General features: G+C 69.2%; 108 protein-coding genes and 5 pseudogenes. 43 read left to right on the top strand and 70 right to left on the bottom strand.

Annotated features, from left to right (window positions below; genetic code table 11):
* The first annotated feature begins 574 nt into the window (after positions 1-574).
* A complete protein-coding gene (locus ACH4KB_RS34755; RefSeq protein WP_398070560.1) occupies positions 575-2983 on the top strand; it encodes a Helicase associated domain protein in 2409 nt (802 codons plus the stop codon).
* Between the two features lie 97 nt (positions 2984-3080).
* Here the strand turns inward: ACH4KB_RS34755 and ACH4KB_RS34750 are convergent, their stop codons facing one another.
* On the bottom strand, positions 3081-3398 hold the full coding sequence (locus ACH4KB_RS34750) for a hypothetical protein (protein WP_210992755.1): 318 nt from the start codon (positions 3396-3398) through the stop codon (positions 3081-3083).
* A gap of 140 nt (positions 3399-3538) precedes the next feature.
* Here ACH4KB_RS34750 and ACH4KB_RS34745 point away from each other — a divergent pair, with 140 nt between their 5' ends.
* Entirely contained in the window at positions 3539-3691 is a 153-nt protein-coding gene (locus ACH4KB_RS34745) for a hypothetical protein (protein WP_398070558.1), read from the top strand.
* A 365-nt stretch (positions 3692-4056) separates the two neighbouring features.
* Here ACH4KB_RS34745 and ACH4KB_RS34740 read toward each other — a convergent pair whose 3' ends face one another.
* Entirely contained in the window at positions 4057-5529 is a 1473-nt protein-coding gene (locus ACH4KB_RS34740) for a serine/threonine-protein kinase (protein ID WP_398070556.1), read from the bottom strand.
* A 653-nt stretch (positions 5530-6182) separates the two neighbouring features.
* On the opposite strand from ACH4KB_RS34740, the gene ACH4KB_RS34735 reads away from it, so the two are divergent.
* Positions 6183-6686: a hypothetical protein gene (locus ACH4KB_RS34735; RefSeq protein WP_398070554.1), complete on the top strand. Its 504-nt coding sequence runs from the start codon at positions 6183-6185 to the stop codon at positions 6684-6686.
* A 105-nt stretch (positions 6687-6791) separates the two neighbouring features.
* Here ACH4KB_RS34735 and ACH4KB_RS34730 read toward each other — a convergent pair whose 3' ends face one another.
* Positions 6792-7001, bottom strand: a complete 210-nt coding sequence (locus tag ACH4KB_RS34730; RefSeq protein ID WP_398070552.1) for a hypothetical protein — start codon at positions 6999-7001, stop codon at positions 6792-6794.
* Between the two features lie 108 nt (positions 7002-7109).
* Here ACH4KB_RS34730 and ACH4KB_RS34725 point away from each other — a divergent pair, with 108 nt between their 5' ends.
* The 3 genes from ACH4KB_RS34725 to ACH4KB_RS34715 all read left to right on the top strand — a co-directional run bounded on the left by ACH4KB_RS34725 (position 7110) and on the right by ACH4KB_RS34715 (position 12178).
* Positions 7110-10037 (top strand): NACHT domain-containing protein, encoded by a 2928-nt coding sequence (locus tag ACH4KB_RS34725; protein ID WP_398070550.1) that lies wholly within the window; start codon positions 7110-7112, stop codon positions 10035-10037.
* A gap of 187 nt (positions 10038-10224) precedes the next feature.
* Positions 10225-11148 carry a hypothetical protein gene (locus ACH4KB_RS34720; RefSeq protein WP_398070548.1) on the top strand — a complete coding sequence of 308 codons (924 nt, stop codon included), beginning with the start codon at positions 10225-10227 and terminating at the stop codon, positions 11146-11148.
* Positions 11149-11272: 124 nt separating this feature from the next.
* The gene (locus ACH4KB_RS34715; RefSeq protein WP_398070546.1) at positions 11273-12178 is read left to right on the top strand and encodes a hypothetical protein; all 906 of its coding nucleotides are present in this window, start codon (positions 11273-11275) and stop codon (positions 12176-12178) included.
* A gap of 105 nt (positions 12179-12283) precedes the next feature.
* Here ACH4KB_RS34715 and ACH4KB_RS34710 read toward each other — a convergent pair whose 3' ends face one another.
* The 5 genes from ACH4KB_RS34710 to ACH4KB_RS34690 form a co-directional block, all read right to left on the bottom strand.
* A complete protein-coding gene (locus tag ACH4KB_RS34710; RefSeq protein WP_398070544.1) occupies positions 12284-12670 on the bottom strand; it encodes a DUF6415 family natural product biosynthesis protein in 387 nt (128 codons plus the stop codon).
* A complete protein-coding gene (locus ACH4KB_RS34705; protein ID WP_329359674.1) occupies positions 12667-12849 on the bottom strand; it encodes a hypothetical protein in 183 nt (60 codons plus the stop codon). Before ACH4KB_RS34705 ends, ACH4KB_RS34710 begins: the two co-directional genes overlap by 4 nt.
* A gap of 96 nt (positions 12850-12945) precedes the next feature.
* Complete coding sequence (locus tag ACH4KB_RS34700; protein WP_398070542.1) at positions 12946-13794, bottom strand: helix-turn-helix domain-containing protein; 849 nt, start codon at positions 13792-13794, stop codon at positions 12946-12948.
* Between the two features lie 10 nt (positions 13795-13804).
* Complete coding sequence (locus ACH4KB_RS34695; protein ID WP_398070541.1) at positions 13805-14359, bottom strand: DUF6879 family protein; 555 nt, start codon at positions 14357-14359, stop codon at positions 13805-13807.
* Positions 14316-14594 (bottom strand): hypothetical protein, encoded by a 279-nt coding sequence (locus tag ACH4KB_RS34690; protein ID WP_398070539.1) that lies wholly within the window; start codon positions 14592-14594, stop codon positions 14316-14318. The genes ACH4KB_RS34695 and ACH4KB_RS34690 overlap by 44 nt, the downstream gene beginning before the upstream one ends.
* 176 nt (positions 14595-14770) lie before the next feature.
* Here ACH4KB_RS34690 and ACH4KB_RS34685 point away from each other — a divergent pair, with 176 nt between their 5' ends.
* Positions 14771-15343, top strand: a complete 573-nt coding sequence (locus tag ACH4KB_RS34685; protein WP_398070538.1) for a hypothetical protein — start codon at positions 14771-14773, stop codon at positions 15341-15343.
* Positions 15344-15391: 48 nt separating this feature from the next.
* Here ACH4KB_RS34685 and ACH4KB_RS34680 read toward each other — a convergent pair whose 3' ends face one another.
* The 5 genes from ACH4KB_RS34680 to ACH4KB_RS34660 all read right to left on the bottom strand — a co-directional run bounded on the left by ACH4KB_RS34680 (position 15392) and on the right by ACH4KB_RS34660 (position 20403).
* Positions 15392-15874 (bottom strand): hypothetical protein, encoded by a 483-nt coding sequence (locus tag ACH4KB_RS34680; RefSeq protein WP_398070536.1) that lies wholly within the window; start codon positions 15872-15874, stop codon positions 15392-15394.
* A 30-nt stretch (positions 15875-15904) separates the two neighbouring features.
* Complete coding sequence (locus tag ACH4KB_RS34675; protein WP_398070534.1) at positions 15905-16183, bottom strand: hypothetical protein; 279 nt, start codon at positions 16181-16183, stop codon at positions 15905-15907.
* Between the two features lie 172 nt (positions 16184-16355).
* Complete coding sequence (locus ACH4KB_RS34670; RefSeq protein WP_398070532.1) at positions 16356-17411, bottom strand: hypothetical protein; 1056 nt, start codon at positions 17409-17411, stop codon at positions 16356-16358.
* 133 nt (positions 17412-17544) lie between these two features.
* Positions 17545-18354 (bottom strand): hypothetical protein, encoded by an 810-nt coding sequence (locus ACH4KB_RS34665; protein WP_398070531.1) that lies wholly within the window; start codon positions 18352-18354, stop codon positions 17545-17547.
* A 132-nt stretch (positions 18355-18486) separates the two neighbouring features.
* Positions 18487-20403 carry a pRL2-11 gene (locus ACH4KB_RS34660; protein ID WP_398070529.1) on the bottom strand — a complete coding sequence of 639 codons (1917 nt, stop codon included), beginning with the start codon at positions 20401-20403 and terminating at the stop codon, positions 18487-18489.
* A gap of 190 nt (positions 20404-20593) precedes the next feature.
* On the opposite strand from ACH4KB_RS34660, the gene ACH4KB_RS34655 reads away from it, so the two are divergent.
* Positions 20594-22165, top strand: a complete 1572-nt coding sequence (locus ACH4KB_RS34655; RefSeq protein ID WP_398070527.1) for a zinc-ribbon domain-containing protein — start codon at positions 20594-20596, stop codon at positions 22163-22165.
* A gap of 194 nt (positions 22166-22359) precedes the next feature.
* Here the strand turns inward: ACH4KB_RS34655 and ACH4KB_RS34650 are convergent, their stop codons facing one another.
* The 5 genes from ACH4KB_RS34650 to ACH4KB_RS34630 all read right to left on the bottom strand — a co-directional run bounded on the left by ACH4KB_RS34650 (position 22360) and on the right by ACH4KB_RS34630 (position 24710).
* Complete coding sequence (locus ACH4KB_RS34650; RefSeq protein ID WP_228183897.1) at positions 22360-22548, bottom strand: hypothetical protein; 189 nt, start codon at positions 22546-22548, stop codon at positions 22360-22362.
* 5 nt (positions 22549-22553) lie between these two features.
* Complete coding sequence (locus tag ACH4KB_RS34645) at positions 22554-23021, bottom strand: hypothetical protein (RefSeq protein ID WP_398070525.1); 468 nt, start codon at positions 23019-23021, stop codon at positions 22554-22556.
* Positions 23022-23093: 72 nt separating this feature from the next.
* Positions 23094-23954, bottom strand: coding sequence for a TIGR02391 family protein (locus ACH4KB_RS34640; protein ID WP_398070523.1), 861 nt, complete (start codon positions 23952-23954; stop codon positions 23094-23096).
* Between the two features lie 160 nt (positions 23955-24114).
* Entirely contained in the window at positions 24115-24378 is a 264-nt protein-coding gene (locus tag ACH4KB_RS34635; RefSeq protein WP_398070521.1) for a hypothetical protein, read from the bottom strand.
* Complete coding sequence (locus ACH4KB_RS34630) at positions 24375-24710, bottom strand: hypothetical protein (protein WP_398070520.1); 336 nt, start codon at positions 24708-24710, stop codon at positions 24375-24377. The genes ACH4KB_RS34635 and ACH4KB_RS34630 overlap by 4 nt, the downstream gene beginning before the upstream one ends.
* A 206-nt stretch (positions 24711-24916) precedes the next feature.
* On the opposite strand from ACH4KB_RS34630, the gene ACH4KB_RS34625 reads away from it, so the two are divergent.
* Entirely contained in the window at positions 24917-25336 is a 420-nt protein-coding gene (locus ACH4KB_RS34625; protein WP_398070518.1) for an Imm10 family immunity protein, read from the top strand.
* 36 nt (positions 25337-25372) lie between these two features.
* On the opposite strand, the gene ACH4KB_RS34620 is transcribed toward ACH4KB_RS34625, so the two are convergent.
* The 3 genes from ACH4KB_RS34620 to ACH4KB_RS34610 form a co-directional block, all read right to left on the bottom strand.
* A protein-coding gene (locus ACH4KB_RS34620) for an IS5 family transposase (protein ID WP_398070516.1) occupies positions 25373-26232 on the bottom strand; the annotation gives its coding sequence in 2 pieces (ribosomal slippage) (positions 25373-25881 and positions 25881-26232; 861 coding nt in all).
* The gene (locus ACH4KB_RS34615) at positions 26214-26804 is read right to left on the bottom strand and encodes a 2'-5' RNA ligase family protein (protein ID WP_398070514.1); all 591 of its coding nucleotides are present in this window, start codon (positions 26802-26804) and stop codon (positions 26214-26216) included. The genes ACH4KB_RS34620 and ACH4KB_RS34615 overlap by 19 nt, the downstream gene beginning before the upstream one ends.
* A 162-nt stretch (positions 26805-26966) precedes the next feature.
* Entirely contained in the window at positions 26967-27578 is a 612-nt protein-coding gene (locus ACH4KB_RS34610; RefSeq protein WP_398070513.1) for a hypothetical protein, read from the bottom strand.
* 86 nt (positions 27579-27664) lie between these two features.
* Between ACH4KB_RS34610 and ACH4KB_RS34605 the strand changes: the two genes are divergently transcribed.
* Positions 27665-27931 carry a hypothetical protein gene (locus ACH4KB_RS34605; protein WP_398070512.1) on the top strand — a complete coding sequence of 89 codons (267 nt, stop codon included), beginning with the start codon at positions 27665-27667 and terminating at the stop codon, positions 27929-27931.
* A gap of 207 nt (positions 27932-28138) precedes the next feature.
* Here the strand turns inward: ACH4KB_RS34605 and ACH4KB_RS34600 are convergent, their stop codons facing one another.
* The 4 genes from ACH4KB_RS34600 to ACH4KB_RS34585 form a co-directional block, all read right to left on the bottom strand.
* On the bottom strand, positions 28139-28963 hold the full coding sequence (locus tag ACH4KB_RS34600) for a hypothetical protein (RefSeq protein ID WP_398070511.1): 825 nt from the start codon (positions 28961-28963) through the stop codon (positions 28139-28141).
* Positions 28960-29865 (bottom strand): sigma-70 family RNA polymerase sigma factor, encoded by a 906-nt coding sequence (locus tag ACH4KB_RS34595; protein WP_398070509.1) that lies wholly within the window; start codon positions 29863-29865, stop codon positions 28960-28962. The genes ACH4KB_RS34600 and ACH4KB_RS34595 overlap by 4 nt, the downstream gene beginning before the upstream one ends.
* A complete protein-coding gene (locus tag ACH4KB_RS34590) occupies positions 29862-30086 on the bottom strand; it encodes a hypothetical protein (RefSeq protein ID WP_032769849.1) in 225 nt (74 codons plus the stop codon). Before ACH4KB_RS34590 ends, ACH4KB_RS34595 begins: the two co-directional genes overlap by 4 nt.
* A 549-nt stretch (positions 30087-30635) precedes the next feature.
* Positions 30636-31868: a replication-relaxation family protein gene (locus tag ACH4KB_RS34585; protein ID WP_398070507.1), complete on the bottom strand. Its 1233-nt coding sequence runs from the start codon at positions 31866-31868 to the stop codon at positions 30636-30638.
* Positions 31869-32411: 543 nt separating this feature from the next.
* Between ACH4KB_RS34585 and ACH4KB_RS34580 the strand changes: the two genes are divergently transcribed.
* Positions 32412-33080 (top strand): DUF3223 domain-containing protein, encoded by a 669-nt coding sequence (locus ACH4KB_RS34580; protein WP_398070505.1) that lies wholly within the window; start codon positions 32412-32414, stop codon positions 33078-33080.
* A 706-nt stretch (positions 33081-33786) separates the two neighbouring features.
* On the opposite strand, the gene ACH4KB_RS34575 is transcribed toward ACH4KB_RS34580, so the two are convergent.
* Both ACH4KB_RS34575 and mobF read right to left on the bottom strand, forming a co-directional pair.
* Positions 33787-33981 carry a hypothetical protein gene (locus ACH4KB_RS34575; protein WP_398070503.1) on the bottom strand — a complete coding sequence of 65 codons (195 nt, stop codon included), beginning with the start codon at positions 33979-33981 and terminating at the stop codon, positions 33787-33789.
* A 142-nt stretch (positions 33982-34123) separates the two neighbouring features.
* Positions 34124-35989 carry a MobF family relaxase gene (gene mobF, locus ACH4KB_RS34570; RefSeq protein ID WP_398070502.1) on the bottom strand — a complete coding sequence of 622 codons (1866 nt, stop codon included), beginning with the start codon at positions 35987-35989 and terminating at the stop codon, positions 34124-34126.
* 337 nt (positions 35990-36326) lie between these two features.
* Here mobF and ACH4KB_RS34565 point away from each other — a divergent pair, with 337 nt between their 5' ends.
* Both ACH4KB_RS34565 and ACH4KB_RS34560 read left to right on the top strand, forming a co-directional pair.
* Positions 36327-36632, top strand: coding sequence for a hypothetical protein (locus ACH4KB_RS34565; protein WP_398070500.1), 306 nt, complete (start codon positions 36327-36329; stop codon positions 36630-36632).
* A 522-nt stretch (positions 36633-37154) separates the two neighbouring features.
* On the top strand, positions 37155-37337 hold the full coding sequence (locus tag ACH4KB_RS34560) for a hypothetical protein (RefSeq protein ID WP_398070498.1): 183 nt from the start codon (positions 37155-37157) through the stop codon (positions 37335-37337).
* Between the two features lie 63 nt (positions 37338-37400).
* Here the strand turns inward: ACH4KB_RS34560 and ACH4KB_RS34555 are convergent, their stop codons facing one another.
* On the bottom strand, positions 37401-37841 hold the full coding sequence (locus ACH4KB_RS34555) for a hypothetical protein (RefSeq protein ID WP_398070496.1): 441 nt from the start codon (positions 37839-37841) through the stop codon (positions 37401-37403).
* Positions 37842-37963: 122 nt separating this feature from the next.
* Here ACH4KB_RS34555 and ACH4KB_RS34550 point away from each other — a divergent pair, with 122 nt between their 5' ends.
* Together ACH4KB_RS34550 and ACH4KB_RS34545 are read left to right on the top strand one after the other, a co-directional pair.
* Positions 37964-38689 (top strand): helix-turn-helix domain-containing protein, encoded by a 726-nt coding sequence (locus tag ACH4KB_RS34550; protein ID WP_398070494.1) that lies wholly within the window; start codon positions 37964-37966, stop codon positions 38687-38689.
* 281 nt (positions 38690-38970) lie between these two features.
* Complete coding sequence (locus ACH4KB_RS34545) at positions 38971-40800, top strand: SIR2 family protein (RefSeq protein WP_398070492.1); 1830 nt, start codon at positions 38971-38973, stop codon at positions 40798-40800.
* A gap of 145 nt (positions 40801-40945) precedes the next feature.
* Here ACH4KB_RS34545 and ACH4KB_RS34540 read toward each other — a convergent pair whose 3' ends face one another.
* Together ACH4KB_RS34540 and ACH4KB_RS34535 are read right to left on the bottom strand one after the other, a co-directional pair.
* Positions 40946-41482, bottom strand: coding sequence for a hypothetical protein (locus ACH4KB_RS34540; protein ID WP_398070490.1), 537 nt, complete (start codon positions 41480-41482; stop codon positions 40946-40948).
* Between the two features lie 281 nt (positions 41483-41763).
* Positions 41764-44502, bottom strand: coding sequence for a hypothetical protein (locus ACH4KB_RS34535; RefSeq protein ID WP_398070488.1), 2739 nt, complete (start codon positions 44500-44502; stop codon positions 41764-41766).
* A 304-nt stretch (positions 44503-44806) separates the two neighbouring features.
* On the opposite strand from ACH4KB_RS34535, the gene ACH4KB_RS34530 reads away from it, so the two are divergent.
* Both ACH4KB_RS34530 and ACH4KB_RS34525 read left to right on the top strand, forming a co-directional pair.
* Positions 44807-45157, top strand: a complete 351-nt coding sequence (locus ACH4KB_RS34530; RefSeq protein ID WP_398070486.1) for a hypothetical protein — start codon at positions 44807-44809, stop codon at positions 45155-45157.
* A gap of 252 nt (positions 45158-45409) precedes the next feature.
* Positions 45410-45655: a hypothetical protein gene (locus ACH4KB_RS34525; protein ID WP_030815810.1), complete on the top strand. Its 246-nt coding sequence runs from the start codon at positions 45410-45412 to the stop codon at positions 45653-45655.
* Between the two features lie 301 nt (positions 45656-45956).
* On the opposite strand, the gene ACH4KB_RS34520 is transcribed toward ACH4KB_RS34525, so the two are convergent.
* The gene (locus tag ACH4KB_RS34520; RefSeq protein ID WP_398070484.1) at positions 45957-46628 is read right to left on the bottom strand and encodes an HNH endonuclease family protein; all 672 of its coding nucleotides are present in this window, start codon (positions 46626-46628) and stop codon (positions 45957-45959) included.
* A gap of 283 nt (positions 46629-46911) precedes the next feature.
* On the opposite strand from ACH4KB_RS34520, the gene ACH4KB_RS34515 reads away from it, so the two are divergent.
* The 6 genes from ACH4KB_RS34515 (at position 46912) to ACH4KB_RS34490 (ending at position 55748) form a co-directional block, all read left to right on the top strand.
* The gene (locus ACH4KB_RS34515) at positions 46912-47808 is read left to right on the top strand and encodes a Ku protein (RefSeq protein ID WP_398070482.1); all 897 of its coding nucleotides are present in this window, start codon (positions 46912-46914) and stop codon (positions 47806-47808) included.
* Between the two features lie 43 nt (positions 47809-47851).
* Complete coding sequence (gene ligD, locus ACH4KB_RS34510) at positions 47852-48787, top strand: non-homologous end-joining DNA ligase (protein WP_398070480.1); 936 nt, start codon at positions 47852-47854, stop codon at positions 48785-48787.
* A 100-nt stretch (positions 48788-48887) separates the two neighbouring features.
* Positions 48888-52340: a DNA polymerase III subunit alpha gene (locus ACH4KB_RS34505; RefSeq protein ID WP_398070478.1), complete on the top strand. Its 3453-nt coding sequence runs from the start codon at positions 48888-48890 to the stop codon at positions 52338-52340.
* Complete coding sequence (locus ACH4KB_RS34500; RefSeq protein WP_398070476.1) at positions 52337-53347, top strand: DNA polymerase thumb domain-containing protein; 1011 nt, start codon at positions 52337-52339, stop codon at positions 53345-53347. The genes ACH4KB_RS34505 and ACH4KB_RS34500 overlap by 4 nt, the downstream gene beginning before the upstream one ends.
* A gap of 236 nt (positions 53348-53583) precedes the next feature.
* On the top strand, positions 53584-54648 hold the full coding sequence (locus tag ACH4KB_RS34495) for a hypothetical protein (protein WP_398070474.1): 1065 nt from the start codon (positions 53584-53586) through the stop codon (positions 54646-54648).
* Positions 54645-55748 (top strand): tyrosine-type recombinase/integrase, encoded by a 1104-nt coding sequence (locus tag ACH4KB_RS34490; RefSeq protein ID WP_398070472.1) that lies wholly within the window; start codon positions 54645-54647, stop codon positions 55746-55748. The genes ACH4KB_RS34495 and ACH4KB_RS34490 overlap by 4 nt, the downstream gene beginning before the upstream one ends.
* Before the next feature lie 31 nt (positions 55749-55779).
* Here the strand turns inward: ACH4KB_RS34490 and ACH4KB_RS34485 are convergent, their stop codons facing one another.
* Positions 55780-56742 (bottom strand): hypothetical protein, encoded by a 963-nt coding sequence (locus ACH4KB_RS34485; RefSeq protein ID WP_398070470.1) that lies wholly within the window; start codon positions 56740-56742, stop codon positions 55780-55782.
* A gap of 226 nt (positions 56743-56968) precedes the next feature.
* Here ACH4KB_RS34485 and ACH4KB_RS34480 point away from each other — a divergent pair, with 226 nt between their 5' ends.
* Positions 56969-57454 carry a hypothetical protein gene (locus ACH4KB_RS34480; protein WP_359688507.1) on the top strand — a complete coding sequence of 162 codons (486 nt, stop codon included), beginning with the start codon at positions 56969-56971 and terminating at the stop codon, positions 57452-57454.
* Positions 57455-57976: 522 nt separating this feature from the next.
* Here ACH4KB_RS34480 and ACH4KB_RS34475 read toward each other — a convergent pair.
* From ACH4KB_RS34475 to ACH4KB_RS34455, 5 genes are all read right to left on the bottom strand, one after another.
* Positions 57977-59083 (bottom strand): ParB/RepB/Spo0J family partition protein, encoded by a 1107-nt coding sequence (locus ACH4KB_RS34475; RefSeq protein ID WP_398070468.1) that lies wholly within the window; start codon positions 59081-59083, stop codon positions 57977-57979.
* Complete coding sequence (locus tag ACH4KB_RS34470; protein WP_398070466.1) at positions 59083-59817, bottom strand: ParA family protein; 735 nt, start codon at positions 59815-59817, stop codon at positions 59083-59085. Before ACH4KB_RS34470 ends, ACH4KB_RS34475 begins: the two co-directional genes overlap by 1 nt.
* Before the next feature lie 330 nt (positions 59818-60147).
* The gene (locus ACH4KB_RS34465) at positions 60148-60816 is read right to left on the bottom strand and encodes a hypothetical protein (protein ID WP_398070464.1); all 669 of its coding nucleotides are present in this window, start codon (positions 60814-60816) and stop codon (positions 60148-60150) included.
* A complete protein-coding gene (locus ACH4KB_RS34460; protein ID WP_398070462.1) occupies positions 60813-61334 on the bottom strand; it encodes a nucleoside 2-deoxyribosyltransferase domain-containing protein in 522 nt (173 codons plus the stop codon). Before ACH4KB_RS34460 ends, ACH4KB_RS34465 begins: the two co-directional genes overlap by 4 nt.
* Positions 61331-61756: an HIT family protein gene (locus tag ACH4KB_RS34455; RefSeq protein WP_398070460.1), complete on the bottom strand. Its 426-nt coding sequence runs from the start codon at positions 61754-61756 to the stop codon at positions 61331-61333. The genes ACH4KB_RS34460 and ACH4KB_RS34455 overlap by 4 nt, the downstream gene beginning before the upstream one ends.
* 248 nt (positions 61757-62004) lie before the next feature.
* Here ACH4KB_RS34455 and ACH4KB_RS34450 point away from each other — a divergent pair, with 248 nt between their 5' ends.
* The 3 genes from ACH4KB_RS34450 to ACH4KB_RS34440 all read left to right on the top strand — a co-directional run bounded on the left by ACH4KB_RS34450 (position 62005) and on the right by ACH4KB_RS34440 (position 64565).
* Entirely contained in the window at positions 62005-62829 is an 825-nt protein-coding gene (locus tag ACH4KB_RS34450) for a barstar family protein (RefSeq protein ID WP_398070458.1), read from the top strand.
* Positions 62830-62974: 145 nt separating this feature from the next.
* Complete coding sequence (locus ACH4KB_RS34445; RefSeq protein WP_398070456.1) at positions 62975-63403, top strand: hypothetical protein; 429 nt, start codon at positions 62975-62977, stop codon at positions 63401-63403.
* A 211-nt stretch (positions 63404-63614) separates the two neighbouring features.
* Positions 63615-64565, top strand: a complete 951-nt coding sequence (locus tag ACH4KB_RS34440; protein ID WP_398070454.1) for an RNA-binding protein — start codon at positions 63615-63617, stop codon at positions 64563-64565.
* 118 nt (positions 64566-64683) lie between these two features.
* On the opposite strand, the gene ACH4KB_RS34435 is transcribed toward ACH4KB_RS34440, so the two are convergent.
* Genes ACH4KB_RS34435 through ACH4KB_RS34425 form a run of 3 tightly spaced genes read right to left on the bottom strand, consistent with a single transcriptional unit; the run spans position 64684 to position 68539 of the window.
* On the bottom strand, positions 64684-65103 hold the full coding sequence (locus ACH4KB_RS34435; RefSeq protein ID WP_398070452.1) for a hypothetical protein: 420 nt from the start codon (positions 65101-65103) through the stop codon (positions 64684-64686).
* Positions 65103-67412, bottom strand: coding sequence for a hypothetical protein (locus ACH4KB_RS34430; RefSeq protein ID WP_398070450.1), 2310 nt, complete (start codon positions 67410-67412; stop codon positions 65103-65105). The genes ACH4KB_RS34435 and ACH4KB_RS34430 overlap by 1 nt, the downstream gene beginning before the upstream one ends.
* Positions 67409-68539, bottom strand: a complete 1131-nt coding sequence (locus ACH4KB_RS34425; RefSeq protein ID WP_398070448.1) for a hypothetical protein — start codon at positions 68537-68539, stop codon at positions 67409-67411. The genes ACH4KB_RS34430 and ACH4KB_RS34425 overlap by 4 nt, the downstream gene beginning before the upstream one ends.
* 188 nt (positions 68540-68727) lie before the next feature.
* Here ACH4KB_RS34425 and ACH4KB_RS34420 point away from each other — a divergent pair, with 188 nt between their 5' ends.
* The 6 genes and pseudogenes from ACH4KB_RS34420 to ACH4KB_RS34395 all read left to right on the top strand — a co-directional run.
* A complete protein-coding gene (locus ACH4KB_RS34420; RefSeq protein WP_398070446.1) occupies positions 68728-69027 on the top strand; it encodes a hypothetical protein in 300 nt (99 codons plus the stop codon).
* Entirely contained in the window at positions 69024-69434 is a 411-nt protein-coding gene (locus ACH4KB_RS34415) for a hypothetical protein (RefSeq protein WP_398070444.1), read from the top strand. The genes ACH4KB_RS34420 and ACH4KB_RS34415 overlap by 4 nt, the downstream gene beginning before the upstream one ends.
* Positions 69435-69975: 541 nt before the next feature.
* Entirely contained in the window at positions 69976-70341 is a 366-nt protein-coding gene (locus ACH4KB_RS34410) for a peptidase inhibitor family I36 protein (RefSeq protein ID WP_398070442.1), read from the top strand.
* An 86-nt stretch (positions 70342-70427) separates the two neighbouring features.
* Positions 70428-71051: an ABC transporter ATP-binding protein gene (locus tag ACH4KB_RS34405; RefSeq protein WP_398070440.1), complete on the top strand. Its 624-nt coding sequence runs from the start codon at positions 70428-70430 to the stop codon at positions 71049-71051.
* Positions 71051-73645, top strand: coding sequence for a hypothetical protein (locus tag ACH4KB_RS34400; protein ID WP_398070439.1), 2595 nt, complete (start codon positions 71051-71053; stop codon positions 73643-73645). Before ACH4KB_RS34405 ends, ACH4KB_RS34400 begins: the two co-directional genes overlap by 1 nt.
* Before the next feature lie 106 nt (positions 73646-73751).
* A pseudogene (locus ACH4KB_RS34395) lies at positions 73752-73844 on the top strand (GNAT family N-acetyltransferase); the annotation flags it as partial.
* Between the two features lie 132 nt (positions 73845-73976).
* Here the strand turns inward: ACH4KB_RS34395 and ACH4KB_RS34390 are convergent.
* From ACH4KB_RS34390 to ACH4KB_RS34325, 14 genes and pseudogenes are all read right to left on the bottom strand, one after another.
* Positions 73977-74653, bottom strand: a pseudogene (locus ACH4KB_RS34390) (GGDEF domain-containing protein).
* Between the two features lie 87 nt (positions 74654-74740).
* Positions 74741-75043 (bottom strand): hypothetical protein, encoded by a 303-nt coding sequence (locus tag ACH4KB_RS34385; protein WP_398070437.1) that lies wholly within the window; start codon positions 75041-75043, stop codon positions 74741-74743.
* Positions 75044-75133: 90 nt separating this feature from the next.
* Positions 75134-75451: a hypothetical protein gene (locus tag ACH4KB_RS34380; protein ID WP_398070435.1), complete on the bottom strand. Its 318-nt coding sequence runs from the start codon at positions 75449-75451 to the stop codon at positions 75134-75136.
* A gap of 14 nt (positions 75452-75465) precedes the next feature.
* Positions 75466-75666 carry a hypothetical protein gene (locus ACH4KB_RS34375; protein ID WP_398070433.1) on the bottom strand — a complete coding sequence of 67 codons (201 nt, stop codon included), beginning with the start codon at positions 75664-75666 and terminating at the stop codon, positions 75466-75468.
* Positions 75663-75929 (bottom strand): hypothetical protein, encoded by a 267-nt coding sequence (locus ACH4KB_RS34370; protein ID WP_398070431.1) that lies wholly within the window; start codon positions 75927-75929, stop codon positions 75663-75665. The genes ACH4KB_RS34375 and ACH4KB_RS34370 overlap by 4 nt, the downstream gene beginning before the upstream one ends.
* Entirely contained in the window at positions 75926-76906 is a 981-nt protein-coding gene (locus ACH4KB_RS34365; RefSeq protein WP_398070429.1) for an AAA family ATPase, read from the bottom strand. The genes ACH4KB_RS34370 and ACH4KB_RS34365 overlap by 4 nt, the downstream gene beginning before the upstream one ends.
* Positions 76903-77262, bottom strand: a complete 360-nt coding sequence (locus tag ACH4KB_RS34360) for a hypothetical protein (RefSeq protein WP_398070427.1) — start codon at positions 77260-77262, stop codon at positions 76903-76905. Before ACH4KB_RS34360 ends, ACH4KB_RS34365 begins: the two co-directional genes overlap by 4 nt.
* Entirely contained in the window at positions 77259-77720 is a 462-nt protein-coding gene (locus tag ACH4KB_RS34355; protein WP_398070425.1) for a Pycsar system effector family protein, read from the bottom strand. Before ACH4KB_RS34355 ends, ACH4KB_RS34360 begins: the two co-directional genes overlap by 4 nt.
* Before the next feature lie 63 nt (positions 77721-77783).
* Positions 77784-78068, bottom strand: coding sequence for a hypothetical protein (locus tag ACH4KB_RS34350; protein ID WP_398070423.1), 285 nt, complete (start codon positions 78066-78068; stop codon positions 77784-77786).
* A gap of 2 nt (positions 78069-78070) precedes the next feature.
* Positions 78071-78625, bottom strand: a complete 555-nt coding sequence (locus ACH4KB_RS34345; RefSeq protein WP_398070421.1) for a hypothetical protein — start codon at positions 78623-78625, stop codon at positions 78071-78073.
* Between the two features lie 28 nt (positions 78626-78653).
* Positions 78654-79118: an RRQRL motif-containing zinc-binding protein gene (locus ACH4KB_RS34340; RefSeq protein WP_398070420.1), complete on the bottom strand. Its 465-nt coding sequence runs from the start codon at positions 79116-79118 to the stop codon at positions 78654-78656.
* A 249-nt stretch (positions 79119-79367) separates the two neighbouring features.
* Complete coding sequence (locus tag ACH4KB_RS34335; RefSeq protein ID WP_398070418.1) at positions 79368-79778, bottom strand: hypothetical protein; 411 nt, start codon at positions 79776-79778, stop codon at positions 79368-79370.
* A 28-nt stretch (positions 79779-79806) separates the two neighbouring features.
* Positions 79807-80220 carry an NUDIX domain-containing protein gene (locus tag ACH4KB_RS34330; RefSeq protein WP_398070416.1) on the bottom strand — a complete coding sequence of 138 codons (414 nt, stop codon included), beginning with the start codon at positions 80218-80220 and terminating at the stop codon, positions 79807-79809.
* A 99-nt stretch (positions 80221-80319) separates the two neighbouring features.
* Positions 80320-81078, bottom strand: coding sequence for a hypothetical protein (locus ACH4KB_RS34325; RefSeq protein WP_398070414.1), 759 nt, complete (start codon positions 81076-81078; stop codon positions 80320-80322).
* A 100-nt stretch (positions 81079-81178) separates the two neighbouring features.
* Here ACH4KB_RS34325 and ACH4KB_RS34320 point away from each other — a divergent pair, with 100 nt between their 5' ends.
* On the top strand, positions 81179-81397 hold the full coding sequence (locus ACH4KB_RS34320; RefSeq protein ID WP_398070412.1) for a hypothetical protein: 219 nt from the start codon (positions 81179-81181) through the stop codon (positions 81395-81397).
* An 80-nt stretch (positions 81398-81477) separates the two neighbouring features.
* On the opposite strand, the gene ACH4KB_RS34315 is transcribed toward ACH4KB_RS34320, so the two are convergent.
* From ACH4KB_RS34315 to ACH4KB_RS34250, 14 genes are all read right to left on the bottom strand, one after another.
* Complete coding sequence (locus tag ACH4KB_RS34315) at positions 81478-81972, bottom strand: hypothetical protein (RefSeq protein WP_398070410.1); 495 nt, start codon at positions 81970-81972, stop codon at positions 81478-81480.
* An 86-nt stretch (positions 81973-82058) separates the two neighbouring features.
* Positions 82059-82247, bottom strand: coding sequence for a hypothetical protein (locus ACH4KB_RS34310; RefSeq protein WP_398070408.1), 189 nt, complete (start codon positions 82245-82247; stop codon positions 82059-82061).
* A gap of 40 nt (positions 82248-82287) precedes the next feature.
* The gene (locus ACH4KB_RS34305; protein ID WP_398070406.1) at positions 82288-84609 is read right to left on the bottom strand and encodes a hypothetical protein; all 2322 of its coding nucleotides are present in this window, start codon (positions 84607-84609) and stop codon (positions 82288-82290) included.
* 82 nt (positions 84610-84691) lie between these two features.
* Positions 84692-85141: a conjugal transfer protein TraB gene (locus ACH4KB_RS34300; protein ID WP_190010179.1), complete on the bottom strand. Its 450-nt coding sequence runs from the start codon at positions 85139-85141 to the stop codon at positions 84692-84694.
* Between the two features lie 19 nt (positions 85142-85160).
* Positions 85161-87962, bottom strand: a complete 2802-nt coding sequence (locus tag ACH4KB_RS34295; RefSeq protein WP_398070404.1) for a hypothetical protein — start codon at positions 87960-87962, stop codon at positions 85161-85163.
* A gap of 123 nt (positions 87963-88085) precedes the next feature.
* Positions 88086-88289: a hypothetical protein gene (locus ACH4KB_RS34290; RefSeq protein WP_398070402.1), complete on the bottom strand. Its 204-nt coding sequence runs from the start codon at positions 88287-88289 to the stop codon at positions 88086-88088.
* Positions 88286-88834 carry a hypothetical protein gene (locus tag ACH4KB_RS34285; protein ID WP_398070400.1) on the bottom strand — a complete coding sequence of 183 codons (549 nt, stop codon included), beginning with the start codon at positions 88832-88834 and terminating at the stop codon, positions 88286-88288. Before ACH4KB_RS34285 ends, ACH4KB_RS34290 begins: the two co-directional genes overlap by 4 nt.
* A gap of 134 nt (positions 88835-88968) precedes the next feature.
* Entirely contained in the window at positions 88969-90624 is a 1656-nt protein-coding gene (locus ACH4KB_RS34280) for a DUF2637 domain-containing protein (protein WP_398070399.1), read from the bottom strand.
* Between the two features lie 461 nt (positions 90625-91085).
* A complete protein-coding gene (locus ACH4KB_RS34275) occupies positions 91086-91445 on the bottom strand; it encodes a hypothetical protein (protein ID WP_398070397.1) in 360 nt (119 codons plus the stop codon).
* A 111-nt stretch (positions 91446-91556) separates the two neighbouring features.
* Positions 91557-91850 carry a WhiB family transcriptional regulator gene (locus tag ACH4KB_RS34270; protein ID WP_398070395.1) on the bottom strand — a complete coding sequence of 98 codons (294 nt, stop codon included), beginning with the start codon at positions 91848-91850 and terminating at the stop codon, positions 91557-91559.
* The gene (locus ACH4KB_RS34265) at positions 91850-92083 is read right to left on the bottom strand and encodes a hypothetical protein (protein ID WP_398070393.1); all 234 of its coding nucleotides are present in this window, start codon (positions 92081-92083) and stop codon (positions 91850-91852) included. Before ACH4KB_RS34265 ends, ACH4KB_RS34270 begins: the two co-directional genes overlap by 1 nt.
* Complete coding sequence (locus ACH4KB_RS34260; protein ID WP_398070391.1) at positions 92083-92469, bottom strand: hypothetical protein; 387 nt, start codon at positions 92467-92469, stop codon at positions 92083-92085. The genes ACH4KB_RS34265 and ACH4KB_RS34260 overlap by 1 nt, the downstream gene beginning before the upstream one ends.
* Before the next feature lie 175 nt (positions 92470-92644).
* Positions 92645-93196 (bottom strand): hypothetical protein, encoded by a 552-nt coding sequence (locus ACH4KB_RS34255; RefSeq protein WP_398070389.1) that lies wholly within the window; start codon positions 93194-93196, stop codon positions 92645-92647.
* 119 nt (positions 93197-93315) lie between these two features.
* Positions 93316-94038 (bottom strand): hypothetical protein, encoded by a 723-nt coding sequence (locus ACH4KB_RS34250; protein WP_398070387.1) that lies wholly within the window; start codon positions 94036-94038, stop codon positions 93316-93318.
* A gap of 334 nt (positions 94039-94372) precedes the next feature.
* Here ACH4KB_RS34250 and ACH4KB_RS34245 point away from each other — a divergent pair, with 334 nt between their 5' ends.
* The 8 genes and pseudogenes from ACH4KB_RS34245 to ACH4KB_RS34210 all read left to right on the top strand — a co-directional run.
* On the top strand, positions 94373-95131 hold the full coding sequence (locus ACH4KB_RS34245; protein WP_398070385.1) for a GntR family transcriptional regulator: 759 nt from the start codon (positions 94373-94375) through the stop codon (positions 95129-95131).
* Positions 95128-95838, top strand: coding sequence for an AAA family ATPase (locus ACH4KB_RS34240; protein ID WP_398070384.1), 711 nt, complete (start codon positions 95128-95130; stop codon positions 95836-95838). Before ACH4KB_RS34245 ends, ACH4KB_RS34240 begins: the two co-directional genes overlap by 4 nt.
* 261 nt (positions 95839-96099) lie before the next feature.
* On the top strand, positions 96100-97302 hold the full coding sequence (locus tag ACH4KB_RS34235) for an XRE family transcriptional regulator (protein ID WP_398070382.1): 1203 nt from the start codon (positions 96100-96102) through the stop codon (positions 97300-97302).
* A gap of 1339 nt (positions 97303-98641) precedes the next feature.
* On the top strand, positions 98642-100918 hold the full coding sequence (locus ACH4KB_RS34230) for a hypothetical protein (protein WP_398070564.1): 2277 nt from the start codon (positions 98642-98644) through the stop codon (positions 100916-100918).
* Positions 100915-101778, top strand: coding sequence for a DUF721 domain-containing protein (locus ACH4KB_RS34225; RefSeq protein WP_398070380.1), 864 nt, complete (start codon positions 100915-100917; stop codon positions 101776-101778). The genes ACH4KB_RS34230 and ACH4KB_RS34225 overlap by 4 nt, the downstream gene beginning before the upstream one ends.
* Positions 101735-102418, top strand: a complete 684-nt coding sequence (locus tag ACH4KB_RS34220; RefSeq protein ID WP_398070378.1) for a hypothetical protein — start codon at positions 101735-101737, stop codon at positions 102416-102418. Before ACH4KB_RS34225 ends, ACH4KB_RS34220 begins: the two co-directional genes overlap by 44 nt.
* Positions 102419-102540: 122 nt before the next feature.
* Positions 102541-103593, top strand: a complete 1053-nt coding sequence (locus ACH4KB_RS34215) for a DUF6083 domain-containing protein (RefSeq protein ID WP_398070376.1) — start codon at positions 102541-102543, stop codon at positions 103591-103593.
* A 116-nt stretch (positions 103594-103709) separates the two neighbouring features.
* Positions 103710-104141, top strand: a pseudogene (locus ACH4KB_RS34210) (IS701 family transposase); the annotation flags it as partial.
* A 261-nt stretch (positions 104142-104402) separates the two neighbouring features.
* On the opposite strand, the gene ACH4KB_RS34205 reads toward ACH4KB_RS34210, so the two are convergent.
* On the bottom strand, positions 104403-105317 hold the full coding sequence (locus ACH4KB_RS34205) for a transposase family protein (protein WP_398070562.1): 915 nt from the start codon (positions 105315-105317) through the stop codon (positions 104403-104405).
* Between the two features lie 118 nt (positions 105318-105435).
* Here ACH4KB_RS34205 and ACH4KB_RS34200 point away from each other — a divergent pair.
* Positions 105436-105555 (top strand): annotated as a pseudogene (locus ACH4KB_RS34200) (transposase); the annotation flags it as partial.
* Here the strand turns inward: ACH4KB_RS34200 and ACH4KB_RS34195 are convergent.
* Positions 105553-105936: pseudogene (locus ACH4KB_RS34195) on the bottom strand (transposase); the annotation flags it as partial. The pseudogenes ACH4KB_RS34200 and ACH4KB_RS34195 sit on opposite strands and share 3 nt — an antisense overlap.
* Positions 105937-106128: the final 192 nt, after the last annotated feature.

Genomic DNA, 106128 nt, shown 5'->3' with positions numbered 1-106128 from the left:
CATAGCCCGCTCCGCGGGCTATGACCCGGCAGGCCGGGTCATAGTGAATGAATTGCGCAAGCGCAATTCGAATTCCGGCGCAAGCGCCGGAATGGAATTCCGTAAACGGAATTCCGGAGGGGAATGCAATTCGCGCAAGCGCTCATTGCGGGCACCCGCGCAAGCGCGGTTGCCTGGGCTAGCAGTAAGGGGGTGCGTCGGGTGCGAGCCTGTGTAGGGCTTGGGGTTCCTGGCCGCTGCCCCTGCAACGGATGTGACGGCCTGTCGGGTTGCACGAGTGCCGGCCTCGCTGCAGTGACGGGTTCCGCTGCGCTCCACCCTGCCCCCTCCCTCACTCTCGAGATCGTCCGGTCAAGCTCACCAATACTCCATCAGCATACAGGACAACCGGCCGCTTCGGGGTATGATTCGGCCATGTATCACCCTGAGGGGAAAGTTGACATACGAGTGATGCATCACAGGTCGTACCTGTGTAGTGTTTGGGTCCAGACACCACAACTCCGGGCCACAGCATCGCGCCGGGATCTTCCATTCTGGTTACGCGCGACATTCCGCGAAAAGGAGAACACGGGAAATGGCCGTGAAGTTGCGTGACCACCAGATCGAAGCCGTGGCCGCTATCGTGCGAGGCTTCGATATTCCGCCGGGTGGCATCCCCGTGAATGGCCTGCGCGGGCAGGTGCACGCCGCGTGTGGCACGGGAAAGACCATCATTGCGGCGGCTTCGGCGAAGCGCCTTGTGCCCAAGGGCCGCATTCTCGTTCTGGTGCCGACGCTGGACCTGCTGACGCAGACGGTGCAGGCGTGGCGCGCGGCTGGGCACACGGGGCCGGCGGTTGCGGTGTGCAGCCTCACCGATGACCCGGAGCTGTGGAACCTCAAGGTGCGCTCCACGACGAATCCCGTGCAGTTGGCTCTGTGGCACAGCTCGGGGCCGGTCACCATCTTCGGGACGTACGCCTCGCTGGGTGTCCTCGCGGAGGCGTTCGAGGGCGCCTATGGGCAGCAACTGGACCCGATGGACCTGACGGTGGTCGATGAGGCCCACAGGACCAGTGGCTCGATGGGTAAGGCGTGGGCGGACGTCCACAACCAGGGCGTCATCCCCTCGCACCGGCGGCTTTACCTGACGGCCACGCCGCGGATCTGGGAGGAGCGCCTGAACCGCGAGGTAGCGGAGGGCGTGCGTGACCCGCTGCCTCGTGAGATGGCGGCCTCCATGGACGATGAGCGCGTCTTCGGGCCGGTCCTCTACAAGCTCTCGTTGGCGTCGGCCGTGTCGCGGAAGCTGCTTGCGCGATACCAGATCATCGTCCTGGAGCTCCAGGACCCGGTGGTCACCCCGGACCGGCTGATGGGCGAGGAGCGGCGCAGTGAGGAGGTGCGCGGGCAGCGGCTCGGGGCGCTCCAGGCGGCGCTCCTGCACACCATGGAGCAGCACCAGCTGCAGACGTGCATCACCTTCCATCACCGGACGATGGAGGCCGCGGCGTATGCGGAGGGCCTGGAGCGGGTGGCGAAGCGGTTGCACGCGGACCAGCCCGAGAAGTACCCGGCCGAGGTGTGGGCGGACTGGCTGTGCGGTGAGCACGTGCCCGAGCGCCGGCGCGATGTCCTGGGGCAGTTCGGGTCCACCGCCCGGCGTGCGGTGCTCTCGAACTGCCGGGTCCTGGGCGAGGGCGTCGACATCCGCGCGGTGGACTCCGTGGCCCTCCTGGACCCCAAGGGCGCCCCGCACGACATCGTCCAGGCGATCGGCCGGGCGCTGCGTCAAAAGCCCGGACAGGGGAAAGTGGCCTCTTTGATCGTGCCGGTATTTCTCCAGCCTGGAGAGCAGCCGGAAGACATGTTCACCTCCGGATCGTATAAGCCTCTGGTGAAGGTATTGGAGGGTCTGCGCGCTCACGACGAAGAGGCAATCGAGTTGCTCGCGATTCCGCAGGAGCCTCAGAAGGACGTCGCGCAGCCGTCCGAGTACATCGGTTCGCCGCCCGAAGAAGGCGAGAACGAATCCCGTCTTCTGCTACGTTTCGCCGCTCCGCGTGACCCGGTGATGGTCGCGGACTGGATCTCCTTCAACGTCATCGACACCGAGCGTCAGGACTGGGCGCGCGGCTGGTCGGCGCTCAAGACGTTCACGGAGCGTGAGCTTCACGCCCGAGTTCCGTACGGGTTCAAGGAGGGAGCGTTCCCGCTCGGGGCCTGGGTCGCAGAACAGCGAAGGGCGTACGGGGCGGGGCAGATGACCGGCAAGCGGGCGCAGCGGCTGGAGAAGCTGGGCATGGTCTGGAGCCCGGCCGATGAGCGGTTCCAGGAGAACCTGGAAGCCGCGAAGGCGTACTACGCGGACCATTGGACCCTCTGCGCTCCGAGGTCCGCCGCTGCTCTGGACAGGCCGGTAGGGCAGTGGTTGAGCAATTTGCGGCGCCCCGGTGCGCTGGAGGGCCACCCTGAGTGGAAGGCGGCGCTGGAGGCCGTGGACGCGCACTGGAACCCGGCGTGGCCGCCGGAGTGGCAGCGGCACTACGCCGCGCTGCGGGAGCTGCTGGCCGACGAGGACGACCGCTCCGAGGTCCTGCCCGGCTTCACCGTCCACGGCATGGACGTGGGCAAATGGCTGGCGAAGCAGCGTCAGCACACGGTCTGGGCGGGGCTGATGGAGGAGCAGCGCGAGCTCCTGGAGGCGGTCGGCGTCGTGCCGCTGCCCCCGGAGCAGGCGAAGCCCGCCAAGACCCCCAGGAAGGCTGTGAGCGCCTTCGAGAAGGGCGTGGCGGCCCTGGAACAGTACAAGGCCCGCGAAGGCTCTCTGAGCGTCCCCCGAGGCCACGAGGAACGGATCGTGGTCGGCGGTCAGGAGCACGTCGTGAAGCTCGGGGTATTTCTCAGCAACAGCAAGAGCCGCCGGGCCAAGCTCACCGCCGACAAGCTCCAGGCGCTCGCCGCAGTCGGCCTGGAATGGGCCGTGACGGAGGCGGCGGCGTGATCACCACTGGTGAGCAGGGCGGGACAGCAGGCGGTCAGCGCTGCCTCCACGTCAGCGGATTCGCCGATCGACGGCGCAGGCATCGTCCGCGCCCAGCTCATTCCTTGTCGCGGCTCTTGTCATGGCTCTTGAGGTTGCGACCTGCGCCGCTGGGTGACTTCAGGTAGGCGTTCTCCGCCTCTACACTCTGCCATTTGGCGTACAGGTACGTGCACGCCGTAATGGAAGCTCCGAGGGCGGCAAGGGTCACGCCCTGAGTTACAACCAGACGCTTGGTGAGCTTGGAGAGCTTGCCTCCAGCTGGTGGGGCCTCGGTCTTGCAGATACCGACGTGGCCGGTCTCCAGTGAGTGCCGCTGCAGTTCTTCGAGACCATCAGCCTGGAAGGGGCATGCGGTGCACACGCATTCGGTCATCAGTTGATCCCCCTAACGGAGAGTAGGTTGCCACAGACTGGGTGCGTCCGCGCGCCGCTTGGTCATCCTCCAGCCCGGAGCCACACGGAAAACAAGCAATTCCGGCAGACAGGCCCCCGGGGCGTACTGGCGATCCAGGGGTGCAGGCGGCGCGGGAACTGGTGGAGGCGGCGGAGACGGAGCTGGAGCTGCGTGCCCGTCTCTGGCCCTTCCAGGACCGCTACGACCAGGCCGTTGCGGCGGGCGACGTGGACGGGTTCGCCGGGCTCTGCGGGGGCAAGCACGGCCGCTGAGGGCGGATCTGCGTCCTGCCCCGACGGGCAGGAGACCTCGATGGAGGAACCGCACTGGGGCCGAACCAGTGAGGGCCGGCCAATCGCGTGGGTGGGCAGCGCGCCCGACGGAGCGGTCGCGAGAGACGCGACAGGACCCCGGGGCGCAGAGCGGCCCGGGGTCCTTTGCTGTCCATGGCCAGCGGCACCGCTCCCGGCCCTACACGCACTGCGGTGCGATGCCCGGCGGCCTGAGCTGCGACATCGCACTGGTGTGCGTGTAGGAACTGGGACCTTCGGGGCACTCCCCCGGCGAACGCGGTCGGCGCGGCCACTGGTCCCGTACAGGTGGGCACGGGGGTCGCGCCCCTGGACGGCCCGTGTGTTCACCGCCTCCAGGAGCCCTGGGGGCTCCGTTCGGGCATTTGGCTAGGGTGGGCAAGTCGGTCAGTCGCTGCCTGGGCAAGCCATTCGGCCCACCGGCTGATGAACTCGTCCAGGTCCCCGATGACGAGCGGGATGAAGGGCCAGGCCACCTGGTGCATCGTCATCACCGGGCTTATGGCGCCGCGTGAATCGTGGTCAGGGTCAAGCGCGAAAGGCTCCACGGTCCTTCTCGTAGGGCGCAACGGGGTGTCCATAAAAGCGGTCTCGAACCACTGGTACTGGTCTTCCGTCTGCGCGTCGGAGTACCAGAGGGAGTGGCTTCGGCCTTCGTACCCGTGGTAATTGGGGGAAACCTTCAGAGCGAGGGTCGCGGAGGCGATGACATCGAACGGCGCCGGTGTCGAGGTGATGCTCCAAATCCCGGAGGCGGTCTCCCTTGGTCCGGAGAGCGTCAGCTGGGCGTCATTGATCCGGACGGTCCACCCCCCCTGGTTGCCCTTGCGGACCTGCGCGCTCGGAGCGGCGGTCGTGAGGGTCGAGAGGAAAGCATCGGCGATGAAGGAGAAAGAGGTCTTGGCGGCTTCGAGCAGGGCCTTACGGCGGTCGGCTTCCGTGGCGTGTGCCGAAGCCCGGCGGTCCTCTTCGGCTTGCCGTGCGACCGCGCCCTGGTTGGCCTGCGCAAGCGCGGCCAACCCGCCAGAGAGCGCGGCGACGGGAATCTGTCCCAAGCGGGCGAGCACGTTGCCGGCTGCAGGGCGTGCTTGGGGCCCCTTGTAGAGGCATTCGGTGATCAGCGCGGCAAGGAGGGGCGGAGCGTTGGTGAGCGGCGGAAGGGTTCCGTGCAGGTGCCGGTCCTGGTAGTCGTGCTCGTACGGTCCTGTGAAGGGCGTCCTGCCCTCCAAAAGCTCGTAGGCGAGGACGCCCAGGGCGTAGATGTCGCTGGCGCTGGTGGCCCGCTGGTTGTTCCAGCGTTCGGGGGCCATGTACGCAAGGGTGCCGTGGAACTTGAAGGTGCGCTGTGCGGTGGTGGCTTCGGCGTAGCGGGCGATCCCGAAGTCGGCGAGGCACCAGCGGCCGCCGAGCAGCAGGATGTTCTCCGGTTTGAGGTCGCGGTGGACGATCTCGCGGTCTTTGAGGTCGGCAAGCGCTTCGGCGACGTCGGAGAGGGCGACGACCGCCTCGTTGAGGGACAGTCGGCCGTGTTCCGTGAGATGGTCGCGCAGGGACTTCTCCGCCCGCGGCATCACCAGTGCCCACTGGTTCTCGTGCTCGCCGCTGTCGATGATCGGCACCACGTTGCGAACGCCGTCCAGGTTAGTGAACAGCATCTCGCGCTCGGTGCCCGGGTCCTTGGGTACGAGCTTCACCGCCGCGATATCGCCGGCGGTGCTCTTCGCCTCGAACACGGCGCCGAAGCCGCCGCCTCCGATGCGAGCGCCGACGGCCCACTCATTGTTCAGTTCCAGTCTCATGGTGCGCGTTGTCCCCATCGTCAACTGCTATCCCGTGAAGGCGGATTCGCCCTACTTCCATCCTTCCAGGAACCACTGACATCAAGGATGCATCCGCGCCCCCGCCCATCCCGACCGGGACCCCGCAATATCCTGGTTCGTCCGCCGTGAACCGTAATGTGTGTCGACCGCTCGGCCTCCGCCACGAGCCGGATCTCCTGGTCCGGGGGAACCACAGCGCGTCCTGGACCGCTAACGGTACGGCGGCCAGCTTGGCCGCTTCCCCGCAACTTCTTGGCATCCCGCACTTACCAGCGGCCCAGCCGTCCCCGGGCACACGAGCGTCGTAGCCGTACATCCGACCACGCAGCAGCTTCTCGTCGTCGGTGTTCTCCGGAGACGGTGCCCACCGTCCCCTGTTCACAGGCCCTGGCTCCGGGGCTGTGGTGAGCAGGCCGGGCGCAGCAGGCGCGGCCCGTACGGAGAGGGAATCGTCATGAGGATGACGTCGCCGAAGCAGCCCAGCAGAAGTTGTAGCGCAGCCGCGTGAAAGCCAACGGCCGCCGTCCTGGCGGCCCCCAGGGGCCTCTCCGGCGCACGACCGGACAGTACTGGAAAAGGGCAAATTCCGGCCCGAGCTGAGGGCCGCCCGTAAGCCTGGCACGATGCCCAGCATGAACCTCACGCCGGAGCTGAGCCGTCAGGCTTTGGCCGCCCGCGGCTTTCGCGGCTTCGTGCCGTTCCGTGACCTGCCCGTCAGCGATGTGCCCGCCGGGCACGGGGTCTATGTGGTGATCCGCATGGCCGTCTCTACCCCGTCGTTCCTCTCCTCCAGCCCGGCCGGACATCTCAAGGGTCGCAACCCGTCCGTGGCCCCCTGCAAGCTCGCCGATGCCTGGGTGGACGGGGCGACGGTCGTCTATGTGGGCAAGGCTGAAGGCCGCAACGGGTTGCGCCAGCGGCTGACCGCGTATCGCCGGCACGGAACCGGCCAGCGAGCCGGGCACTGGGGCGGCCGCTACATCTGGCAACTCGCCGATTCGGACACGCTGGTCGTGGCTTGGCGGCCGACGGCGCACGCGAGTAAGGCGGAGCAGGCCCTTCTCGACGAGTTCAAGATCATCTACCACGATGCGCTGCCTTTCGCCAACCTCAGGAACAGCACCCGCAACAGGTAACGCTGAAGAAGATGGCTGAGGCTTCCCCGTCCCTTCGGACCGAGTCCGCCGTCGTGCCCGGCGCCGTGTGTGTGCGCCTGTCGCAGTGCAGCACTGCATCCGTCTTCATAGTGCTGCGAGGAGGAAGGTCAGCAGTGCCAGGGAGAGTGTGGCGCTGCCTACGAAGGCCAGAGCGCCCCGTAGCAGGGCGCCGGCGTAGGTGGCTCCCTCGATGCGGGCAAGCTTGCCGGCCGCTGCTCCTACAAGGGTGCAGAAGATCGCGACGACTGCGAGGAGCAGGATCAGGAGTATCAGGTGACTTGGAGAGGTGTTCATGGCTTCTTCCCGGGACGGTTGACGAGGTGACACCGAGGAATTTCTCGGTTTCGGTGTTCGCCGGGGTTCGGGGTGAACAAAGATGAACGAAGGCGGTCGCCCTGCAGGATGGAGAAGCGGGATATGGGGGACGTGGACGAGGATCCGTTGGCGGAGCTCGCGTCTCGGCTGCGCACCCTCAGGGTGCAGCGTGGTTTGCAGATAGGCGGGTTGCAGCAGCGGACCGGGCTGGGGCGGACAACGGTCAGCCAGGCACTAAATGGTCAGACGTTGCCTTCCGAGGCAACGCTGGTGGCCCTGGCGAAGGCGTTGGGTACCGATGTGGAACCTCTGCTGGCCTTACGTAACGCCGCCTCCCCCGTGCCGCAGGCACGCAGGAACTATCCGCAGCTTGTTGCCCGTAGGGCAACGCGGCTGAAGCCACAGCCTTCGTTCGAGGAGCGGTACCTCCGTTACGTGGCGGAGCGGCATTCCCAGCTGACGGTCGTGGGGTTGGATCTGAGTCGGCCGGAACGTGCGCGTTGGCCGTTGGACGCTGCGTACTTGAGTTTGGAACTGGCGGAGCGGCCGGAGGACTGGCTTGCGGGCAATGAGGAAGCGAACCGGCCGTCCATCGTCGTGAAACGTGCGGAGCACGCGTTGGCCAACTGCCGCCGCGTTCTTCTGCGAGGACTCGCGGGCAGCGGAAAGACAACACTGCTGCAGTGGCTGGCTGTCGCGACGGCGCGCGATGAGCTGCCGGAGGAACTGGCGGGCTGGCGGGGGCGCGTACCCTTCGTCCTGCCGCTGCGGACGCTGGTGAGGCGTGGCCCCCTTCCCGAGCCGCACGATTTCCTGTCTGCGGTCGGCGCCCCCTTGGCCGCATCACAACCCGAGGGCTGGGCCGATGCCGTGCTCGACAGGGGGGAGGCACTCGTCCTGGTCGATGGCATCGACGAGGTTCCTCAAGAGCACCGAGGCGCCACGCGGGACTGGCTCGAGCAGCTTCTGGCGGCCTACAAGGACGCCCGCTTCGTGGTCACCACGCGTCCGTCCGCTGTCCCGGAAGGCTGGCTGTCCTCGTCGCACTTCACCGAACTGTCAGTGCGGCCCATGAGTTCGGCCGACACCGGGGTCTTCGTTCACCGGTGGCATACCGCAGCCCGGCACGGTTCTACGACCGAGGCCGAACGAGCACAGCTACATGATCTCGAAACAGCGCTCCAGGTCACAGTGCGAGCGCAGCGTGACCTGGCGCAACTGTCCAGCACACCCTTGATGTGTGCCTTGATCTGCGCGCTGCACAGGGACCGCCGCGGCCATCTGCCCCACAGCCGCATGGAGCTTTACGAGGCAGCGCTGTCAATGTTGCTCGTGCGCCGCGACCTCGAGCGCAGCATCGATGACCCGGAAGGCATCCAACTCACCGAACACCAGAACGTCCAGCTACTGCAGCGTCTGGCTTACTGGCTCATCCGCAACCGCCAGACCGAGATGGAACGAGCTACTGCGCTGGCCCTGATCGGCGACGCACTGCCGGCCATGCAGGCCGTGGCCGAGCAGGGCACCAGCGACCAGGTTCTGACGCACCTGGTCGGCCGCAGCGGACTCCTGCGCCAGCCCACCGTGGACACCATCGACTTCGTCCACCGCACCTTCCAGGACTACCTCGGGGCCAAAGCCGCCATCGAAGCCCACGATTTCCCTCTACTCGTCAACAATGCCCACGACGACCAGTGGGAAGACGTCGTACGCATGGCCGTCGCCCACGCCCGGCCTGCCGAGAGCGCTGATCTGCTCCGTCGACTCATCCAACGCGGTGACGCCGAGACTGAGCACAGGAGCAGACTTCACCTCCTGGCGGCTGCCAGCCTGCAGTACGCCACCGAAATTGAACCCGCCGTCCGCGAACTGGTCGAACAGCATGCCCGTGTCCTGATGCCGCCCCGCTCACCGGAAGAAGCGACGGGGCTTGCAGCGCTCGGACCGGGCATTCTGGATCTGCTACCGGGGCCTGAAGACCTGGAGTACGACGAAGTAGGCGCTGTCATCCAGACTGCCGCCACCATCGGAGGTGATCACGCCTACGCCTTCCTCAGGAACTTCACTCAGTCACTGACTTCCGCACCAGTACCCTACGAGCTCGTCAATGGCTGGGACAACTTCGAATCTATTCCATACGCGCAAGACATTCTGCTCCCCGTCAAGGACCACATAACCCTTTTCGTAAAAACCAACGACCAGCACAACGCCTTGCAGGTGCTAAAACCCATCCTCGACGTCAACTTCAGAGAAGCTTTCACCGACGAAGAAATCCTCGAGCACCTCTCCCCCGAACACACCCAGAGACTCCGAATCGACGCTGGCAGCTTGCTAACTGATTTGCAATTTGTGCACCGTCTCCCCGCCTTGAGAGAACTCACCCTGTCCGAGTGCAGCCAACTCACACACGTTGACGGCCTTGCAGGACTCCCGCTGACATCCTTGGGGCTCCTGCGCTTTCCGGACGAAGTCTCCTTCGAAGCCCTGGCCTTCCTACCGAAACTCACCGAGCTCGCTCTCTACACTCGATTGCCCTGGGATAGCCTTGAGGACATGCCCGCACCTCCGGGCTTAACCGATCTACGTCTAGTCCGTACGATCGATGCCTCGCTGGAGGGCATCTCAAAGTGGCAACTTCTAGAAAACCTGATCATCAACTCGGGACCGACCCCGGCAGAGTGGCGAGAAATCTCCTCACTGCCAAACCTGACCGACCTTGTTATCTCCGAGTTCGATCTAGCACAGGCCACCCCCATGCCAAATGTGACACACCTACAGTTGTCACCCATCGACGCAGACGCACAACTACATCTTGTCCCTGACATTTTTCCTAACCTGAAGAGCGTGCTCGTCCACTGCCGCAACGCCTTACCTGACATCATCGATGTCACTCCTCTTACGCAAATCGAAGGTGTGCACATATCACTGCAATACGCGAACAGCGTAGTCGGCCTAGAAGAATTTGACGCAGATGCCATTCACCGGTATCCGCGACCCCGATATACGGGCGCCTGATCAACCGCAGGGCAACGCGGGTGTCTGCACTTTGGCTCCCACGCAGAACACATCCTGTGTCTCCATGGCTATGGAGCATCGCAGACCTCCGCACCCTGCCGCCGGCCTCCTTCGACAGGTGAACCTGGTCCGGTCTGTGTGCTGATTCCTCTGACCTGCCTGCTGCGGGTTGGCACGATGTGCTGCGATGGACTTACAAGGGATCGCACTGGTCGTCACCACCTCGGTAGCTGTCGTGGGGGTGCCGTGCACGCTACTGATCGGGCGCTGGCAGCTTCGCGCTGCCCTCCAGACCGCTGGTGCCACGCACCAGGCGGGTCTGCGCCAGGCGGAGACGGCCTACCAAGCCGCGCTGGACACGGTCCGAGCACAGTCGGGCTCGGCTCACGACCAGTGGCTGCGCGGCGTGCGCCGGGAGGCATGCTCGGTCTTCCTCCTCGCCATCGGGGAACTGGTCGGGATTCTGGACCAGGTCCTGGACGGCACGGGCGCACCGGACAGTCTGCGACCGGCCAGTCGTGATCTTCAGCGGGCGCTGGCTGTACTGGAGCTGGAGGGCGACGCAGAATTGGTGGGGGCCGCGCAGGAACTGGTGGCCTGTTGCGATGAGATCGCTGACGCGGCGCTGGGCAGCAGCTTCGCTGCCCGCACCTGGCGTGCCCTCTATGCCAGGCAGGTGGAGGAGAGGAACGCTGTCACACGGCGGGAGCAGTTGAGCACACCGGTCACCGATGCGGTCAATGCGCTGCTCGACCTCCAGGTCCGTCTCGCCGGCATGCGTGACGCCTATACGGCTGTGGAAGCGCCGCCCGGTGTCCGTCCGGGAACGATCAGCGCTCTCGTCCACTACGTACCGCGCGGTGACCACCCGTTCGACTCCATCGGTGAGGCCTACGCCGCCCTTCGGCACGTGTACGAGACCGCGGTGCAGTTTCTGGAGAGAACCGACCTGCCACGCGAAGAGGCTGCTGTCCTGTTGCGCGATGCCGTTCACGAGGGCCGGATCACCATCCTCGACTACATGACGGGCCAGTCCACTCGCCTGAGCGAGACTCGTCGGACGTTTCTTGCCGCGGCACGCCATGCGCTGGGAAATCACAGCAGCGGGTGACTGCGCAAAGGCTGGCCGGAGCAGACGCCGGGCTTGCGGGCACTGTCAGGGTGACTTGTCCCGCACGCCTACTCATCCGCTTTTCCCCTCCTCTGCGCGAGCCGGTTGTCTTTAGCCTGGGCGCATGCCCGAGCCAGTGTTCAGTACCGATGACTACGCCAACCCTGACGCTCCCGAGGAGGAGCTCCGTCTGAAGCCGGACCATCCTCGTGTCCGTGATCGCTCCTACGAGCATGGGCGCAGCAGTCAGGAGGTGGACCTCTGGAAGGGTTCTCTCGTCACCACTGTGCTGGAGCCCTGGAGCAACTACCCCGATCTGGCGGAGATCCCCGAGAACGCCGTGCCGGGGCCGTCTTTGACCCTGTTCGTCAAGGAGCGGGGGCGCGGCCCTGGTTACGTCGCGGACTTCCTCTACAAGGCAGCTGAGCTGCCGGTCACGGTTTACGGCATCCTGGCGAACCAGGGCTCCGGCCTCGGAGTAGTCGAGCTTGAGCTTTGGCAACCGAAGTGGGGTCACTGGGACGACTGGGGAGACTTCGTCGGTCCTGGGGAAGAGACTGCGGAGGTCGCAGAATACGCACCGATCACGGGTGACGTGCTGCGTCGCATCCCTATCGGTCAGATCGTGGCCTTGGCTCAGGCTGAGCTGGCCGACCAGTCGTGGAAGGAGGAAGGCGTCATCGTCCTGGGCCGAGCCCAAGCATCAGACCCAGGCATCACACCGGTGACCCGGCAAGCCCTGGAGAACGCCAACGCGCTCGCGCAGCCGACACAGCGAGGCCGGCCCCCGCTCGATGGTGAACTGCTTCAGATCGTGGCCCACGCCTATCTCCGTGAAGCTACCAAGGGACCTGGCCTCCATCGGCGCCTGGCTGACCTTCTCAACCGTCCGGAACCGACCATCAAGGACTGGATCAAAGCAGCACGAGCACGCGGCTACCTCTCCCCCGCCGTCCCCGGCCGCAGGGCCGCCGGCCCCGGCCCCCTCCTCACCAACCCCGCAACCGGATCACACACACCTCCACCCTGACCGGCCGGGATATTCCGTCATCGATGGCGCGGCAGCGGGCGTTGGCCCTGCGGGATGCTGCGAGCCGGTCCAGATTCCGAGATCGGACCCGTGCCCTCTGGCGGACTACGTGGTGGCTGGGGCAGGTTCGGTGAGGCGGTCCAGCCGCGTGTAGAGGCCCCGTACGAGCCGGGCGCGGTTCTGGGCGCAGTGCGCGGTGCCGCGTATCGGTTGTGCCAGGTGTCCGGCGGCTTCGCGGAGGATGACTTCCGCGAGGGCACCGCGGCCGTCGTTCTTCGGCAGGGCAGAGGCGTGGCGGAGGACGTCGGCGGCAAGAGCGTGGGCGTGGCCGGTCAGTTGGAGCACGATCTGCTCGTAGTCGCGTGGGGTGAGGTCGGGGTTCTTCCACGCAAGGACGGCAGTGACGAGCGCTTCGTACGGTGCGCGTTCCAGCGGGAGGTAAGCGTCGGCCAGGCCGTGGGGGCCATGGAGCTCGGTGTGGGTGTCGCTCATCTCTGCCTCGCTGCGTCGTCTTGGTCGCCGTCGTCGGGGGCGGCCGGGGTAGTGGGGGCGAGGAAGCGGGCGTAGCCGCGGTCGGCGCGTGCCAGCAGGGCCGGGGAAGGCCGGCCGAAGCCGGGGCGTTGGAGGCCGGGGCCTTCCGGATCGGGGCCGGCGGGTGTGGGTGCGCGCATGGGCACCGCCTTCTGTTGCTGGGTGCGTCAATGTCGTTCGACGCTACGGAGAAGGCGGATTGGTCCTCAACGAGATTGCGGGAAATTGCGGCATGTTCACTCCAGGGCGTCGATCGCGGCCCGGATGAGGGTGCGGGCGGCGTCGCCGTAGACGGCCATCTCCGCGAGGCCGGCGAACGCCCGCGCGTAGTCGGCGAGCTCGCGGGGCTGGGTCACCTTGATCTCCGCGGTCAGGGTCTCCACCACGGCCATGGTGTCGTCGTGGACGTAGAACGCTTCCAGCGGCCACACGGTGCGCTGCGCGGTGAACGGGATGATCCCCAGCGAGAGGGAGGCGAGCGGCATGACGGCCAGGAGGTGGCGCAGCTGCCCGCGCATCGCTTCAGGGTCGGCCGTGCGGAAGCGCAGGACTGACTCCTCGAGGAGGACGACGTAGCGGTGGCCGCCTTCGTAGAGGAAGCGGGAGCGGGCGACGCGGGCGGCGACCGCTTCGGCGACGTCGTTCGGCGTGCCCTGGAAGACGGTGATCTGGTTCATGAGGGCGGTCGCGAACGCCGGGGTCTGGAGGAATCCGGGCGGCACGTTGGAGAGGTAGACGCGGCAGTGGTGGGTCTGTTCGTGGAGGGCGTACCAGTCCTCTTGGACCTGGCGCATGCCGCCCTGGTGCAGGCGGCGCCACTCCATGTACATCGAGTCGACGGCGCGGGCGGTGGCGATGAGATCGTCGGCCTGGTCGTCCGCGCCGCACGCCGCGCACCAGGTACGGATGTCCGCGTCCGAGGGCGCGGCCGCGCCTTTCTGGATGCGGGTGGTCTTCGCGGGGTGCCAGCCGCACCGGGCGGAGAGTTCCTTCCCGGTGAGACCGGCGTCCTGTCGCAGGTACATGAGCCGCACGGCGAGCGCCTCGCGGGCCGACTGTGCGCTGGATGATGGGGATGCGCTCACGGTGCTCTACTCAGTGGGTTTGGACGGTGTACTTTTCGTGCGGGACGCCGCGCTCCCACACGGTCTCGAAGGCGGTGCGGCACAGCGCGACGGCGGCTGGATCGGTAGTGCGCTCCTTGCCGTCGGCCGCCCAGGCCCCGGTGCCGGTGAAGTGGTGGAACTGCACGAGCCGGTCATCCAGGAGCCAGAAGTCGTTGCCGGGCAGCGCGATGTCGCTCGCGTGGCGGCGGGACAGCCAGCGCACGTCCTCCCCGGCCTGGAGGTTGAGCGGGGTGATGGCGTGCTCGTAGCGGATGTAGTCGGTGACCGGCTCGGAGACAATCCGGGCGCGGCGCATCACCACGCCGCGGGCGACCGCGTCCTTGACGAGTGGCATCCATTGGGGCCAGAACGAGCGGGCCGGGTCGAGGTTCGGGACGCCGGTCCGCAGGAAGGTCTCGAAGTCCTCGGTTTCGTCGCCGACGGCGTACAGGTCGCGCATCTCCAGGTGGACCGCCGTGTGGTGGGTGTCGGCGAGCAGCTCAGCGAACGTCGCGGTGTTCAGCGCTTGCGCGTTCAGCGGCATCGCACGCCTCCCTCAAGATCTGCACCATGCGGAACGGAATCCGGATCACTCGCTCGTGCGGCGGGATCCCCGTCTTGTGGCCGTCGACCCACTCGGTGGAGCCGACCAGGGACTTGAGGAGGGCGTCGGCTTCCTCGCCCTGGAGGACCAGGTCCGCGCTCTCCTCTTCCACCCACACCGTCGGTGATCCCTCGCCGCCGGTGTTGGGGTCGATCCCGACGAACCGTAGCGTCATCACGTACTCCCCTCTCGAGTCGGTTGCGCGTAGTTGCGCAGACCGTCCCCCAGGGCCGCGACCGGCGTCAAGGGCGCCTGCCCTGTCGGGCATCCGGCGTCGGGAGGCTTGGTCCGTCCGAGTGAGCGAGCCCATCGGTCGTAGTGATCCGTTCTGCGGCCCCTCTACCGTCGGTCATGGAATCCACCCCGATGCCCGAGCCGCTGCGCCGGGCGGTCCACCAGCTGGTTGCTGAGGCGGTCTCGAACTGCCAGGACGTGCTCACCTACACGGAGCCCTTCGTCGCGCACGACTGGAAGCGAATGACGCTGTACCGGTCCACCGACGCTGCGGACACCATGAACATGGCCGCCATGCTGATCGCCGCGCACTGCCAGCGCACGGGCATGTCGACCAACACACTGGAGGGCTACCTCCAGGTCACTCAGCAGGAACTGCGGTCCGCTGCGCCCTCGGAAGAGGACCGTGCGTATGCGGCCGGCCTGGCGGGTGAGGCACTGTCGTACGAGGAAATGAGGGCGCCGGCGAACCGGGACAGGCACCACAAGGGGCAAGTCGAGGCGGAAGAAGCTCTGCGACCGGAGTACGACCCGATGAAACTGTTCACCGAGGCGTGCCTGCACGGGCTGCGCGCGCGGCTGAGCGAGGACATCGACTCGCTGGACAGCTACCTGCCGCCGCAGGTGGCCGCGATGGCGCGCAAGGTGGCCGAGGCGCTCGAAGTACCAGAGCTGGCGACGACGTCGTGATGTCGGAGCCGTGCTGTTGGTGAACAGCACGGCTCGGCGGTTGTCGGGTCAGACGGTGGCGTGGTCCACCAGGGCCCACATCCGCGACAGTTCGCCGGTCGTGATGGCGGTGCCCGGGTCTTCCGCGAGGAGTCGTGCCGCCCCGGTGACCAGGGAGGCCACCGCTACGAGCCGGATCTGCTGGTCCGGGGTGAGCCACGGGGCGTCCTGGACCGCACATGGCACGAACACCAGCTTGCTGCGGGTCTCCGCATCGAGGCCGCCCGTGCCGTCGACCATCACGCCGCCGGGGTCCATGCGGTCGCAGTCCTGCGGGTCCAGGCAGAACGTCGCCCTCTCGATCGATTCGGGCAGGTCCTCACGGAGCCAGGAGCCGACCGGGCTGGGAGCCGGTCCCGTGGGCAGGGAGCGGATCCAGGCCGCAGCGCGGCGGCCGGCTGCTGCGGCCGCGGCGAGGGCTTCGTCCTCGCCGTCCCACGGCTCGTAGGGGACATCGTCGGTGGGCCCGGCGGGCAGGTGCGTGATCGTCACGCCGGGCTAACCGATGTGCTGCCTCTCAGGTCACCGTGCGCCCGCCGTCTCCTCCGGGCCGGGGTCGCGCAGCGGGTTGGGGTGGGGGCAGTCCCAGCACCGCACCGTTTCGGGGAGGTTCTCGAATCGTGTGCCGGAGACGCCGAAGGAGCCGTCGATGCGGAAGCCTCCGCAGTTCTGGCACGGGGTGGCGTGGAAGGGCTTGTCGCAGCGCAAGCAGGTGCCTTCCGCGCTGGTGGGGGCAAGGCGGGTAACTCGGGTGTCTGCGCTGCCGCATCGCACGCAGAACACTTCCTGGATGGTGTTCATGGTTCTGGTGTACATCAGGTTCGGCGGTCCACTCCCCCTGCCCGGGTCAGGCCGTGTCGCCGGTCGTCGCATGGCGCCCGAGCCGTGCGGTCGTCGATGAGCGCGTACCAGCCGGGCCCCCGGGGATGTCATGGCTGCCCCCCGGTGCCCGTGGTGGTGCGGGAAGCGACTACTACATGAGGGCTTCGAGGGCCTGCTCGGCCATCTGAATTCCCTGCGTTGCCGCCATAGTGGTGGCGCCCTCCAGGAGCTTGTCCTTGAGCTGGGTGGCGAACTGACGCAGGCGGCCCGGCTCGGGGCTGGCGGAGGTCGCCTCGGTGTGGAGATTCTGGGCGACGCGCTCCAGCTCCACACGATCATCGTCGGGCAGGCCCAGGATCGGGCTGACCTGGCCGACGTACCCGGCAAGCTGGACGAACAGCGTGGGGTCGACGCCGTCGGTGTTGTTCTGCGTGAAGTGCTGCTGCTCGCCGATGATGACGCCCTTGGCGTTCGGCAGGTAGGTGTTGTAGGTGGTGCCGGGGCGGGGCTGGTTCACGTGGTCCTGCACGCTTCCTCCGGTCAGAGCGCAGCTGACGCCCTGGGGTGTGATGGCGACGGTGGGGGGTTCGGTGTCGATGTGGTTGATCAGCTGGTGCTGGGACAGGTGGGCAAGCGCTTCGTGCAGCTCGGTGCCGGTGATCTCGGATCCGGCGAAGTAGGCGGCGGGCGTGGCGAGGAACAGCACCGGGTTGATGGGCTTCTCGTCGCCCGCAGTGTCGAACAGCCACCGGTGGAAGGCGTCCATGGTGTAGCGGAGGCGGGCGGCGCGGTCCAGGCGCAGCTTCTTCAGGCGGTGGATCGCGGCGCGGCCTGCGTCGGTGAGATGGACGTCGGGTGCCTCACCGCCCCAGTTGCGCGAGACCTTGACGAGGTCACGCTGTTCCAGCTCGAAGGCGAGTACAGCCGCGTCCTCGTCGTGCAGCTGCTGCTCTTCGACGAAGTCGGCGACATTGATGTAGTGCGAGGGGTTCTGTCGGGCCCGGGCATCCAGCCACGCCAGGAGACGGTCGAGAACCGGGTCGCCTTCGCCTGTGTCACGACCGGGCACGGCCCCACCTTCAGTAGATGCCGTCGTCTTGACCGGCACGCGGATCGGGTTCCGCTTGGCAGCACGCTCATATTCCTTGGCGATCCCCTTGACGTGCTTCTCGATCGCGCGTCGCTGACTGCTGGAGCTCTGGGCCATGTCGCCCTCCTGTCTCAGGTACCTCTTCCAAGGGTACGGAGCGGGTCCGACATCTGGCCCTCCGTTTACCGGGGCGCCGAGGGGGTGCCCACCATGCGGGCGGGCACCCCCTCGTCGGCGGCCGAGCTTGGGGTCAGTTCTCGGGGTCCTCCGGGTCGGTGAGCCAGGTGACGACGTCGGCGTCGGTCATCCTGATCGCCTGTGTCTCGTTGGCATCGCCGTGCTGGATGACGTGGAAGTGGCCCTGCTGGGGGTGGCGCTGCTTGGGGGCGGGGCCGGCGGCCGGGGCGAGGACCTGCCAGGTGTCGGCCGTGAACCGTGCCAGGATCACCGTGGCGAACAGCTCGCGGGCCGCGTCCCTGAGGACGGTGGACTGGGGGCGTCCGTCGAAGATGACGTGGACGCGGGCCGCGCGCCCGACCCAGAGCGCCTCTTCGAGGGTGGCGATGGCCGGCGACGTCTTCGGGTCGTCCTTCTGCCGGAAGGTCTCCCAGTAGCGGGCGAGGCGGCGCAGCGTGGTGTTGGCTTCGTCGACCGCGACGATCAGGCGGGGCACGGTGTCCAGGTCGCCGTCGAGGTCGAGGCGGCGGTGTAGTTCGGTGGCGAGTCCGAGGAGGGCGTCGTGGATGCCGGCGATGTTGCCGCGGTGGGTGACAGTGGGCAGGGCCTTCGCCCACAGGTGGGAGATGCGCTTCGGGTCCAGGACCAGGGCGTGGGCGCCCTGGTGGAGGAACTGCGCGGTCAGGGAGCGCAGCATGGTGGTGCTGCCGCCGCCGCTGGCGGTGCAGACCAGGACGTGCGGGGATTCGCCGTTCAGGTCGACGGCGATGGCCTGCCCGGTGGTGCTGATGCCGATGAGGGCGGTTCCCTCGGGCATGGCCTCTATCTGCGCGCGCAGGTCCGGGTCGGCGAAGCTGAGCATGGTGACGACGGTCTTCTTCATGGCGGGGTGTTCCTGTTCTGTGTGGTGCCGGGAACTGGGTGTTCTTCCGGGGTCAGGGGGATCGTGTCGGTGAAGGCGGACAGGTCCGGATTCGCAGGCGGGTCGGATTTCTGACCCGCCGTTGTCCGGGGATCAGTCGAGGTCGGTGGTGCCGGTGGGCGCGCGGGGCCGGTTGCGGGCCCACTTCTTGAGGTCGCGGACGCTGTAGAGGAGTTCGGTGCCGCGCTTGGCGGCCGAGGTGGGGAAGGCGGGGTCGTTGGCGCGGGCGAAGCGCAGGGCGGCCAGGGTGATGCCGGGCAGGTGGTGCTCGGCGGCCTGGCGCAGTCCCACCGCCTGGTCGTCGTCATCGGGTGCCGGATCCGCCGGCGACGTCGCCGGGGTGGCGGCGGGCCCGTCGACGGCCGGGGTGGCGGCTACGGCCGGGGTGGGGTCGACGGCGGCGGGCGGCTGGGCGTGGTCGCTCCAGGGGTCGGCCGGGGAGTCGGCGGGCGGACCGGGTTGGTGGAGCACGGGCGGGCCCGGTTGTTCGGGGATGCCCGGGTGCTGCGGTTCGGCCGCTGCCGTCTTGCCGGTGCTGGCCCACTCGTGGGCTTCGGCTTCGGTGAAGAACAGCACCTGCGTCTCGGTGGCGCTGCCGCCGCTGACGACCTGGGCGCGCCCCTGGTGCTTGGTGGACTTCGGCGCCGGGTGGACCTCAGGGGCGAGCATCCGCCAGGCGTTGACGCTGTAGCGGGCCAGGATGCGGGTGGAGAACTGCTCGCGGACCTCCGGGCCCCCGAGGGCGCGGGCGGTCGCGGACTGCGCGACCAGGAGGACGTGCATGCGCAGCTGGCGGCCCATGTAGAGGATCTCGTTGAGGGCATCGAGGGCCGGGGAGACCTTCGGGTCGCCGGACTCGCGGATCTTCTCCCAGTAGCGGGCCAGCTGCTTCATCGTCGCGTTGACCTCTTCGAGAAGGATCAACAGCCGCGGGCCGATGTCCTTCGGATCGGCGCCGATACCGAGGTCGTCGGCGACCCGCGTACGGCGCCGGCCTTCCAGTCCGAGGGCGATGAGCTGGTCGTGGATGTCGGCGACGTCGGCGCAGTAGGTGACACCGGGCAAGCCGCGGGCCCAGGGGTGGGAGATCCGCTTGGTATCCAGGACGAAGACCCGGCTGCCGTGGTGGAGCATCTGGCAAGCGATGCACCGCAGGATCACCGACTTCCCCCCGCCCGTGGAGGCGTTGACGAGGATGTGCGGGGATTCGGCGTCCAGGTCGACGGACACGATCCGCCCGCCGGCTCCGAACCCGATGATCGGGGCGGACTCCTTGGCCTTGGCGACCAGGTCCCGCGTCTTGGGGTCCTTGAAGAGGGATATGGCCGGGGGCTTGCGGGTCTTCTTCACCAGCACATACGGCTTGCGGCCCTCCGGGTGCCAGGAGAACGTCACGCCCTGGAGGGCGAGTTTCTGGGTGATGAGGTCGGCCACCACGTCGCGGGAGAACCCGAGCCGGGTGGGCAGGTCGATGCGTATCTGTGCGTCGTCGTCGGTGAAGTTCTTCGGGACGTGGAGGTAGCGGCGCGGGTCGGTCTGCTCCGCCAGACCCAGCGGCTGGTACAGGGCCTCGTGCAGCGGACCCACCCACTCGCGCATCAGCTCCCGGCGCTCGCGGGTCAGGACCATGTACGTCGCTGTGCCCACCGTGAGGACGGAGGCCGCACCGATCCCGGCGGGCTCCAGAGCGGCGAGCGCCGCTTCCCGGTTCTCCCACAGCTCGGTCAGGGTCTCGCGGGTGGCGTCCAGGTCCCGGGTGGTCAGGTAGCCGCTCTCCGCAACCCCGCCACCGAGGGCCAGCCGGAAAGACAACCGGCGCCACCCGGGCTTGTAGGAGCGGCGGCGGACCTTGCCCTCCACCTTCGGCAGCACCCGGGCACCCGGCCGCCAGAACGTCGCGTCCGTACGACGGACCCCGTCCAGGTCCCGGCCGGCCAGCATCCGGGCGATCCCGCGCGCGAAGGTGTCGGCGGACTCATCCACCTGCTTGTCGAACTTCGTCCGTGCCATGACGGTGCCCTTTCGGTGTGCGTCCCGGCACCTCACACCCGGAACCGGACACCGACCGTAAAAGCGTTGGCCTGTGCATAAGTTCTGGCGAGTGGCGAGCCCTGAGCTGCGGATCTGTGGACATACACGGGGCGGCAGCGCGGTGACCGCGGCAAAGGCATGTCAGTGCCGCGCCCTACGGTGCGTGCACATGACACGTCGCACGCGTTTCCTGGTCACCGAGCACCCGGCCATCGCCGCCCAGTGGCATCAGGAACTGAACACCGAACTGGACCTGAAGCAGATCGGTCCCGGCTCCCACAAGTCCGCGTTCTGGCAGTGCGACGCGGGCCACGTCTGGCAAGCCCAGGTCCACTCCCGCGTCGCCGGAACCGGCTGCCCCCGGTGCGCGGGGTACGTGCCGCGCGGCCGGGCCACCCTCAGCGAGCACTCGCCCGGCCTGGTAGCCGAGTGGCACCCGCGCAACGACGCCTCGCCGGACCAGTTCGGGCCCGCCTCGCACCGCAAGGTCTGGTGGCGCTGTCCGGCCGGGCACGAGTACCAGGCGCGAATATCCAACCGCAGCCGCGGCACCGGTTGCCCGACGTGTGCCAGGGCCGGCCGCGACGCCCCGGCCGGGCTCCTGGCCGACATGCCGGAGCTGTTCGCGCAGGTGGACCCCGACACCGCACCGGCCGACGTGGCGGAGTTGCTGGTCAACTCCCGCGCACGGATCGGATGGCGGTGCCCTCGTGGCCACCGCTGGGAGGCGAAGGTGAGTCACCGGGCCGTCGCCGGGTCGGGCTGTCCGGCCTGTGCGAGGAAGAAGCGTGCTCCCGTCCTGCCCGATGCGCGGCCGGATCTGGCGGCGGAATGGCACCCGGCGCGCAACGCCCCGCTGGCGGCCGGTGCTGTCACCGCTGGTTCACAGCGCCTGGTCTGGTGGAAGTGCGCCGTGTGCGCCGGCGAGTTCCGGGCCAAGGTCTTCCACCGCGTCCGCGACGTGGCCGCGTGCCCCACCTGTTCCGGTCGGGTGCGCTACAAGGACCTGGCAAGCGAAAGCCCCGACATCGCAGCCCAGTGGCACCCGACCCTGAACAGCACCCTCACCCCGGCGGAGGTGACCGCCGGGGCCAATGTACCGGTCTGGTGGCTGTGCCCGACCGGCCATGAACCATGGTCGGCCCAGGTGGCGCACGTGTTCATGGGCAGGCAGGGCTGCCCCCGCTGCCGGAAGCGGACCAACGTCTCCCGGCAGGAGACGGAGCTGTTCGCCGAACTCGAACTCGTCCTCACCGGCGGGGAGCAGCAGTACCCGCTGCAGACACCGAGCGGTCGCTACCGGCTCGACATGCTCTTCCCCGCAGACCACGGCCAGGCCGTGGTCGTGGAGTTCGACGGCTCGTACTGGCACCGCGACGCAGAGAAACGCGACCGGCTCAAGGCCGAGGCCATAGAGCGCAGCCGCCCGGCCTGGACGGTGGTGCGCGTCCGGGAAGAGCCGCTCCAGCTCACCCGCCCCGGCGACGTCGCCGTCCCGCTGCTCGCCGACCCGTTCACGACCGCCAGCGTCGTCCTCGATCACCTTATGTCGTTGATGGCCTGGCCCACCGAGACACACAAGCGCGCCCGCGCCTACATCGCGGGCGGGCGTCGCCTCGGAGCGGAGCTGGCGGAAAGGCTCATCACCGAACTCCGGCCGGCCACCGGACCGGCTGCGCCGCAGCCCACCGCCCTTGAGGTTGGCCACCAGCAGGGTCGATCGTCCAAGGTGGGGCGATGAACGCACTACGCCCCCTGCCCGAGGAGCTGGAAACCGTTCCGGCCCCTGGTGAGGACGAGCACGGCGACTGGCGGCACCGGTGGGAACAGCACATCACCCGCCTGCTCTGACAGCGGCAGACCGGAACTGCCGGTCACGCGTCGGGCCCGGGCCTCCTTGTGGAGGTCCAGGCCCGACGATCTTGAGGTGCTGTCTCAGCGGGTCTCGGTGTTCCCCTGCGGCCGCACCGCCGTGGTGAAGGTGGGGTTGGTGTCGCTCTTCTTGTCGGTGCCGATCAGCGCCTGGTTGGCGAAGGTGTCGACGAAGTCCGGCTGAGGCGCCGGGGCGGGCGTGGTGGGCGCGGGGTCGGGCTGGCCGCTCCCCTGGTTCGGTTCGTTGCTCATGGTCCTCAAGTGTGCAGCAGCAGTGCGACAGTCGACAGGCAAAGGCCTGCGCCCAGCGACCAGAGGCTGACCGCCCAGTGCCGGGCCTTCTCCTGGTGACGTTCCTTGTTCTTCTCGAAGATGACCGCCCGGGACGCCGCCAGCTCAGCCAGGACCCGCCCCTTGGGGGACCCAACGTGTGCCGCCAGCATCGGGCGGGGCTCCAGATCCTTGTGCTCCGCTACCCGGAACGTCAGCACACCCGTGACCAAGGCGATGGCGTACGCGGCGAAGGCGCAGTAGGCGAGGACCTCGTGGCGCTGGTGCGTCGCTAGGAACTGCGCGGCGGTCGCAGCGAAACCGATGAGGAAAACTGCCTTGGTGTCGATCTTCGCCAGCGATTCCGACTGCCGCGCCAGACGCGAAGCCACCTCGTTGTTGAGGAGCTCCAGGGTGTTCGTCTGCGCTTCGATTTCAGCCGGTGTCATCGTCATGCCGAGAGCCTATGAGCCGAGCGGGGGCGCCGTCCGGCTCATAGGAGGTGGGCGTGGCCAGCGAAGGCCGGGTCAGGTGCCCACCTCCTCGCTCCGACGGATCTCGCACTGATCGAGCAGGCGGGCGAAGTAGCTGTACGCCGCGAGTCGCTCCATCCCTTCCTGTTCAGTGAGCTCATCGCGGGTGTGCGTTGCGACGTTCCTGACCGTGAGGTTCAGTCCGGTCGCGAGGTTGTTGAGCGCGCCAGCCAACGGCGCCAGCCCTCCACGCATGCTCTTGGCAGTCTGATCTTCCGCCGGGCCTGGCCAGGCGAGCTTGGGCTTGCCGGGTTCTGGGTCGCCCGCGGAGAGGGTCTGCTGCCAGAACGAGGTGTCGGTCACGTCGTTGCGGCCCAAGCGTTCCTTCCAGTGCACGGTCAGCGCCTCCGATGCCTCGCGCACCGCGACCCGGTACTGGTGGGTCGTCCAGTGGGCGGCCGCCGCCGTCCAGATGACCTCATGGAGTTCGGAAGGGGCGAATCCTGGCGTCGCTGACTCCGCCGCTGCTTCAGCCTCGCTGACCATCATGCTCAGACGGCCCCGGACCCGGGCCGCCGTGGTGCGGACCTCCTGGGGCGTGAAGAGCGCCTTGGGGGCCGACATCAACGACCAGTTCTCGATCGGGTCAAGGACCCCGACCCCGGCCACGGCGATCTGCGCCCCAGTAACCGTGACCGCCCGGGCAGCGGCCCCCGCAGCCTCCGCCACGTCCAGCTCGAGCTGGCGTATCGCCGCCCGGTCCTGCCCGTCCTTGGGCCGGACCGTGGGGAACAGCCCGCGCGTTTGGACGTGGTCCGACTCCTCCTGGGTCTCCATCCAACGCCCGAAGACCTCCTCGAACCGCTCCACAGCGGCCCACAACCGCTTCAAGTAGTCAGCGCTGTACGTCGCCACGCCCTACCCCCTCCTCTGGATCATGTCTGCCCGCCACCGAGAGCTAGAAGAGTGCGCCTGCTCGTCGTCGGCCTTCATCCGACCAGCCTTCCAGCCACCACTGACAGCGCGGTCCCGATGGCCGGAGGACCGGCAGGGGTAAAGGCCGGGCCTGCCGTGCTCACCGTGCCTTCGGCAGCGCGGCCAGCGTCCGGCGTTCCTCACTGCGGCCGTTGCCGACGACCCGCCACACCGCCCTGCCCGCGCCGCGCTCCGTCAGCCGGGGCAGGGTCGTGGTCGCCACGGTGAGCCGGTAGCCCACGCTCCCCACGCTCCCCACCCGGCCGGCCCGCTCATGGAAGGCGGCCTCGCGCGTGTCCGGGGCCGCGCGGCGCCGGACCGGGGCGAAGACGAACAGCACCGGCGGGCGGCCCGCTGCCCTCATCGCAGCTGCGTGGGCTCCTGTTCGGGGGCGGAGGTCGGAGAGCCCTTCACCACCAGTGATCCGTTGCCCGACCTCCTGGTGGAGTGCAGGGCCAGGCGGGGCGAGGAATAGAGGATGCCGCCGTCCCGACGCAGGTCCCACTGGTAGCTCGTGGAGCGCTCCAGGAGGCGGCGTTGCTCGGGGTCGGCGTCGGAGAGCGTCAGCTCGACAAAGCCGCGGCCGCCTTCGAGGACTCCTTGGCAGGTGATGCTGCCGGTGAAGACCAGCAGGGTCGTACCGACGGAGATGTGGACGGTGTCGCCGTGGATCGGGCGAGCGCCGGGAAACGTCACGCGCCCACCCCCAGGGGGATCTCGGCAATCGGGCTCCACTGGATACGCCGGCCGTCGTGCCACTGCTCGACTAGGGGCCTGTCTCTTAGATTCGGCCATGAGATCGTCATGCTCGTCATCAAGGAGGGTTCATCGCCAACCTTGCCGAAGTTAGAGCCTCAGGCGCCCCTCCACGGCGAGGAGCTCCAAGGATGGAGAACTGACAGATGGCCGAACCGAGCGTTCCTTACTGGACTATCCGGCACCTGGAGTCCGGGGAGTCTGTTCCTGGACAGACCTTCACCGTGTTCATCTCCGAGGGTGACAGCGAGGACGCCCGGTACTTCGATCTGCAGCGCATGATCGAGGAGCCTGGGCAGCAGGAGATAGATCTCGAACTGGACAGTTACTGCATCGTGTCGGAGGGTGACGGCGTTGACTACGGCGGCCTTGAAGAGGCAACCCTGCTTCCAGGCCGGCTCATCCTCCAGTTCCGGAGCAAGTCAGCGGAGGAGTTGGAACTGCCGTCCCAGGCCATAACTCTGGGGATCGCCCCAGGCGTAGACATCAGTGAACTCCGGACGGGTTTGAAGAGGGTACTCACATACGGGAACCCCTCAAAGGTCCCTGTCATAAGCCTCACGTGACCTGAGAGCGCCAGCGGCGACCGTTGGAGTCGGGAACTATCGCCGGGCCCAGATGAGGATGGCGGCCAAGTGGAGTGCGGCCAGGTAGACAAGGGCCAGCTTGTCCGTTCTTATCGCCAGGCCACGCCACTGCTTGAGCCGGGCGATGCACCGCTCGACGGCGTTGCGCTGCTTGTACGCCTCGGCGTCGAACGCGGGCGGTCGGCCCCCTGAGCGGCCCCGCCGCAGACGGTGACCCACCTGATCGGACGGTTGCGGAATGACAGCACGAATACCGCGCCGACGGAGATAGCTGCGGATCGCGCGGGATGAATACGCGCGGTCCGCCAGCACAGCATCCGGCCGGACCCTGGGCCTTCCCTGCCTGTGCCGGGGGACACGGATGCCTGCCAGCACCGCTTCGAACGCAGGCGCATCACCCGACTGACCTGCGGTGATGTGGAAGGCCAGCGGGCGAGCGTGGCTGTCGCTCGCAACGTGCACCTTCGTACTCAGGCCGCCGCGGGAGCGTCCGAGTCCGTGATCATCAGGCTCGGCCGGGCCTGGTGCCCCCTTTTCCTTGCTCCCGCTGCATGCTGATGAGCCCGACAAACAGTGGAATCCACTGACACCGTCCAGCCGATATCGTCGCCGTCGTCGGCCGCTGCCAGGGTCGCAGAGAGGATCCGTTCCCAAGTGCCGTCCTTGGCCCATCTGGACAGGCGCTTGTGAGCGGTCTGGAACGAGCCGAGTTCGTCCGGCAAGTCCCGCCAGGGTGAGCCAGTGCGGTACTTCCACACGATGGCTTCAAGAGTGCGGCGGTGGTCGGCCCACGGCCGTCCGCGAACCGGATCGGCGGGCATCAGCGGCTCGATCCGGGCCCACATCGCGTCAGTGACTACCAACCGAACAGACACACCCGATCAACTGGCCAGTCGACTAGAGAGACACGCTCTAGGTGGATCCGGTCGGCGAGCACAGTGACGGACAAGGGGCCGTCGATCGAGGCGAGGTCGGCCCGGAGAGCGACCACGTCCAGTGAGGCGGCGCCGCTCGTGGTGTAGCCGAGGGAGATGTGGGGGTACCGGCTACGCCCGGGCTTGAAGGCGGCGCCCGTGCGGTCCGTCGCCGCGGTGACCATGTCGACGAGGGCGGAGAAGGGCGCACCGGGCCATCCGCTGACCTCGATGGCGAGCGCGCCGACCGCAGGCCGGTCGAACGTCAGGGTGACCGGGACCAGCGAGCGGGCGGTCCTGCGGACATCGCGGAGGAGCGACTCGATGTCGACGTCGTCGCGGGCCGCCCCGATCGCGTGAAGGAGCGTGCAGTGCATCCCGTCCGGCGAAACGGGCTCCAGCCCGGGCCCGGTGATCCCGGCGTACGGCGCGGCAAGGGCTACGGCCTCGTCCAGGGTGGGCAGGACGTGCCAGTGAAGGTCACGTCGTCCCGCCGGCCAGAAGGGTTCCACCCTCGCGAAGAAGCTCTCCATGCCCGCAGTCTTCCCTCCCGGCGCGTCGGCGGCGGGCGTTCGGCGAAGTTCCTTCCGCCGCCGACTCGATGCTCGCGCCGTTGCGCCGTCGGCGACCGGGCACAGCGGGCAGTCCGCCATCACCCGGGCGAGAGCCGATCACCGTCTCCTGACCCGCCGTGCTCAAGAATCGGCCTCGGTGGTGACCGGGACTTCCAGCGGCACGGTCCACTCGCTGCCCTTGGACCTGGCGGTGATGCTCAGGCGTACCGGCTCGTTCGCGTAGTCGCCACGCCAGCCGTCCGCGTTGCTCGCCGACCACAACGGCGGCGTGGTGGGAGTCAGGCCGTAGCGCGTCCACTCGCCGATCGCGAGCTGCTGCGGGGCGACCGTGCGGCCGGTGCCGTCGCGGCCGTCCGCGCTGAACTTCCACGGCCCCCAGATGTGGGCACGGACCTCTTCGGGAGACGGGGTGCCCGCGAGCCGGGGGCCATCGCCCCGGTGCGGGTTGTCGTTGCGCAGGGACGCGGTGATCTCGATGGCGCCGTGGGACAGCAGGCCGGGCGGTCCTTCGAGGTGGACCCGCAGCATGGCGGTGGAGCGGGCCTCGTTGGCCACGATCGTGCAGCGGAAGTGCGGGGTGAGGTCGGCGTGCAGGCGCTGCTGCTCGATCCGGGACAGGGTCTGCGCGGCCCCGTTGGAGTTGCGCGCGGCTTTCCAGGAGCCGATGGCGGCAACGGCAGCGACGACCGCGACGGCCAGAGCCAGGGCCGCGATCGTGTCGGTGGTGGTCATGAGGCAGGACGCTATCGCCACCGCACCTCACAGGTCAGCGCCCTGGAGATATGGCCATCAGCGGGGACGTCGTCCAAGGTGGGGCGATGGGCGCACTGCGCCCCGGTGACGTCACCGACGAGATGATCCAGGCCATGGGCGCGGCCAAGCGGCAGGGACTGCAGAAGGACCTGCGCGCCCTGGCCGCGAACATCCGCGCCGACGCCGAAGGACGCTACGACAACGCGGAACCCGGGTGGCGGGCCGGGGTCGAGTGGACGCTGCTGTGGATCGAGAACACCGCCGCCCATCTGACCGAGGGCACCCCGGGCGCCGGGACCGGCGGCCGGGGTCAGGGCGTGTCGCCGGAATAGGCGAAGCCGTCGCGGATGTACAGGCCGGGCTCGATGAAGGTCATGGCGATGGTTCCTTTCCGCCCGGCCCCGCCGGTCTCCAGGTTGGAGACGCGGTCGCGGGACCGACCGGGCGGGAACGTAGAGCACCGAGTCCCTTAACGTCGCCTCTGGCCGTCGTCCCCGGGGTACCGGCCGCGGCACCCTGGGGTGCCGCGGCGGATCGGCTCAGCGGGTTGCGGCCTCGTCTGCGTGGCGGTCGCGCCGCCACTGGTGGTGGTCGCCTGGCCGTGGCCGGGGACGGGACTGCGAGCGGGGCGGAAGGCCGCTGGGGCGAAGAGAGCGGTGGGCTGTGTTCAGTCGATCGCGGACCTGGTGGGCGAAGTTCGGTCCCGGCAGCGGGATCTCGCTGTCGGGTTCGCGCAGGTAGCCGCTGGCCACGGCGACGGGCATGTAGGCCATCAGCTCCAGGACGACGGAGGAGCGCTGACGGGTGACGTGCCGGGCCAGCTGCCTCAGGACACGCAGCAGGGTGGTGGTCGAGACGCCTTCACCGTCCCGCAGAAGGGCGGGGAGGCCGGGATCGTCGGCGCAGCGGATCTCGGTGCGCGCCGCGGGGGCGCGCGGTACGGGTTTGCAGGTGCCGGCCTCGTCGGTCTGGGTGTGCCACCAGCTGGCGACGTGAGTCTCGCCGAGGGCGAGGTGGTGGAGATAGAGGCAGTAGGCGGCGGCAGGTTGTCCGGCGCCTGCGGCGTACTGCCACCAGAAGCGGGCGCCGTCGTCGGTGTCGCTGAGCTGGAGTACGCAGGCCAGGACCAGGGCGGCGCGGGGTGCGGGGATCTGGTCGGTGACGAACTCGCCAACGGCGGTGGCCGGGGTGTGCCGCACCACGGTCTCGCACAGCGCGCGCAGGTCGTCGGCCGCCGACCCGGCCGTCTGCCGCGGAGTGATCTCCCCTCGCCGGTTCGTGTCTCGGGTGGGAACGGTGTCACGCGGAACGGTGCGGTTGGAGGCGAGCCGTGCCCGGGAGAGGACGGCGTCCAGTGTGGTCATGGGGTGGGTCCTTCGGTCAGGTGCAGCTCGGTGGTCTCGGTGATGAAGCGTCGGGCATGGCGTTCGTCGGACCGTACGGCGGCGATCGGTACTCCGAGGAGTTCGGAGGTCTCCCGGATGCGGAAGCCGCACAGGTGTCGCAGCACCATGACGTCCATGTGGTTGTCGGGCAGCCTGCTGATCGCGAGGAAGAGCTCGATGCTCTCCGCCAGCTGGTCTGTCTGTGCCTCGGGGTCCGTCTCCTCGCGGAGGGCGAGGGTGTCGAAGGCGCTCTGCGCGAGCAGCGGGCGGTCGTCGCGGTGAGCAGCGCTGGCCTTGACCGTGGCGCGCAGGAGGTTCCAGGCGTAGCGGCGGATATCGGGGCTGGCGAGGGCCTCGTCGAAGCTGAGCCAGAGGATTGCGAAGGTGTCCTCCACCACCTGGTCGCGGGCGTCGCCGGTAAGGAAGACGTCGGCATAGCGGATGTAGCCGTCTTCGACGGTGGCGCGCAGGGCACCGTGGGCCAGGGGCGGGCGGCCGGAGCCGGCGGTAGTGACAGCGGGTCCGCCTTCGCCGGAGCGGTCGATCCAGTCGCTGTTCTTGCCCACGTCCAGGGCGGCCTGCTGCCACAGCCGGTACAGCGGCCAGCTGGGGATGTCCAGGACGGCAGCGACGCGGTGCATGACTTCCCAGCGCGGGTAGTGCCCCACTCCGCGCAGGAGCTCGGAGAGCTTCGACTTGGCAAGGACGACGTGGAGGCTGAGTTCGGCCAGGGTGTAGCCGCTGGCGAGGTAGCGGTCGCGGGTCGGCTCCAGCCACGCGGCGTGGGTGGAACCGACGGTGGGGGCGATGGGTCCGAGCTTGCGGCCGGGACGGACCGGGGCCGGCCCGGAGGCCGGTCCCGGTGCGGGGAGCGTCGTCACAGGGTGCCGTCCTCGTCGTCGGGCGCCGCCGCAACCCGGCGTCCGGTGGTCGGCGTGGTCCGGGCGCGGTAGCCGCCCAGGACCTGGGTGACGGTCAGTCCGAGGACCGGGGCCAGTCCGGCGATCAGGGCCGCGTGGCCCATCGCCGCCATCATCAGGCTCCATGCCAGCACCGCTACGAGCGCCAGCATCATTGCCGCCGCTATCTGTTTCCTGCTCATCACCCATCCTCGGTATCGGGAGTCGGCCAGGCGCGGCATCCGGAAGTGCCACCGCGCCATGAAGGGATCTCCGTCAACGAACGGGTGCCGAGCCGCCGCTGACGGATCCTCAGCATGGACCCGCTCCCATCGATAACGCGACGTGATCATGAAATTACGGAACATTAGAAATCGCGGACGGTCAGTCACGAGCGCGAAACGGACCACTCCGGGGCACGTCCAGCACACCGGGCATGTCCTGGGGGTGAAGTTCCCGGTTTTCCTTGCAAACCGGTCTCGTACGTCGTCCCATGGGAGAGGACACCTCGGTGTCGGTCCTTCCATCCGGAAGAACGGTGCGCCCTCGTGCCGAAAATGAGGGAATCGCGCCACCTGCTCTGCCCGGCCTGTCGTATAGGCCGGGCAGAGCAGCGCCCCTCGCACGGAGGGGAAGACGAACGTAGCGCAGCCCACTGACACCGCTCCGCCCGTTGCTGTCTTCAGCGTCGGTCGCAGCCCGTCCTGGGGGCCAGGACGCGACCAGCACGCAGCCGTGACCGGGCCCGTGGGCTACCGGCGGCGGCCGAACAGTCCGCGGCTCTTCTTCGCGTCCGCTTCGGCCGCCTCCCGCACTGCGGTCTCCTCTGCCTCGCGGCGCGCAGCGCGCTCAGCCTCCGCCCGGTCGACGTCCTCCTTCCTGCACTGCCCGCACAGGTTGTCTCCGGTGCTGCGCCATGAGGTCTGGATGACCGACTGCCAGCGTTCGTCGGTGAATTTCGTCCCGCACCGGGTGCACAGCGGGCGCTGCGCCTCCCGCTCCGCGGCCTTGCGTTCCGCCTGCCGCCGGCGGGACTGCTCCCCTTCGATCCGGTAGAGCCGCTCGCCGTCCGGGGTGTCCAGGGCCTCGGTCAGCGTCTGCCACTCATCGCGCCCGAGCCGCCGCCACACACGGCCCGCGGCCCCGGCCGGGTCGGCGGTGATGCGCTCCAGCTCGGTGACGACCACGGGCACCGTCTGGTGGTAGTCGACGGCCGTGAACCCGGCCCACGGGTACGGGGTGCCGGCGAAGTAGCGGCGGGCGGCCTGTTCCAAGCGGCGCATCCGGCTCTCGCGCTGCGCTGCCGTCTTGCCCGTGAACACGAACGCCACCGGCACGTAGCCCTCGCGGCCGGTCGCCGGGTAGATCCGTGACCACAGTCGGAAGTCGTGTACCGCCGCACCCTGCCGCCGGGCGGCCTTCTCCTTGTCCTTGTCGGCCTTCGGCGCCAGGAGCTCGAACCAGTCGTTGTAGCGGCGCAGCTTCGCCGTCAGGTCGTCGACGGGCTCGTTGACGCGGTCGACCTCCAGGAGCATCGCGGGCACTCCGGCGTCCGGGGCGCGCATCGTCAGGTCGGCGTACTGGGTGTACCCGTATGGCAGGCGGTGGGCGATCTCGGTCTGCCAGGACAGCGGGGTGCCGAACCCGGCCCCGGTGAGCACGGCCGCGGTCGAGGTGACGGCGGCGCCGTGTTCGTCGTAGCCGTCGCCGTCGACCGGCTCTCCGTCGTCGTCGTACTGGAGCTTGCGCAGCACGGACATCCGCGCGCTCTTCGGGAGCAGCTGCTTGGCTTCCTTGTGTCCTCGCTCGGTCAGCACCCACAACTGGTGTCCCGACTCCAGCCGCGTCTCCACCCGGACCTTCCCCTCGCCCTTGAGGGCGTTGAGGGTGTCCCTCGTGCACCGGTCGTGCCGGTCGCCGGGACGCAGCATCCGCCACAGGTGGTCAGCGGTAGCCCTCTGGAAGATCCCCAGGGCCGTCAGCACTTCCTTCTTCCTGGTGTGAGTCGGCTTCCATGTCTGCTTCAAAGACTTAGAAGGGTTGTCGAACGTGTCGGGGACCCCCGGTTTCCGGGGCTGACCTGCACCGACGCGTCCGGCGGCCGACAAGGCCGTGGAGGGGGCGATGGAGGGGCCCCTGGAGGGGGCCGACGGGGCCTGGTCGCCGCCGTCAGCGGGGCTGCGGTCGGCCGGCTCGTGTGGCTCGTGCGGCTCGAAGGCGGGGTCGGGAGTGAGGTCGGCGGGCACGGTGTCCTCGGATTCTCCGGCCTGCGGGCCGGGTCGGCAGTCGTCCGGCTCGTGAGCGGATGTGCGCGCGGGCCGGGGCCACCGTGTGAAGCCACCCCTTGACCGTCGTCTGACGATCAACAGCAGCGGGTGTCCATTCCTCCTGGACCACCCCCATGTCCTCCCGTTTTGTTCGTGAGCGGCATCACGATCGGCTTCCTGTCCCCCGGCAGGCTGACAGCGAGAGCGAAGCCCCGTCCGGGCCGGGGGACGTGCTCTAGCGTGAGCGCTCCCGTCACCCGCTTGGCAGAGGAGCTCAACGTGCCCGAGGTCTGGATCGGCCCGCGCCGCTACGCGACGAAGAAGGCCCGACAGGAAGCGGTGCAGGCGGTCCTGGGCCGCTATGGCCTCGGGCATGACGTCGACCAGGAGGACGACGACCTGCTGTTGCGGGACCTGCTGGACATGCACCCCGACGCGGCGGAGAAGGTCGGCCCGGGGGTGGACCGCTTCCGGATCATCCCCACCCCGCGTGGTCACCACAAGGGCCCGGAAGCGGTCCTGGTCGATGGCAGCAAGGTCGCCTTCTCGTACCAGAAGTGCCTGGACGCCCCCACCCACCGGCAGCGCGTGCTAGCCGCGATGCGCACCGAGATCCAGCCGCAGGTCAACACCTACTACGAGTCCCGCAAGGCATCGAACACGTTCGTGTCCGACGAGAGCGGCCAGCCTCTGGCCCCCGCCGACGTCCACGTCTCCTACTTCCAGGGCCCGCGGTTCCACGACATCGCGCGCGAGTTCGTCCAGCCCGCCGGCGGCTTCGAGGCCGTCGACCTGACCTCAGAGACGGCGCGGGGGCTGGCCCTGTTCACCGACCGGGCCCTGGCGGAACGCTGGCACGCCCACCACCAGGAGCACGCCGTCCTCGGGCTGCTGTCGGCCAAGGAGAACCTGCGCCGCCCACGTCTGTAGCGCACCGGATATCCGGGCTGGCGGCGCGCCGGTGCGGACCGGCGCGCATGGTGCGCTGAGTTGCGCGCGATGAAACGCACTCCCCCACCCGGTGGAGCGCACCGAGTGGGCTCCACCGCGCCTGGTGCACTTCTCGGTGGCCTCCACTCTCCACCCGATGGGGACGATGTCGTGCACTTCCACCCGGTGGAACGCGCCTCGATACGGCGGTGCGAGGCAGTGTCCGCGCCACGCACCTCTTACGGACGGTGACGCGCGGTGTGCGAGAGAGAGAGAGAGAGAGAGATCCCCTTCGCCGCCGTGCACCGGGAGCCCGGCGCCGGGCGTTGCCGGAGAGGTAGCGGACGAGGTCAAGGGGAAACGTCGAAGATCACGCCGGAACTCGTAGCTGGACAAGGGTTGCTTTCCATCCGGTGGGCTGAGTGGAGTCAGGCGGCACACCTGGTCAAGGAGGGTGCGCCGAGTGCACCGCATCCGATGCGCCGTCACCCTCCGTACATGCACCGGGTGGAACGGGCGGAAGTGGTGTCCACTCCCGCCGTGCGGAGCGGTGGTGCGGTGGGAGTGCGTCGCCGGGCACACCGGTGCACCCGCTGCAGCGCACCGAGCGCACCGGATGTCGGGACGCCCCACACGCCCCCACCCGGTGGTGCGCGGTGGGGCGCACCGGAGTGGACCAGCCGAACCGCAACACCGTGGTCGCCACTCATCTCCGGCGGCCCCGCCCGGTGCGCCCCAGGTGCGGCCAGCCTCCGGGGTACTGCCGGGAGCGGACGCGACGCCGGGCGGGCGTCGGCTTCGGCGATGGGTACAGCGCGGTGCGCAGCCGGGCCGCGTCGGCGAGCTGCTCCAGGCGCTCCCGCTGCGCCGGTGACAGGTGCGGCAGTGTCGGGGCAACCATGAGGCCTCCGTGCTCGAAGGCAGCGATCGGTCCCCCGTACCTTCGCCGCTCCCCGGTGATCTCGGCGGTGGGCGACAGGTCGTATCCCGGCGTCTGGCCCGTGACTGCACCGCCCGTCCCGCCCGGCGGGCGGGACGGGCTGTCACGGCTGGAAGCCCTGTCCTTGGTCCTGGCCGGGCTGCCGCTGCTGCTCGTGCTCCTGGCGGTGGCGGTCGGCCGGAGGGCCCGGGGCGGCGGCCGGGTTCCGTCCGTTCGCGATGGCGCGGCGGCGGGCGTTGGCCTCGCGGGTGATGGCGGCGAGCCGGTCCAGGTTCTCCGGTGTGCGCAGCCATGTCGCCGGGTCGGTCGTCCGGCCTTCCAGGTACGCGTCGGGCATCGCGGCCTGCTGGTGGGTGTGGACGGCGGCCGCCCGCTGCGCCGGTGTGAGGGCGGCGTCGCGGCCGGGGTGGTCGACGGCGTGCGCGGCGGTCGATGTCGTCGCGGCCGGGGTGTCGCCCTGCTGGGTGGGCAGGGCGGGGGCGGCGCGGATCGCTTTGCGGACGGCGAGGCTGGCGACCCGGGCCCGCTCGTAGCGGGACGACTGCCGGGGCGGGTTGCCGTCGGTGCCGGCGATCCACCAGGGTTCGGGCTCGGTGAAGTCGGCGGTGTAGAAGATCCGGTCGGCGGCCGGGGCGCGACGGCCGGGCTGGGGCACGGTGGTCTGGCGGCCGTGGTCGGCCAGGGCGCGGTTCGCGATGTAGTCGTCCAGGCCGCGGGCGAACGCGCGGCCGCGCAGGGTCTCCAGCAGGTGCCGGCGGGCTTCGGCCAGGACGTGGCGGCGGGCGAAGTTCCTGCGGACGGTGAAGACGACCGCGGCGACGTCGACGGCGGCGAGCGCCGTGTCCACCACCGGGTCCACCCGGGCCCGGAGCGCCGCCCCGACCGCACGGCAGCGGTCCACGAGCCCGTCGACCATCCGCGTGCCGAACGCCAGCACCGCGGACGCTCGCCACCGCGCGAGCAGCTGCTCCAGCGGGCGCGGGGTCTTCTTCTCCGGGCGGGTGTCCTGCGCCGCCTGCCACCCCAGGCCGTGGCGGGCCTTCTCGCCGGGCAGCCGCCCGTGCTCCTGGACCCAGGTGTAGGTGAGGCCCTCCAGGGCGTCCTCGATCCGCTGGCGGCGGGTGGAGGACCAGTCGATGAGAACCTGGTCGACACCGGCTATCTCCATCACCGGCCGCAGGCCCGGCGTCACTTCCCGAGGCACCGTCGCGAGCCCGAGCCCCTCGCACACCTCCGTCGTCATCGCCAGGGTGTAGAGCGTCCCGGCCGCCACCACATGCTTGTAGAGCCGCGTCGTGTCCAGCGCACCCCACCTCGGCTCACCGTCAGCACCCCTGCGCTGAACGCGGTTCAGGACCAGGCAGTGCTCATGCAGCAGCGGGAACCCGTCCCGGTTGTCGAAGTGCCGGAACGCCGCGACCACGAGTGCCGGTGTCTTCGCGCGGCCGCGGCCCGAGGACCACCGGGTCTCCGCGACATCGTCCTCGAGCCAGCGCAACGCCTGGGCGACGGCCCGCTCGTGCGCACGCTCGATGACCCGCCGCGTATGGGCGTCGCCCAGCGCCCACAGCACCGTGAGGGACGCCTGCGGGCGGAAGGTGAAGTCCAGGGCGAGCAGCGGAGTCTGGTTGCGGGCCTCGATCTCCTCGATCGGCTGCCCCAGCACGGTCGCCCGCCGCGCGGCGGCCGGATCGACAGTGTCGTCCAGGAGGCGCTGCTCGATCCGGTCGGCGTCCGGGTGCCGGCCCTGCCCGAAGACCAGCTCCATTTGCCGCTCGGACACCTCCGCCCCCTCGGTCAGCCCAAGGCCGGCCAAGCCGCGCCCCCGCCACCGACCCGGCGGGAGACCGGCCTCCTCCTGGGCGGCCTTCAGCGACTGGCCTACCGGGCGGCGGCCGTCCCCGAACGCGACCCCGCGCACGTAATACCGCCACGCATTGGGCCTCTGCACCTTCGCGACACTCAGCATCCCGGCAGCGAACACCGGCTCTGACCTGGTCAAAAGAGTCGATGCCGTGCGGCGGGAGAGTTCAGCGGAACTTCACGGCCGATCCCGCCCTGCGGGCATCCGCAGCCGCATCGTGCCCGCCGGGCGGACCTCACCGGGGCCATGTAAATGCTGCGCGGCCACGGCCACACCCACACCACACGCCCCAAGTCGCATCAGTAGACGCCTCTATCGCCACCACACGTACATCTACGAACCACTCCCCCACCCGCCGGCCGTGAACGCCTCGCCATGCACCACGTCACCAACTCTCCGCCCCCGGCAGCGCCGGGGGCTTCTTGCTGCCTGGAGGACCGACGTGCCGACCTACGAGACGCTGCCCCGCTTCACCACCGACTTAGACCGTCTCACCCCGGCGCAGCGCCGCCGGTTCCGCCGGACCGTGGCGGCCTTCGTCGACGACCTGCGCACCGGCCGCCAGTTCCGCCCCGGGTTACGGGTCAAGCGCGTCCAACGCGCAGCCCGCATCTACGAACTCACCTGGTCCATGGGCACCGGCCCCGCAGGACGCGCCACGTTCGAGTACGGGAGTGAGGTCCGCCCTGGCACACCGCACGTCATCTGGCGACGCATCGGCACCCACGACATCCTCAGCGGACCGTGATCACTGGAGGAGCCTGAGGCTCGGCATCGCGACCTGCTGGTGGCTCTGGCTTGCACGCCCAAGACCCGTGACGGCAGTTCAGTGCGTCGGCGATGGCGGTCCGACGGGACGCGCCGGCGTTCGGGGGACCTGGCCGCAGGCGGATCGGTGCCTCGTGGGTGTGGGCCTTTCTTCGGCGACCGCGGCGCCCGAAGGTGGCCTTCGCTGGTAATACCAAGATCATGGCCCGAATGGGTGCTCTTATCGGAATTGCATGCGGATTGCCCGTCCGGTGGCGACGAAAGTGTCCGATCAGCCCGGACTTGCATAGGCAATGGGCGCATATGCCCGAATGGCGTTGGGCAGAGCGTGTCATTACGCTCACGGAGCGCGAACCCGCTCTTCTCACGGACCCGAGCTCGCGCTCCTCATGTGACGCCGGCCCAGGCGGTCTCTTTGCCTACGTCCCCGGATCGATCTCGAATCAAACGCCTCTGGCGCCGACTCGCAGGCGACAGTAACAAATTGGTCGCGGACAACAACATGTCTGTCAACAACTCAGAGGCCCCGGGCAACACCGCCCAGGCTTCGCACGGTGCCGCGGCCGTCGCCTTTCCCCCGCTGATCGTGGTTCCCGGGTCGCCCGGGTACGCGGCCCTGGCCATCATGGCCGTGCCCGTGGCTCTCTGGGCGCTCATGGTGTGGCTGAACACGAAGCGCCGCTGACTGCCCTTCAGACAACACCGGGTCGTTTCTCTGACGAAACGGCCGGTTGAGTACCCGTTTTCATCACGATTCCCCGGGCGGCAGAACCCGTTTCGTCGCCCGGGGGCTGACATGGCAGAAAGCGAAAGCAGCATGGTGGGGAACACATTTTCGCCTGACAACTGTAAATGGTGCGGGGGCCTGCGAACGGTTCGGCGCACCGGGCGGCCGGGCGAGTACTGCAGCACGAAATGCCGGCAGACCGCGCACACCCAGCGGCAGAAGCTGCCTCCCGACACCAGCCAGTTCGACACCTTCCTGCGCATCGAGCTCAGCGCGGTGCAGGCAGAGGTCCGCGACCTGCAGCGCGCCCTGAACACCCCGACGCCGGATGCAGAGCAGCCGCTGGAACGGCTGCTCCAGCTGCAACGGCGCATCGAGCAGCTCCTGCCGCCCGTGGTCGGCCGCACGAAGCGCATGGGCGCGTCGTGGGAGGTGATGCATGAGCAAAGACACCGTGCGCAAGAAGTACAACTCCTCGGTGGTGCAGCGGGCCCTGAGCCGCGCTCACGTCAGGGTGCCCGCGCCCCGTCCAACCCCCCGGAGCTCTCCCTCGGCTGCGCTCTCCCCCCTCCTCTCCCTTCGCTGTGCCGGCAGACCCCACCGAGACTTCCGAGGAGGAGAGCCCAGACCCGTCGCCGGAACCCTGTGCTCCCGGGCCTCAGGACTTCGCCTGCGTGCTGAGCAACCTTCAGCGGGCATCGGGCCACAGCCTCCGGGCTCTCAGCAAGAGAACGGCGCTCTCTCCCAGCTTCCTGTCGAGAGCGATGAACGGAGAAAGGTTCCCCAGCTGGGAGGCGACCGCGTCGCTCGCCCGCGCCTGCGGCGCCGATCCCGAGGTCCTCCGGAAGGTGTGGGAGGACGCGGAGGTGCGCCGGAACCGCAAAGCGGCGAAGCCGCAGGTGCTCGCTTCCGCGCTACGTCATCTGCATCATCGGGCCGGGAGCCCGACTCCGTGGTCGGTCTACGTGAACAGCGGCTACGCGCTCTCCCAGGAACTCGTCAGCGGGCTCCTCGACGGAACCACCGCCGGATCCTGGGAAGACGTCCAGATCCTCGTCCAGACGCTCGACGGCGAGTACACCTACTTCGAACCCCTGTGGCACCAGGCCCTCAAGGCTTCGCCCGAGACTGGGTCCGAGACCGCGCCTGCGGCACCCCCACCAGTCTCCGGCTCGGGGCCCGCCGCCCGGGTCGAAGACCTCATCGCCGCCTTCGGGAAGGTCCTGAGCACAGCCGGCAAACGCACCCCCTCCCCCGGACGCCCCCGACCCGCCCCCATCCAGGCCGCAACCACCTGGACCAGCAGCTGATAGAGGAGCGGGGGCGCCATAGCGTCCCCCGCCGCACAGAGTGTGGCGGAACAGCCGCCGGGCACTCTGCGGCTCGGGCTCGGGCTCGGGCTCGGGCTCGGGCTCGGGCTCGGGCTCGGGCTCGGGCTCGGGCTCGGGCTGCCGGAGGATAGGAGCAGCACAGTTCCCATGCGTCGGCTCGATCACACTTTCTCGTCATAGTGACGATTACTGCGGTACTCTGCTGTCAGAGTTGATGAGCCTTCGCCTAACGGGCGGACCATCGGCATAAGGAGAAGTGCGTGGTGAGCGAAGCTACGAGCGGGCCAATCGTCGTTCCGGCCGGAGGACTGATTGAGCCTCCAATGGCCATGGCCTTGAACGTTCACGCAAGCCCGGGCGTGTACGCGCTGCTGCTGGGGGCCGGCGTCTCTATCGCCTCGGGGGTAAAAACCGGCTGGGGGATCGTGCAGGACGTCGTCGGGAAGGTCGCCGCCATCCGTGACCCCGACAACTCCGAGGCCCAGGCGGAGGCCATGGCCGATCCCGAGGCATGGTGGGAGGCCAACACCAGCGAGGCCTTGGGCTACTCGGCGCTGCTGGCCGCGGCTGCACCGCTGCCTGCTTCCCGGCAGGCGATGCTCGCGAAGTACTTCGAGCCTGCAGAAGACCAGGAGGACACCAAGGGTCCGACGGCAGCACATCGGGCCATCGCCCAACTGGTCAAGCGTGGCAGTGTGCGCGTCATCCTCACCACCAACTTCGACCGGCTGACCGAGCGGGCGCTGCAGGAAATAGGGATTTCCCCGCAGGTGGTAAGCCGCCCGGACCAGATCAAGGGGCTCAAGCCGCTCGCACACAGCCAGGTCACCGTGATCAAGCTGCACGGCGACTACGCCGACTTGGAGCAGCGCAACACCGTTGACGAGCTGGAGACCTATCCCGATGAGCTTCAGCAGCTCCTGGGACGAGTGCTGGACGAGTACGGGCTGATCGTATGCGGGTGGTCCGCGGACTGGGACAAGGCACTCGTCCGGGCCGTCGAGGGCACCCGGTCACGCCGGTATCCGTTGTTCTGGTCGCAGTACGGCCGCTTCAGCGACGCCGCCCGGACTCTGACTGCTCAGCACGACGCGGTGGTGATCGACGGCAAGAGCGCGGACGAGTTGTTCACCGACCTCGTGCGCCGCATAGAAGCTCTCGACCATATGACAACCGCGCCCATCACTCGCGACGTCGCTGTCGTACAACTGAAGCGCGCCCTGGCCGATCCCTTGCGCCGCATCGAGCTCTTCGACCTCGTCGACCACGCCGTCACCCAGACCACGCACCGCAGCGCGCCCGAGCACAGGCCGGTGCGTGCCACGTCCTCCGCCTGGGCCGACACGTTCGGGTCCAACGTCCGAGGCTACCGAGTCGACAGCGACACCCTGCTGCACCTTCTGGCCAACGGCGTCTTCCACGACGACGGCACCCACGACCACATATGGGGGCGTGCTGTAGAGCGCCTTGTCCGCCTGCGCGACACCATGCCGAGCCCATACAACGAGTACCTGGAGAAGCTTCGCCACCTGCCAGCTCTGCTGGCTACCTGGACGATCGGCGTCGCCGCCATCCTCGGCCACCGTGAGGAACTCCTTGCTCGTACCCTCTACCGGCCGGAGTGGTCCGCTCCCCACTCCGGCCACGACCGGCAAGGGCCGGCCTGGTATCTCAATCCCAACCTGGTCCTCAACATCGAGGGCATGCACGACATGCATCGGTCCGGGAACGGAAACAAACTGCTCTACCCACAGAGCAACTGGCTAAAGGACACGCTGCGCGAGCCCTTCCGCCTCGTCGAGCCCAGTGATGTCACCTACAGCGAAGCATGTGCCCGGTTCGAGTTTCTGGCCTCGATGGTCGCCATGGACACCGACATCGAATTCCGCGCCTATCCCTGGGCCGGAGAATTCTTTCTCGATTCCTTCGGGGGCTACAACAACAGCGGACTCGCTGGCGCTATCGAAACGGAACTCTCTGACACCTGGCCGCTCGTTCGCGCTGGCGCCTTCGGAGGCGAACTCCCCCGGGCCCGGAGCGCTCTGACCACACTTACCGAGTGGAGGGGAAAGCACGGCAGGAATTGGTGACCCACGAACAGCGGGACCGGGCAGGGTGATCCTGTCCGGTCCCGCTGTTCGTTTCATCAGCCAGCCACGGTGGCCAACGGCCGGTGGTTCATCGACTCGTGGCACCCGCCAGGCGACCAGCCAGCAGCAGTCCCGGGGGCATCTTTCAGCGATACATCGTCGCGGCGGCGAGTCGCTCCCTTGCCTGCTGGTACACGGTTGCGTCGCGAACCGGATTCTTCTCTCTCTGCAGCAGGGACTCGTAGATGTCGACTTCTTCGCCTGGCACGGTCAGGGTGTACTCCTGGCTGCCATCGTCGGCGATCCAGCCGTGGGCTCGCGCGAGGTAAATGTTGTGCTCGGCCGCGTACAGCGTCAGACCGGTGGCCGCTGCCAACTCCTCTACGGTGCAGCTCACGCCCCGGGGATCGATCGCCGTGCCGGTGCCGAGGCGATCCGTGAGGGCATAGAGGCAGACCTTCACCGTGTCTGGGAGCTCAGCTCCCTCCTCGGACAGCCTCACCAGGTAGATGTCGCGTGCGTCACGGAGATTCTCCGGGCTGTGCCAGATGGCACGCGACGCTGCGATCCGGGCGGCGCGGTCATCGTCGACAGTCCGAGCGGCCTGGCGATAGGTCGCGCCGGACTTGTCGGCCTGGGCGCGGATGCGGGCCTTCCGGGCGTTGGAGCCGTTCTTCGTCATGTGCTTCTCCAGGGAACCCACGCTCCTCCCGGGTCAGCCGAACGAGTCTGGCGGCGGAAAGTCTGCACGGGCCCGTGCCGGCAGATGCCGGGGAGCCTTGGCCGGACTGGGTCACGTTGCGGCGTGGGCGCTGCGACGGCGGCGGTAGGCGTTCGTGTCATGCCAACCCGAATCGTAGAGCGCTACCGATCGCCAGCGCCATCTCCTCCTTACGTGGGCGTGCCACTCCCAACGAGCCGTGCGAATACTGCGCATCAGGCGATTCCCGGAACCGTCTCCTTTCACCTCACAGAAGCGGGTCGGCTCTCGTGGCGGGAGCATTCCACAGCCGATGCCGGGATGCGGCTGCCAGGAGTCGGTCCCAGAGGCAGTGACCACGCCTTGCGGATGGTGTCGATCAGCGACCGGGCGCTGTAGGGCGATATCCCGAGTTCCTGGCGTGCGTCAGACAGGCGTTCAGGATCGCCGTCCTGACCGTGCTCGGCTGCCAGTTGCGTGCGGCGTTCAAGTCCTTCGGTGCTGAAGATGTCGAGCAGGGTGAGTGAGAAGTAGGCGTATGCAGAGGCTTCGTCGATCAGTTGGCGTGCGTCACTGTTGAGATCGGGGTCGTCCGGTGGCCGGTGGGATGAGTTGCTGGCGTTCACAGGATGTGGTTGGGGGCCATCGGCGTAGAAGGCGAAGTGGTCCAGTGTGCGCAACACATCCGCTTCTACGCAGGGGCAGGGGTCGCGCAGGTAGCTGCTGAGGGTGCGGAAGGACGCGAGGACGCTGTTGTTGTCGTGCGTCCACTGCTGCTTGCTCAGCAGCGTCCGGAAGCCGGCGAAGGTTTCCGCGAGTTCTTCCAGGATGAGATGACGGGAAATGTCTGTGAGTTCGTAGGACTGGGCCTTCTCCTGTGTCTCGCGGAGCTGCAGTCCGTAGCGGAGCAGGTCGCGCAGGATGCCGCCGGACAGAGCGTGGGCGAGCAGGATGTGAGGGTCTTTCAGTCTCTTGGAGCGTTTGGCGAGGATGGTGCGGGAGTCGCTGAGGGTGCTGGGTTGGACGTGGATGATGTCGTCCAGGGAGCTGTCGGTGGCGTCGCGGTGTGGCAGGCCTCTGCGGACGAAGGCGGCTCCGACGTCTTCGGCAACGGAGATCAGGTAGTGGACCAGGGGGACCCCCAGGATGGCTTTGATCTCTCGGAGGAACGCCAGGGCATCGGTGTCCGCGCCCAGGCGGTCGACTTCGTCGATGGCGATCACGACGGTCTTGTGCGCCTCGGTTCTCTCGATGGCGATGCATCTGAGCAGGTCGCGGAATTCTGCGACCAGTTCCGGGTAGTTCGGGGGGACTGTGGAGACGGATGCGGAGTGGTTCGTACCCAGACTCATGATCTGGGCAGTGCCTCCGGTGGTCAGGCCGTGGGTGGCCTGCTGGATCGTCTGCAGGCGGTAGAGGTGGTTCCGGCAGCGCGTGACCAGTTCGGGTTCCTCCTCCTGCGGGCGCCAGTCCCCTGCCTTCGACAACAGGACTCCGGCGATGACGCCTGCCAGCCGCAGCGGGTTATCCGGGTCCGCCACAAGGGATCGTGTCTGCGGGTTGTCGATGAGCAACAGCAGCAGGCAGATCCCGGCAAGGGCTGCGGGCAGGCGGAAAATACTCTCCAAAGAGATGCGCCACCGTCCGAGGGGGAGCACGGCTTCGGAATCACGGGCGAGACGCAAGGCCCACCACACAACCAGCAGCACACCTACGTAGGCGACGGCTTTGTAGAGGCCCTCGGGCTGAGTGTTGTGGAGGTGCCGGGCCTGCTGGCGAATCTGTCCGTCCAACAGGATTGTGGCGGCGGATGCGCACGCCAGGAGCAGTCCTATGGGTCTGATGCCGCGCATCCACAGGCGGCCCAGTATGCGTGGTAGCCAGGCTGCGTGCCTCGATCGCCACCAGACGATCCCGGCGATCGTGACAGTCAAACTCGCGATGACTGTGTGGCCATGCCAGATTGCCTTCATGTCGTCGCGTATCGCGTTGGTGAAGTTGCGCACGGCGTCGGCTACAGACGGGGTGTATTGCTCGTACAGAGAGTGCACCGGGGCGGACAGGCCTAGCACCACCAGGGCGGCGGCGGGCACGGCGAAGGAACTCCATCGGCTCAGCCGCTTTGCCCGGAGCCGCACACGCCGCAGCAGCCGGCGTGCCGGCGACAGTCGCGCAAAGCTGGTGGGTTCGTAGCCCTGGCCGCGCATGTACTTCTCGCACAGCTGCACCGACAGTGACAGCAGGAAGTCGTGAGGTGCGTAGGTGGCCGGCGCTTGGACGATCACGCCGAAGCCGGCCTTTTCGACGCACTGCTCCAGAAGCGTCGTCTTGCCTGCACCTCGTGGCCCGCAGACGGCGATCGTGCCGTCCTCAAGATGCGACAGCTTGCCCTCCAGCTGCCGCCGAGCCACGTTCTCAACGATGTAACCCGGGGACCGGGGTGCTCGCAGGCCCCATTCGTAGGCGTCGGGGATGAAGAGAGAATCAGGGTCGTCACCCAGCAGGTGGCGGACAAGATCGGCCACCACGGGCTTGGCCCCTTCCTCCTGCAGTTCCTCACCCCACCGAGCGGCGCACGCCCCTACCTCTATGCGCTGAACCAGCCAGCCGACCCCCAGTCCCGCAGCAATCAGGCACTGTCTCAGGTCGGTCCACGCCGAGGAGCCACGCCAGGCCAGGGTGATCATCGTGACCGCTGCTACCAGAGCCGCTAGGAGCAGGACGAAAGGGCCTCCGAAGATCAACAGTGCTAGGACACTGAGAAGGATCAGGGAGCAGGCCACCCGCCAGTCCCACTGCGTCGCACGCGCCGCTCTCTCGTGCTTCTCCCGAGCCTGATCCAGTGCCTCGATCGCTCTGTCGAAGGCGGGCGATGGGCAGCGGATGGTGGTGTACCGGCGATACCGTGCTCTCCTCATGTGCCGCAGGACGGCACCGCGGTCTACCCCCTCGCGTACATCAAGCAGTCGCTCCGTCTCGTGCGCGTTGAGTGCGGCCAGCACGCACCGGTGATAGATCTCCCCCTTGTCGTCACCACTGCGAAAGTCGAGGGCTCTCGCTCCCCATAACTCCAGCCACGTCCGAAACCGCATCCGCTCGCCTTCCCCCGAGTTCAGAACCTGCGGATGCTAACCCTGAGGCCTCTGCGCCGGGGAGCGTTCCGTCGAAGGTGGCCTACTTCGCGCGCTCGCTGCGGTCGACGACAGAAGTCGGGCACCCTGGGCACCACGTCCGATCGGGTGGCGCGTCCATAGGTTCTCGGCGCGCACCACGCATCCCCAATTCGAACAACCGTACTATTAAGTTGTGACCACGTACGCCTTCCCCCAAGACCTCCGCGACGCCCAGCTCGCCCTCCACCAGACCCGTGCCTCGTACCAGGAGTTCGCCCGTTCTCTGCCGTGGTCGGCGGAACCCTTGCCCGGCTGGGAGGCCGAGAAACAGCTGCATTCCGGCTTCCGGTCCTCGAAGCCGGACAGCCCCGGCTACACCGAGGAGCAGCATGCTGAGGTGGCGCGGTTCCGGGCCGAGCTGTTGGAGCTGAGCATCGCCGTGTCGACGCACCCGTTCTGGGAGCAGGTGGAGCAGGGCCAGGTCGTCGATGCGCGGATGCGGCTGAAGCACCAGCACGAGATTCCTGACACCGAGGCGGCCTGACCCTCGTGCCTGGCTGCTCTACCGCGGCGGCTGCGGCCTCCTCGACAACGCAGCTGCACTCATGCCGCGGTGTGAGCACCGGAGACCGGGCGGGTTTGCTCGGTCGTACGAATGGAACGCCTACCGGGCGCCAGGGAACGTCTCTGCCCGCCTGTAGAGGGGCGGGCGTCATGGACCAAGATCCGAGATGCGGGGCCCGTGTCCGGAGGCGACGGTGGATGGAGACAGTATCCCTGCATCGACTGGAGTGTCATGATCGTCAAGATGTTGCACGAGAAGGGCCTGAAAGCCGAGCACGCCTACACCGCGGCATTCGCCTCGATCGGCCTGTCCGTCGTCTCCTGGTGCGGATCGATGAAAGTCGAGCCGGCCGGCACCGCGCGGGCCGACCGGTGGGGCATCTTCGTCGGCGAATGGGCACCCACCTTCTTCGCCCTCGGCCTCGCCCTGGCGAACTACGAACGCGACCACGACCTCCTCCACCCCATCACCCACTAACCCCGGCCCCCGATCCCCCGGAACTGGAGTCACGGCCGCAGTGAGCCCGCCTGGACGGAGCGGGACACGGTGGAAAGGCGAGCTATCCGGGCCGGCACGAACATCGAAGTGGCGGGGAGAACGGCTGCGCTCTGTCCGGGAGCGGATGGTCCTCTGCCCCCTCGGGCGCCGCCGAGAGCCCGCCTGCCGACCACCACCGCTCCCACCGGGCCCGCGACTGTTCGGTATTGGGTCCGGCCCGTCGCTCAGGGTCCTTTTATGGCCGTCGAGCAGCCACAGTCGACAAGGCAGCGGGCGGGAATCAGGCAGCCGGTGTGTAGCGGACGATGGTGTCCTCGCACGGCCCCTCGGCGAACACCTTCAGCGCTTCGAGCTCGCGGTCGTCCGCAGTGAGCTGCCAGCGGAGCTTGGTGGACACCCACTCCCCCACGTACCGGCACTGCGCCTCCGGGGACGGCGGCATCCAGTCGGCCGGATCCTGGTCGCTCTTCGACCTGTTGGTGCGCGCGGTCACCGCGACGAGGGACACCGTCGCCCCCTGGTCGTTCGCGTACGCCTCACGCCGCGCCGCCGTCCACTCCGAGGCACCGGAGTCCCAGGCCTCGGCGAGCGGGACCATGTGGTCAATGTCCAGGGAGCCGGCGCTGGTGACCTCCTGGCCGTCGTAGTAGCTCACCCAGGTGCCGCCGTTCAGCTTGCAGCCGGCCTCCACCGTCGGCGCGACGACCGCCTCAGCGATGAGGACCTCAGCGCGGGTGTTACACCCGTCGCCTGCGTCGTCGCCACTGTTCCAGTGCTTGAACTTCGTACGGGTGTAGCCGGTGCGGTCCTCCTCCGTGACCTTCACCAGACCGACCGCATCGGCCAGCGTCGTCACTTCAGGTGCAGGGGCGGCCTGCGCGACGGGCGCCGAGAGAAGAGGGGCGAGGGCAAGGGAGAGTGCGCTGAATCCGAGCGCGAAATTCTTGATCACCACCGCTGTGTATCGGCTCCACCTACCTGCGGCGAAGGCCACGGTCCCCAGGGTCACCCGCGCGGGCGAGAAGGTTCACCGCAGGAACGATTCCACTGTCCGGCCGCTCACCCCGAGGCGCCGGGAAGCGGCCGGTCACCTGCTGCCGACAGTGGGGGGATGCGGGCAGACCTGCCCCGCGTGAGGATCGGGAGTACGACGTAGCCGGCCCGGCGCTTCCGACCGGGCGTTCCCGGCCCTCCCTTCGCCGCGTAGCAGCGCAGGGGCCCTGGAGGTGGAAGAGATGCCGAGACCGTTGTGGGCCGGTGCGATCAGTTTCGGGCTGGTCACGATCCCGGTGAAGATCGTGTCTGCGACCGAGGACCACGATGTCCACTTCCACCGGGTGCACCTTGCGGACATGGGCCGGGTGCGGACGCGGAAGGTGTGCGAGCTCAACGGCGAGGTCGTGTCCCAGGACGAGATCGGCAAGGGCTACGAGATCACGAAGGACCAGACGGTCCCGGTCACGGACGAGGAACTGGAGCATATGCCGCTGCCGACGGCGAAGGCGATCGAGATCGCAGCGTTCGTCGACGCCGACACCATCGACCCGGTCCGCATCAGCGACTCCTTCTACCTGGCCGCCGACGGACAGGTAGCCGCCAAGCCCTACACCCTGCTGCGCAAGGCCTTGGAGCGCTCGTCGAAGGTCGCCGTGGCCAAATTCGCGTGGCACGGGCGTGAGCGCCTGGGCCTGCTGCGCATCCGGGAGGGCGCGATCGTGCTGCACTCCATGAAGTGGCCCGACGAGGTCCGCAGCCCCGACGAGCTGGCCCCGCGCGAGGTCGAGGTCAGCGAGGAGGAGATCGAGCAGGCCCTCCAGCTGGCCGAGCGGATGACGATTAAGGACCTGTCCGGCTTCCACGACGAGTACCGCGAGGCCCTGGAAGACATCATCGCGGCGAAGTCCGAGGGCAAGCCACTCCCGACCCCGGCCGAAGGCGAGGGGAAGGAGAAGGGCGAGGTCGTGGACTTGATGGCCGCCCTGAACGCGTCCGTCAAAGCCGCGAAGGAATCCCGCGGTGAGGACGGCGAGGACGGCGAGGACGCCACCGTGCACGAGATGCGGCCGTCGAAGAAGACCGCTCGGAAGACACCGGCGAAGAAGACGGCCGCGAAGAAGCGCAGTGCCTCCTGACCCTCCTCCTGCCGCGGGTGCCGTGCTGCCGAGCATCGAGCCGATGCTCGCAACCGCCGGCGCGCTGCCGCCGGCGGGGGTGGAGGACCGGTGGGCGTTCGAGGTGAAGCAGGACGGGCAGCGGGCCATGGTCTACCTGCCGGGCGACGGCTCCCTCCTCGTACGCGCTCGTTCCGGTACAGACATCACCGCCGCCTACCCCGAGCTGCTCCCCCTCGCCGACGCCCTCGGCCCGCGGAGCCCCGTGCTGGACGGGGAGATCGTGGCACTCGACGAGCAGGGCCACAGTGACTTTGAGCGCCTCCAGCAGAGGATGGGCCTCGTCAGCGCTCCCGCGAAGGCTGCCCGGATGGCGGCCCGGGTGCCTGCGCACCTGATGCTCTTCGACCTCGTACACCTCGACGGCCGGCTCCTGACCAAACTGCCGTACGCGGAGCGACGGGCGCTGCTGGAAGGTCTCGGACTGGCCGGGCCCGCCTGGTCGACACCCGCGGCGATCACCGGGCATGGGGCTGAGGCGTGGGCAATGGCCCGGGAGGCCGGGCTGGAGGGCCTGATCGCGAAGCGGCTGACCTCCCGGTACGAGCCCGGGGCACGGTCGAAGAGCTGGGTGAAGATCAAGGTGCACCGGGTCGCCGATGTCGTGATCGGCGGGTGGGTACCCGGACGCGGCCGCCTGACCGGCCTGCCCGGCGCCGTTCTGGTCGGCGAGCCGCTCGACGGGCTCCTGCACTACGCGGGCAGCGTCGGCACCGGCTGGAGCCAAACCGAACGCACCCGCCTCGCCGAACTCCTCCAGAACGCGGCCATCGACGCCTGCCCCTTCGCCCAAGTCCCGCCGGTGGCCGGGGCCCGATGGGTACTCCCCCAGCTCGTCGGCGAGGTCCGCTACACCTCCCGCACCCGCGCCGGACGCCTGCGCCACCCCTCCTGGCACCGGCTCCGCCTCGACATCCCCCTCGATGACCTGACTGGCTGAAAGTTCGTGTCTCGAACTCGCGTGTTCGAATTAATGTTCGATACAGTCGATGGAGAAGAGTTCGATTAGTAACGCTTTGGGGGTTATGGGCGGAGGATTCATGCAGGAAGGCGTCCCTCACCTGCATGTCAGCAGTGGGTTTTCGGCCCGCTACGGTGCCTCGCATCCCCATGACCTCGTCGCGCGAGCGTCCGAGCGCGGGATCGGGGCGGTGGCGCTGACCGACCGCGACATGGTCACCGGCACGGTGCGCTTCGCGAGGGCCGCCACGGCCGCCGGGGTGAAGCCGCTGTTCGGCGTCGACCTCGGCATCGCCCCTCATACGCCCTCCGCCGAGGCGCGGCGCCGTACCCCGGTGCGCGGCGGCGCTCACGTAGCCGAGGCACCGTTCCGGGCCACGCTCCTCGCCCGTGACGCGACGGGGTGGGCGCGGCTATGCCGACTCGTGTCCTGCGCGCACGCCGAGGCCTTCGCCGCGGGGGCGCCGCCGGCAGCTTCGTGGGAGATGCTCGGCCGGTACGCGGGTGAGGGACTGGTGGTGCTGCTCGGTCCGGCGTCGGAGCCGCTGCGGGCGCTCGCCGCCGGCCGCCCGGACATCACCGAGCGGCTTCTGGCCCCGTGGCAGGAGGCCGTCAGCGGCGGGCTGCGGCTGGAGATCGTGTGCTGGGGCCTGTCCGGCACAGGCCCGGGGTCGGTCCGCCTGGCCGCGCATACCCTGGCACTCGCCGACCGCCTCGGCATTCCGGCCGTGCTGACCAACGCCGTACGGTACGCCGACCGGTCCCAGCACCGGGTCGCCGACGTCCTGGACGCGGCCCGGCTCCTGCGTCCCATCGACCGGCGGCGGCTCGACTGCGGAGAGCGCTGGCTCAAGGGCGGGCCTGCGATGACAGAGATTGCCGAGCGGGTGGCAGCCGCCGTCGGAGGCGGCCGGGCACGCGCGGTGCGGCTGCTCGCCGACACGGTGGCCGTCGCGGAGGCGTGCGAGGTCGATCCGGTGAGGGATCTGGGGCTCGGGGTGCCGCACTTCCCCGAGCCGTCCGTCGTCGGCGCAGAGGCGGGGCCGGGCGGGGCGATGCGGCTGCTGCGGCAGCGGTGCGAGAGCGGCATGGCCGCCCGGGGTCTCGACCGGGACCGCCGTTCGATGGACCAGCTCGACTACGAGCTCGGCGTCATCGGCCGCCTGCACTACGAGCCGTACTTCCTCGCCGTTGCCCAGGTCGTCGCCGATGTGCGGGACATGGGTATCCGGGTCGCCGCCCGCGGCTCCGGGGCCGGCTCCATGGTCAACCACAGCCTCTTCGTCGCCACGGCGAACCCGCTGCAGCACAACCTGCTCTTCGAGCGGTTCCTGTCCGAGCGGCGCTCCTCGCTGCCGGACATCGACATCGACGTGGAGTCCGCGCGCCGTCTGGAGGTGTACGACCGGATCATCGAGCGCTTCGGGCGGGAGCGGGTCGCGGTCACCGGGATGCCCGAGACCTACCGGGCCCGGCACGCGCTGCGGGACACCGGCCTCGCGCTCGGGGTCGCCCCGGCCACCGTGGACCGGATCGCGAAGTCGTTCCCGCACATCCGGGCGTGCGACATCCGCTCCGCGCTCTCCGAGTTGCCGGAGCTGCGGGAGCTCGCGGCGGAGGCCGGGGGGTACGGGCCGCTGTGGGAACTCGCCGAGAGCCTGGACGCGCTGCCGCGCGGGATCGCGATGCACCCCTGCGGCGTGATCCTCTCCAACACCAGCCTCCTGGACCGGCTCCCCACCCAGCCCACCCCCGGCGGCGAATACCCGATGCTCCAGGCCGACAAGGACGACGTCGAAGACCTCGGCCTGCTCAAGCTCGACGTCCTCGGGGTGCGGATGCAGTCGGCGATGGCGCACGCCGTCACCGAGATCCGCCGTACGACCGGCCGGGCCATCGACCTCGACAACCCCGACCACGTCCCCCTCGACGACCGCTTCGCCTTCGCTCTCATCCAGGCCTCGGACACGGTGGGGATGTTCCAGCTGGAGTCACCGGGCCAGCAGGACCTGGTCGGCCGACTCCAGCCCCGCGACCCGCAGGACGTCATCGCCGACATCTCCCTGTTCCGCCCGGGCCCGGTCCAGGGAGGGATGCCCGCCCTCTACATCGCCGCCCGCCACGGCGCCGCCCCCACTTACCCGCACCCCGACCTCGAGCCGGTCCTCCGGGACACGTACGGGGTGACGATCTGGCACGAACAGATCATCGACATCCTCGCCGTCATGACCGGCTGCGACCGCGCCCTCGGCGAAGTAGCCCGCCGCGCCCTCAGCGACAAGGAGCGGCTGCCGAAGGTCGAGGCGTGGTTCCGGCAGAAGGCCGGCGCCCGCGGCTACAGCCCAGCAGTGCTGGACGAGGTCTGGGACGTCGTCGCCTCGTTCGGCGCGTACGGATTCTGCCGGGCCCACGCCGTCGCGTTCGCCGTACCGGCGCTGCAGTCCGCCTGGCTCAAGGCCCACCACCCCGCCGCCCTGTACGCGGGGCTGCTGGAGCACGACCCGGGCATGTGGCCGGCCCGCGTCATCGTCGCCGACGCCCGCCGCCACAACGTCCCCGTCCTGCCCGTCGACATCAACACCTCTAGGGCGCAGTACACGGTCGAGCGGACCGGCTCCGGCTGGGGCGTGCGGATCTCCCTGTCCACGGTCCACGGCATCTCCGAGGAGGAGGTCGCCCGGATCGCCGAGGGCCAGCCCTACACCTCCCTCCAGGACTTCTACGCCCGCGCCCACCCCAAGTTCCCCGCCGTCGAGCGCCTGATCAGCATCGGCGCGCTCGACCAGGTCAAGGGCGAGGCGTCACGGCGGGATCTGCTGCTGCAGGCGACCGAGCTCCACCACCAGGCCCGCACCCGAACCACCGCCGGGCAGCTGCCGCTCGCCACCACCCCGCACGCCGCCGGACCGTCCGGGCTGCGCGAAATGACCGCCCGCGAACGGCTGGACGCCGAGCTCGGCGTCCTCAAGATCGACGTCTCCCGGCACCTCATGGAAGACCACCACCGGCTGCTCCGCGAGATCGGCGCGACGGACGCGAAGCACCTGCGAGCGATGCGCCCCGGGCAGCGCGTCCTGGTCGCAGGCGTCCGCGCCTCCACCCAGACCCCGCCGATCGCCTCGGGAAAGCGCATCATCTTCGTCACCCTGGAGGACGGCTCGGGCCTAGTCGATCTGGCGTTCTTCGAGGACTCCCACGAACGGTGCGCGCATACCGTCTTCCACCACGGGCTGCTCCTGGTCCGGGGCACCGTCGAAGCCCGCGGCCCCCGGCGCACCGTCGTCGGAGAAATGGCCTGGGACCTCGACGAACTCGCGACCGCCCGCGCCACCCACGGGCCACAGGCCGTCCTCGACCTCCTCGGCCAGGCCCCCTCCCCCACACCCGCCCAGCCCGCATCCGCGCCGGGCCGGACCATCCCCGACGGCACCGCGGGCGCCCGCCTGCACCCCTGGAGCGACCTCCAGCCCGCCGGAACCCGCTCGGCCGACCTCACCCGCTTCGGCCACCGCAGCCCCGGGAGCCCAGGATGAACACCACCAGGCCGCGGCCGCGCGCGATCCTGCGGATCCACTTCCACCCCGCCGAACGGAACGACGAGCTGTACGGGCACCTGCTCGCTGTCGTCGACGGCATCAGCTCCCGCGTCGAACCCCTGCCCGCCGACTGGTCGGCGTACGTCGACCTCACCGGCGCCCTGACGTACTGGGGCCGCGACACCGAAGGCCTGGTCGCCGTGCTCCGGCTGCGCCTGCTCGCGCTCCACGGCGTTGCATGCTCCGCCGGCGCCGGGCCCACCCGCTCGATTGCGGCCATGGCAGCCGACGCCACCCCGCCGGGCGCGGCCACCGTGGTCCGCGACGATCCGTACGAGATCGCCGCGTTCCTGCGCCCCAAACCGGCTTCCGCCCTGCCGGGCATCGGCCCCAAGACCGCCAAGACGCTGGCCCGCTACGGCATCACCTCGGTCGGCGACATCGCCGACACCCAACTCCCCACCCTTCAGCGCATCCTCGGAACCACCGCCGCCCGCCTTGCCCACGATCGCGCCCACGGCATCGACCAGCGCCCCGTCGTCCCCGGTGCCGCGCCCAGGACGATGAGCACGAGCCGCCGATTCGACCGCGACGAGCTCGACCCCGACCAGCACCACCGCGCAGTACTCGGCCTGGTCCAAGATCTCGGCGGACGGCTGCGTACCAGCAGGGAAATCGCCCAGGCACTCACGCTCACCGTCACCTACGCCGACCGCACCCAAACCACCCGCACCCGCAGCCTCACCGAACCCACTGCGCACACCCCCGCGTTGGCCGGCACCGCCCGCGAACTCCTTACCAGCCTCGGCCTCCAGCGCGCCCGTGTCCGCGCCATCGCCGTACGCGCCGAACGCCTCCGTCCCGCCGAGGACACCGTCCACCAGCCGACCTTCGACGACCGCGACGACAAGCTCCGCCGCCTGGAAACCGCCCTCGACACGGCCGCGACCCGGTACCGTCCCGGCATCGCCGGGATGGCATCGGCCTTTCCACGGGCCAGGTAAGACGTTTGGCCGCCATCACAGGCAGCACCTGGTAGGCGTTGGCGGGCAGCTGTCAGGTCCCGCGAAGATGGGATCCAGTCGCAACCGCACAGGATAATTACGGTTATCCTGTGCGGATGCTGACACCAGATCAAAATGCCCCGCAATCAGGTGAATCATCCGAAACGCCGGAAATGGCGACTGGCGGCGCGACCTCGTTGGCGTACGAGCGGTGCGGCAGGCGGTATGGACTCGTCATGCCGGGCGGAGAGGAGATGAGCCCCGGCGAGGCGCTGCGGACGGCCCGGATCGCCGTCGACCAGCACATGACGAAAAAGCTGGACGACGAGCACATGTGGCACGAGGAGACGGCAACCGACATCCTGCTGTCCACGGCGTCCCCGCGAATCCGGTACAAGGCGTTCGGCAAGGACCACGAGAAGGAACACGGCGCGGACTGGCTGTGGTGCTGGGTGGACCGGGACGGCACCACCTTCTGTCTCCTGGTCCAGGCGAAGATCCTCAAGAGGGCCCCCTCCGGGAAGCGCTGGACCATCGACTTCGCCTACAAGACCCGTGGGGACAAGGAGCACCGGCCGCAGATCTCCAAGCTGATCGCGGCCTCGGACCGCTACGAGGCCGCCGCCGCCTACGTCCTGTACTGCGGTGACCCGGAGTACCGCGCGACCCTGGAGTGCGACCGGAGCCACGACGGCGCCCCGTGCCGGGAGCGGCAGCGGGTCGGGGTGTCCGCCGTCTCCGCCTTGGTCGCGGAGAACGCCGTCACCTACTACGGGAGGGACGCGGGCGTGGCCGCCTTCCACACGGCCGTCCCCGTCGAGGACATCGCCGGATCCGACAACCTGGACACGCCGATCGTGCCGCTCACTCGCGGACTGCCTGAGGACCTGGCCCACTTCCTGCGGCAGCCCCAGCGCGGCGCGCGGCGCGCGGCCAAGGAACTCCTCCGTCCGGTCGAGCAGATCAGGGCGGGACAGTTCAGCACTGCCACCCTGGAGCGTGCGGCCCCCGCTGCCGGAGCTCTCTTCCCGGACCTGCCCGCGGACCGGGGCCACTTCTCCGTGCCCTACCTCTCGCACATGCTGCGCGGTCTGCGCGCCGAGACCCCCGGCTACGTACGCGACGTGATGGAAGGCAGGACCCCTCCGGCCTGGGTCACCGCCCACCTCGCCGGCATCGTCCTCGTCACCGATGCGGACGCCCAGCCCGCAACCGGAGGCTGGATCGCCGACTCCGCTTCCGGCCCCGTGGAAAACCGGACCTCCTCGGCCATGACACCGGGTACCAGGGGAGCGGCATGAACGGCACCTCTCACTCCGTCACGGATCTGGCACGCTCCCCTCGTGCGACTCTGTCGACGCTGCGCCGCGACCCACGCGACCAGTGGCCCGAACACGCCCGGAAGCTCTACGACCACCTGGTCGCCCTGTACGGCGAGGAAGACCCGCTGCCCACCCTCGCGGCCGCGTGGATTGCGCACCAGCGTTCGGTCAACACCCAGAAGGCATACGCCCGGGGCTTCCGCATCTTCGAGGAGTTCGCCCGGGAGCACGGGGCCCACCCGCTGAAGGTGACGTTCCCGCTGGCGGATACCTTCCGGATGTACCTGGAGACGACGCCCACCTGGGTGCGGGTCAAGGGCGGGGCCCGCGGCGAGATGATCCGGACCGGACCGCCGTACTCCGACGCTTCCCGGGCCAACGCCCTCTCGGCCGCCTCCTCATTCTTCGGCTACCTCGACATCGTCAGCGACACCCCGCTGAAGAACCCCTTCGACGCCGTACGCAGACCGGTCATCGACCCGGACTACTCCCCCACCCCCGGCTACACCGAGCAGGAGTGGACCAAGCTCCTGGTCACCGCCCGCGACCACCACCGGATCCGGGCCTACCGCAAGCGCGCGTACGCGCTGCTGCTCATGCTCTACACCTGCTGCCTGCGCGTCGACTCCCTGCTGACCGCGAAGGTCGAGCACCTCGGCGACGACCAGGGCCACCACGTCATCAAGGTGAAGCTGAAGGGCGGCTCCTGGAAGAACAAGCCCGTCCCGCCGATCGCCTGGGCCGCCCTCCAGGACTACCTCGACGGCCGCACCACAGGGTGGCTGTTCTGCACAGCCAGCGGCGGCCAGCTCGACGAACCGGCCGTATGGCACCTCACGGACTCCCTGGCCAAACGTGCCGGGCTGACCCCGCGCGGCCCACACGGCGTCAAGGGCGACGCCGTCACCCACGCCCTGGCCAAGCCGGACGCCCGGCCCGACAAGATCCAGCGCTGGGCCGACCACAAGGACTCCCGCACCACCCAGCGCTACAACCGCCGCAAGGAACTCCTCGACGACAGCCCCGGCTACGCCCTCGGCGCCGACCTCGCCGGCGCACTCGCGGACGGCTCGTCCTGAACATCGACGAGGTGCGGGCCCGCCGGATGGGTCATATCGCCGCGGGACCGGACAAGCCTTGGCCGCAGTTGAAGCAGAAGTCGCAAGGAGTGGTGGGCGAGGAATGGGTGAGGGCACCGCGTACCAAGGCGGTCTTGCCGCAGACCGGGCAGTCGTCTACTGGGGGTTGGGCGGGCTGGCTGAACGGTCCGCTTGTGGGCTGGCTGCGCCAGTCAAGGCGGAGGACGTCACTGGCATAGGCCGCTGCGGTCCAATAGATATCCATGGATGACTCGGGGCAAAAGAGGCACGCGACCGAGTCGGGCGTTGCCAGCAGGGACTCGGTTCGGCAGTACGGGCAGGTCAGCCTCTGGTCGGGGTGCGGGGCAAGCGCCGGCTCCAGTTGCTTTAGCCGGTACGCAACATAGCGATCAATCCGGCGCAGGCTGCTTCCGACGTACCTCAGGTCCTCCTCGACCTGCTCACGCTCCTCGGGCTGCACCTTCGGGTGGTTCAGTACCTCGGCATGGAGAAACGAGATCAGGAGGTGGAGGACCTCGGCCGTGGTCTTCTCTGCCCGCCCTTCTGCGGTCAGACCGTAGTGCTGCACCGCATTGCGCATGTCGATCAGGGCGTCGATTGACTTCGTCTCGTCGGAGAGCTGCACCCTGGCGACCTGGTCCAGTCGAAGCCTGGCCTCCTCCAGGCCGCAGCTTTCGAACTGCCCGTTTCTGAACATCGCGGGGGTCACTCTGCGCCCACCATGCTTCCGGTCGACGCGCTCCAGGACGAGCGTCCAGTGTTCGAGCTGTAGCCGGTACTTGAGCAACACCTCAGTCGCGGCGTGCAGGTGCAGCACCGCGTGCTTCAGGTTGAGGGGGCCCACCTCCTGCCCTTCGCCTGGGTCCAGTTCCGTCACGACGCGCCGCAGGTAGTCGACTCCGTTCCTCAGGGGAGGAAGGTCGACGCTAACGCCGTCTCCGCCCGTCGCGCGGTTCGGACGTGTGGTTGTCATGGCTCTCCGCTCGTCTCCGGTGGCCTCACACCGCCAGGCCGTCATGTCCGGTCTATCGCCTCGGATAGGGCACATTATCCGAGGCGAGACGCACCGGTCCGCCCCAACCCGAATGGGTGCAGAATTCCGCCATTGTTCTCCATGGTCTAGACGGGAGGGGTCGGCGGCGTGCATCATCTTCATGGAGACCGGGGAGAAACGGCTCTGAATTCGCCGGAAGGTTCACATGGAGATCATTATCAAGGGCGCGAGCGAGGAGTTCGCCGAGAAGCTCGTCGCGCTCGCCGCCCAGCACCACGCGGAACTGTCCATCAGCACCGTCCGCCCAGGCTGGACCGTCGACCGCGCCGAGCGCTACCTGCGCGACCTGACCGCAGGCTCGCGCAGGATGGCCGAGATGGTCACCGTCGACGGCGCCGGCTACATCGAAGCCGACCACCTCCGCAGCGTCCTCGGCGCACTCAACGGCCCGTCCAACGGCATCAAGCGGGCCGTCGACCGCGGCATCCGCAAGGGCTGGTGGCCCGAGGGCACCCCGCAGCCCATCACCCCCGTCTCCGACCCCAACAACCCGTCCTGGCACCAGAACATCGCCTACCGGATGGACCAGGAACTCGTCCCTGTCTTCCGTGAGGCGATCACCCGCATCGGCAAGGGCGGCGGTTCGCCCCCGGAGCCCGACGATCAGGACGAGGAGGGCCAGCAGCCGTGACCGCCCCGTATCCCCCGCAACGCCAAGCGGGTCCTCTGCGCCACCAAGAGCCACTTCCGGACCGGCCCCGCCGGAAAGGTCGGACGGTACGCCGCACGCGAGCAGCGCTCCACGACCTTCCGCGAGGCCCGCAAGTCCTCGCCGCCGTCGGGGATGTGGCTGACGTCAACGGGGGCGCTGACGTGTTTCGTCCACCGCAGGACCGCCGCTGCGCCGTTCGTTGGGGGTGTAGCTGAGGCCGTCGGCCTCTCCGGTCCGGGCGCCGCTGGTGGCGAGCGTCCACCCCAGCGGAGACTCGCCTTCGCGGATAGCGAGGTGCGGCGGCTGCTCCGGAAGACAGCAGATGAAGCTGTGGGGGCTTCGCGGCTTGAGGTCCGGGGTTGGTCGTCGAACGATCCCAGGATGGCTACGCGCAGAGCAGTAGTCGGTTGCCCACTGCAGCATGCAAGCGAGGGGAGCCCTTGTCTGCCTCGCCTTTCTCCGAGGAAGGGAAAGAGGCTGACAAGGGCTCCGGTTTAGCGGCTACGCGTCTTTGAGAAGGCCTGCGGCAACCTGCTGGAGGATGGCCGCAAGTGAGGTGCGAGCCTCGGTGGTGAGGTTTCCACTCATGTCTGCGATGACGGCGTCGATCCCGCTGCTGCGCTTGAAGTAGCGGAGGATGAAGGCACTGCGTTGCTGGGCGTCGAGCCGGTCGAACGCGGCGTTCATGAGGGCTTCGCCGTCCTGCCACGGCAAGGCGATGGCCTCGCCCGGGGAGTTCGTGGTGGTCCGCGGCTCCGGCACCGCAACCACAGGTGTTTCCGCCTCGGCAGCCGCCACTCCCCCGCTGAATGCCTTCGGCTCGGTGCCGGGGTTCAAAACCGGGTTTTGAACTGGTGGCCTCGCCGGAGTGGTCTGGCGTTTCCGAGGAGCCTTTGGTTCCTGTGCCTTGCGGATCTCTTCTGCCGCGATGGCCTTCTGCTGTTCCGGGTCTTGGATCTTCGCGATCCTCTCGGCGGTCTTCACCTTGATCTGTTTGGTGTCGACGGCGTCCCGGAGCTCGGGGTCAAGGTCGAGGAGCGACAGGCGGTTGGAGACGTACATCTGCGATTTGCCGATGCGCTCTGCGACCTTCTCCTGTGACCCGTGACGCTCGACCATCCGCTGCAGGAACACTGCCTCCTTGTAGGGGGGAATGTTCTTGCGGTGGATGTTCTCGATGATGACGGCCTCGTCGACCTTGTCATCGTCCTGGTTGCCGAGGCGGTCGCGGACCCTGATCTCGAACTTGGTCCAGCCGAGCTGCTTGGCAGCGTGGAAGCGGCGGTTGCCGAGGACGACGACCCACTGTGCGTCACCGAGCTGCGGTCCGTGTTCCGGCTTGACTGCCAGGAAGGCCTCGCGGGACATGGCGACGGCCGGCTGCAGCTGGCCGACTGCCTTCATGGAGTCCTTGAGTTCACGGAAGGCTGCGTCTTCGTCCGTGTAGTCGGCCTCGGTGCGGGGGTTCTCTGGGTTGCCGGTGATCGTGTGCATGTGGACGGTGGTGGGTGGTACGTCCGGCTTGGTGTCGTCTGGGACGGTGGTGCGCTTGCTTCCGGGCTTGCCGGGGCCGTCGAGCAGGTCTGCCCAGGGCTTCTTCGTGGCCATCAGCGCGTCCCCTTCTTGCCTGCGCCGAGCTCGAGAGCGAGCTGGTAGAAGTCTTCGCGGGCTTCCATGGCTACCCGGTTCTTCTTGTACTGCGTGACGACCGTGCCTTCGAGCGCTGCCCGGGTGTGGACCTTGTAGTGGCGCACGACTGTGTTGGCGAGGTTCCACTGCTGGGCGCGGATGAAGTCCTTGGTCTGCTCAAGGTCGGCTTCGCCGTCCCGAGGGTCCCAGTTGTTGATGACAACGAGGTAGGGGGTGCCGAGCGGCTTCACCACTTCCTCGATGGTGTCGCGGGTCGGCATGAAGCCGAGCGGCTCGGGCTCGACGGGGACGATGATGTCGTCGGCGTTGGCCAGCACGGCGCGCATGGCGTCGGCGGCGGTGCTCTGGCCGAAGGGGTCGCCGGCCTCTTGCTTCTCGTCCTCGGGAAGGTCCATCCACCCGGGGGTGTCGATGAATGCGTGCTTGACCTTGCGGGACTTCTTCAGTTGGGCGAAGAGTTCAAGGTCGTCCCTGGAGTTGATCTGCTCGAAGGAGAAGGGCAGCTCGCTACCGACGCGTTCCGACCACCAGGTGGTGGATCCCTGCGGGTCTGCTGAGACTGCGGCGACGTAGTGAGGGGCGCCTTCGGGGGACTCGCCCAGCACGTGGGCGGTGATGGCGGCCGTGTTCACGGTGAGCGTCGACTTCCCGACGCCACCCTTCCGGTTGATGAGCGCGGTGATCCGTGCCATGGGTGTGCTCCTGATGCTCCGTATGCTTCCCAGCCACTCGGCTGGTACTAGCGGACCGGGACAGGATGCCACGTTTCGCCTTTCCGAGGAGCTGGGGCGTGCCGCTTCAAAACCCGGTTTTGAGAACTCGCGGTCTTCTGTATCGGATCGATCTTCAAAACCGGGTTTTGAAAGGCCCCAGGGCTACGGAGGTCTACCCCAGGCCCGCGAGATGTCTTGGCCCAAGAACGCAAGGAGGCCCGGCTCCCCCGTGATTGGCGGCGGGGAAGCCGGGCCTTCGGTCTGCTAGGTCTCGATCTCGGAATCGGGGAGGTCAGTCGCTCACCGACGCTACGGCGTCGGCCAGGAGCACTGAGGGGTCGTCGCCGCGTAGGAGTCAGCGAACATGTGGTGGTCGCTGACGTTGAACGGCCCGAACCTCGCGGAGATGCGGTGCCCGGGCACGAGCGTGGTCTCCCGTCCGTCCAGTGCGGCGGCGAGCCGATCGCCATCCTGCTGGGCGTGCCGGGTCTCGGTGTACGGGCCGAGTCGGAGCAGGGTGTGGCCGTTGCGGGTGTCGTCGCGTTTGCGGGCCTCGATGTAGAGGGCGTAGTGCGCGGGTTCCATGCCGACGTCGTCGGGGAGGTCCAGGGCCGCCGCGGCGTGGGTGAGCGGTGTGTAGGCGGGGTTCCAGGCGCCGAGGATCTTGGTGGTCTGGCAGCGCAGCCAGCCGAGCTTCCGGTAGCGGGTTCCGTGAGGCGTGTACGGGCCTTCGGGGTTCTCAAGGGTGACGGCGATGAGGTCGGGGCCGTGGTCGTCGCCGGGCCGGGTGTGCGCTCGTTCGATGTATGGGCCGACCCGTACGGCGATGGCCTGGTAGTGGCCGGGTGCCCAGGGCTCCGGGTCGCGCAGGGCGGCGATGGCGGCGAGGTTGCCGCGGAACGTGTCGAGGGCGGCCTGGTCCTGGGGGGTGAGGGTGCCGGGGGCGTTGCCGCAGCGGCGGAAGGAGGGGAGTTTCATCGGGCGGTCTCCTGCTCGGTGCGGGCTGCCGGGGTGGTTGCTGCAACCAGTGCGAGGGCTGCGGCCACGGTGTCGGTGAGGGTCTCGCACACCGGGATGCCGTGGCGGTGGGCCACGTAGATCAGGTACCGGTTGCGCTCGGGGTTGGGGCAGTCGGGCGGGCAGCCGAGGACCGCCCGTCCCGACCGGGCGTCCAGCCCGAATTCCACGTTCGTGGTCATGCCCGGCAGGGTGCGCAGGTCGCGGGGGATCCAGAACAGGATCGCGGTCGCCGCCGCGCGGGCGGTGGTCTCCCAGTCGACCTGGGTCTCGTACCGGTCGGCACGTTCCCCGTCGCGGGATTCGGGGCTCACGACGGTCAGCGGTGTCTGACCCGTCCACTGCTCGTCCAGGAGCCGGGTGGCCTCCGGTCGCCAAGACGGGACCGGGGCGTTCTTGTCGGGGGTGGGACCGGCCAGGAACACGATGGGGCCGGCGGGGATGGGCTCGCGGGCCATGACGAGGCGAACGGCGCTCATCGGGTGCCTTCGGCCTGGGTGGTGGCGCAGGTGGTGCAGGTGGTGGGCTTCGTCCAGGGAAGCAGCAGGCCGTCCTTCTTGGCCCGGGGAACGATGTGCCAGTGCAGGTGGAACACCGTCTGCGTGGCGTCCGGTCCGACGTTGGTGATGAGGTTCAGGTCGGCGCCGGTCTCGGCTGCGTACTGGGCGGCGCGGCGGACGGTGTCGGCGGTGATCTCCGGGTCTTCGATGGCGTCCGCGACGTGGGTGCGCGGGATGACGAGGGTGTGCCCGTCGTTGACGCCGCCGCGCGGCTTGATGGCGAGTGCGTCGTCCCACTCGCGCAGGATCGTTGCGGGCGCCCGCTCGGAGACGATGTTTCGGCGCAGCTCTTGTGGACGGGCTCGCCTGCGTGGGAGCGCATCGGGGTGGGCTGGTCGCACAGGGTGCAGGGGCGGTCCTGCCAGCGGTCGAAGTGGCTGGCGTCGCGCCAGTCGAGGAGGCCGCCGTTAGGAACAGTTCGCCTGTCTCAGAGCCGCTGTTGTCCCAGTGGATCCGCCTCAGAGATCTGCAAGGAATCCGCCGATAGGCGGTCGATGGTGTCTCACATTGAGCGAAAGATTTTGCCCTGCTGTGACCTGGCGATCCATCGGCTCCGCCCCAGTCCTGTGCTCGGTACGATCGGCAGCTCATGGGGGGTGCGGTGGGATCAGTAAGTGCCGGGGCAGAGTTCAAGTACTCCCTTGCCAGTGACGACGGTAGTAGCGACTTCTGGGGCTTCGCCCGCGAGGCCAGGGGCTTGTTCGGTGTGTCGGAGGACGGCTTTCGGCAGGTCGAGCTGCTGGGGTGCACACCTCGCGGCGGGCTGCTGGCCGCCCTTGACCATGTCGGCGGCCACCGCGCCCGGGCGGGGAACGCCAACCTGGCCCTGCTGGATGCCGAAGGCGTCGAGATGGGGTCTTACTTCGTCAACGACGTTGCCCCGATCGCCGCCAAAGCCTCGGCCCTTGGTGCCGGCCTTGTCGATGTCACCGTGCAGCTCTCGTGCGACCAGACGCTTCCCGGCTCCGATTGGATGTGGGAGCTGATCCGAACCGGGCAGCTGAACCGGAAGGGTCTGTGGCACTCCCTGGACCAGCAAGGTCGGCGTGCGTGGTTGTCCGTGGCCCTGTGGTCCAGCGAATACCGGCGCCGCGGCAAGAGCTCGGACATCGCGCCAGGCCGCGTTTTCGTGCTGGACGGCCAGCAGGTCCACGACGTGGACAGCTTCTACTGTGCGATCGGCGAGGCGGTCAACGGGCCCGGCGGGTACTTCGGGTGGAACCTCGACGCTTTGAATGACTGTCTCAGAGGCGGCTGGGGTGCCGCGCCTCCGTTCACCCTGGAATGGCAGTATGCCGAAGTTGCCAGGTCACGGCTGGTGGAACACCGGGCTGTGCAGGGTGACCCGGCCACCTTGTTCGAGCTGATCCTGCACATCATCGGAGAGCATGACGTCGAGGTCGTCCTGGTGTGAATCGGGTGCCGACACATCGTGCCGTCGGTGGCACGGGTGTACCCCAGCCCCATGCTCAGCGCAGTCGCGGCCCGAATTCCCTCGCGCTCACGCCATCGACCGCGAGAGGATCCTGCGAGCAGAAGCAGAAAAACAGGGAGTCTGAGTGCGCGGTCAGACAGCGAAGATCGCAACACGCTGCGGCGATTGCGGCGCCATGGCAGTCCGGCAGGTGAACCAGTTCATCCTCGACGATGCCCTGTGGTCGGATTCCGAGTTCTCCTGCGCAGCCTGTGGCACCCATATATGCGAGGACTCGGGCCCGGGGACGGTGCCCGACGATGTGCGAGAGGCCCTGCTCGCCGCGAACGGGTCCGCCAGGCTGCGACTTGCCGGTCCGCTACCAAGCCATGTTCCGGCCCTGAAGGTCTTCAGGGAAGTCTCGGCGGTTTCCTTGTCGCGGGCCCGGGAACTGGTCGGCGAACTGAGCGGCGACGGCCTGGAAGGGACGTTGCCGGAGATGGAATTCCTAATGGCCCGACTGCGCACTCGTGGGGTCCCCGTCGACATTGATCAGCGGGAGGGGTTCCGTTGATGTCGCCTGTCGGCGTACTCGCGTGTTTTGGCCGCGTGTTTGCAGAGGCAGGTGGATGAACGTGCAGAGCAGGTGTCCTGTACCAGTGCTGCGGGGGCAGTTCCGCCTTTCTGTAGGCAGGTGCGCAGTGCCAGCACTACCGGGTGCGCCACCTGGCAGGCGGCTGTCACGAACTACGCTGGCACCCGTTTCCCACCGCAAAAGGAGCAGCGTGCCGCCGTCCTTCGCCCACCGGGTAACCAAGTACAACCCCGCCGACCGCGACGAGCACGGCCGCTACAACGGTGCCGAGGACACGGTGAGCGACCACGGGCCGGTCGAAGCGGCTTACTTGGAGGCGATCGCCGCCTTCGCGCGGGACTCGGGTATCGACCGGCTGGAGATTCGCGAGCCAGAGGTCACCGGCCGGGTCAACTTCGGCCTGGAAGTGCCGGTCGACGGACACGGCCTCGCCGGGCTGTTCCCGCCCGACCTCGCTGGCTACCACGACGGGGCCGAGGTCTCGGTGCCGGTTGCGCTGGAACTGGTCCGTGCCATGCTCCGCGACAATGGTGCCTGGTGCAGACTGGAGTGGCGGGACACGTTCACCGTGCACGTCGGGTGGGACCAGTACGTGTACGTCGGCAGCGACCAGCCCTGCGAAGAATCCGTCGCCCAGACCCGCGAAATCGGGTTGTTCGCGGAGTCGATCACTGCCTCGCCCTACGCCGCAGACCTCGAGGAACCAGAGGTGACACAGGTCGCGGACGAGGACTTCTGGGAACGAGTACGCGTAGCACTGGCCTCATCGCAGGCGCTGCTTCTGGAAGAGGCATACCTCCGCAACGCCACCCGCTGGCACCGCCTCACCGAGGACACCCTCCACGCGGTGCGCGTCGCTCTAGGCCCACGCGCGCTACTGACTGTCTGGCCCGACCTCACCCCTGATGTCGACGCGGTCCTCGCCGCACTGCCCCAGGACGAATCCGTGGAGTTCGTCTGGGAGGCACCGGACGCAACGATCCATCACGTCACCGTTGACGAGAGCGACCACCAACAACTCGCGACCTTGGTGGCGGGCGCGCGGGCTGCCTGCGTGCTGCCCCTACCCCTCGACGAACACCCCCCGCTCTTCCAGGCCGCTCTGCCCGACAGCGACGGCGTGCTGCGCGCCCGGTGGTGACCTGGTTTTTCTGTTTCCTGTTCATCCGGTGCGACGCCCCCAGGCCGCGCCCACAGCCGCATTCGGCACCCTGCTTGACGTTCACGTCACCCGCTTCCTGAGCTGACTTGTTCGCAGGTCATGTCTCCACGGAGCTGCCGCCCTGCAGGAGACCGAATCGGTTCTGCTGCGGTGTGCGCGCAGCCTTCTTCTTCAGCTCGATGGTTTCGCGGTAGAGGTTCGCGGTCACTGTAGCGAGGGCATCGAGTTTGGCCTGTAGCTCGCTCGCTTTCTTGTTGGCTTTGCGGAGCCTGGCTTCGAGCTCGGCGATCGTCTCATCGCGGCGGACCTCTCCGGGTGTCCGTAGCACTGGCTTGGCGACTTGGGCGTCCCACTCAGCCAGGACGTCATCGGCGCGGTGAACGCTCGCATGGCTGACCCGGGCCTCGCGGGCGAGGTTCTCCTTGGTCAGCGCCCCGTCGGTGTACAGGGGCTGCCCGGCAAGGAGTCTGGCCATGGCTTCGCGCAGTTTGCCCGCGGTGGCGGCGGAGACCGGCATCAGCTCTGATTCCTTATCGTGTCGAACTGGATGTTGGCAGAGCGGACTTCCGCCAGACGGATTTCCGTCTGCTCGCGCAGCGGCTTGGACAGCTTCCTCTTCAAGAACTCCGCCAGGTCAGCCTCTTCCATCCGCCAGACGCGCTCGTGGGCGACGGTGAGGACGGAATTGCGGCAGCGCGAGGGCTGGCAGGCTCCCAGGAGCGGGGTTGTTCCGCGCCGTTCGGGCGGGAGCTGGTTCTGGCACTCGGCAGTGGGGGCGTTCCACAGGCAGTGGTTGATGGTGCCGAGGTGAAGGTCGGCGAACTCGTCTTGCAGCAACGTGATCTCCAGGCGATCGTCGGCGATCTGCGCACGCAGGTCCGTGTTTTGCTCGACTGCCTTGTTCACTCGGTCCAGTCCGGCGTGGAAACGTGCGGTGCCGGGACCGACCGCGATGGCCTGGCCGGCGCGACGGGTCTGGAGAAGGGAAACCAGCTTCTGGGCTGCGGCGGTCTGCAGCTGAGTGTCGAATTCCTTGGCCCACCGAGCGTCGGGCTTCCCATAGGCGAGGGTGGTCCGGTTGGCCAAGGCCCGGCGGGCCGCGTGCTTTAGCTGGATGCCGAGGGCGATCTCCCCGTCCGGCTCCTGTGCGGCGATTACGGCCATCGTCCTGCGGAACATGTGGGGCCGGACCAGCCCGGCCGGGATCTCGTCCAGGCCGGTGAGGTGCCGGTTGGTGTTCACCGTGGCGATGAAGTCCTTGATGTCTCCGATCGCATCGAAACCTTCACCCAGTGCGGGGTTAAGGGCGGCGAAGACCCTGGTGTCATGGCGGGACAACGCCTCGGCGACGGCGATCGCTTGGGCCACGGGGTCGATGATCCACCAGTGGGCACGTGGACGGGAGTCGTCGTGCTTGGTCTTCCTCGAAGCGATGGCAGGAGCCCCGTAGTGCTGGGTGACGGCGCCACGTGTGATTTCGAAGATCTCGTTGTCGCGCATGGCAGTGAGCGCCGCTACCCAGATGTAGCAGGCGGCTCGGACCATCCGCGGGCCTTGGTCAGTGCCCATGAGCCGCACTCGTCCCGGGGTCGTGGCCGTGGCCTCGATCACCCATGCGCGCCGTGCCGCACCCCGTGGACTGCGGCGTCCGTCCAGGGCGCTGGGGCACTGCGTGCCGAAGACCAGCCTGGTCACCTCCGTCCAGACCGGTTCTCCGGCACCGCCAGTGCCCCGACCGTCGGGGTCTGTGATTGGGATGAGGTGGGAAGGGTCCTTCAGCCACCGTCGGAGGATCTCGTCCTGCTCGTCGGGCGGGATGCGTCGCCTGTTCGTGCTCGAAACAGTTCGGTCCACGGGCTGCCCGGGGCTCTGTGACCGGGTCCGGCCGGTCTCCTGGATCCAGCCTTCCACGCGACGTCGCCGAGCCAGCCCTGACGGATTCCCCTCGTGGAACAGCGTCATGACCTCGGCCACTTCACGGCTCAACGGCGTCCACAGGGGCCGGCCCTCGTCCGGCGTCCCCGCCAGGAGCGCATTGACCGGCACGCTGGAGCCGGGGTCAGCGAGCCACCGTTCCAGCATCGCGTCGAGCCGTGCGGCGCCCCGGACCCCGGTGCCGTCCCTCTGCCCGCCCTGGTGGGCGAAGCGGGCGAGGATCTCGGGCGCGAAGCGGTCGATGTAGGCCCAGGCAGCTCGTAGCAGAGGCCACCACACCTCGGGCGCGATCGCAGCAGTGGACAGTTCGTCCGTCCAGGGGCACTCGGCGACGGCGGCAGCCGACTGCCCCGGCCACGGGTCCTCCAGCGTCGGGACTCCGGTCAGGACCGGAGAAAAGGACACCAAGTGGCGGACGGCGGCGACCGTACGGGCGACTGATCCGGGCGCGGTGACTGCGGCCCTGGACGCGATGAACTCCTGCCAGTCCTCCACCCGCCACTGCCCGAAGTCATCGGGCAGCAGCTCCTTGGCCGCCCACGTGCGCAGCATATTGAGGGAGAACCCGACCGAGGCAGTCGTTCTCAGCCCCCACTTCCCGGGCGGAAGGAAGATCCCCGCAGCCTGGAGGGCCTGGTGCTGCGGGTTCAGCATGCAAAACGCGATCTCCCTGCTCAGCAGGTTCCATCTCGGCTCGTCAGGGAATGAACACCGCCACTCGCTGGCCGGCTTGTTGGCCGGGCGCCGAATGCAGTTGCCCGGCCACCGGTCGGCACGGCCGAACACGGGCATAACCTCGTGTGCGACTCGTCCGGGCAGACTGGCATAGACCGGCTCGTCGTCTGCGAACGTCGCTGACTGAAGCGCTGGTGAGGGGGCGGGGATGGTCACCGGTCGTACTCCGTTCGCATGCCCAGCGGCAGGCTCAAGGTCAGTGCACGCTCCGCGATGAGCTTGCGGGCGGCGGACAGAAGGTCTGCGCATTCCTCGAACACCGCAGCAAGGCTGCGCGACTGGCGGCCCCATACGGCCTCCCAGGTGGACGGCGTCAGGACCTGGCGCATGTGTTCGATGTGGTCGTGCAGCAGGAGCTGCTGCGGCAGCTGAGAGACGAAGACGACCGCATTGCCGCAGGCCATGCACATGGCGGGGGCGACGTGGCAGAGCTTGCCCGGGACGCTGTGCGGCGAGTCGTGCGGGTCCTTGCAGTTGCTGACCCCCATATCAAGTTCTCCGTCGCGCAGGTCGGCACCCTGCGCGGGGGTGACACCGAGCGCGCCGGCGACTTCAGGATCGCCCAGCCTGGTCTGTGCGTCGGGCAGCACCAGGGTCGGCTGTCGCGTCACCTTCTCGAAGACCTTGTTCTGTGCGCGGTTCATCGCCGCGCCGGCCAGGACGTGGGCGGTGGTGCCATGGGCATAGTGAGTGCCGAAGACGCGGACGCTGTGGTCGTCGCCGGCCAAGTCGGTCAGTGTGCCCCCGAGCGCCACCACCTTGGTGGTCTTGGCGGTCTTGCGCAGTCGCCGGACCTCGTGCGGACCGGCGATGCCCTTGGGGAAGGCCGCGCCGGGACCGGTATGCCGGGAGATCCAGTGAGTGAAGCGGCGGCCCGGATCACTGAACGGTGCGTGACGGGGCTCCATGCCGTGACTGCGCCGGTGTTCCACTGCGGTGAACAGCCACGGCTCGAAGCCGAACGTCTCCCGGGTGAGCGCGTTGACCTGGATCAGGCGCCGCAGCAGGCCAGGCACGTCCCACCGCCCTCGACCCGCAAAGGCCAACTCGCCGTGGTGCAGCGGGCCGAACGCCGGGCCCATGAGGTGGAAGTCCGCGCGGACGCGCTCGGCACGGTGCTTCGCCAGGACGATCCGTACCCCCTCCGCATTGAACTCCACATCGGACGCTTGGACCATGTGCAGTTCCTCGGGCGTGCAGTCGTGCATCGCAAGCAGCAGCAGAACCCGGAACGGGTGCAGATCGATTTCCTGAGGGAACAGCAGCCGGTGCAGCATCCGCATCAGGCCAGTGAAGCCGCGCGGACACCGCCGCCCGGCTGCGCGACTGCGTCGCCGCAGGTGAGAACGTCTCCGGCCCCGCTGCCCGCAGAGCCCTCACCGCTGCGGCACAGGTTCCCCGCTTCGAGGGCCGCATCGTCTCCAACACATTTGCGAAGAAGGCAGCCGCATTCCTCGCCCGGGACGGCGTGGTGCTCTTCGACAACCCCGACGCGCTTTTGATCTGCGCGTTCAAACGAGAACACGCGCTCTGCGATCCCGATCCCGGGGCGAACGCCCCCAGGCAGTACGAGTGCCGGCCAGGTTGCGGCAACGCCGTCCGCACCGATACCCATGCCCGGCTCCTGCGGGAGCGAGCCGACGAGATCTACCAACTGTCCGTTCACGCGCCGAAACCGGTTGGCAAGCGCCTGCGAGCCCACGCGGACCGGCTCCGCGAGACCACCGAAGCTCACTTCGCCGCCGCCCGCCCAACCGAGGAATGGACATGACCCAACAGCACCAGGACGAGCGCATCCGCATCCGCGAAGCCATGGACCGGCTCCTGACGGGACAGGCCACCTCCTCCGACGGCAGCTTCACCGTCGTCGCCCTCGCCGCCGAGGCCGGAGTCCACCGCATGGCCCTCATGAAACGGCATGCGGATCTGAAGAACGAGTTCTACGAACGTGTCCGCACCGGGACCGCGCAGGTCCCCGAATCAGAGAAGCGGCTGCGGGAGACCGTCACCCGGCTCAAGAAAACGGTCAGGAACCAGAAGACGGAAATCGAAGAACTACGGCAACAGGTCATCCGGCTCGCCCTCGCTGCTGCTGTGCTTACCCAGGGGAAGAACGTGCCATCGGAGCCCGTTTCCCTCCCGGACAACGTCGTCCCGTTCCGTCTGCCCCTCAGCTGAACTTGCTCATCGCCCCGAAGAACACCGAGGGCATCCGACCAAGCTGAAACGCCTGTTCACACGGGGCATCCTCACCGAACCCGAGCCCGACCTGTTCGCCCAGCCCCGTCCCTGACCGCCCAGCCGACCAGGGCTCCTTACCCATTCCCAACCCCGAAACGGACATCAGTTCGCATCCCGCACTCTCACACTGGAGTTGCAACGCTGAAGAAGCTCCTATGGGGCGTGCTTGAATCCCAGAAGTGGAATCGATGATGCCGCTTGCGAACTTGAATTCAGCCAAAATGATCGCCCAAACGGCGGATATTCGATCCTGCACTTGCCGCTACGGCGCCTTTGCAACGTGCCGTACATCACATCCGACACTTTGCGTTGCCGAGATTCTTCGAAACGTGATTCCATCCGATCTTGCAAGCATCTGGGGGGGAAGTTTCTGCCGGTACGGACGAGGCGTCCGTGCTGCGTAACGCGGCTTGCCTGACGGCGTGATCCCGAGATGCCTGTGTACGTGCAATGTCGGGAATCACGAGAAGGAGAGCACGTGAGAATCAAGAAGGCTATCGCTTCCGTCATGCTCGTCGGCTCCGCCCTTATGGTCACGCCCGTGGCCAACGCGGCGATAAGCGACTGCAACAACGACAACATGTGCATGTGGGGCAACAACGACTACCAGTGGATGATCGGCGAGCGGGCCCACGGCAGCGCGACGCTCGTCAATCTGACCGGCGACAAGAACAACGCGATGGACTCGTGGTCCAACGAGTCGGGCACCCACTCGGGCTGCATGTACGGCGCCAGCAACGGCACCGGCGACAGGCAAGGCATGGCTCCGGAAGCCAATGACAACAACGTCTCGCCGCTGAACAGCGACGAGGTCACCTCGTGGCGAACCAGGTACGGCTGCTAAACCGCTCAGAGAGCAGAAGGGCTGACAAAATGGCCGGAGCACCGCTCATCCAAACGCGCGACTTGTGTAAAGCCTACCGATCGGCAGTGGAAACGGTGTGGGCAGCACAGGAGGTGAACTTCGCCGCCAGCGCGGGCGAGTTCGTCTGCGTATACGGGGCGAGCGGCTCCGGGAAGTCGACCCTGCTGAACCTGCTGGCCGGCCTGGATGTCGCCGACACCGGTGACATCCAGGTCGCCGGTGTCGACGTCAGTGCGGCGGATGAGGCCGAGCGCGCGCGGCTGCGGTTGGACGCCGTCGGAGTGGTCTTCCAGCACCACCAGTTGGTGGAGGAGTTCACCGCCGCCGAGAACGTTGCGTTGCCGCTGGAGGCCCGCGGGGATACGCCCTCTGCTGCCCGTGCAGAGGCTGTCGCCCAATTGGCCCGCGTGGGCCTGGCCGGGCTGGAGGACCGACTTCCAGGTCAGATGTCCGGCGGCCAGCGGCAGCGGGTGGGTATCGCCCGCGCGCTGGCCGGTGACCGCGCCGTGCTACTGGCGGACGAGCCGACAGGAGCGCTGGATTCGGTCGCTACGAGGGAGATGTTCACGCTGCTGCGGAAGTTGTGCGACGAGGGGGTGCTGGCAGTGGTCTGCTCCCATGACCCTCGCTGCCGGGAGTTCGCCGACTCGGTTTATGAGGTCGTCGACGGCCGCCTGGAACACCGCTGATGGCGCGGCAGCTGAAGCAGGCCGGCAAGGGTAGTTCGGTCCTGCCGCAGCCACGGCTCGCTGCACGGCTGGCGTGGCGGCTGGGCCGGCGCCAGGGCCAATGGATCGGTGCCTCTTCAACGGTGTTCGTGGCGGGTCTGTTCACGATGGCCATGTTCATCGCGTTGTCGACGTTGTCACTTTCAGGTGCTCAGGAGGCCGATCGCGACTTGGGCCGTTTCGACGCTCTCGCGAGCGCTGAGATGACGCTTCCCCCTGGCAGTAAGACGCCGGCCATGGCCGGGGCGGCTCAGCGGGCCGGTGCGAACGAGTCCGCCGCCTTCCTCTCCGCGCTCGACGTGCAGCTCGCCGTCACTCCGGCGCGGAACGTGACCTTGCTGGAGGGGCAGTGGAAGCCCAACCCGTACCCCGATGTGTACGAGTTGACGGCCGGGCGCTGGCCGCAACAGCCGGGCGAGATCGTTGTGACCGACCCGGGGGACGTCAAAGCCGCGGCCGGCCAGACGCTCACCGTGCTCGGTGACGTTCGGCTGCGCGTGGTGGGCGTCGCAGACAACCATTACGCGAACACCTCGGCCCTGCTCGCCGCTCCAGGCACGTGGAGCAGTCTCGACCCGGAAGTCGCTGAGGGCTACCCCTCCCTGGGCGCGCAGCCGTACCTGCTGTGGACCGGGGGTCCGGAACAAGCCGTCCTGGATGCGGTGGCAAAGACGCTCACGTCGTACAGCGATGGCTCCAGCTCGCAGCAGGCCGAGGGCGGACCGGAACTTCTGCCCGGCCCGCCGACCCTTCGGGCACAGCTGGAGACCGAAACAGCCGATTACTGGATCGAGAAGTCCCCCGCCGGATACGCCATCCCCGCCGTTCTGGTCCCCATCGGCGCCGTGCTGCTGATGTTCGGGCTCGTCGACCGACGTCTGCGGCGCACCACGGAAACCATGGTCTCCTTGGGGCTGCGACCCGCCACCACGGTAGCGGCCGTGAGCTTCGCCTGCGTGGCATGGTGCCTGGTGGCAGCTACCGCCGGTGCCGCTGCCGGAGTTGCCACCGGCTGGGCCCTACGGCCTTTCCTGGCGTACCTGCAAGACCGGCCGGCGGGAGATGTCGAAGGAATCACAGACGCTGCTGCGCAGCTCCTCGCTCTGGTCGCGGCAACCGGAGTGCTGACTGGTGCGGGACTGCTCCTGGCCCGCCGGACCCGCAGCGAGCAGCCTCACCCCACCACCACGTCACCGGCAGACCAGCCGCAGGCGAAGAATCTCCGCAAGAAGAGCGCTGCCACGGTTGTCCGCGATGTCCGCCAACTGGCCGCGCTGGGCGTCTGGTGCGTCTGCGTGGTCTACACGGCAACACGCCTCGACACTCCGTCCGAGGGCATGTTCCTGACCGCCCTGATCACGGCCGCGGTGGTGCTGACGTTGCCGGAGTTCTTCGGCCTCGCGACCCGTCTACTCACGGAGCGTGACGCCCGCCGCAGGCTGGCCCGCCGTCAACTGCAGGCCGACCGACGGCGGGCACAGGCCGCCCTCGCCGTCCTCACCGTGATCATCGGCGCCAGCCTGGGCATGCTCGCCCTGCTCGACACCCTGATCCGCAGCAGCGAGAACACTGTGCAACCGGACGTCATGCCCGGCCAGGTGCTACTGGCGCACCGGGCCAGCAGCGCCTTCGCACCACCCGAGCGGGTACTCACCGTACTGAAGGAAAGTAAAGTTCTCGACGGCCTCCCCCAGGCGGAACTCCACCGCCTCTCGAAGGAGTCCGTGGACGAAAGCGGCCCCGTCCCCAGCACAACTCGCCAAGGCAACGACGGCGGCATCCTGGCCGTCGACTCACCCGACGACGTCCCCGTCCTGACCGGCCGCCCCCTCACCGCCGACCAGCGTGCGCTGCTCAACCGCGGCGGCCTCCTCGTCTGGGCGGACCGCGACAACGCCCCACCCATCGAAGGACAGCCGACCCGACTGGTGGTGGCTGAGGACGACCGCATCCTCGCCCAAACCCCTCCCCTGCCCTCCAAACCGCTGGAACTCGCACGCACGGGCTGGCGCGCCGGCACGGACGGAATCCTTCTCGTCGACACCGCCCGCCGCCTCGACCTCCCCATCGCCGTGCGGGGCCCGATCATGGTCGCCGACGCCGACGACGGCCAGGACGCGCGCGTGCAACAGGTTCTCCAGGACCACGCGATCGACGCGCGCGCCGCCTACATTTATGTCGAGCCAGAACCACCGGTCCCGGATACCGCGCTCTACGTCTCCGCCGCGGCCTTGGCCCTGCTTGCGCTCACCACCGTCCTCACCGCGCTCCGCGGCCAGACCCGAGCACTGAAGACCTACACCGACAGCCTCATCGCGCTCGGCATCCCGCCATCCTGGGGCCGCCACATCATCCTCTGGCAGTACGCCGTGCTTCTGGGAACCGCCACTCTCCTCGGGCTCTTCATCGCCATCGTCCCGACCGTGGCTCTGGCCACCCAGATCCCCGAATTCCAGCTCAGCATTCCCTGGGGACAGATGAGCCTGCTCCTCGCCACTCTCGCCCTGGCCTCCGCACTCGCCGCAACCCGATCGACGCTCGCTCTACGCCGGTAGGGGCGACACCGTCCGTCACGGATCGTTCTCAGGATGAGCGAAGCGACCACCGGCCCGGCGGACACGCGGTCCCAGCCGTATCCGGTGCCGCGCCGACGCGGCCCCGGACACGCTCATCGCGCGGCAGCGTGACTTCTACGCTGCTTGTGGTGAAGCGGTCGAACGGAAGACTCGCGCACATGATCTCCCTGCCGAAATCCGGAGAGTCAGGGCCCTAATGAGACTGAACAGAAAAGCTTGACAGGGAACGCGCCGGTCAGGATCGCGGTGGTCCACGGCTGCCTGATGCTGATGCCGCGGATCCAGTCGCCTTCGGGCAGGGGCGCGGCGCTCATGCGGCTCGCCCCCACATCGATGTGCCCGGCCTGCCCGCACGGCGGCCGTTGATGGACGGCGTCGTGGCGTGCGCGGCGGTGGCGAGGTGGGTGCGGCCGGTGTGTTTGCCGTCGTAGAGAGCGGCGTCGGCGGCCCTCTGCAACGCGGTCAGGTCGCGGGTGCCGAGCACGTCCGGGGTGGCGGCGCCGACCGATGCGGCGACGTCGACGGTGCGGCCGTCGTCCAGGACGACCGGCGTGTGCAGCATCCGGACCAGCTGCTCCAGGCGCTGCGCGCGGTGTGCGGCGGTCAGCTCCAGGACGACTGCGAACTCATCGCCTCCGAGCCGGCCGATCGCCGCGCGCGGGCCCGCCCAGGCGGTCAGTCGGGCGCCGATCGACGCGAGGACGGCGTCGCCCGCTGCGTGCCCGAGGCCATCGTTGATGGCCTTGAACTTGTCAGCGTCGATCATGACTACGGCCGTGTCGTCGCCGTGGCGGGCCAGGAGCCGGCGGGCGCGAGCGGTGTAGGAGTCGCGGCGCAGCAGGCCGGTCAGCGGGTCGCGCTTCGTGGCGGCGAGCTTCTTGTCAGCGCGACGGCGTGGACCACCCAGCCGGTCAGCGGCACGGCGGCGGTGGTGATCAGGAGGGTGCGTGGGCTGAACCGGCCCGTCGTGTGCAGGACGGAGTCCATACTGAGGTCTCCCTCTCGTCTCGTACGGGATGGGTGGCCCGGGGCAGTCGTCAGCCGGTCAAGCAGGGCGGCTGTCCCGGGGCGGAGCTACAACTCGAAGGTGCTGGGCTTGGTCCAGCGGTAGGGGTTCGTCCAGCGGCTGGTGGTCGCGGCGGGCCAGTCGAGCTCCCAGCCGGGCCGGTATCCGCAGGCACCCCAGCCATCCGGGCGTCCGTGCGGGATCTCGCGTCCGGCCTCCGTTGCGGCGCGTGCCGCGTCGTAGACCTCGTGGGCGATCCGTACGGCGGCGCTGCGGCTGTCGGCCCGGCCGGTGAAGACGTGCAGACCGTGCAGGCCGGGTGCCTCGGTGCTGCGTATCGGGACGTCCACCTCGAAATACGGCAGCGGCATGACGTCCATCTCCTCTCTTGTTGAGGGGCCACCGCGACCGCCCCGGCCCCTGCGGGTGCAGGAGCCGGGGCGGCACGGAGTGCGCTCAACTCAGATGGGGCAGCTGGCTGCTCCGATCGCGTCGCGCAGGTGGGTGCGCGCCCAGGCCAGGAGCGAACGCTGGTCGCCGTCCGGGCTGGTGAGTGCGTCGGTGAGGTAGTCGGCGGCGTGGTCCAGGTCGTCGCTGGCGTCCTCGTAGTGAGGATGGCGGGAGTCGGCGAGGAGGTCGCGGACCTCTTCCACCAGGTCGATGAACCGGGACGGGGCGAGGCTGCGCGGCGGGTCGCTGCCGATGAGGGCGGCGAGGTCTGCGGTGAAGCAGGCGTCGAGCGCGGCGAAGGTGTCGGTCTTGGTCAGTACGTCAGCCATGAGGTTTCTCCTTGTCAGAGGTCGAGCCGGATGGTGATCGGGGTGCGCGGGTCGCCGGAGTTGGTGTGGACGGTGCGGCGGTGCGCGGCCAGGCCGGCGCCCCCGCCCTGGATCGGGAGGTGGCAGTCGGGGCAGCCGCGGAACCAGTCGTCCCCGGCCGGGAGGTCGGCCGGAGTGAGGGGGTGCGGGTGCGGGCCGTCGGCGGCGCGGCTCACTGGTCCTCGCCTCCGGCCGGCTGCCGGTCGGCGAGCGCCAGGAGCTCCGCGGCGAGGTCCGGCGCGGACAGGATGGTGCGAAGGATCGAGGCGATCCCGGACCGCTCGATCGGGTTCAGCCGGTCCCACACGGCATGGGCGTCACCGTGGACGCCGATGGCCTTGAGGTAGTCGGCCTCGGTGGTGGCGGTGTGCTGGGCCCCGCACCGGCCGCACCGGAAGACGGCCTGGTCCCAGCCGCACGCCGGGGTCGTGGTGCTCATCCCCTGATCGCCTCCATGGCTTGCTCCTCGAGGTCGGCGCGGCCCTCGGGGTCGTCCTCCTGGTCGTCGTTGTCGTCCGGGCCGTGGAGGGTGCAGCGCACGTCCGGGTCGTTCATCAGCTCGCCGGTCAGGGCGCGCAGGAGGTCGGTGACGTTGTAGGCCGGGGCCCACGCCTGGCCTTCGCATTCGTCGTCGAAGGGGCAGCCGACCAGGACGTCGAAGCCGACGTCGCCCGCTCCGTCGACGTCGTTGCGCTGGGCGAGGACGATGCGGTCCGCTCCGAGCCGGATCTCCGCGACGCGGTCGCCGTCGGCGAACGGCGAGTTGTCGCGCCAGCGCCACATCGGCAGGATCTCCGGGCCGAAGTAGCGGCGGACCAGGAGCAGGTCACCCAGCCCTTCCCCGTCGTCCCAGCCGAGGTCCGCGCGCCGGGCGTCGCTGAGCGGCTGGAGCAGCGCCTTCAGGCGGTAGAGGTTCTCCGCGACGACGACGTGATCGAACCCTTCGGCGGGCAGGCCGGACCACGCGTCGACCATCGCCGCATGCTGCGCGAGGACGACCTGCTCGGGCACACGACGGTTCGCGGGGCGGCCTTCCTGGCGCTGAACGCAGACGGAGGCCGGGGTGGAGACGAGCAGCGCGACGGTGGGAACGTCGTGGCGGCGGGCGGTGGCGATCAGGTTCGCGCGCACGGCCTGCTCGCAATTCGTCGCGTCGACGACCGTCATCTTCCGGCGGGCGAGGCGCGCCTCCAGGACGGCCTGGAGCGCGAACACCGCGTCCTCGGTCGCTTCCTGGCACCCGGCGTCGTCACTGACCAGGGCCCGGAACCTGTCGAGCTCCAGGACCTGCGTGGCGGGCCAGGTGGCAGCCCACGTGCTCTTGCCCGATCCGGCCGCGCCGATCAGGCACACCAGCGACGGGTCGGGGATCGTCGTGTCGACGGGCAGCGCGTTGTCCATGCGGAAGGTGGTCATGCGGCTTCTCCCTGCGGGTCAAGAGCACGGGTGGCGTAGTAGGTCTGCAGTCCGGCGTTCTCGGTGATGAGGGCCGCGGCCTCGTGCAGCGGGCACGACATCTCGCCGTCGCGGTCCGGCTCGATGCGTCCGGCGGCCTGTCCGGCGACGGTGAGCAGCTGCGCGAGGGAGCCGAAGACGCCGTCCTGGCGGTGGTCCTCGTGGTGGAGCTCGCGCAGAATCTGGGCGAGCTCCTGGGCGCCGGTCTCGCCGCGCAGTTCGTCCTCGATCTGCTGGAGGGCGAGTTGCACGATCCCGGCGGAGGCGTGGACACGGTCGATGCGTGTGCGGGGCGCGGGCCCCGGGGCCGCCGTCACCGCGCGAGGCTGGCGGCGGCCAGCGCGAGCAGGACCAGGGCGGTGAGGCTGAGGTCGACCGCCCGGCGCAGGTGGAGGTACTTGCGGACCGCGAGCGTGGACAGCACGCGGACGCGGGTGGCGCGGGTGTCGCCCTCCATGCAGGAGCGGATCCCGTCCTCGTCGAGCTGCGCCCAGTGGGGGAAGGAGGCACGGTCGTCCGCGCGAAGTCGGGGCCGGACGACCAGGAGCAGGAGCACGGCGGCGGTGCCCAGGGCGAGGACGGCGAGCGCGCCGATCACCTTGGGCACGGTCGGCAGGTCCTTGTCGGCGACGGACGCGAGTCCGGCGAGCACGGCACCGTTGAAGGCCAGCAGTAAGGACGCCTTGCTGTCCGTTCGTGCGATCTCGTTGGCGACCGAGGCGCAGGCGGTGTCCAGGTTCTTGTCGGTGGTGGGGGCGGGGGCCGTGGTGGTCATGGGTGGTGGTTCTCCCTTGTGGTGGCCGGGCGGGCCGCACGTGGCGGCCCGCCCGGCGGATGGTCAGAACGGGGCTTCGTCCGGCCAGGCCGGGGCGGGCAGGAGCCGGACGTAGAGCTCGCGCCGCATCGCCCAGCAGCTGCACGCCTCCATCTCCGGGAACGGCCCGCCGGTCCACCAGCCGCCCGCCCCCCGGCAGTCGGGGCAGGAGCGGCGGGCAACGGGCGTGAGGTGGATGTGGTGCCGGTCGGCGGACATCTGCCAGTGGCCCGCCTTGAGGACGGTGGCGGCCGCGGCGACCGTGACGGGCACGGCGGCCGCGACCAGCAGCACGGTTCGGGCGCGCACGGTCAGGGCCGGCCGAAGGGCTGGACGGTGAAGCGGATGCCCTGCCCGGAGCTATGGGGCGTCGCGGTGAGGAAGCCGGGCTCGCTCTGCGCGAGGGACGCCAGCAGCGCCTTGATCCAGGGGGTGGAGCGCTGGAGGTCCACACGCAGAGCGTTGAAGTCGGCGAGGTGCACCGGGTGCGGGTTGGTGCCGTAGCGGTGGCGCCACAGGCGGGAACGGATCAGTTCGACGGCCTCGGGGTCTTCGGGCCGGGAGGGCACACCGCGCGGCATCGCCCGGCAGGCCGAGGCGTGCGCGTTGGCGGCCAGGGCGGCCTCCGCCTCCGACGTCAGGTTGTTGCCGGCGTTCTGGTCCGCGCGGTAGGTGCAGCCCAGGCACGCGGTGGCGTAGTGCGCGGTACCCCGGTCGGCGTCGGCGGTGTAGACGAGGACGGTCGCGCCCTCCAGCGCCCGGTAGCGCTGGGAGACGATCGTGCCCTCCGGCGTCCAGGTCTCCGGGCCCGAGGCCGGGACGGAAGCGGGGGCGGGGGCGGGGGCGGTGCGGGCGAACAGAGCCACGGTGACTCTCCTTCGAGGGGTTCGTTGATCAGGCGGCGAGCCGGTGGGTCACCGGTGCCGTGGAAGCGATGTAGGTGTCGGGGCTGGGCTCGTAGCCCCTGGCGCAGGGGTCGCAGCAGCCCTGGGTGCGCAGCGGGAGGCAGAAGTAGTAGCGCCTCTTGCACGCCGGGCACGTGGACCTCGCGGCCATCGCCCGGTCCAGCGCCCATTCCTGTGCGAGCGTCGGCACGCGTTTGGGCCGGGCGAGGTCCAGCCGGTACAGCCAGCCCCGGGTGGGGTGGTTGCACGACTGGTCGGGCCGGTAGGCGCAGTACTTGCAGCGCAGGACCGCGACCGGGGCGTGCCCGCCGGGGCTCAGGCCCCGCTCGCGCAGCTGCCTGCGGGTGACCAGGCCCTCGGGACAAGAGCGCCGGTCGAACTCCTCCAGCGTCGCGGAGCTTCGCGGCAGCTTCTTGCGCTCCCGGCGGGGCCCCTTCTTCCGAGGGCGCGGCATCACCGGCGCCAGGTGCCGGGGAGCCGGGCGGGGCGCTGCGGGTAGCGGGGGCCGGGGCGCTGCGGGCGGGGCCGGCCGATACGGCGGCGCGGGCGGGGGATGAGCACGAGTGGTCTCCTCCAGAGGGTTGAGGGACGACACCGCGCCCCGCTGACGTCGGTACGTCGGCGGGGCGCGGGGTGCGGCGGCCGGGCGGCCTGTACGGCTCTCGCCCGCGAAGGGCAGGCGAGAGCCAGGCAGGGCGACGGGTCAGCGCTTCTGGAGCGGGTGCACGTTGTCCGGTACCTCGGGGGCCGGCGGGGCGGCCGGGGCGGAGACGTGGATCTCAGGACGGATCTCGATGTTGGGGACCGCGTTGTGGATGAACAGCGACGGGCGCAGGGTCAGCCCGCGCAGCGCGAAGGCGGAGGCGGCGGTCCAGGCGAGGACGGCGAGGCCGGTGGCGATGGTGCGGCCGTCGGCCGGTGCGGCGCTGTAGACCATCGCGATGCTGCACGCGCCGAAGGCCGTCCAGGTGATGCGGGCGCCGCTGCTGCGGAAGAACCCGCCGACCAGGCCGAAGAGGCCGACGGCCTGCCAGACGGTGTAGACGGTGGAGGCGCTGATCGGCAGCGTCGCGGAGTGGGCCGCGATGTACGAGCGGGTCGGCTGGTCGACCACGGCGGTGAGGACCGGGCGGGCGGCCGGGTCAGCGGGTGGTGGCGGCGAGGATGGCGGCGTGGTCGAACGCCAGGTCCGGGAGTGCGGTCAGGGGCCACCAGCGGGCGTCGGCCGCGTCGTCCAGGGCGGTGGGTGCAGTGAGCTCGGGGAGGGTCGCGGTGTAGGCGACGGTGACGTACCGGCCTCGCGGGTCGCGGCCCGGAGCATCGAACGCGCCGACCTGCCGCAGGGCGTCGGCGGCGACGGGGAGGCCGGTCTCCTCCTTCAACTCGCGCACAGCGGCCTGGAGGGATGCCTCCCCGGCGTCGACGTGACCACCCGGAAGGGCCCAGGATCCGGCGTGCGGGTCCCAGCGGCGCTTGATGAGCAGGACGTGGCCGGCGGCGAGGAGGACGACGTCTGCGGTGTAGCGGATCGTCTCGTCGCGAGTTTCGACGGTCATGGGGTGCATCCCTTCTCGGTGTGATTCAGGCCGGTCGGCCTGTCCGGCCCTCCCCCACCGCGGTTCGGGTGGGCGAGGGCCAGACGGAGCGACCGGAGGTCAGTCCCGGAAGGGGCAGTTGCTGTGCTGGTCGACGGCCGGGGCGGGGACATGGATGTGCACGTCGGGCCGGGCAGGGACCTTCGCCGGGTGGGCCGGGCGGCCGACGGTGCGGCGCAGAGTCAGCCCGTGCAGCGCAACGGCAGACAGGAGCATCCAGGCCAGGACCGCCAGGGCGACCGCGACGGTGCGGCTGGTGTCCGGGGTGGCCGTCCAGACCATGAACACCGTGGCCGCGCCCCACCCGGTCCACACCGCGTGCAGCGCGTTGCTCCGGGTGAAGTAGCCGAGGACCAGGGCAGCGAGGCCGGTGGCCAGCCACAGCGTGTAGACGGTGGAGGCCGCGATCGGGAGGCCGGCGGAGTGCTGGGCGATGTAGGTGCGGACCGGCTGGTCGACGATGGCGAGGACGCTGTCGGAGGTGTCGACGCCGACCTGCACCGTGGGCACGGCGGTGAGCAGCTGGTGCAGGACGTGAAGGACGGCTTCACCGGCGGCCGCGACCACCAGCAGGACGAAGGACGCTGCGGTCAGCATCAGGACGGCCCGGATCCAGGGGGCCATGTGCCGCAGCCCGTCCTGGGGGACGTTGAGGATGTCCATCCACATCAGGTTCAGGACGCCGTCGTCCTCCCACGCCTTGTCCCACCAGGTGCGCAGCGCCGCGAACACGGACTCCTTGGGCGGTGTCTTCGGGAAGGGCACGGGGAGGTCGGCGAGCTCCTGGCGCTCGGTGCGGGGGGCGTTGTCGTTCTGCACGGGGCAACTCCTTGTTGGTGATGCGGGGTTCACGGAGCGTGCGAGTGGGCCAAGCTGTGGGTGAGCGACGGAATCGACAGAGGTGAAGGGGGCGGCTGCGATGGGGTGGTTCACCCGGGATGAGCCGGTGGAGATCGTCTTCGACCAGGTCATCGACACGGACGGGACGATCTGGCCCGCGTTCACCGACGACGACGGTGTGCTGTGGATCGACGTGGAAGAGGACGTCGAGGTGACGATCGACCGGGCGATCGTGGACGGTCAGATCCGGGACGCTGAGGTCGATGACTACGGCCGGATCTGGATCGACTACGACTGACCGGCGAGGCCGGACGGCCTGTCCCGCACCCGAGGCCCGGCAGGCGGGCGGTATCGGATGCGAGGCAGGGCGCCCGGAGTTCAGCGGACGTCGTTGCGGGTGCGGGAGAACACCCCCCGCTGGTTGCTGGTGCTGTTGATCTGCGTGTTCTGCACGACCGGGCCCTCGTAGACCGTCTTGGACACCGACTGGCGGGCCTTGCTGACCGCGCCGCCGATGGCGGTGGCGACCATCGCGAGGCCCGCGAACGGCAGGGTCACCATCAGGACGCCGTAGAGCGTGACGGAGGCCAGGCCCTGGAGTACGAGCCAGGCCCCGCAGCCGATTCCGGTGATACCCGCGCCGACGCCGATGGAGGCGACCGCAATCCCGGCCGCCCAGGCCGGGACGATCCGCTTGTCGTCCTGATGGACGGGCGGGGTGTCGCCGTACGCGGGCGGCGGTGTGGGGTCGCGGAAGGACGTCGGGAAGTGCCGCACGGGCGTCTCGGGCTGGAAGGACTGGGTGATGATCCGCTCGGCTTCGGCCCTGGCTTCGGCGTCGGTGAGCGGGCGGGTGATGGGCTCGAAGTCCACGGTGATCTCCGGTTCGAGGGGGGAAGCGGGGCGCCCTCCCCGCCCGGTGGGCGGGGAGGGCGCGAGGGGGAGGGGATTGGGGCTGGTCAGAAGCTTCCGATCCAACCGGTGAGGGAGGAAACGGCGCTGTTGACCGTGGGGGCGATGCCGGTGCCGGCCAGGAAGAAGCCGAACAGGCAGACTGCGATGCCCGGCAGGATCCGCTGGTAGCCGGTGCGGACGAGGATGACGACGATGATGCCGAGCAGGACGACCAGGGAGATCGACAGGGCCACGGTTCGTTTCCTTCGGTGAGGTGGGGTTGGTGGGTGCGGGTCAGCTGTCGGTGAGCTGCCAGACGCCGCGCTTGCGCGTGGTGGCCAGGCCCTTCGCCTTGAGCTGGGAGCAGGCGTTGCTGACGCTGGAGGGCTGAAAGTCGGGCAGCGCGGCGCGCAGGTCCTTGAGCGGCTTGGGCCCGTCCGCGAGGAGTTCGAGGATCTGGTCCTGGAGGCCGGGCTCCTCGCCGGGGTCGTTGTCGAGGCCGAACGGGATGTCCGCGAACGGCGCCCCGAAGGGAGCAGGTGCAGAGGCTTCGCTGCTGCCGTCACCGTCACTATCGGTGCCGGTTGCGGGGGCCGGAGTGCTGGCCGCCGGGGTGCTGCCGGGGGCGTCGGAGAACGCCTGGGCGAGGGTGTCGCAGTCGGCGTACGGGTTGGTGTGCCGCAGGTCGTAGAGGCCGACCTTGGCCTGCGCGGCGGCCGCCTCGCCGGGGGTGAGTCCGTTCGCCGGCTCCTCGCCGTACAGGGCGATCAGGTCCGGGTAGACCCCGTCGACCTTCTCGGCGAAGAACGTGCGCATGAACTTCGCCCGCCCGTCGAGGAACATGTACGCCATTCCGGCCGTACTCTCGCCGTCTTCGTCGTCCTTGCCGGAGAACAGCGCTTCGATCTGCCCGTTCTCGTAGATCCGGGCGGGGATGTTCTCCATCTGGAACCCGGCCGGGGCGATGCCGTCCAGGCCCATCTCCTTGGTGGACGAACTCGCGGTGCGCATGAGGAACAAAGCTCCGACCTTGCCCTGCTGGCGGATCGCGTCGTCGTCACCGAGGTCCTTGAGGTGCAGGGACTGCACGGCGAGCCGGATGCCGATACCGACCTTGCGGCCGGTCTTCTGGATGTCGGCGATGAGGTAGGCGGTGGCCTTGCGCATCGCTTCGTCCGGGTGGGACAGCAGCCGGTTGATCTCGTCCAGCGTGATGTTGATGAGCGGCCACGGCTTGCCCAGCGCGAAATCGCCGCGCCCCATCTCGTTGGACAGCCGCTCGCGGTACTTCATGACCGCGTGCGCGGCCGTGAGCATCAGGAGCGTCTCGACCGGGCCCTTGGCGAACCAGTCGACCTTGCCTTCCGCCTCCGGGAGGGACATGCCGCCCTGGACGTCGCCGACCCAGGAGACGACGCCGGAGCGCTTCTCCGCGGCGAGGATCAGGTTCTGGAGAACGGACTTGCCCGCGCCGGTGACGCCGGCGGTGATGCCGCGCAGCGCTCCCTGGCTCGGGTCCCACAGACGCATCCGGGCGGGCTTGCCGTCGTGGCAGACGCCAATGGTGACCCGCCCTTTGAAGTCCATCGTCAGGTCTTCGACGGTGGCCTTGCGGACCTTCATCAAGGGATTCGTCTTGTAGACGGAGACGACGCCCTGGCGGATGCCGTCGGTCTCGATGACGAGGCGGGAGGGGTCGTCGATGCCGAAGGCGGAGCAGATCGCCGTGTGCGGCAGGTAGATCGTCTTGCCTGGCGGGGAGGCGACCAGGAGCACGATGCGGTCTTTCTCGGCCCGGTGGTCGATCAGGTCGACGCCGGGGGCGGCCTTGCCCGGGGCGGCGACCGCGGTCTCCCACAGGCCGCGGATGCCTTCGGCTACGGCCTCGGTGTCCTCGGAGGTGGGTCGGGCGACCACTCGCATCCGGCCGGGCCCCGAGCCCTGAACGGGCCGCATCTTCACCGTGCCGACGGGGAAGTCGAACGCGGCAGCGAGCTGCACGTCGGTGAAGGTGGGTACGGCCTTCCCGGCCTGGGCGACGACGACGGCTTCGAAGTCGGGCCGGTCGGTGCGGTACGGGGCGATGGAGACGAGCCGGGTGCCGTCGCCGGTGGCCTGCTGCCACTTCGCGGCGAGGAACTCGGTGTACGTCAGCTCCCGGGGAGCAAGGCCGGTGCCGGTGCCGGGCTGTGTCTGGTTCTCGGTGAGGTCCAGGACCAGGCCGGCGCTGCGGGTGAGCGGCGCCATCCAGCCCATCAGACCGGCCCAGGCGGCGGCGTCGACGATCTCCCACCAGTTGAATCCCGGGGTGATCAGGTTCGCCACGTAGGTGCCGGCGGCCGTGAGGAAGGGGATCGCGCGCTGCGCCCGGGTGATGGCGCCCAGGCCGTGGTCGGCGTTCTTCGTCTTCGCGTACAGCCAGGCCAGGGTGCCCAGTCCGATGCCGCCGGAGGCGAGGTAGGACCAGGCGCTGTCGTCCAGCTGCGGGCCGACGGCCATCCCGGCGGCGGCGAGGGCGTAGGAGGTGCGTTCGGCCAGGACGCGCCGGTAGATGACGTGGCCGGGGACGGACTTGGTGGTGTCGACGGCCGGTGCCGCCTGGTCGGTGGTGCTCAACACAGCCTCCGTATCTGGGCAGGGCGCAGCCAGGGGCCGCCGGTGTGGGCGCGGCCCCTCGGCTGCGGTGGGTGGGTTGGGGTTAGTGGCGGCGGCCGGTGCGCCGGTAGAAGCCGGGCTTGGCCTGCTGGACTCCGGAGCCGTTGGAGGCTTCGTAGCCGGGGCGGTACTCGCTCTCGTGGGCGTTGTTGAAGCCGCGGGCGTCGTTATCGACGGAGTCGGCGGCGTTCACCATGTCGCCGGAGGCCTCCGCGACGCCGGTGAGGGCGGTGGAGACGTCCTCGATCATCGAGGTGAAGCGGGGCTCGACTTCGGCCTGGCCGCACATCTCCGCCAGGCGCAGGGCTGCGGTGGAATTGGCCTGCATGTGGGAGCGGAGCAGGTGCATGCCCTCCTTGAGGAAGAGGGCGGAGGCGGCGAGCTTCGCGGTCCGGCCCGCGAGGGCGAGGAAGCCGAGGGGGCCGCCCGTACCGCCGGTGCTGCTGGCGACGCCGTGGTTCATGCCCGGGATGGCCGGGAGGTTGTCGCTCACGTGCTGATCTCCTCTCAGTTCAGTTCTGGTTGTGGACGCGGGCGGCGGGTACGGCCAGGCCGGTGTCCTCGGTGGCCTGCTGGAGCGGCCGGTAGGCGTCGAACATGGCGTTCTCCGCACTCTCGGAGAGCTCGGCGGCCATCAGGGACTTGGCGGCCATCTCGTCGGCCTTGCGGGCCAGCAGCTCCATGGACTCCGCGAGCTTCGCCATCGCGGCGCCGGTCAGGCGGCCGATGACGTTGTGCGTGGAGCGCAGGTCGACGGCGAGGTCCTCGAGCTCGTACCGGATCTGCCGGGCCTTCATGGACAGCTTGTTGCAGGTCTCGTGCGCCTTGAACGACTGCGCGGTGAGCTCCTCGAGGACGTCGAGGGAGTCGTCGAGGGTCACCTCCGTCTCGTGCTGGGCGTCCATGTCCGCGATGCCGCCGCTGCCCCACTGGGCCAGCCAGCTGTCGCGGGTGTCGGGGGCAGTGCTCACGCTGTTCTCCTTCGTGCTCGGGTTGTCGGCGGGGCCGCCCGCGCCGGACGTCGCCGGGCTGGGTTCGGGGGAGTCGGCCCGCTCGACCGTGACCGGCCCGGCCTGGGCGGGCACCGCCGTCGCCATGCCCATCGCCTCGAACGGCGTCAGGCGCTGCTGACCGGTGCCCGGCACCGTGCCCCCGCCCACCGAGGCCGGGCCCGTACTGGGTCCGGCAGGTGCGGCGGGCGGGGCCGGTGCCACTGCCGCAGGACCAGGTGTTCCCGGCGGCGGTGACGGGGCGGTGGCCGCCCCGCCGGGCGCGGCAGCCGCGCCGGCCGGGGCCGGAGTAGCTGCCGGAGAGCCGGGCGGGCCGGGCGGGACCGGTGGCACGGGCGGGGCGGTGGTACCGGTCGTCGGCGTGGGGACCGTGGTGGTGCGCATCCGTGCTCGCTTGCGGGCCCGCGCCTTGGCCGTGGACCAGGACGTGCGGCGGGCCGGTGCCTTCGCGGCCGGACCCGACGGTGCCTTCGCTGCGGGCCCGGAGGGTGCTTTCCCAGCGGGACCGGCGGGCTTGGTGCTGCCGGGCTTGGTGGTCTTGGTCTTCGGGCCGGACTTCTTCTTCGGCTTCCTGACCTTGACCTTCGTGACGATGGGCGGGCCCATCTTCTTGCGGCGGCGCTTGAGCCGCTTCTCGGCGGTCTCGTGCACGGCCTCGCCGAAGGTGGTCCGGCCCCGGGCGGCGGACTTCATCGCCGCGGTGACCTTGCGGCTGTACTCCTTCTTGAAGCGGCGGCAGGCGCGGCAGCGGCAGTCCTGCTTCACCGATGACGCGAACGTGCCGTGCGCGATGCCCGGCGTCAGTACCTGCTTCTTGCCCTTGCGGGACTTCCCGCCCGGCGCCTTGGGCACCGAGGCCGGGCCGGTCCCGCCCTTGCCGGAGCGGGGCTTGCTCTTCTTCCCGCCGCGCTTGCTGCCGGGGGCCGTGGTGGGGCCCGATCCGCTGCCGCCCTTCCCCTTCGGCTTCGTTTTCGGGCCGGTGCCGGGGGTGGTGGTGCCGGGCTTCTTGCGCAGGATCCCGGCCGGGCCGGTCGTCCCGCGCGGCGACTTCTTCTTGCCGCTCTTGGGGCCAGCCCCGGTTCCCTTGCCGGTACCCGACCCTTTCGAGCTGGACGCTCCGGGCGTGGTCTTCCCACCCGTGCCCTTGCCGGGGTCCGTGCCCTTGGTGGGGCCCTTCGTGGTCGGCGTGGTCTTCCCGCCCGAGCTCTTACCGGGGTTGGGCCCCGTGGTCTTGCCGGAGCCCGGTCCGTGCTTCTTCGGGCCGGGCGACGAGCCGCCGGCTCCGGCCCCGGTGTTGCCGGGGCCGCGCTTGCGGTTCAGGAGCGAGCCACCGCCGGAGGACCCGCCACCGCCGCCGGGGCCGCGGTTCTTCCCGCCGCCCCCACCGCTGCTGTTCGGGCCTTTGCCGGAGCTACCCGACCCGCCCGGACCGGAGTTGCGGTTCTTCTTAAGGCCGCCCCCGCCGCCCTGCGAGCTGCGCTTGAGCGGGGTAATCCCGGAGCCGTTCTTGGAGGGCGACTTGGTGCGGCCGCCGCCGCCCGAGCCGGAGCCGTTCTTGGTGGGGGAGTTGGTGCGGCCGCCGCCGCCCGAGCCGGAGCCCGAACCGCGTCCGCGCCCACCGCCGGAACCGCTGCCGGAACCGCTGGGTGACTTGGTCGTCGACCCGCCGCGCCCCCGTCCACCGGAGCCGCTGTGCGTCCCGCTGCCGCCCCGCCCGGACCGGCCTGGACCGCCGCTGCCGGACCGCCCTGACGAGCCGCCAGAGCCGCTCTGGAGGGCCTTGCGGCCGTACTCGGGCCCGGACGGCACCGGCTTCTTCGAACCGTCCTTGGAGGCGCCGTCCTTGCCGCTGCTCGCTGTCTTCGCGACCGCCTCACGCTGCTCCCGGCTGGCCCGCCCCGAGGCAATGCTGGAGTGAATCCCGCGCATCGCCGCGAGGGACACCGCGAGGATCGCCGCCAGCGACAGCGACCCCAGGCCCGGCGGCGATGCCGCCGAGGCACCCTCCGAACGGAAGGTCGCCGGGACCACCGCACCCGCCGCTCGGGGGGCCGCTGCGGCCCCCGGAGCGGCGGAGAACGGCGCACCCTGACCGGGGTCCGGAAGGGCCGCGATGACATCCATCGGGTCGGTCCGCGTCACGAGTGCAAACGGCTCCGCAGTGGCCGGGGCGGGGTCCGCAGGGGCCGCGAACGGCACGTCGGCGGGGACCTGCGCGGGAGGTTCCGCCGGGGGGTCGGCGGGGGCGGTGTAGCCCACACGGGGGAAGTTGATCACGTTGTTGGGGCCGTCGTCGTCGGCCATGACGTCTCCCTCTCGGAGTTGACAGACGGTCACCGCCTGGGGCACCCTCGCGCGCGCACGACACGCGCGCGCCTTGGGGTGCTCCGGGCAGCGAGTAGGAGGCGGTGAAGAAGAAGAACTTCGTCACCCTCCGTTGTGCTTGTAGAAGTCGTGCAGCGTGGCGGTAAGCTTGCGCCACACATCCGGCTTGCCGTCGCGCTCCGCCTGGCGGGCCAGGGTCCGGCACGCGTCGTACCAGACCCCGGCCCGCTCCTTCTCGGTCTCGGCCTCCGCAATCCGTCCGTTCCAGTGCTTCGCGCGGTTTTGCGTCTGCCGAGGCGTCGTCACTGCCCTTCTCCCTTGGCGAAGTAGTCGTTGATCGTGCTGGTCGGCCGCTCACCGCCGGCCGCCATCGGCCACTGCTCGAAGGGGCTCTCCGGGGCCACGAACTCCGCCGGCCTCGCCTGCGGAACCTGGCCCGCGGGCTGCTCCTGGGGGGTGTTGAGCGCGGTCACCGTCTTGTTCAGCGAGCCCGCGACGGCCGCGCCGACGGCGGCCTGGCGGCCGTTCTTGCGCTCCAGGCGCTTGGCCTCCGCCGTTGCCCTGCGCTGCGGGAGCTCCAGGACCTCGTTGACGTAGGTCGCGTACAGGGCCTCGGCCTTGCTCGCGGCCTCGCCGGACGCCTTCTGCATGGCCTTGAGCTGCCGCGCGACCTTCCAGGCCCGCAGCCTCTTGGACAGCCAGCGGTCACCCTCGATCGGCGTCTGCTCCAGGCGGCGGCGCACGATGTCCGCGATCTGCCCGTACTGCTGGGCGTCACGGACGTGCTGGTCGCGGACGGTCGCGGTGAAATTCCGCAGGCCCTCGTCCGTGAACAGGGCGTTGATATCCATGAGGGGGTTCTCCTTCTGGGGGCGGGGGCGATCTGGGAGGCTTTGGGTGGCGTTACGGCGCCTTCACCGCGTCCCCGAGGCGCTGGATTCGTCTCGGGGGCCGGTGGAACCGTCGAACGGCCTGTTTGTGCAGGTCACTGCCCCGGTACGTAGCCGTCGGCCAGCAGCTGGGCTGCTTCGGCGCGGTACTCGGAGGCGGTGCCGGGGGAGTTGAGCAGCAGCTCGTGCTGGATGTCGGCGAGCGGCAGCCGTTCGGCGTCGCCGCCGACGGCGAGGATCATCCGGGCGACCTTGCGCAGCCCCCGCTCGCGCGGCTTGAGCCGCGCGATGTCCTCGGCTTCGACCGCGGACCGCTCGATTTCGGCAGCGGCCCGCCGCGTTTCGGCAGCAGCCTTCTCGGCTTCGGCTGCCTCTTCCTTGGCTCGCGCGGCGTCGGCGAGAACGGCCTCCGCCTGCCGCCGCTCCTCCGCCTCCAGACGCGCCGTTTCGGCAGCAGCCCGCCGCGTTTCGGCAGCAGCCGCTTCCGTTTCGGCAGCGACCCGATCGGCTTCGGCGGCGGCCCTGCGGGCTTCGGCGACGGCCTGGGTCTCGATGGCCTGCGCCTCCGCGACGGCAACCCTGTCGGCCTCCGCAGCTTCCTTCCGCTTCTGGGCCGCCCGGCGCTCCAGCTCGGCCGCGTCCAGGTCGGCGGCAGCCGTCGCCTTGCGTGCCAGCGCGATCCGCTCGGTCTCGATCGCCCCGGCCTCCGCCGCGGCGACAGCGTCTGCCTCGGCCGCTGCCTTGCGCTGCTCGGCGGCCTTGCGCTCCAGGCCGGCCTTCTCCAGGTCGGCGGCAGCCGCGGCCCTGCGCTCCTCGGCCTCCGTGCGCTCCGCCTCCGCCTCACGGGCGCGGGCTTCGGCGACCACCGCGTTCTCCAACGCCTTCTGCTCCAGCGCGGCCGCCGTCTCTGCCGCGCTGACCTGGGCTCGGGCGTGGGCGCGGGCCTGACCGGTCTGACCGTCGACCTCGGCCTGGACCAGCTCCACCTTGCCCTTGGCGCGCAGCCGCTCGGCGGCGGACTCCGCCTGGGCGACCTCGCTGCGCGTCTCCGCGTCCAAGCGGCGCCGCTCGGCCTCCTCCGCACGCTCCTGAGCTGCCTGGTCCTGCTGGTCGGGCATGGCCAGGGCCTGGGCGACGGTGTAGCCGTACGGGGCCATCTTCATCGGCAGCAGCTCGTCCTCGCTGGCCTGGGAGAGGTCCCCGTCGTACTTGCGCTTCAGCCACTGCTCGTACGCGATGAGCTCCTGGTCGCGGCGGGTCATCTCCGGGTAGGAGGTGACACCCCACAGCCGCATCCGGCGGAAGATCCGGCAGGTGGCGATAGGGGCCAGGACCCAGCGGAGCCACGGAATCGAGTCACGTTCGGCCTGGTCAGGGCGGACAACGCGGTCGATCGCGTCGCGGCCCAGCTCCACCACCGTGATGAACAGAATCGGCACGACGCCGTGCGCGCCGGCGGCGACGTAGTCCACCAGCTGCCACGCCCGCTCCTCGGGGGCGCCGGACGCGGCGTTGAGCACGACGGTCGCGGCGGTCAGCAGCCACACCGGGTAGCGGATCCAGCTGATGGGGCGCTTGAGCCACGCCATCAGCAGGTCGACCGCGATCATCACCATGATGCCGACGTCGACTCCGACCGCGAACAGCTGGCCCTTGCCCAGCGAGCCGAAGCGCAGCTCCTTGTGAGCGAACTGGGCGACGTGCTCGAAGGAGAGGTAGAGGCCGATGCCCGCGAGCGCGAGCGCGAACACGACGATCGCTCCGGCAGCCCACTTCTGAGTACCGGTCAGCCTCGCGACGGAGGACTGTGTTCCGGTTCCGTTTTCCGTCTCCGAAACGAACTCTCCCGTCCCCGAAACGAGGGCGGGCGTCTGCGAAACCGGCGCGGGTGCTCCCGAAACGGCGGCCGGTGAAGCCGATTCAAGGTCGGGCTCGGCCGCGGTTCGCGGCCAGTCGGTGATCGTCATGAGAACCTCCGAAGGGGGTCGTTCGGGCGTGCGCGAAACGGCGGGGGCCGCTCCCGAAACGCGGTAAGGCGTTCCCGAAACGGCCAGTCGTGCGGACGGTTACCTGCGAACCGGACACCCGCTCTACCCGCTCCGGCCGCCCGAAAAGGCCGGCGGCCCGGAGGGCGGGCGGGTGTGCTCGCGAAACGGCGCGGGGCGGGCCCGAAACTCAGAGCGGCTCCCGCCGGGCGGGCACGAAACCGGCGTCAGCTCTCGGGAAGCTGCGCGCCGTGGCGGCGAAGGTCGGCGGTGGTGATGCCGAAGTGACGGCACCGGTCGATCAGCGGCCCGAGCGCGTCGCCGTCGGCAAGCGCCTGGGGCGAACCGACACCGTGCCGCTGCTGGGTGGCGAACAGTTCGTTGATCGCGGCCGCGGTACGGGCGGCATGCCGCTCGAAGCGGCCCTCGCCCACCCACTCATCCGCGATGACGAGGAGGGTGGTGCGCCAGCTGCCGCTGTAGTCCTCCGGGTCGATCGGCGGGATGTCACTGCCGAAGATCGCGAACGCGGTGGCCTGGGCCGCGGCTTCCGTGCCGGGCTGGAGCGTGGTGATCGTCGTGGCCATGGGGGCCTCCCTCGACTATCGGTCCGGGCTGTCCGGCTCCCCGTCACCGCTCGTCCCGGCCGCCGTGGTACAGCGGCCGATGCGAGCGGATCAGGCAACCGCCAGAGCGGATCAGGCAGTACGGCGGCGGGCGGCCCGGCGCTTCATGCGGCGCCGGTCTTCCTCGTCGGTGCCGCCCCACACCCCGTGGTGCTCGCCGCGCTCCAGGGCGCCCTGGAGGCAGGTCTCCATCAACGGGCAGCGACGGCAGACGGCCTTGGCTTCCTCGATCTGGAGCAGGGCCGGACCGGTGTTGCCGATGGGAAAGAACAGCTCGGGGTCCTCGTCGGCGCACGCCGCGCGGAACGACAGGGCGGGCGCGTCGGTGGAGGGCGCGTTGGGGGTCGTGACGATGGTGGTCTGCATCAAGGGCTCCCGAGGGTGTGTGCGGAGCAGCCCGGGGAGTTGGCTCCCGGGCTGCTCGCCGTGTTGGCGGGGTGGATGTCCGTCACGCGGTGGCCGGCCTCCCACGCCCTGGCGGCCGTCGTGGAGGCGGCCGCCAGGAGGACGAGGGTGAGCGGGTGGGCCAGGCCGTGCGCGGCCAGGGCCCGGACCGCGAGGTGCTGCGCGGTCCGGGCGGCGCGTATGAGAGCGGCCACTACTTCGGGTAGGGGTTCTCGCTGCGCTCGTTCTGCTTCCCCACCTTGTCGCTCAGGTCCTTGTGGCCCTGCTCGTCCAGCGCGGTGACGCCGGGCGGGCAGTCGTGCCCACCGCAGTTGAACCGGAGACAGAGCGGGCACTGCCCCATCACCGGCCGGTGCAGGATCAGCACCGGCTGACGGACGTGGCCGGGTGCCACGTCCTGGAGCGTGCACCGCGCCCGGCGGCCGGCCGCGGCGGCACGGTCGTCGCCGTCGGCCACCAGCTGTTCCACGAGCTCACGGAAGCAGCGGTCGGTCTCGTCGCGCTCCGGACCCTTCTTGTTGTCGGCGTCCTCCATGTCGTCGTAGATGCCGGACGACGGAGTCGGGATCGTGCGTGTCATGCTGAGCTGCATCAGGTCCTCCGAGTCAGGTCCTGGACAGTCCGAGGGCTGCAATCCCATGGGCTGTCGCGATCACTCCCCATTTGGGGAGTCGACTGCTGTACGAGCAGCCACGGCCCAGGTCACCCTGACGAACTCGGGGTGACCGGGGCCGTGGTCGTTCGTGCGGGCCGAGTCAAGCAGCGCCGGCCGGAAGTCTGCGAGGCACGAAGGCCTTCGCCCTCTGGAAGACCGGCATGGGAAGGCCGTGCCGGACTCGGATCTCCTCGACCTCGGCATCGTTCAGGCCGTACCGCGAAGCACCCTTCACGTAGTTCGACAGGGCCTCGTAATGGTCGTCCGGGAGGACCCCGTCGTTCTGCGCGATGACGTTGGCGAACTGCGGAAGCACGAGGTTGAGGAAGGTGAAGGCGTAGTCCCTGTCCTCCATAACGGGCTCACCCACGTCGGGCTCACCCGCGCCCGACTGCTCCTGAAGAACCCGAAGGCGGGTCTGCAGCTCATTCACCTGCACCTGGGCACCATTCGCCCGGGAGTTGGCAACCTCGTACGCGGCCATCGCCGCCTCCCGGGCGAGACGTGCCTCATTCAGTTCACCAGTCAGGCGCACCACCTCGCCGTCCTTCGCCTCGACGCTCGCGGCCTGGGCGGCGATCTCGTTCGCGGCACGGGCGAGCTTGTCGCGCAACGCGTCGGCGGTGGCGCGTCGTACAAACGGCAGCTTCATGCGGCTGTCCCTTCATGTTGGAGGTCAACTCGGCTGGTCGTACGAGCAGCCGAGGCCCCGGCCGACCCGAGTGATCAGGTCGGCCGGGGCCTCGGTCGTTCGTCGTCGGGAACCCGCGGTCAGAACGGGATGCGCGTCCAGGCCGGGAAGCGGCCGGCGCAGCGTCCGCAGTGAGCTCGGCGAGTGATCCGGCACCATCCGGCAGGGACCGCGTCGACGAGGCTGGACTCGCTGGTGCCGCAGCGCTCGCACGTGAGCGGGCCCGCTTCCGGCTGCTCGGCAGCCTGGCGGGGGACCAGGTGGTCGATGGGGACCTCGGGGCCCTCGGCAGGGTGCGCGCCCTGCGGAACCGTACGGCGCAGCTGGTCGGCCTGCCGCACACGGTAGAGGGCGGCGGCCCACTCGGCGCGGCGTCCGACCGCCCCCCGCACGCTGCGCCCGCGCAGGGTCCGGTCGGTCTGCGGGCTGCATGCCTTGGGCAGCACTGCGGTGGCCTGGCGGCTGGAGGCTTCCGTGCCGGCGTCGGTCAGGGCGTGGCGCCACTCGGGGATCGTCATGTCGAACTCGACCTGGCGGTTGCTGCTCCGGCAGTGGAGAGCGGCGGCGACGTGGGCCTTGCCGGTGTGGTGCGGGACCAGCTTCTGGACCTTGCTCTGCATGCCGGTGATCGGCACCCAGGTCTCGCAGTCCTCGCAGACCAGGACGGCCTTGAGCGGGTTGCGGAGGTCGATGTGTGAGGGCAGGAGCCGGGAGAGCTTGATGGGGGGAAGGGTGCTGACCCGCTTCGTGCGGGTCCGGCGGGGGCGTTCCTTGGCGGTGGGCACCGCGGCGGTGATGGACATGCGGGATCTCCTCATGTGCGAAAGGGGGAGGGGCTGCGTCGCGGTGCTCTCTCCGCCCGTCAGGTCGCGCGGGTGACCCCGGCTTCCTGGCGGACGGACAGCGCATAGCGCTGCGACGTGCAGTAGAGAGTCGAGAACCCGGGGGATTTGTTGGTGCCATCAACCCCGGCCCCCTCTTACGAGGCGGACGACTTCCTACGGTCCTGCGGTGGTGCGCACTCGGTGCTCCCGGAGGATCACCGGCGACTTACATACATCAGGTTGCATCAGGTATCCTCAGGTGTCAAGCGGTATAGTGAGGCACCCAGAGGCAATTTGAAGGAGGCGAAGGCACATGACAGGGCCACCACGAGCCGACAATCGGCCGCCATACGCCCGGATCGCGGGCCACTACCGCGACCTGATCAGCTCTGGTGAGCTCTCGCCGGGCGACCTTCTGCCCAGCATCAAGACGCTGGCGACTCAATGGGGCGTCAGCACAGCTACCGCAGACCGAGCGATGCGACTGCTGCGCGAAGAGAATCTCGTCAAGGGCATCGCGGGAGTCGGCACCGAGGTGATGGCGCGCCCGATCTCGCTGTCCTCCGGGGCGGAACGCCACGACCGCAGCAGCAAGACGCAGTCGTCGTGGGGGGCCGGCGAGAAGTCGTCCGGCCACACCGCTGGCATAGTCGAGGCTCCCGAAGACGTCGCTCACGTGCTCCGCATTTCGCCTGGTGAAGACGTCATTCGCCGTAGCCGTGTCTACCGGGACGGTCATGGTGTTGTCTCCCACTCCACCTCGTGGATCCCGGCCGAATTCGCCCAGTTTGTACCGGAGCTGGCCCGAAGCAAGCGGCTCAAGGGCGGCCTCTCGTTGGACCTGATCGCTCGGGCCACGGGACGCCACGTCGTCAAGCGCGAGGATGAAGAGAAAGCCCGCATCGCTACACGACAGGACCTTGAGCTCCTGGAGTTGGAGGCCGGAACCGTCGCGGCGATCCTTGTGCTGACCGCGCGCTTCCTGGACGCCGACGGCGAACTGCTGGAGTACGGCGTTGACCTGGGGGCCCCCGGCCGCACCCGGAAGACCACTTCGGAGACCCTCCGGTGACTACACCTGGAACGGAACTCCTGGACGACACCCTCCTGAACTGCCTTGAGCGCCGCCTCGGTGTGCTGCTGCACCAGAAGCACACCGACACTCTGCCCCTGAAAGGAAGATTCGAGATCGTGCGCATCTCCGCCGCCCTGTCCGGCCGACCGGGCCCCGCGCCTCGCGCGATCCTCATGTCCGGTCTGCAGGGTGCCGGCAAGACGACCCTCGCCCGCGCCCTGGAGGGAGCCGGGTTCCGTCGCCTCTGTCCTGACGAGGAGGTCTTCCGCCGCTACGGCCACTACGGCAGGGATTTCCCTCGCGGCGAGTTCTTGGTCAGGGAGGCACCCGTACTCAAGGACATAGCCCTTGAGCTCAAGGAACTCCTGGCAGCCGGACACGACACGGTAATCGACCACGGATTCTGGACGCCCGAGGAGCGAGCACTGTGGGCAGCCACCGCGTTGGAGGCTGGCGGCGAGCCGGTCCTCATCTACCTGCCGCTTCCGCACGAGGTGCGCTGGGATCGGATCCGAAAGAGGAACGAGCAGTCGCTGGTCGACGCGAACAGCATCGAGTTCAGCGAGGAAGACCTCCTCCGGCACGCAGGCCGCTTCTCCCCGCCGACCGACGATGAGCCGCACATCGTCTACGACGGTAGCCCCGAGTACGTTCTCGCGGAGCTGCGCCGCGCACGTCCTTCCACAGGGGGCGGCCTCCATTGACTTCTACCTCCCACCCGCAGCTCCCGACACTTGATGACCATGACCGTGCTCGGGTACTGCGGCTGCGGAAAGTGACATCAGCCGGTGACATTCGAAATGTCACCGCCACTTGTCACCTCCGCGCGATCAAGGGGCCGTGCCATGCTCGGCCGCAGAAGGGCCAGCCGCCCCTCGGGCATCACCCTGTCGGGCAGGCTGCGCCGCTGGACCGTACGGGGAAGGGGAAGCGCGATGGATGAACGTCCCGACTGGGCGCGCCGGATGGTCGAAGAGCGCGCGGCACGCGACTGGTCGCAGTCCGACGCAGTACGCGCTCTGATGGTTCGGCTCCCCGACGACCAAGAGGTCAGCGAGCACGACCTCCTTCGCCAGTGGAAGCGCTGGGAGCGCGGCGACTCTCAGCCGACGAAGTACCGGTCCGCCATCGCCGGCGTCTTCAACACGACGACGGGCGCCTTTTTCCCTGAGCGGGGCCGTCGTGACGGACGGTCCGAGATTTTGCAGGTCAGCGGCATGGACACCGTGGACATCATCGCGCGGCTGCGGGCATCGGACGTGGACGTGGCGACGCTGGACGCGCTGAGGATCACGGCGGACCGGCTGTGCTGCGAGTACGCGTACATGCCCGCCGACCAGCTGCTCCTGGAGGGCAAGGCGTGGCTCGCACGGGTTGTCGGTCTCCAGCACCAGCGGGTCAGCCTCGCGCAGCACCGCGAGATCATCGCGCTCGCCGGGAAGCTGTCGCTCCTGGTGGGCTGTGTCGAGTACGACTCCGGCCGGCCCCGTGATGCGGAGGCGACCCGGCAGGCCGCGCTGATGCTCGGCCAGGAGGCCGGGGAGCTGAGCGTGCAGGGGTGGGCGCACGAGATGCGGGCGTGGTTCGCGCTGACGCGGGGGGACTATCGCGGTGTCATCGCGGCCGCGGAGGCCGGCATCGCCGTGGCGCCGACCGAGAGCGTTGCCGCGCAGTTGTACGCGCAGAAGGCAAAGGCGTGGGCGCGAATGGGTGATCGGTCGCAGACCGAAGTCGCGCTCGACAAAGGCCGTCAGATCCTCGAACTCCTGCCCTATCCAGAAAACATCGAGAATCACTTCGTGGTGGACCCCGCGAAATACGACTTCTACCGCATGGATGCGCTGCGTCAGGTCGGCGGCGATCTCCGGCTCGCTGGTCAGCTGGCGAATGAGGTCATCCGGTCCGGCACGGACTTCGACGGGACCGAGCGGTCGCCCATGCGCATCGCGGAGGCCCGAGTGACGCTCGGCGTGGTCGCCGCTCGCGAGGGCGACCTGGACACGGCGCTCGCGTACGGGGAACGGGCCCTGGCGGGGGAGCGGAAATCGCTGCCGTCGCTCGCGATGGTGGCCAGCGACCTGGGCCGCGCCCTCCAGACGAACCATGAAAGCTCTTCTGACGCACAGGAGTTCATCGCTCATCTTCGCGATTTGCGAGGTGGCCAGTGATGCTCCCTTACGGCAGGCAATTCGCTGCGGGCTTCCCGTCAGGCGGTAGCGGCATTCGTGGTGCTGAGGAATTTGTGCGAATGCGTCCGGCAGTTCTGTCGGGTAGTGCGGTTAGGCTGTGCGCAGACATGATCCATAACGCGAGAACCCCAGGGACCGGGACGGGTCACCTGGGGCTTCTCGAACGAGGCTCTGCCTCGCCGGACGATGCACCTGAAAGGGAGGTGATCGCGGAATGCAGCGTACCCGCCCGCGTGGAACTACACGCGCAGCTACGCCGTTTCACCCTCGCGGTCACACCGTCAGGTGCGCCGCCTTCGGGCAGACCGACTCCGCCTTCGGTATCGAGGGGGTCGGGATGACCTAGGTCATCGGCCGCGCGCGCCAGTGAGGTGGACGGGAATCCACTTCGGCCTCGCGCGGCCCATCGCGCCGACCAGGAGGTCGGCCGCCTGGTCTCCGGTTCACACCCGGCTCCAGGCTCCAGCTCACTGAGCTGGGTCTTTCTCCAAAGCACACCCTTCGGTCGCCCTGGCAGGCGATCGGAGCTGCACGGGCTTCAAGGGCTTCCCCTGGCAGGGAGGCCTTCGAGGCCCGGGCCAACAACCACCGAGCTTCAAGAGGTCCCTGGCAGGGGGCCGCCGAAGTCGAAGTTGGTGTCGTTTCACCCCGGGTTCCGGTGGCCTTAGCAGGTCGTCGGGCTCGGGGGTCCACGTGATCGTGGCCGGTCCCGCAAGGGGGCTGGTCACGGTCTGAGCTTCCGATATGAAGTTGGTGTCCCCGTCATAGTGCCTGATCTCCCTGTTTATGGAAAGCGGACCCCCGCCCGTTTCGGACGGGTTTGGTCGTCCGGATCGTCCCGTGTGACGGGATCGGCAGTCGATTCGTCACGCTTTGCCCCGTGTGTGCCGCAGAGGTATTCGGCGGCATACCGGTCAGTCACCCCGTATAACGGCGGTGCCCTGTGAGCGCGGGCGCGGCGTCGACCGCCGTGCTGGACCACCCGCTGCATGAGGACGTCGACGACTCGGTCGACGAGGCCTCGTTCAGGCATCCGCGGGCCCGGCTTCGGTCGGTGCAGCGCGGTGCGCGCTCGCGTTTCGGGCCTCTCCCCTTGCAGGCCGGTCCGGTGAGGTCTGCGGTGCCGGGTCCCGCGATGGCGCTGGGACGTCGTACGCGGGCGAGGCTGCGGGCTGTGGTGCATGGGCTGCTGGGTGCTGGCGGTCTGGACGGTGCGCTCGACGCGGTGCGTCTGGCGGTGCTGGTGCTGGCGTCGCGGACGCCGTCGGAGACGGGTGTGGTGGAGATCCATACCTCGGAGCTGGGCCGGTGGATCGGGATGTCCAGGTCGTACACGGCCTCTGTCGTGGTACCGGCGCTGCGCCGCTCGGGTGTGGTGTTGGTGGAGACGGCGGAGGGCGACTACGGCCAGGACGCCGGTCTGAAGTGCGAGGTTCAGCCGCTGTGGGAGGCGCAGGGTGTGCTCGGGCACCCGCTGAGGCTGGTGAAGAAGGAGTACGTGACGCTGAAGCGGCTGATGCAGGCCGTGATGGGGCCGGGGTGGAGGCACCGGGGCGGCCGGGTCACTCCGGCCGGGCTGCTCGGTACGCGTACCGGTCGCGGCGCGGCGACGGAGCGCCTGGCGCTGCTGCTGCTGGTGCTGGAGGCTCGGGAGACGGGGCGGGTGCGGCTGGTCGGCGGGACGGTGGACACCAAGCGTGGTCGGCCTGCGGTGACGGTGGCCCGGCTGCTGGGGTGCACGGCGTCGGCGGGGGAGCGGGTACTGGAGCGCCTGGAGGATCTGGAGCTGGTGCTCCGGGTGCGTCTGCGGACGGGCTCGGGGATGCCGAACCGGTCGCGGCTGATGGTTCCGGCGGTCGCCGCCGCGCACGGCCGCACCGTCGCCGACGCCGTCCAGGAGGACCGTGCGGAGGCCCTGGAGCCCGAGTTTTCAGACCCCGATGTTACGGCAGGGCCTGTTCCGGAGCCGGAGCCGGAGCCGGAATCGCAGGTCAGCGGCGTGCTGGTGACGGATGAGGCGGATGTTGCAGAGCCCGATGTTGCGGCAACCCTTCACACTGATCACCCTCACCTAGTTGCTCCCGTCGTTGATCTCTCGCTCTCTGGTGGCTTTTCCGGCGAAGGCCGTGGGGGTGAGGGCCGTCGGCCGGAGCGCGCGGGCGCGGGCGAGGACCAGGCCGTGGACGGCGAACCCGACGCTGCCGGAAGCAGGTCTCCGGTAGCCGAGGTCGGCCCGCTCCGCGGGGAAAAGCCGAAGGAGTCCCCGGTCGATGAGCGGGTGGAACAGAGCCGCGCCGGGGCTGGCGCCGGTGGCCGGCTGAAGGCTGTGAGCGGTGGAAAGGCGCAGCAGCAGCGGAGGGTGGGCCTCCCGGCTGATCTTGGTCTGCGGGTTGCCCTGGGGCCGGTCTCCTGGCTGTGGGAGCGGCTGTCCGGCTGGCAGCAGAACCGTGTCGAGGAAGCCGTGAAGGCGGAGCTGGCCAGCTTGAAGGGCCTGCTTGCGGTGCCGGGTGGTGCGCCGCAGCTGCTGGCCGACCGGCTCACCGACCGCCTGGAGGAAACCGGCGGCGAGGCCCTGATCAGAAAGCCGTTCGGGTGGCTTACCGGCCGGGGTCTGGTGCGGCGGCCGTCGTGCTCGGACCGGCGGTGCGACGACGGCACCCGCCTGGACACCGGCGGTGAGTGCGAGAACTGCGGCAACGTGGTCCACATCCGGCGGGCCCGGCGGGCGAAGACCGCAGCGCAGATCGAACGGGAACTGCCCCACCTGGGCGACGGCGAGCGCCGGCGGATCCTCGAGGAACGGCTGCGCGAGCACACTGCTGCCGAGGCGGAGGACCTGGTGCGGCGGCAGGAGCAGGCCCGGACGGAGAAGGCCCGCTCCTGCGCGGCTCGTGCGGCAGCGGCACAGCGGGCGGAACACGAGCGCCAGGCTGCGGCCGCCGCCGACGCGGTACGCCAGGCCCTGCCGTGTGAGGACTGCGGACAGGAGCAGGCCGCTGGGCTGTGCGAGGCATGCGGCTACCGGCGGCGGACCGATGCCTTGGTCGCGGAGACCACACTTGTTGCTGCGACCTGGGCCGCCGACCTCGACGACCAGGACGCCGTCGCCGCCGTCGCCGCCGACGTCCGGGCGTCGCTGGCGGACAGCATCGCGCAAGCCCGCGGCGCGTTCATGGACCTGATGGAGCCAAACGAGCTGGACGCGGACCCGGTCTCAGCGGCGTCCGCGCTGGCCTTCTGCGCACTCCAGGCGGTGGAGCAGGCGCTGCCGGAGTTCCGCGTCAGCGCGCTCGGGCGGCTCAGGCAGACCGAGGAAGCCGAAGCGGAGGCCCGCCGGGCCTACCGGACCGAGCAGGGACGGCGCTGGTTCCGGCACAACCCGAACGGCGCGGATGCCATCGCCGCGGCGACGAAGGCCGCCGAGACCGCGAGGGAGCGCACCGCGCAGTACCTGCTGGCGGTACGGCTGGAGCAGCTGCGCGAGCAGGCCGCCGCCCGGATCGAGCAGACCGGTTCCGCGCTGTGGACGGACCGGCTGCCCGAACTTGCCGCGCGGCCGCTGGCGGGCGACACAACCGGGACGGTGACCGCATGACCACGGAACTGAGCGGCGTGGACCTCGCGCGCCAGGCCCTGATCGCGGCCCGGCAGGCGGCGAAGAAGAACGGCGCCACCCGCCAGAAGCCGAAGCGGCGCACCAGCACCGTCGTACCGCGTGGCGGACGCGGACCGCTCGGGCTCGGCGCGGCGATCGGCATGATGATGGCCGAGCGCGGTATGAGCGGCCCAGCCGCCGGCGGCAGCGTCCTCGCCCGGTTCGACACCATCCTCGCCGCGACCGTGCCCGAGATCACCGGACGGGTCAAGGCCGTGGCGTTCGACACGGACACCGGCCGCCTGGACGTCGTCCCCGACGCCCCGGCAGTCGGCACGAAGCTGCGCTGGAGCACACCGAACCTGATCGCGGCGGTCAACGAGAAGGTCCCGGGCACGCACGTCCGCTCGGTGCACGTCCTGGCGCCCGCAGCCGTCAAGGACGGTCCCGCCACGGCGGCCACAGCCCCAGCTTCCCAGCCGACCGCGTCAGCAGCCTCGCCGGTGGAGCGTCGGACGCCGCCGGACGGTTACCGTCGCGCGGTAGCCGCGCTCCGCCACGCTGCCCGGCCGTCCCGGGTGGACCCGCACATCGCCAAGGCGGTGGAGCGGCAGACTGCCGCGCTGCGGGCGCTGTCCCGCCGTGCGTTCCCCGAACCCGGCGCCGGCCTTTCCGAGCACCACCACCGCGAGAAGGAGGCACTCCCCTCGAATGCCTCCGCCCGGTACTCCGCAGGCCAGAACCCCGGCGGCGAGCAGCTCGTTAGCACCGTGCCGCCGGAACCGTGCGGCTACCGGGCATCTCCAGGAGGAACGGGTGGACAGCGAGACGTACTTCGCCACGGCGGCACAGCATGCTGAAGGCGGCCGGTTCGACGCCGCTGTCGCCTATGCCCAGCTGGCGGCGGCGGCGGCCGTCATGCGACTGGCCGGGCAGCCCGTGGCGATCTACCCGGGCGATCATCAGCCACTGCCTGCCGACTGGTGCGGGACCTGCTCCAGCCCCGGCCGCCGTGTGACCGCAGACCGCAAGGACTGCCCGCGGTGCAACCCGCGCTCCCTGCGGGCCCGTCCCTGCCGCCACTGCGGTGTTCACCTCGAAGAACGCATGGACGGCAACAGCACCGAGGGCTCATGGGCCTGGCGCGACGAGAAGAACTCTCTCAACTGCCCCAAGGCCCCGGATCCCGCCGCGCCGCTGCCCGTCCCGGTGCAGGCCGAGCGGGACGTGAACCCCGACCGGGTCTGGAGCCTGTTCTTCCAGGAGTGGAACGAGAATCGTGCCCTCAGCGAGGAGGCCGCCTCCTCCGAGACGCTCCTGGCCACCACGACACTCCTGCCCTACATGCCGCGCACGCGCCTGGGGGAAAGGCCTCACGCGGAGCACCTGGACGCCTGGCTCGCCGCCCGGGCCGGCCAGCCCCACGGGCCGTTGCAGGTAACGGAGGACCCGCCGGCCGACAGCCCCTCCGTACGGACCTGGCGCCTCACCACCGCCTGAACACGCGCAGCCGGACGGAACAGATACGGGCCTGCCACCGGAGCACGGCGCGTACCCCCGGCCCCTGGCCGTCGTTGTCCTGGCACAGGCACACCTGCGAGCCAGAATCCGGACGACCCGTCATGTCGATGTACCTCCACCGCTCAAGCAAGACCAGAACCCTCCGGAAAGCCGGGGCGTCCCGGTGCAAGTACTGCAACACCCCCATCGAGTGGTTCGAGCGGTACGACGCCCTGAAGATCCCGCTGACCAACGAGTTCCCCAGCCGGCGCATCCCCCCGAAGATGCGCTGGCACATCGAGCGCGGGATCGCCTACCCCGGCACGGACGCCTCCAACGACTACTGCCGCATCCCCCACCCCGCCATCTGCCCCGCGGTCGACCACCCCGACCTCCCCCCGGACATCCAGGAACTCGTCCAGGTCCTCGCGGTACGAATGCGCACGGCGATCGAGAAGGGCGAGTTCACCCCGTACGTGGAACCGGTCGCGCAGGAGGAGGCCGAGAACCCCGAACCCGAGAGCACACAGCAGGTCCGCCACGTGATCGCCTACGGCGGCACCCTCCGCATCGGCCCCTGCGCCATCGAAGACCTGCAGTGCATCGCCCGGGACAGCCAGGCCGGACAACGGTGCGAGAACGCCGTCTGCGACCTGAGCGAAGGGCGCTGGGAACCCGTCTCCATCGACGAGAAGCAAGCCACCGGCCGTCTGGGACAGATGGTCCTGAACCTCACCGGCGGAACCATCTGGGCCTGGCACGTAGCCGACTTCAACATCGCCATCCGCTGGTGGAAACAGCACTGCCCCGAGCACCACAACTCACCCCAGCCCGACCACGTCCCCAGTGAGTTCGTCCCTTTCCACCCCCTGCGCCACGACGCCTACGTCCTGACCGAGCGCCCCACCGACTACGACCTCAACCCCGCAACCGAAGACCGGGTCGTCATTCATGACGGGCCCGCAACCCGAACAACCTGCGCAACCCCGGCGTGCTCAAACACCTCCGTCCTCACCTACCCGGACACCTGGCTGTGCTGGCAATGCGAGAAACAGGAACGCCGCCGACAACGCACCCACCGACGATGGGAACAAACGGGGCAACCCTCGGACGCCCCGGAACCCGCTGACGCTGCCCGGCGCGAGAGCAACTCCGTACCAACGGTGCGCGAGTAGACCCTGTTCCGCCCGCGCCACCAGGACAAGCGAGAAGGCGGCACGGTCCTGCACGACCTGCAAAGGGGAAGGCCGACTCATCCACTGGCAGCACGCCTACCAGGTCCGCTGGCACCGGCCACTTCACCGAGGTGGGCTGGTGGCAGGGCAGCAAAGGGGCGATGACCTCACGGTTCACGGTCCTGACGGTTCGGCCGGCGGGCAAACAGTCACTGGCCGCCGCCCAAGCGGCAGGCGGCGGACGCAACCAGTGGGACGGAGTCCTGCCCCCTTCCACCGTCCTGGTGGAAGGGCCTGACGGCCAGGAGGCCCAGACGGACTTCTGGATATCGAACCTGCCTCCCGAGACGCCCATCGCTGACCTGGTGCAGTGGGCGAAGATGCGATGGCGCATCGAACGACTACCGCGAGCTCAAGCACGCTTGGGCCTGGACCACTTCGAGGGACGCACCTGGCGCGGCTGGCACCACCACGTCACCCTCGTCACCGCCGCCCAAGCCTTCCTCACCCTCAGGCGGCTCGACCCAAAAGTCCCCACGCCGGCCTGACCCTCTACCAGGTCCTGGACCTCCTCCAAGACCTGCTGAAGGGCTGGACCGGCGCCTGTACCACCTGCAACCGCCCCCTGCCCCGCAACCGGAGCAGACACAGAACCTAACGAAGCACTACTAGCCGTCGGCGGCCGCGTATACGGCGTGAGTGGCGAGCCCGAGACGTCCGTTCTTCCGCCGCGTCCTCGTCACCGCTTTACGAGCTGGTGCGTGATTGCGCTGGAGACGTGGGTGCCTGACCTGACCTGGGGCTTTGTGTCAGTCGGTGGTGTTGCGGTCGGAGACGAGGCCGGCGATGGCCCGGTAGGTGGCGGGCAGGTTCTCCCGGCGGTGGGTCCAGCGGGTCAGTTGCTTCCAGCGCTTGTGGTCGGCGAGGGCGTGTTCGACGGTGATGCGCTTTGAAGAGTGCCGGTGTCGGGCTCGTAGGCGGGCTTCGAGGACCTCGGGTGGGCTGATCTTGTTCCCCTTCCTGGGCGGGGTGACCGCTTGGCCGGGGTGGTCGCGACGGAGTCCGAGGTAGCCGTCGTCCAGGAGGACTTCCACGTCGGGAAAGTGCTGGAAACAGGTGCCGATGCCTTCATTGCGTGCGGCGGTCGCGTCGTGCATCCGTCCTGGTCGCAGGGTGTCGGTCCAGAGTGTGCGGCCCTGATGGTCGGCGATGACGGTGGCCTTCATCGTGTTCTGCTTCTTCTTCCCCGAGACGAAGGAACGGCGTCCGCCGCGGCTGGCCGGGGGCCGGCGGACCTGGACTTCGGTGGCGTCCAGCCGCAGCTCGATGCCTTCAGCCTGGGCGTATGCGAACACATCCGCCAGGGTCCGCAGCCGCAGGCCGGGCCGGTCTGGGACCGCGCATCCCCGCTCGGCCAGCAGGCCTCGTATCTCACCGATCGCACGGGTGATCGTGGAGCGGTCGACGCCGAACAGCAGCCCCAACGCTGCATGCGGCAAATCGTGCCGCAGATGAATCAGTGTGGCCACGACCCGGTCGACGAACACCAACCGATGCCGGACACCCGCTCCAGCCCCACGCTTCCTGGCCCCGCCGCGAGCTTCGTAACGCCGGCCCTCGACCACGGCCTGCCAAGGATCGGCCAACTCCTCAACCAGGCAGGCGAGATGACCCCGGGAGACCCCCGTGAACACCTGATGCGCGAGAACCGTCCGACCGACCATGATCGCCACAACCGGATCATGCCACCCACCAGCAAGAACACCTCACCCGCAATCACGCACCAGCTCGTAAGGGGCGACACAGGTAACACGGCTTCGGCGGCTGGCCGCCGAACCGCCCGCCGGGAAAAGGATTAATGGCCGCAAACGCCACGTGGTGGTCGACACCAAAGGCCTGCCGCTGATGGTCATGGCCACCCCGGCAGACCTGCACGACTCCGCCGCCGCCAAGGAAGTCCTCGTAACCGCGGCTGTCCTTCCCGACGGTCGATGCCGCTTTCACCGACTGGGAGTCGATGATCGTGGCGACGGCTCTCGGTCCTCTGCCCATCTCGCGGCGAATCTGCCCGGCCAGTGCGTCACGGATCTGGCCGATGATCCCGGCCGCCGCCCAGCGGGCCATGAACCCCCAAACGGTCCTTCATGGAGGGAAATCCGCAGGCAGGGCCCTCCATTTGCAGCCGGTGTCCACGACGTAGCGAATCGCGTCGACGATCTCGCGACGGGGGTGCTTCTCCGGCCGGCCTCCCCGCGCGGTCTCACAAGCGGGCAGAGGAAGGAGCGGTTCGATCAGCGCCCACTCGTGGTCTGTCATGTCCGAGGGGTAGCGGCGTTCACGCATAATTCTCCCCTGGTGACCTGCGGCGGGGGGGGGGGGGGGGGGGGGGGGGGGGGGGGGGCGGGGCCGCGCCGGGGGGCGGGGGGGGGGGGGGGGGGGGGGGGGGGGGGGGGGTGGTGTGGGGGGGGGGGGGTGGGGGGGGGGGGGGGGGGGGGGGGGGGTGGGGTGTGGGGTGGGGGGTCGTTGTGGGGGTGG

It is taken from the genome of Streptomyces sp. NPDC017520 (assembly GCF_044329855.1).
Taxonomy (GTDB): Bacteria; Actinomycetota; Actinomycetes; order Streptomycetales; family Streptomycetaceae; genus Streptomyces.
Note: the sequence above shows the minus strand (reverse complement) of the source record. Positions and strands in the feature narration are given on the sequence as shown.

Coding starts and splice junctions, on each gene's coding strand:
- ACH4KB_RS34285 (WP_398070400.1), bottom strand. CDS start 88,834: ATGGATATCAACGCCCTGTTCACGGACGAGGGCCTGCGGAATTTCACC.
- ACH4KB_RS34460 (WP_398070462.1), bottom strand. CDS start 61,334: ATGAGCGCCGTTCGCCTCGTCATGGCCCGCGAGCCCATCCCCGCCGGC.
- ACH4KB_RS34320 (WP_398070412.1), top strand. CDS start 81,179: ATGGGGTGGTTCACCCGGGATGAGCCGGTGGAGATCGTCTTCGACCAG.
- ACH4KB_RS34245 (WP_398070385.1), top strand. CDS start 94,373: ATGACAGGGCCACCACGAGCCGACAATCGGCCGCCATACGCCCGGATC.
- ACH4KB_RS34655 (WP_398070527.1), top strand. CDS start 20,594: ATGACACGTCGCACGCGTTTCCTGGTCACCGAGCACCCGGCCATCGCC.
- ACH4KB_RS34735 (WP_398070554.1), top strand. CDS start 6,183: ATGAACCTCACGCCGGAGCTGAGCCGTCAGGCTTTGGCCGCCCGCGGC.
- ACH4KB_RS34660 (WP_398070529.1), bottom strand. CDS start 20,403: ATGGCACGGACGAAGTTCGACAAGCAGGTGGATGAGTCCGCCGACACC.
- ACH4KB_RS34590 (WP_032769849.1), bottom strand. CDS start 30,086: ATGAGCAGGAAACAGATAGCGGCGGCAATGATGCTGGCGCTCGTAGCG.
- ACH4KB_RS34490 (WP_398070472.1), top strand. CDS start 54,645: ATGAACGGCACCTCTCACTCCGTCACGGATCTGGCACGCTCCCCTCGT.
- ACH4KB_RS34385 (WP_398070437.1), bottom strand. CDS start 75,043: ATGCCGCTGCCGTATTTCGAGGTGGACGTCCCGATACGCAGCACCGAG.
- ligD (WP_398070480.1), top strand. CDS start 47,852: ATGCTCGCAACCGCCGGCGCGCTGCCGCCGGCGGGGGTGGAGGACCGG.
- ACH4KB_RS34475 (WP_398070468.1), bottom strand. CDS start 59,083: ATGGCCACGAAGAAGCCCTGGGCAGACCTGCTCGACGGCCCCGGCAAG.
- ACH4KB_RS34750 (WP_210992755.1), bottom strand. CDS start 3,398: ATGACCGAATGCGTGTGCACCGCATGCCCCTTCCAGGCTGATGGTCTC.
- ACH4KB_RS34755 (WP_398070560.1), top strand. CDS start 575: ATGGCCGTGAAGTTGCGTGACCACCAGATCGAAGCCGTGGCCGCTATC.
- ACH4KB_RS34235 (WP_398070382.1), top strand. CDS start 96,100: ATGGTCGAAGAGCGCGCGGCACGCGACTGGTCGCAGTCCGACGCAGTA.
- ACH4KB_RS34705 (WP_329359674.1), bottom strand. CDS start 12,849: ATGCGCGCACCCACACCCGCCGGCCCCGATCCGGAAGGCCCCGGCCTC.
- ACH4KB_RS34720 (WP_398070548.1), top strand. CDS start 10,225: ATGGACTTACAAGGGATCGCACTGGTCGTCACCACCTCGGTAGCTGTC.
- ACH4KB_RS34295 (WP_398070404.1), bottom strand. CDS start 87,962: ATGGCCGACGACGACGGCCCCAACAACGTGATCAACTTCCCCCGTGTG.
- ACH4KB_RS34470 (WP_398070466.1), bottom strand. CDS start 59,817: ATGGCACGGATCACCGCGCTCATCAACCGGAAGGGTGGCGTCGGGAAG.
- ACH4KB_RS34250 (WP_398070387.1), bottom strand. CDS start 94,038: ATGTCCATCACCGCCGCGGTGCCCACCGCCAAGGAACGCCCCCGCCGG.
- ACH4KB_RS34275 (WP_398070397.1), bottom strand. CDS start 91,445: ATGGCCACGACGATCACCACGCTCCAGCCCGGCACGGAAGCCGCGGCC.
- ACH4KB_RS34230 (WP_398070564.1), top strand. CDS start 98,642: ATGTCCAGGTCGTACACGGCCTCTGTCGTGGTACCGGCGCTGCGCCGC.
- ACH4KB_RS34560 (WP_398070498.1), top strand. CDS start 37,155: ATGTCTGTCAACAACTCAGAGGCCCCGGGCAACACCGCCCAGGCTTCG.
- ACH4KB_RS34575 (WP_398070503.1), bottom strand. CDS start 33,981: ATGGTTGCCCCGACACTGCCGCACCTGTCACCGGCGCAGCGGGAGCGC.
- ACH4KB_RS34465 (WP_398070464.1), bottom strand. CDS start 60,816: ATGAAACTCCCCTCCTTCCGCCGCTGCGGCAACGCCCCCGGCACCCTC.
- ACH4KB_RS34525 (WP_030815810.1), top strand. CDS start 45,410: ATGATCGTCAAGATGTTGCACGAGAAGGGCCTGAAAGCCGAGCACGCC.
- ACH4KB_RS34690 (WP_398070539.1), bottom strand. CDS start 14,594: ATGACGCTACGGTTCGTCGGGATCGACCCCAACACCGGCGGCGAGGGA.
- ACH4KB_RS34650 (WP_228183897.1), bottom strand. CDS start 22,548: ATGAGCAACGAACCGAACCAGGGGAGCGGCCAGCCCGACCCCGCGCCC.
- ACH4KB_RS34740 (WP_398070556.1), bottom strand. CDS start 5,529: ATGAGACTGGAACTGAACAATGAGTGGGCCGTCGGCGCTCGCATCGGA.
- ACH4KB_RS34645 (WP_398070525.1), bottom strand. CDS start 23,021: ATGACGATGACACCGGCTGAAATCGAAGCGCAGACGAACACCCTGGAG.
- ACH4KB_RS34340 (WP_398070420.1), bottom strand. CDS start 79,118: ATGCCGCGCCCTCGGAAGAAGGGGCCCCGCCGGGAGCGCAAGAAGCTG.
- ACH4KB_RS34370 (WP_398070431.1), bottom strand. CDS start 75,929: ATGAGCACCACGACCCCGGCGTGCGGCTGGGACCAGGCCGTCTTCCGG.
- ACH4KB_RS34260 (WP_398070391.1), bottom strand. CDS start 92,469: ATGACACGCACGATCCCGACTCCGTCGTCCGGCATCTACGACGACATG.
- ACH4KB_RS34270 (WP_398070395.1), bottom strand. CDS start 91,850: ATGCAGACCACCATCGTCACGACCCCCAACGCGCCCTCCACCGACGCG.
- mobF (WP_398070502.1), bottom strand. CDS start 35,989: ATGCTGAGTGTCGCGAAGGTGCAGAGGCCCAATGCGTGGCGGTATTAC.
- ACH4KB_RS34505 (WP_398070478.1), top strand. CDS start 48,888: ATGCAGGAAGGCGTCCCTCACCTGCATGTCAGCAGTGGGTTTTCGGCC.
- ACH4KB_RS34380 (WP_398070435.1), bottom strand. CDS start 75,451: ATGGCTGACGTACTGACCAAGACCGACACCTTCGCCGCGCTCGACGCC.
- ACH4KB_RS34725 (WP_398070550.1), top strand. CDS start 7,110: ATGGAGAAGCGGGATATGGGGGACGTGGACGAGGATCCGTTGGCGGAG.
- ACH4KB_RS34215 (WP_398070376.1), top strand. CDS start 102,541: ATGTCGATGTACCTCCACCGCTCAAGCAAGACCAGAACCCTCCGGAAA.
- ACH4KB_RS34485 (WP_398070470.1), bottom strand. CDS start 56,742: ATGACAACCACACGTCCGAACCGCGCGACGGGCGGAGACGGCGTTAGC.
- ACH4KB_RS34255 (WP_398070389.1), bottom strand. CDS start 93,196: ATGAAGCTGCCGTTTGTACGACGCGCCACCGCCGACGCGTTGCGCGAC.
- ACH4KB_RS34715 (WP_398070546.1), top strand. CDS start 11,273: ATGCCCGAGCCAGTGTTCAGTACCGATGACTACGCCAACCCTGACGCT.
- ACH4KB_RS34710 (WP_398070544.1), bottom strand. CDS start 12,670: ATGAGCGACACCCACACCGAGCTCCATGGCCCCCACGGCCTGGCCGAC.
- ACH4KB_RS34625 (WP_398070518.1), top strand. CDS start 24,917: ATGGCCGAACCGAGCGTTCCTTACTGGACTATCCGGCACCTGGAGTCC.
- ACH4KB_RS34365 (WP_398070429.1), bottom strand. CDS start 76,906: ATGACCACCTTCCGCATGGACAACGCGCTGCCCGTCGACACGACGATC.
- ACH4KB_RS34415 (WP_398070444.1), top strand. CDS start 69,024: ATGACCCAACAGCACCAGGACGAGCGCATCCGCATCCGCGAAGCCATG.
- ACH4KB_RS34610 (WP_398070513.1), bottom strand. CDS start 27,578: ATGACCACCACCGACACGATCGCGGCCCTGGCTCTGGCCGTCGCGGTC.
- ACH4KB_RS34400 (WP_398070439.1), top strand. CDS start 71,051: ATGGCGCGGCAGCTGAAGCAGGCCGGCAAGGGTAGTTCGGTCCTGCCG.
- ACH4KB_RS34605 (WP_398070512.1), top strand. CDS start 27,665: ATGGGCGCACTGCGCCCCGGTGACGTCACCGACGAGATGATCCAGGCC.
- ACH4KB_RS34355 (WP_398070425.1), bottom strand. CDS start 77,720: ATGACCACCACGGCCCCCGCCCCCACCACCGACAAGAACCTGGACACC.
- ACH4KB_RS34205 (WP_398070562.1), bottom strand. CDS start 105,317: ATGGTCGGTCGGACGGTTCTCGCGCATCAGGTGTTCACGGGGGTCTCC.
- ACH4KB_RS34330 (WP_398070416.1), bottom strand. CDS start 80,220: ATGACCGTCGAAACTCGCGACGAGACGATCCGCTACACCGCAGACGTC.
- ACH4KB_RS34540 (WP_398070490.1), bottom strand. CDS start 41,482: ATGACGAAGAACGGCTCCAACGCCCGGAAGGCCCGCATCCGCGCCCAG.
- ACH4KB_RS34730 (WP_398070552.1), bottom strand. CDS start 7,001: ATGAACACCTCTCCAAGTCACCTGATACTCCTGATCCTGCTCCTCGCA.
- ACH4KB_RS34480 (WP_359688507.1), top strand. CDS start 56,969: ATGGAGATCATTATCAAGGGCGCGAGCGAGGAGTTCGCCGAGAAGCTC.
- ACH4KB_RS34615 (WP_398070514.1), bottom strand. CDS start 26,804: ATGGAGAGCTTCTTCGCGAGGGTGGAACCCTTCTGGCCGGCGGGACGA.
- ACH4KB_RS34515 (WP_398070482.1), top strand. CDS start 46,912: ATGCCGAGACCGTTGTGGGCCGGTGCGATCAGTTTCGGGCTGGTCACG.
- ACH4KB_RS34695 (WP_398070541.1), bottom strand. CDS start 14,359: ATGCCGCTGAACGCGCAAGCGCTGAACACCGCGACGTTCGCTGAGCTG.
- ACH4KB_RS34425 (WP_398070448.1), bottom strand. CDS start 68,539: ATGCGGATGCTGCACCGGCTGCTGTTCCCTCAGGAAATCGATCTGCAC.
- ACH4KB_RS34675 (WP_398070534.1), bottom strand. CDS start 16,183: ATGAACACCATCCAGGAAGTGTTCTGCGTGCGATGCGGCAGCGCAGAC.
- ACH4KB_RS34500 (WP_398070476.1), top strand. CDS start 52,337: ATGAACACCACCAGGCCGCGGCCGCGCGCGATCCTGCGGATCCACTTC.
- ACH4KB_RS34600 (WP_398070511.1), bottom strand. CDS start 28,963: ATGACCACACTGGACGCCGTCCTCTCCCGGGCACGGCTCGCCTCCAAC.
- ACH4KB_RS34495 (WP_398070474.1), top strand. CDS start 53,584: ATGCCGGGCGGAGAGGAGATGAGCCCCGGCGAGGCGCTGCGGACGGCC.
- ACH4KB_RS34685 (WP_398070538.1), top strand. CDS start 14,771: ATGGAATCCACCCCGATGCCCGAGCCGCTGCGCCGGGCGGTCCACCAG.
- ACH4KB_RS34665 (WP_398070531.1), bottom strand. CDS start 18,354: ATGAAGAAGACCGTCGTCACCATGCTCAGCTTCGCCGACCCGGACCTG.
- ACH4KB_RS34450 (WP_398070458.1), top strand. CDS start 62,005: ATGGGGGGTGCGGTGGGATCAGTAAGTGCCGGGGCAGAGTTCAAGTAC.
- ACH4KB_RS34225 (WP_398070380.1), top strand. CDS start 100,915: ATGACCACGGAACTGAGCGGCGTGGACCTCGCGCGCCAGGCCCTGATC.
- ACH4KB_RS34670 (WP_398070532.1), bottom strand. CDS start 17,411: ATGGCCCAGAGCTCCAGCAGTCAGCGACGCGCGATCGAGAAGCACGTC.
- ACH4KB_RS34435 (WP_398070452.1), bottom strand. CDS start 65,103: ATGCCGGTCTCCGCCGCCACCGCGGGCAAACTGCGCGAAGCCATGGCC.
- ACH4KB_RS34635 (WP_398070521.1), bottom strand. CDS start 24,378: ATGAGGGCAGCGGGCCGCCCGCCGGTGCTGTTCGTCTTCGCCCCGGTC.